Raw genomic sequence first — 81,471 nt, 5'->3', positions numbered from 1 at the left:
TCGAACGGGTTCATCGACATCTTCACGTTCGCCAGATCGACGCCCGTCCCGTCCGCCTTCACACGCGGCTTCACATTGTAATCCAACACCCGCTTTACGGGCACGACGATCTTCATATCCAGTCTCTCAATCAGAAGCTGAAGCGGCCGCCAATCGACGCCACGAACGCACGGGCATCCTGTACCTGGCCCGAGGTCAGGATCGGCGTCTGCACCGCGGTCCCCGCATAGGCGGCGGTACGGCGGTCAATGCTGGCATTGGCGAAATCGATATAGCTGCCCGCTGCATCCAGCGTGAAGCGCGGCGTCAGCTTGTACGAACCGCCGATCGAATAATTCCAGCGGTTCGCATCGGGCACGCGCGCATCGCGATTGCCGTTCTGGGTAGGGGTAATGCCGCGCTGCACGCCCGCCCGCACGGTCAGGCGATCATTGGCCGCATAGTCGAAACCACCCGCCAGCGAGAAGCTGTTCTTGTAATTCTCCGGGATCGCGGTGTTGATCGGCGCGCCCAGCCGGATCGCATCGAAATCGGCCCAGGTGAAGCGCACGGCCTGCGCGTTCAGCGTCAGCTTGTCAGTGGCGCGGAAGCGGCCCGCCACGATGATCTGCGCAGGCGTGTAGAATTCCGCCGTTGCGCCATCGACCGTCCGGTTCTGACCGGCGAGCGGGCCGACCAGGCCGCCAACCTCCAGGCTGCCCTTCAGATTATGCTTGATCCGCGACTTGTAGCTGATGCCCACGGTCGCCCAGTCATTGTGCAACTGGACACCGGCGGTCCATCCCAGATCCCAGCCATCGCCCTTCAACCGCTGATACCCGTCGGGCAGCGCCGAGGACAGGTTGGGCAGTGCGTTACCCAGCTCGGCCTTGGTATATTCGACGTTCAGTGCACCGCCGACGCGCAGCCAGTCGAGCAGCGCGACGCCGACCGATGGCTGAATGTCGATCGTCCGCAACTCCGTCTTGAGCGCGCTGTAGCGTGCCCAGCTATTGGCGTCATATTCCGTGGTGAAGCTGTAGGGCGAGGTAACGGCCAGGCCGACCGCGACACGGTCGTTCAGCGGATAGGCAACCGCGCCAGAGGGTACGACGCCGCGATTGATCGGGTCGCTGGACACGCGATTGCCGCCGACGGGCTGGAAGGTCTGCACAGGTCCGCCCGGCAGCGTCGGGCGACGGATCAGCGTGCCGGTGTCGACCACATCGCCCTTGGGAAGGATCGCCGAGGCGCCGAGCACCGCTTCGCCGCGCTCCATGCCCGCAATCGCGGCCGGGTTCCACCAGAGCGAGGACGCGCCGGTATCGGCGCCCTCACCCGAAAAGGCGCGGCCCTGGCCACGGGTCGACTGTTCCTGAAGATAGAAGGCCTGGCCATGGGCCGCGCCCGCAAAGGCGAAGGAGGACGAAATGATGGCCGTGGCCAGCAGCGGCGCCTTGAAGGACTTGGTCATGAGCATACTCCCCGGAAATCTCTTTTGATTGGGCTAAGGGTCAGCGGATACGCGTCCAGGTCTGGGTCTTGCAGAGCGGTACGAAGACGCAGCCCCGCACCTTCAGCGTGTCCGCGCCCTCGGGCGTCAACTTCGCGCTATAGGTCTTGCCGTCCTCGGCATTATAGATGGTGCCGCCGCTCCAGGCCGCGCCATCCTGCGAAAAGCCCTGCAGGATCAGAAGGTTCTTAAGTGGGCGGTTGCGCAGCTTGGGATCGCGGTTGTTCTGGTCGGTCAGCGCGGGGTTGGTGCGCAGCTTTTCCGAGGTCAGGATGCGACCGCAGACGGAATTTCCGCACTTCTGGATTTCGACGACGCCGCCGCGCGTCTGGGTCTGCCAGCGGCCGACCACAGAGTCCGCATTCACGCCAGCCGCTGCAAGGGCCATGGCCGTCAGGGTCAACAACATCGCTTTTCTCCTCTCCATGCCCGCTCGATCGGGCCGAAACGCCGGTTTTCCCGGTCGCTCCCGAATTACCCTATACGTCCATCTTATGACGCATAGGACAACACCTGTTTTGCCTACGATGCCGGTTAACCACAATCAAGCGTAACCGGCATCGCGTCACCTCAAAACGCTTCCAATTCCAACGCCATGGTCGAGCGCTTACCCGATTTGATCGCCAGGAACGCCGCCGTCGCCTGCGGTAGGATACGGTCGAAGAAGAAGCCGGCGGTGGCGAGCTTGGCCTTGTAGAAGCCCGCCTCATCGATGCCCTCGGCCAACCGCTCGGTCGCGATCCGCGCCGATTTCAGGAAGCAGTGCCCCATACCGACCAGACCCAGCAGGCGCAGATAGTCGGTCGCGGCCGCACCCGCTTCCTCGGGGTCCTTCATCCCCTTTTGCGCGATCATGCCGGTGCTGAGCTGCAGCGCGCCGAACGCCTGCTGCATACCTGCCGCCCAGCCGGTGATGGCCTTGTCTTCGGACTTGGTCAGCGCCTCGACCTGCTCGGACACCGCATGGAAGAAGGGGCGCAGGTACCGGCCCATATGCGCGGGCATCTTGCGACCGACCAGGTCGAGCGCCTGGACGCCGTTGGTGCCCTCGTAGATCTGAGCGATGCGCGCGTCGCGGACGAACTGCTCGATGCCGTGATCGCGGATATAGCCGTGGCCGCCATGGACCTGCACCGCCATGTTCGCGGCGTCAAAGGCGAGGTCGGTGAACAAAGCCTTCACGACCGGGGTCATGAGCGCCACAAAGTCCGCCGCGCGCGACTTGTCGGCCGGGTCGATTGCATTCGCCTCGGCGTCCAGCCCGCGCGCCGCCCACTGGCCAAGCGCGCGGCAGCCTTCGGCATAAGCGCGCATGGTCATCAGCATCCGGCGTACGTCCGGGTGAACGATGATTGGATCGGCGGGCAGGTCGGGGCGGGCAGCCCCACCCAGAGCGCGGCCCTGCAAACGGTCCTTCGCATAGGCAACGGCCGACTGATAGGCGATCTCATTGATGCCCAAGCCCTGAATCCCGACCGAGACACGCTCGGTGTTCATCATGGTGAACATGGCGGCGAGGCCCTTGTTCAGCTCGCCCACGACCCAGCCCTTGGAGTCGTTGAACTCCAGCTGGCAGGTCGCCGACGCCTTCAGGCCCATCTTGTGTTCGATCGCCGCGACGCTGACGCCATTGGCCGGGCCGATCGAGCCGTCATCCTTGGGCAGATATTTGGGCACCAGGAACAGGCTGATCCCCTTCACCCCCTTGGGCGCATCTGGCGTACGCGCGAGGACGAGGTGGATGACATTGTCGGTCAGGTCATGGTCGCCCGCCGAGATGAAGATCTTGCCGCCGGTCAACCGATAGGAGCCGTCGCCTTGCGGCTCGGCGCGGGTGCGCAGCAGCCCCAGATCGGTGCCGCAATGCGCCTCGGTCAGGCACATCGTCCCCGACCATTCGCCCGAGATCATCTTGGGCAGATAGAAGCTCTTCAGATCCTCCGAGCCATGGCCCATCAGCGCGGTCGTCGCACCGTGGGTCAGGCCAGGATAGAGGCTGAACGACAGGTTGGTCGCGCAGATCATCTCCTCGACCAGCTTGTTCACCGCCTCGGGCAGCCCCTGCCCGCCATATTCGACCGGCGAAGCGAGCGCGGCCCAGCCGCCTTCGCAGAACTGGCTATAGGCTTCCTTGAAACCGGCGGGCGTGCGGACCACGCCGTTCTCCAGCTTGCAGCCTTCGATGTCGCCGGTGGCGTTGAGCGGCAGCAGGACGTCCTGCGTGACGCGCGCCGCTTCTTCCAGGATGGCGTCGTACAGCTCGGGACCGAATTCGTCCTGCCCCGCAACGGGGCCGAACTCGTCCTCCTTGAACAGCTCGTGGAGGACGAAACGCATGTCGCGCAACGGCGCGTTATAGACTTGCATGGGATTATCCTCTCCCGATCAGTTGCGCAGCGGCTTGCCGGTTTCGAGCATACGCTCGACCCGCGCCTGGGTCCGCGCATCCTTGACGCTTTCCATGAAGGCGGCGCGTTCCAGCTTGAGCAGCTGATCCTCGCTCACCTCGTCGATGATGTCGGCCTCACCGCCAGTGACGATGTTCGCCAGACGGCCCGCGACCACCACGTCGTACGGCGTGGCGACGCCCTTCTTGACGAAGTCGGCGACCGCGCCGTTGAAGGCGACGCGCCCGGCCGCGCCCGGCAGGCGGAAGACCGGCTTTTCAGGGGCCTGATAACCCTCGACCAGCGACAGCGCCTTCTGCTTGGCATCGGCCAGCAGGCGGTCGCGGTTCATGGTGATGCCGTCCCCTCCACGGAGATAACCCAGGTCCTTGGCGAGCGCCGCCGAACGCGACACCTGCGCGGTCGAGATGGTCTCGAACGCCTTCATGACCGCGGGCATTGGCCCCTTGGGCATCTTGGGCGACTTGGCGAGGCGGTCGATCAGCTCGCCGTTTCCTCCCCAACCGGGGACCAGACCGACGCCGGTCTCGACCAGCCCGATATAGCTCTCCGCATGGGCCTGGATCGCATCGGCATGGAGCAGAATCTCGCATCCGCCGCCCAGCGCCATGCCCGCAGGCGCCGCTACCACCGGGAAGGGCGCGTATTTCAGCGCCTTATAGGCCTGCTGCCCCGCGACGACCAGCTTGTCGACCTCGCCCCAGGCCGCGATGTTGACCGCGAACATGGCGAGGCCGAGGTTGGCACCGGCCGAGAAGTTGCTGCCCTCGTTATAGATGACCAGCGCCTTGTACTGGCTCTTCACCAGCGCGATGGTCTTTTGCAGCAGCGACAGGACCTGCTCGTCCAGTGCGTTCATCTTGCCGGTGAACTCGAACGCCACGACGCCGTCACCGACGTCCCAGGCCGAGGCCGAACCGTTCTTGAGCAGCGGCTCGGAACGCAGCTTGATGTCTTCGAGCAGCAGCACGCCCTCGGCACGGACGACATCGGCATAGTCGCCGCCCAGCGCCAGATACTGACGCTTGCCGTCGACCACGCGGTAGAAGGGACGATCACCCGCCGTCTCCAGCAACGCCGGGACGGGCTTGCCCTCGGCACGCAGCCGTTCGGCCAGCTTGCCCGGCCCCATGCGGTCGATCAGCTCGAACGGGCCGAACTTCCAGTTATAGCCCAGCTTCATCGCGTCATCGATCGCGACGATGTCGTCGGCCGCTTCCCCGACCAGGCCAGCGGCATAGGACAGCACCGGCCCCAGCACCGCCCAGGCATAGTCGCCGACCTTGCCCGGCGTCGCGACCAGCGCGGCCAGGTCCTTTTCGGCACGACCGGGCAGACGCTCGGGCTTACGCTCGGCGCGATACTCGCCGGTCTGCAGATCGATGGCCTGCTTGACCTTGGTCCCATCGGGCTTGCGGTCGAGGCGGTAGAAGCCGCCCTTGCCCTTGCGGCCCGTGAAACCCTCCGCGATCATCTTGTCGACCAGCGGCAGGGGGCGGATCGTGTCGAAATAGGCGTCGCCTTCGGGCAGAGTCGAGGCCAGCGACTTGGCGAGCAGCGGCATCAGGTCGATGCCGACCAGATCGATCAGCCCAAAAATGCCGGTCTTGGGCACGCCCATCGGACGGCCACCGATCTGGTCGGCCTCCTCGACGGTCAGCCCCTGGTCCATCGCCGCGTTGATCGCGACCGCCAGCCAATAGGTGCCGATACGGTTGGCGATGAAGCCCGGCGTATCCTTGGCGCGGACGATCCGCTTGCCCATGCGATGATCGACGAACTGCTCGACCTTGGCCGCGACACCGGCATCGGTGTGCTCGGACGTCACGATCTCGATCAGCCGCATATAGCGCGGCGGATTGAAGAAATGGGTGATGAGGAAGTCGTTCTTGAACTGCTCCGAGCGCCCCTCGACCAGATGGCCGAGCGGGATGGTCGAGGTGTTGGACGACACCGCCGTGCCGGGACGCTTCAATTCCTCCAGCTTGGCATAGAGCGACTGCTTGATGTCCAGCCGCTCGACCACCGCCTCGACGATCCAGTCGCATTCGGCGACGCGCGCCAGATGGTCCTCGATATTGCCCGTTTCCACCAGCTTGGCGGCGGCGGGCGACATGAAGGGGGCAGGCTCGGTCTTGAGCATCTTGGCGACCGCGCCCTTGGCGACGGCATCACGGTCGGCGCCTTCCTTGGGCACGATGTCGAGCAGCAGGACGGGCACACCGGCATTGGCGACCTGCGCCGCAATGCCAGCACCCATCACGCCTGCGCCGATCACGCAAACCTTGTTGATCGCATCAGCCATCATGCACGCTCCAGGACCGTGGCGATGCCCTGCCCGCCGCCGATGCACTGGGTGGCGAGCGCGTACTGGCCGCCATCGCGTGCCAACAGCGCCGCCGCCTTGCCGACGATGCGCGCACCGGTGGCGCCCAGCGGATGGCCGATCGCGATCGCGCCGCCATCCTTGTTGATCGTGTCTTCCTTCAGGCCCAGGTCACGGATGCAGGCGATCGCCTGGCTGGCGAACGCTTCGTTGATCTCGACCACATCCAGATCGCTGGCCGAGATACCCGCCCGCTCCAGCGCCTTCTTCGACGACCCGATCGGGCCGAGGCCCATCGTCTCGGGCTCGCAGCCGGAAATGCCGACCGACTTGATCCGGGCCAGAATCTTCAACCCATGCTTCTTGGCGAACTCTTCCGACGTGACCAGCACAGCGGACGCGCCGTCGGTCAGCGGCGAGGCCGTGCCCGCCGTCACGGTGCCGTCCTTGTCGAAAGCGGGCTTCAAACCGGCCAGCACGTCCTCGGTCGTGTCGGGGCGGATCAACCCGTCCTCGGCCACGTCGCCATTCTTGGTGTGGATCGGCACGATCTCGTCGGCCAGACGACCAGCGGTACGCGCGTCGGCCGCCTTCTTCTGGCTGGCGACCGCGAACTTCTCCTGCTCGGCGCGGGTAATCTGGTACTTCTGCGCGACATTCTCGGCGGTCTGGCCCATACCCATATAGGCGCCCGGCCGCGCGGCGGCGAGCTCAGGGTTGGGTAGCGGATTATAGCCGCCCATCGGCACGCGGCTCATCGACTCGATACCGGCGCAGATGAATGCTTCGCCCGCGCCGATCTGGATCTGGCCCATCGCGATGTGGATGGCCGACATGGACGATCCGCAGAAGCGGTTCACCGTCATGCCGCCGACCGACAGCGGCAGGTCCGCCAGCAGGCCAATGAGGCGTGCAACGTTCATGCCCTGCTCGCCCTCGGGGAAGGCGCAGCCCAGGATGATGTCCTCGATTTCCGACGCATCGACGCCGGTCCGCTCGATCAGCCCGCGAATCACCTGCGCGGTCAGATCATCGGGACGAACCCGTGCGAGCGCGCCCTTGCCAGCCTGGGTGAAGGGAGAGCGGGCATAGCCTGCGATCACGATGTTGGTCATCCAATCCTCTCTTTATGGGCTTGCGGCCTAACGTTAAGGTGCGTTACCTACCCTATACGTCAACACAATAAGCAACTCGACCGCAATCGACAACCGGGTATGGTCGAAAAAAGATATAGGAGAGCGACACGATGACGGCAGGAGCCATCGGGGAAACCACGACGGGCGGTGCACCGGGTCAGGCGACGGGACGCCCTCTGGTTTTCGAGCCGCGATTGCTGACCGACATGTTCGAGACCACGGTACGGCGCCATGGCTCTCGCCCCGCGGTCGACTTCATGGGTCGAATCACGCGCTATGACGAACTGGGCGCGATGGTCGACAAGGCCGCCGCTGGGCTCCAGGCGCTGGGGGTGAAGCCGGGATGCCGCGTCGCGCTCTGCCTGCCCAACATCATCTATTACCCGGTTCTCTACTTCGCGACGCTGAAGGCTGGGGGCATCGTCGTCAACGTCAACCCGCTCTATGTCGAGCGCGAGCTTTGCCACCTGCTGGAGGATTCGGGCGCGGAGATCATCGCGACCTGCGACATTCCCGACATCTATGGCCGCGTGTCCCATGCCGCCGAGAAGCTGGGCCTGCGCCATGTCATTTCCTGCCCGGTCGCCGACGCGCTGCCGACCGTGAAGGGCCTAGCCTATCGCCTGCTCAAGCGATCGATGATCGCTACGCCCGGTCCCTCACCCCGCCATCTGACCTTCGCGCAAATGATGAAGCGCGGGCGTGGCCTGACCCCGGTATCCGCCAAGCCCGATGATGTGGCCGTGCTTCAATATACCGGCGGCACCACCGGCAGCCCCAAGGCGGCGATGCTGTCGCACGCCAATCTCATCGCCAATGCCGACGCGATGGTCGTCCATACCGGCGGCGAGGAGACGATCGGCCAAGAGCGCATATTGGGGGTCCTTCCCCTCTTCCACGTATTCGCGCTGACGACCGTGCTCAGCTTCGCGGTCCGGGTCGGTGCGGAGATGATCCTGCTCCCCCGGTTTGAGCTGGACCAGGTGCTCAAGACCATCGCGCGCAGCAAGCCGACCTATTTCCCCGCCGTCCCCACCATCTACCATGCGATCGCGGGCGTGGCCGAGACGCGCAGGGTCGATCTGTCGGCGATCAAGGCGTGCATCTCGGGCGGTGCCCCCCTGCCCGCCGAGGTGCGCGTGGCATTCGAGAACACGACCGGCGCCAAGCTGGTCGAGGGCTATGGCCTGTCGGAGGCATCGCCGATCATCACCTGCAACCCGCTGATCGGCGAGAACAAGGGCGGATCGGCGGGCACCCCCTTCCCCGGCACGATCATCGAAATCCGCGACCGCGACAATCCCGACCGGCTGATGCCGCCGGGCGAGGTCGGCGAAATCTGCGCACGCGGACCGCAGGTCATGTCCGGCTATTGGCACAAGCCGACCGAAACCGAACAGGTCTTCATCCGCGGTGCGCTGCGCACCGGCGATGTCGGCTATCTGGACGAGGACGGCTATCTGTTCATCGTCGACCGGATCAAGGACGTGATCCTGTGCGGCGGCTATAACGTCTATCCGCGCATGATCGAGGAAGCGCTGTACGAGCACCCAGCGGTCGCCGAGGCGGTCGTCATCGGCATCCCCGACGCCTATCGCGGCCAGTCGCCCAAGGCGTTCGTCAAGCTCGCCGCCGACCATCATGCGACGCCCGAGGAACTGCGTGCCTTTTTACAGGACAAGGTCAGCAAGATCGAACTTCCCCGCGTGGTGGAAATCCGCGAAAGCCTGCCCAAGACCCTGATCGGCAAATTGTCGAAAAAGGAACTGGTCGAGGAAGAATTGGCGAAGGCGGCGGCGATGGCGGCGGCGCCTATGGGGGAATAGACGGTGGGGGATAACGAGGAGCTTCGCGGCATCCAGGATGTCGCGAACAGCCTGGGCGTCACGACGCGGACGCTGCGCTTCTATGAAGATCGCGGGCTGATCGAACCGCGCCGGATCGGCACCGCGCGGGTCTATTCCAAACGCGAGACAGGCCGGATGCAGTTGATCCTGCGCGGCAAGCGGCTGGGCTTCTCGCTGCGGGAGATCGAGGAATTCCTGCGGCTCTATGACGCCGATCCGCAGCATGTCGAACAGATGCGCGTGCTGGCCGAGCGTTGCCGCGAGCGGGTGGACGAACTTCGCCAGCAGATGAGCGCGCTGATCCAGACGGTCGACGAACTGGAAACGATCGAGCGCGAAGCGCGCGAACGGATCGCGAAAGCGGGGGCCTGACTTGATCCTCCCCGGCACGGGGAGGTGGCAGACCGCAGGTCTGACGGAGGGGGGCTTCACCAGGGGACGCCCTTTACTGCAATCCCCCCTCCACCATGCTGCGCATGGTCCCCCTCCCCGTTCCGGGGAGGATAACGTTTAAGTCCCCGTCGGGGCGCGCCAGCCCAGGCCGAGCGCCTTTTGCAGCGCCACATAGTCATTCGTCAGCCCGGCAACCGCCTGCGACAACGACTGGTCCGCGGCGACCCGTTGCCGCTCGGCGTCCAGCGTGTCGATCAGCGTCGCCGCTCCGGCCCGGTAACGCTGTTGCATCAGCACCGCCGAGCGATCCGCCGATGCCTTGGCCCGTGCCAGCGTCGCCACCGTATTGCGCCGCGCCCGGAAACGCGACAGCGAATCCTCCGCATCGCGCAGCGCCGCCAGCACGGCCCCGCGGTAGCGCGCCTCGGCCTCGTCACGCGCCCCCTCGGCCTGGCCGACCCGCGCATTGGCCCGCCCGAAGTTCAGCACATTCCACTGGAGCATTGGCGCGCCCAGCGTCACCAGATTGTCGAGATCGGTCAGCGCGTCGAGCGAGGTGCCGCCGATGCCAATGATCCCCATCAGGTTGAGGCGGGGGAACTTCGCCGCCTCCGCCACGCCGATCTTGGCGGTCTGCGCGGCCAGATTGCGCTCGGCGGCACGGATATCGGGGCGACGCTGGAGCAGCGTGGTCGGATCGCCCACCGCAACCTGCGCGGGTGGCAGCGGCACCGGCCCCACCTGGGTCAGGCGCTGGTCGAGCGTGCCCGGTGCCTCACCGATCAGGATGGCCAGCGCGTTGAGATAGGTCTCGACCGAGGAGGACAGCGGCAGGATCTGTGCATCGGTGCTCTCCACCTGGTTGCGCAGCCGCTCGACCTCCAGTTGCGAGGCGGTGCCGTTGGCGAAACGCTGCTCCGTCAGCTTCAACGTATCGCGCTGCATCCGCGATGCCTCGCGCGCCAGGATCAGCCGCTGTTGCGCATCGCGAAGCCCGACATAGGCCTGGGCGACATCGGCACTGAGCGACACCTGAGCGTCGGCGACATTGGCCTCCGCCGCCGCCGCGCTGGCGCGCGCCGCCTCGACGGTGCGGCGACGACCGCCGAACAGATCGATCTCCCAGCTGGCATCGAAGCCCAGGTTGAAGAAGTCGACACTGGTGCCGCCACCCGAACCACTGCCCGAACCGCCCGACGCGCCGCCATTGGCGCCGCCCTGCCCTTCCCCTTCCCTTTGACCGCCACCCAGGTCCAGTGCGGGCAGATCGGCGTGAAGATAAGTTGCACTGGCATTCGCATTGGGCGCCTGGTTGGCGCGCTCCAGCCGCAGCGAGGCGCGGGCCTGCTTCAACCGCGCCTGCGCCACCGCGACGTTGGGATTGGACGCCAGCGCCCGCTCCTCCAGCCAGGTCAGCATCGGATCGTTCAGCGTCGTCCACCAGTCAGCGACCGCAGGCGCGGTGGTCGCCAGCGTATTGTCGGCGCGCGCGAATCCGGCGGGCGGCGTCGCAGCCGAACCAATCGCCTTTGGCGGTCCGGCATAGTTCGGCCCGACAGTGCAGGCGCCCAGCAGGAGAAACGGGATCAGGGAGAGCTGCTTGCGCATCATGGTTCTCAATGCATCGCCACGGGGCCGCCCTTGGGCAGCGGGCGGAGGAACAGGACAAGCGGCATCACCATCAGGATGCCGACGCACAGGATGAAGAACAGGTCGTTATAGGTCATGACCAGCGCCTGTTGCTGGACGATATTGCCGATCATGCGATACCCCGCCTCGGTGCTGCCGAATTGCTGCGACAGACCGGACAGCCAGTCGTGCACCGCCTGGGAATTGGCCGATAACGATTCCTCAAGCCGGCGCTCATGGAGGAAGCTGCGCTGATCCTGCACCGTGGCAATTCCCGCCAGTGCGAACGATCCGCCCAGATTGCGCGCCGCGCTGAACAGCCCGGCCGCATCGCCCGCCTGCGACGGCGGAACGGACGAGATCGCTGCCTGGTTCAGGAACAACATGCCCAGGATCGTGCCGACGCCGCGCAGCAACTGGCTGTCGGTGAACGAGCTTCCGGTGGAATCGGCGGTCAGCACGGTATCGATGCCGGCGCTGAGTGCCATGATGCCCAGCCCCAGCCCGACCGCGATCCGGATGTCGACCTTTTTGATCAGGAACGGCGTGAAGGGCATCATGATGAGGCTGGGGATGCCGCTGAGCAGCACGACCTTGCCCGCCTGGAACGCATTATACCCCGCGATCGCCGCCAGGAACTGCGGGATCACATAGGAGGTGCCATAGAGCACCATGCCCAGCACGATACCCATGATGACCACGCTGCCGAACTGGCGATCCAGCAACAGCTTCAAGCGGATAACGGGGCGCGACGCCACGAACTGCCCGGCGAACAACAGCGCGAAGCCGATGATCGACACGATGGTCAGCTCGATGATCTCGCGCGATTCGAACCACTGCTCGCGCTGGCCTTCTTCCAGCACGACGGTCAGGCCGCCAAGGCCCAGAGCGAGGCCGGCGATGCCGAGCCAGTCCGCCTTCATCAGCTCCGACAGGTGCGGTTTTTGATGCGGCAGGCCGACGAGCAACAGGGTCACGAGCACCGCCCCGACCGGCAGATTGAGGAAGAAGGCGTAATGCCAGCTGATATTCTCGGTCAGCCAGCCGCCGATCAGCGGCCCCATGACGGGGCCGAGAATGGCGGTGACGCCGAAAAAGGCGGTGCCAATCGGCTGCTGCTCGCGCGGCAGGCGCGTTGCGATAATGGTCAGTGCTGTCGGGATCAGCGCGCCACCCGTGATGCCCTGCCCCGCGCGGCCGATGATCATCATCGTCAAATTGGTCGACACGCCGCACAACATCGAAAAGCCCGTGAACAGGATCGACGCGATGAGCAGAAAGGTGCGCAGGCCGAGCAGTCGCTCCAGCCAGGCCGATAGCGGAATAATGACGATCTCGGCGACCAGATAGGAGGTCGCGATCCACGTCCCCTCCGTACCGCTCGCACCGATCTCACCCTGAATGGTGGGTAGCGCGGAATTGACGATCGAGATGTCGAGCGTCGCCATCAACGCGCCGATGCTGCCCGCCGCGACCGCGAGCCATGCGGTCAGATCGGCCTTGGCTGGGGCGCCCCCCGCCGGGGCAGCCTTACTACCCTTGGCGGGGGCGCCCCTGGACGAGGCGGCGGCGGCGCTCACCGACCCTGCGCCCCCTGTCGCGCTTCGTTATGCTGTTCCTGCTGCTCGGCGATCCGCTTGAGCGCGCCCTTGGCGGAGCGGGTGTCAACGGTCACATCGACCGACATGCCCGGCACCAGCAGCGCGCGGGTCTGCGCATCGGCATCGACCGCGATGCGCACGGGGATGCGCTGCACGATCTTGGTGAAGTTCCCGGTCGCGTTCTGCGGCGGCAGCAGCGAGAATTGCGCGCCGGTGCCAGGCGCCACGCTTTCGACATGCCCCTTTATCTCGACGCCTGGCAGCGCATCGACATCGATCTTCACCGGCTGACCCGGGCGCATCAGGCCCATCTGCGTTTCCTTGAAGTTCGCGTTAATATAGAGCTGGCTGACCGGCACGATCGACATGGTCCGGGTGCCCGCCTGAAGGAACTGGCCGACGCGCACCGTCTTGTTGCCGACGCGCCCCGCGATCGACGCGCGGATAAGGGTCGAGCCCAGATTGACTTCGGCGGCATCCAGCTGCGCCCGGGCGGCCTGACCCTGCGAGCGGGCCTGCTGCACCTGGGCATCAAGCGTGCCGATGCGACGACGCGATGCGGCGAGTGCCGCAGAGGCGCTGGCGACGCGGGCATTGGCCTGGCGCGCCTGGTTCTGAAGCTGCGACAGACGCTCGCGGCTCTCCGCGCCCGAAGCGGCGAGCGGGGTATAGCGCGTCACTTCGGCCTGGGCGAAGGCGGCATCGCTCTGCGCCGCGCGAAGCTCGGCCTGCGCGCGATCGATGGCGGCCTGCTGCTCCTTGATCTGGGCCTGGACGCCCTCAGCATTGGCGCGGGCGACGCCGATCTGGGCCTCGATCTGCGCGGTCTGGGCGCGGTAATCGCGGGTGTCGATCTGAAGCAGCGGCTGGCCGGCCTGGACATTCTGGTTCTCGCCGACGAATACCTTGTCGACATAGCCGGAGACCTTGGGCGCGACGGTGACGGCATCCGCCTGAATGAAGGCGTCATTGGTCGCCTGCATATACTGGCCGACGCTCTTGTAGTTCGCATACCAGAACACGCCGCCGATCACGACCACCGCCGCGACGACCAGCAGGATGATGCGGATACGCCGCTTCTTGGCGGGCGATACGGGGGTCTTGTCCTCGGCCGCGCTGGCGTCTTCGCGCTCTGCGTCCTGCCCCTCATTCACTTGGTTTGCGTCGGCCACACCGGCCTCCCTGTCGATGGAATCAAAAATCACTGGATGGTGCATTTGCTCGCACTTGCACAATAAGGCAAGACCATTTATTGAGCCACCTCATATTATGATCGATCATGTTCAACTGGCGATACGCTATGGCCGCATCTATAGCCTGATGCATCGTGTGCTCGACCGGCGCATGGTGGCGGAAGGCGCGTCGCTGGCGCGGACCAAGATGCTGCATTACATTGCGAACAATGCGCCGGTCCGCGCGGCGGATGTCGCGGAATGGTTCGATCTCGCGCCCCGTACCGTGACCCAGGCGATCGACACGATGGAGCGCGACGCGCTGGTCATTCGTGTGCCCGATCTGGTCGACCGGCGCGCCAAGCGATTGGATATCACCGACAAGGGCCGCCAAGTCCTGCGCCAGACCGAGCCGCTTCGCCGCGAACTGATAGAACAGGCGTTCAGTCTGTTGACCGAGGAGGATTTTGGCGATTTTGCGCGCATCCTCGACCGGCTGGAGCTGGCCCTTGAAACGCGGGTCGAGACCGGGCCGGGAGCGGGCTCCATTGGTGGCCGCACGGGGGCGTGATCGTCGCCATGTGTTCAAGCAGAACCCCCTTTCCCATCTGATCGCGACTTCACGCGTTCGGTCGGACGCCCCCTGCTTTATCGTTCCTCGTGATAGAATGTCAGGGCGGGCGGCGGATCGTTGGGCCGCTTGCCGGTCGCAGTCAGATGCGCGGCGCGGACGGCAGCCCCCAGGCTTCCGGCACGGAACGGCTTGGCGATGCAGCCGATCACCAGCGGATGGCCGGCGCGCTCGGGGCAATTGCCGCTGAGGAAAACGCAAGGAATACCGCGATCGGCCAGCAGTTGCGCGGCGGTCACGCCGCTGTCGCCATCGGCCAGCTTCACGTCGCAAAGCGCCATATCGGGCCGCTCCGCATCGACCAGCGCCATGGCGGCGGCGACCGTGTCGGCAATGCCGATGACCCGGTGTCCATGCAGCGTCAGAGCATCCTCAACCAGCATCGCCACCAGTGCTTCATCCTCGATGATAAGGAGATTCAGCGGCGTCTCGTCGGTTGGCTCGTCAATGGGATGCGGGGCGAGTCCCGTGTGCGCCGCCGTCATGCGGCATGACCAAGATCAGGCACCCATCATCCTCATTCGTCAATGTCGCGCGCAATTGATGGCAAAGCCGCATAACCAGGCGATCACGGTCGATCAGATCGGCAATGCGTCCCCACCCGATCGCCTCAAACGAGATGCGCAGGATTTCGTTCCCCTGGGCGCCGCTCACAGCGAAGCTGATGCGCGGCACCCCTGCCCCTTCCACCATCAGCGCGTCCAGAAGCAGCGCAGCCGCGACCGCACGCTCGATCGGCACCGCCACCGGGCTGGCTACCGTAATGGGGGGAATGCCCGGATCGCCGCGCAACTGGGTGATCACGTCGCCGAATAGCGCGGGCAGGTCGACCAGTCCCGGATCGGCGGTCGCGTAAAGCGGCCGATGCGCGCTTGCCAGCACCTGCAGCCGCTCAGCCGCGCGCATCAGCGCCCCGCGCGTCTCGGGATCCCGAGCCTCGCGGCGCTCATGCGACACCAGGCCGATCGCGACCTGAAGCGCGTTGCGGACACGGTGGTTCAGCTCGGCCAGCAACCGTGCCTGGGTTTCGAGCCCACGCCGGAGCGCCTGCTCGATCCGCAACCGATGCTGCGCCAGCGCGGCATAATGGCATAGCAGCATCAGCAGTCGCTGTTCCTCCCCGTCAAAGGGCTCTGCCGCCCGCCGTCCGAAGCCCAGCGTGCCCAACACCTCGTCGCCATGGACCAGCGGCATACACAGATAGACGTCCACCCCCAACGACCGGACAAAGCCGGTCCGCGCCTCGTCACTGGTCTGGATATCGGTCAGGTGGAGCGTCCGACGCTCGCGCATCACCTGTCCGCAGGCGGAGGGGCCGACATCCAGGCCAGATGCCGACTGTCGCTCGGCCGGGGTCAGCCCACCAGAGGTTTCCAGCCGCACGGCGTCGCCATCGCGGCGAAAATGGAAGAACACATCGAGCCGCAGGTCTTTGCGAATCAGCGCGAACAGCGAATCGATCATCGCGCCGGGATCGTCGGCGGCCATCAGCTGGTCGGTCGCGGCCGCCACCAGCGACAGATAGCGCTGGCCATCGGCAGGACCGGCCGCAGCCGTTTCGATCGCTTCGCCCGGCAGCGGCAAAGGCGGTGATGAAGGTGGTGGGAGAGCCACGCAGCCACGATAACGCTACCTGGCCGCGGCTCCAAGGCTTTGTTTGGACAAATCCATCCGGGCGGGGGTCAATGCGGCCCCCGCCCGAAAAAAAGATTCAGCGCGCCATCACCGCCGACTGGTCGAGCGGTACGACCGGCAACCAGACACGGCTGGCATTCGCGCCGCCGCGCTCCAGCGTGATCGTCGCCTTTTTGTAATCGCTGGCCTTGGCCGTGAAGATGTTGGGCACGAAGGTCTGCGGGTTGCGGTCATAGAGCGGGAACAGGCTGGACTGGACCTGGATCATGATCCGGTGCCCCGGCTGGAACACATGGTTCACCGTCGGCAGGCGGAACTTATATTCCTGCACCTTGCCCGCCGGGATGGCGGTCGGGTTGGAGAAGCTGTTGCGATAGCGGCCGCGGAAGATATCGAGGCTGATCGGCAGCTCATAACCGCCCATCTTCGGATCGATCGCATCCTCGGGCGGGGCCACGTCGATGATCTTCACCACGAAATCGCCGTCGGTGCCGGTCGTGCGCGCGAACAGGTCGGCGATCGGCGCACCCGATACGCGCACCGCCTTTGTCAGGACAGGCCCGGTATAGGTCACGACGTCGGTGCGGCCATCGACATGACGCTGATCGCTGACCAGCCAGTCCCCCCAGCGGCCGTCATTGAAGTTCACCGGCCGCGAGAGGTGCGGCACCGGATTGGCCGGATCGGAGACATAGGCGTCCGTCCCGGCCCCCGGCTTGTCGAAGCTCAAGCCCTTGTCGTCCGCCAGATAGAGCGGGGTCAGCGGCGCGGCGCATCCGCTCTGGCAGGCGAGCGGCCACTGGGTCAGCTTGTCCCAATGGTTTTCACCGGTGTTGTAGATGGCGGCACTGGGCAGGTTCGCCGCCGGACCGTCCTTCAGATACTGGTTGAACAGCGGGAGGACCATGTCCTCGCGGAACTGCTTGGCGGTGTCGCCATTCCATTGGAACGCGCCCAGGCTGGTGCCGGTCCGGTTGATCTGGCTATGCCGCCACGGCCCCATCACCAGATAGTTGTTGCCCAGCTTGCCCTTGGCCTTCAACGCTTCCCAGGACGTGATCGCGCCGTACATGTCCTCCTGATCCCACAGCCCCTGTTCCCAGAGGGTGGGCACATTGGAGGGATTGGCCGCCAGCAGCTTGTCGAGCGCCTGACCCTGCCAGTAGAAGTCATAGGCCGGATGCTGGACGATCCGCTGCCAGAAGGGCAGCTGGTCGTAACCCGACTTCTTCGCCCAGTCGTTCGCCGAGCCGGTGCGGAAATTCTCGTAATCGTCATAGCCGCCACTCGACGGCGCCTTGCCCTCGCCCTTGTAGCCGGTCTGCGACCCGATCCAAGCGATGTTGGCGAGGCGGAACGCGCCGTAATGGAACCAGTCATCGCCCATCCAGCCGTCGATCATCGGGCTTTCGGGCGCTGCGACCTTCAGCGCGGGGTGTGGGTTCAGGAGCGCCATGACGACGGTGAACCCCTCGTAGGACGAACCGATCATGCCGACGCGGCCGTTGGACTGGGGCAGATTCGCCTTGTTCACCAGCCAGTCGATCGTGTCATAGGCATCGGTGGTGTGATCGACCTTGGTCGCGTTCAGCGGTCCGATGACGGGGCGGGTCACGACATAGTCGCCCTCCGAACCATATTTGCCGCGAATGTCCTGGTAGACACGAATATAGCCCGCCTTCACGAACTCCTCGTCCGCCAGCGGCAGCGCTTCGATCATTTTGGTGCTGTCAGACCGCTTGGCGCGGCCCGCCGCATTATAGGGCGTGCGGGTCAGCACGATCGGCGCGTTCACCGCACCTTTGGGGATCACGATGACGGTGTAGAGCTTTACGCCATCGCGCATCGGGATCATCACTTCCCGCTTGATATAGTCCCGCTCCGCCACATCGGTCGGCGGAGTGAAATGCGCCGGGATGTCACCGACCGTCGAGTCGGTCACGACCTTCACCGGCTGCTGGTCGGTGGGGCGCGCTTGTTGCGCAGTGGCGGGCGTCAGGATGGCGAGCGCGCTCGCAGCTAGCAGGAATTGGCGGAAATGCATCGAAAACGGACCCCCTCATGGATCAGTGGATGCCGTATCGTGCCGCGACATCGGGTCGGGAGCAACCGGCGGATTGATAAACGATACATAATATCATTCGGGGGCGAGCAGGCGTCCGTCATTGCCCCGCTTCCCTTTCGACGCATCGCCCCATAATATGGTCAGACAACAACGGGGTGAGGCCCCGCCATCCGGGGAGGAACCTACCGAGTGACGACCTTGAAGCGGCGCGGACCCGCCCATAGTGCCTTGGCGCGGGATATCGGTGTCGCCATCGTGACCGGGCGGATCGCGACCGGATCGACCCTGCCCGGCGAGGTGGAGATCGCCGAACAGCGCGGCATGTCGCGTTCGGTCGTGCGCGAGGCCCTTCGAATGCTGTCGGCCAAGGGGCTGGTGGTCAGCAAGCCCAAGGCGGGGACCCGGGTGCGCGAGCGGCTGGAATGGAACCTGCTCGACCCTGAACTGCTCGCCTGGATGTTCGAGGGCGAGCCGCCCGCCGGTTTCGTCACCAGCCTGTTCCAGCTCCGCCTGATCGTCGAGCCCGCCGCCGCCGAATTGGCCGCCGTCAAGCGCGACACACGCCAGCTCTCGCGCATGGGCGCCGCGCTGGAGGCGATGGGCGAACACGGACTCCATACTGAACAGGGCCGCGCCGCCGACCAGCTGTTCCACAATATCATCCTAGAAGCGACGGGCAACGAGCTGCTCATCAGCCTGTCGGGCAGCATCGGCGCGGCGGTCCGCTGGACCACGCTTTACAAACACCGCAGCGCCAAGCTCCCCCGCGACTCCATGCCCGAGCATCGCCAGCTCTTTGCCGCCATCGCGGACTCCGATGCGGCGGCGGCGCGCGCCGCGACAATCGTTCTGGTCGAACAGGCCCGAGAAGATACCGAACGCGCTCTGGCGCGGTGATCGCCCCATTCCGCTGTAGGAACGGACGATCTCTTGCCGCTCTCACGCCCCTGCGCGCCGCTTCCCTATGCTCGCATGCCACGCCATGGCGGCATGGCCGGCCACGTTGCGCATGTCCCGCAACGCGGCCAGATCGGCCTCGCGACGGAACAGCCGGTGCAGCCAGCCGCCCAGATCATGCGCCGCGATCTCGGCCTCGACGCTGGCGCGCCCAGCGGCGCGGCGCGCGGCCTCGATCACGGCAATCGGCTGGTTACTCTCCACCGCCTCGCCATAGCGGCGATTGGCGCTGATCCCGTCCTCGATCCGTCGGGGCAGCGGCGGACCGAAATCCGGCCGGAAGGCAAAGACCGCTAGCAGCGCGGCGATGCTGCCCACGATATTGTCGATGACCCTGGCCGAAGCGATGCCCACCCCCGGATGAAGCATGTCGGTGACCAACACGAACAGCATCGTCAGGAACATCACGAAGATCGTATAGTTGACCGAGCGCAGCGCCATGGTGATCGCAGTCAACGTCACCGCCGCCAGCGCGGGCACGATCGGTCCCCCGCCCAGCAAGGGCAAAGCATGTGCCATCAGGCCCCCGAGCAGGCTCCCCAGAATACGCTCCAGGCAGCGCGCCCACGTCACCCGCACGCCGCCCTGCAACACGACGATCACCGCCATCGCCGCCCAATAGGGATAGCCCAACCCGAACGTGGCCGCGGCATAGTAGACCATGACGAGGCCGCCGGCCTGGCGTAACCCCTGCTGGAGCATCGCCAGCGGCGAGCGTCCGCCCGTTCCGACGTCGCTTGGCGGTTCCGCAGGATCGACCTGAAGATTGCCGTCGCGGTCGGACAGCAGGGCCAGCGCGGACCCGAACGCCACGGCGCACCCCTGGAACGCATCCGCCGTCACTTTGGCCTGTACACCTCGCATCGTCGCGCGCGCCTGTGCCAGCGGAGTCTCGGTTGGGGACCATCGGCGCTGCGATGCGCACCAGTTCGCCACCGCGTCGCGGCAGGCGTCGGCCAGGGCACTACGCTCATCAATGGTTCCCCAGCGGTCGATACAGGCCTGGTCGAGCGCCAGGAGAGCGCCGAACATGGTCTCCGCCGCCGCCAGCTCACGCTGCGCCACCGTCGCGGGGCCGGGTTCGCCCTCGAACCGGACCAGCACTTCGCGGAACCGGTCGATCGCCAGGCGCACCGCACGGCGATGCTCGGCATGGTCGCTATGCCAGTGTTCGTCCCGGTGAGGATGATCGTGCAGCCCGGCGAGATAGTCGGCCATATCCAGCAACCGCGCGCTCACCGCCCGGCTCGCCCGACGCAGCGGGTCGAAGGCATCGATCCGCCAGAGAAGGGTAATCAGCACATAGCTCCATGCCGACCCCGCGAAAAACGCCGCCGACAGCCGGAACGCGGCGGCGAGGTCGTGAGGAAAGCCGATGGCGACCACCGCCACCACCGACGACAGCGTGCCCACCAGCCCGCCGAATTTCAGCCGCCCGGCGCCCAACGTCACCAGGAAGACGAGCAGCGGCCCGACGAGCATTCCCGAATGGGGAGCGATCGAAGCCGCCCAAGAGCCGACGAACGCGACCACCGACCCCCCGATCACGAAGATCGCCAGCAACCGACGCCGCAACCAGTCCGGCCCCGGCACGTCACACAGACAGGTCCAGAACGCGGCATAGACCGCCCAACCCCACTCACTGCGCCCCATCGCGATCGCAAGCACCAGCGGCAGCGCGACCGCGACCGCCCCGCGATAGCCTTCTGCGCGGTTAAGATGCTCCGGGACCAGGCTGAACGACCGCAGCTCCAATCGACGGCCGAGCAACCGGATCGCCCGGGTCAGCTCATATCGATCGCCCCGCCGCCCTTCGACACCGGCCCGGTTGGTCACGCGAATCTCCATCATTCACCGCCGCTGCGCTGTAGCAGCGATTGCGCGATCCTGATCCATGCGAAAAACAGGTGCGCGTGACCGGCGCCTTTCGGCCCGTCACCCGAGCCGTGTGCCGCTCCCACGGATGAGGACGCAAATGCCGATGTCCTGGGAAATCAGTCCACCGCCTCGAACACGAACGCAGCCCCTACATAATCCCCCTTGAGCGGCGCGCGCAGCCCCCGGTTCATCCAGTACGCCCCCGAAGCCTGCTCCGGCACGCCCGCCGGTCGCGCCGAGCCGTCGAGCATCCGCACCCGGTAAACCCTTGCCGGGTCGAGCCCCTGCGCGTGGATGGCGGCGGGATTGTCGCGCCACATCGAGGAATGCAGCATCTGGAACAGCACCGCCTGCCTTTTGTCCTGCCCGACATACATCGTCGCGGCCGTCGCATTGTCGCCGGTCGGCGATTCCAGGCGATAGAGCGCACCGCGTTGCACCGTCTCGCGGATGGTCTTGTACGCCGCCACCCATTTGCGTGCGGTGGCGAAATCCGCATCCCCCCATTTGTCCAGGTTCGCGCCGATCCCCAATCCGCCCTGCATCGACGACAGGAAGCGATAATCCAGGCTGGTGACGCGGGTGTTCGCCCAATTGGGGCTGTCCGTCACCCAAGCCATCATGACCGCGACCGGATAGGCGCGGGTGAAACCGTCCTGGATGGTCAGTCGGTCGGCGGGATCGGTATTGTCCGAGGGCCAGACCTCGTCGGTCAGTCCGATGATCCCCAGGTCGACGCGACCGCCGCCGCCCGAGCAGGACTCGATCTCCAGCTTCGGATGCCGCCGCCGGAGCTCGGACAGGATGTGATAGAGGTTGCGGACATATTCGACATAGACGCGCTGCTGGTCGGCGACCGGCATTTCCGGCCAGCCCGCTTCGGTCCAGTTGCGGTTATAATCCCATTTCAGAAAGGCGATATCGTTCTCACTGACCAGCTTGTCGAGCACGGCGAGCAGGTGATCGCGGACATCGGAACGCGCGAGATTGAGGACCAGCTGGTTCCGTCCCTCGGTCCGTGGCCGGTCGGGGAAATTCAGCACCCAGTCGGGATGCGCGCGGTAGAGGTCGCTGTCGACATTGACCATCTCCGGCTCGACCCACAGGCCGAAGTCCATGCCCAGCCCCTTCACCCGGTCGATCAGGGGTTTCAGGCCGTTGGGGAATTTGGTCGGGTTGACCGTCCAGTCGCCCAGTCCCGCCTTGTCGTTGTTGCGTGCGCCGAACCAGCCGTCATCGACCACGAAGCGTTCGACACCGATCTTCGCCGCCTTTTCGGCCAGCGCCATCTGCCCCGCCTCGGTCACGTCGAAAGCGGTCGCCTCCCAGCTATTGTAGAGGACCGGGCGCAGCCGGGCCTTGGTGCCATGCGGCAGGATGTTGGCGACCTCAAATTTATGGAAGGTGCGCGACGCGCCGCCCAGTCCGTCGCCCGAGTAACCAGCATAAAAGACCGGCGTGTCCAGCGTCTCGCCCGGCTTCAACGTCCAGGAAAAGTCGTAAGGGTTGTAGCCGCCAGCAATCCGCACCCGGCCCAGATTGTCCGATGCCACGCTGATGCGGAACGATCCCGACCAGGCAAGCGCGCCATACCAGACGGGGCCATGCTCCTCGCTGGTCAGCCCCTCCCGGCCGATCGCGAACCACGGATTGTTGCCGTGGCCCGTCGATCCGCGACGGCTCTCCAGCACGGTGGCGGCGGGCTCGATCGGCACCGTCTTCTGCGTCCATTCGGCGGCGTGGCGGCCGGTCAGATAATGGAGACGGTAATCGTCACCCACCGGCAGCGAAAAGACCGCTGCCGCCAGCTGGTCGACGCGCACCGGCTTCGCATCGCCGTTGCGCACTTTGGCGGAGCGCGCGATGATGCCGGTCGCCGGGTCGATGGTATAGGTCAGCGTGACGAACAGCGGGCGGCGAATGTCAGCCAGCTCGACGGTCAGCGTCTCACCACTGGCCTTATGGCTGCGATATTTCAGGACGAGGTCGCGATTGCCATCGGCGAACAGCGCCTTGACGCCCGGATCGTTGACCAGCCCCTCGCCCTGCCCGGGAAACTCCTGAAGCGTGACCGACCCGGCGGGATCAAAGCCGGACAGCTCGCCGGGTGCCTTCAGCACGATCGGGTCGCCCGTCTTGACCGGATCGCCGGAGATCAGCGGATCGCCCTCCGCCAGCGCCGATCCCCAATAGAGCGGCTGGAGATAGCCCTTCTCGTCCACCCCCATCGCACAGGTGACGCCGCCGCCATCGAGACGAAAGATCCTGGCCCCCGCGGGTGCCGTCACCTTCGCCGATATGGGCGCCGCCAACGCAGCCAGACCCACCCCTGCCAGAATAGCGTTCCGCCAGTACACCAGACCTCTCCCTGCAAACCTTTGCAATAAGTCTGACATGGCGCGGGGCTGCCATGCAAGCGCTTGTTGGCGTTCAGTCCGTCGTCAACGGCCAGAGGGTCTTGAGCGGGCGGCTCGCGTCGGCCAACGCTTCGACCGGCAGCACAGCGCCATCGGCGACCAGGGGCTTGCCCTGGACGAAGTCGCGCATTGCATTGACGCAGTCGATCGCGATCACCCGACCCTGTCGCAGATAGACGATCGAGAAGCTGCGAGCGTCCACGTCACCGCGCAGCACCGCCTGGTCGTGGCCGATCGACAGGCCGACCGTTTGCAGCTTCAGGTCATATTGGTTGGACCAGAACCAGGGTACGGCATGATAGGCGACGTCGCGTCCCATGATGGTCCGCGCGGCGACGGCGGCCTGATCATGCGCGTTCTGCACCGATTCCAGCCGGATCACCGCGCCGTCGGCGAAATCATTGGCATGGGCCGCGCAGTCGCCGATCGCATAGACATGCGGCAGGCTGGTACGGCCCTGCGCATCGATGGCGACGCCATTGTCGCCCGCCGCTCCGGCCGCGATCAGCGGGCCGACCGCGGGCACGATGCCGATCCCGACGATCGCCATCTGGCATGGCAGCAGCGTGCCATCGGCCATCCGGACGCCGCTGACGGTTCCATCCCCCTCGATACAGGCCACGCTCTCATTCAACCGCACCGTCACGCCATGCGCGCGATGTTCGGCCTCGTAGAAGCGCGACAGCGCCTCGCCCGCGACCCGCGCCAGCACGCGGTCCTGCGCCTCGACGATGGTGACCGCCTTGCCAAATTTCGTCAGCACGGCGGCGGCTTCCAGGCCGATATAGCCGCCGCCGATGACCACCACCTCGCGCACCGCGGGCAGTTCGGCGATCAGGCGGTCGACATCGGCGCGGGTGCGGACGCCGTGCACGCCGGCCAGATCATGCCCCCCGCAGGTCAGCCGCCGGGCATGGCCCCCCGCCGCCCATATCAGCGTGCCATAATCGATCAGCGCACCTGCTTCCGTGGTCAGGCACCGCGCTTCGGCATCGACCGCGACGACCCGCTCCCCCAGCCGCAGCGTGATCGCGCGCTCGTCCCAGAAACGCTCGGGCCGGATCAGGATACGCTCGAACGGCTTGTCCCCGGCCAGATATTCCTTGGACAAGGGCGGGCGCTCATAGGGCAGATAGGCCTCCTCGCCGATCATCGCGATGGTGCCATCGAACCCCTCCTGGCGCAGCGTGATCGCGGCTTGCGCACCGGCATGGCCGGTGCCGACGATGACAATGTCGTAGGCGGTGGACGACGACTGGGGCGCGGCTGGATCGGTCATGCGCCCTCCCTATTCCGGATGCCCCCGCCTGTCACGATGGATGACAAAGCGTTGCAAGTGCGAAAGAGCGTCTTCAATCGCACCGCGCTTGCCGCTAGGGGAACTGCAAACCGCTTCAGGAGACACCATGAGCAAGCTGCACCTCGTGTTCGGCGGCCGCGTCAGCGACCCCCAGACCCTCGATTTTATCGATCCCGCCGCCCTGGAAGTGGTCGGCATCTTCCCTGACTATGCCAGCGCCGAAAAGGCCTGGCGCGCCGCCGCGCAGCGCACCGTTGACGATGCCGAGATGCGGTTCGTGGTGGTGCACCTGCACCGGCTGCTGGAGCCGACGCTCGATTGATGCCGGTTCCGGGCGAGGTCGGGGGCTTGCCTTCGACTTCGCTTGAGGGGAACGGGGGGCGGAAGTTCATCTCTGCCCCACACCACACACCTCGTTCACATCGAGCTAAGCCGAAGTGCGCGGGAAGACGGCTCGTGCTAGACGAAGTCTGGGCGTGGCTTTCGACTTCGCTCAGGCTGAACAAAGGGTGGGGATAAATTCCCAGCCGCCTCAGGCGTTACGATATCGCCACAACAGCAACGGCTTGGCAAAGATCAGCCCCGCGATGAACCCGCCGATATGGGCGGCGACCGCAATCGCGCCCATCCCCATCCCGGCATAGCCGAGCAGCAGCTGAATGCCGATCCACCCCGCCGCCAACCACAGGACATGGACGAATTCCGCCGATAGCCCGGCGATAGCTTTGGTCGCCCGCCGCCTGCCGAAGAGCAGCGCATAGGCTCCGACGATCGCCGAGATCGCGCCGCTCGCACCGATCATCGGCATGGGCGAGGCGGGATCGGGGAAATACTGCGCCATCGCCGCGGCATAGGCACCAACGACATACAGGACCGCAATACCCCGCGGCCCCAGCGCCCGCTCGGTCTGTGCACCGCAATAGACGAGCATCACCAGATTGAAGGCGATATGCGCGAACCCGCCATGGATCAGCGTCGCGCTCAACGGGGTTAGGAGCGTCGGCACCGCAAAGCCGAAATCGGGGGGCAGCGCCGCGCCTTCGAAGCGCAAGGGGATGAAGCCGCCCGCGACCGCCGCGTCCGGCACCATGCCGGTCACGATGAGGATCAGCGACACGACCGCCGTGACGACCGCGATGGCCGTCGTCGCCCGTGCCGCTGTCCAGTTCATGGGATCAGATGAACTCGATCTTGCTTACGACGTAATAACGGTCGCCCGACGGCACCGTCACCTCGACCTCTTCGTCCAGCTTACGCCCGATCAGCGCGCGGCCCAGCGGCGAATTATAGCTGATGCGGCCGGTCTTCGCGTCCGCCTCGGTCTGGCCGACGATCTGGTAGGTGACGGGCTTGTCGTCCTCGTCGAGCAGCGTGACGGTCGCGCCGAACACGACCTTGTCGCCCGACAAATCCTTGGGATCGATGATCTGAGCGCGGCTCAGCTTGTCCTCGATATCGGCGATCGACGCCTCGATCTGGCCCTGCCGCTCCTTGGCCGCATGATATTCGGCGTTTTCGGACAGGTCGCCATGGGCGCGCGCTTCCTCGATCGCGTCGACGATCTGCGGCCGTTCCTCTTTCAGACGCCGCAAGTCCTGGGTGAGCTTGTCATAGCCCTCCTGGAGCATCGGCATCTTTTCGACGGTCGCCATATTCCTAGTCCCCAATTCCATACGCATTCCCGGTACGGACCGCCCTCCCATAAGGGACGAGCGATCCGCCAGCACATCATGTTCTCATGTCGGGATCAGTTGTGCGAACGCGAATAGTAGGATTGCAGGGGACGTACTTCAAGACCACGGGTGCCGGATGCGGCAATCGCCTTCGCCGCCTCGATGCTGGCAGGCGCCGTGGTGAAGTACGGAATCTTCTGGCCCAACGCGGCTTCGCGGATCGGCTTGGAGTCCTTCAGGCTCTGCCACCCTTCCGTCGTGTTGAAGATCAGGGTGATGCCGCCGTCCTTGATCCGGTCGACGATATGCGGCCGCCCTTGTGCCACCTTGTTGATCTTCTCGACCGTCACGCCTGCGCGGTCGAGATAATCGGCGGTGCCCCCCGTAGCGACGATCGCAAAGCCCGCCTCCGCCAGCATCCGGGCGGCGGGAACGATCTGTTCCTTGTCGCTGTCCTTCACGCTGATGAAGACCGCGCCCTCGGTCGGCAGGACGGTGCCCGCCCCAAGCTGCGACTTGGCGAAGGCGGTGGTGAAGTCGGGGTCGATCCCCATAACCTCACCCGTCGACTTCATTTCGGGCGACAGCACCGGATCGACGCCGGGGAAGCGCGCGAAGGGGAAGACCGCTTCCTTGACCGCATAATAATCGATGTGACGGTCGATCTGCGGCAGGTCGGCCAGCTTTTCCCCCGCCATGACGCGCGCGGCGATCTTGGCGATGGGGGTGCCGATCGCCTTGGCGACGAAGGGCACGGTGCGGCTGGCGCGCGGGTTGACCTCGATCAGATAGACCAGCCCGTCCTTCACCGCGAACTGGATGTTCATCAGGCCGCGCACGTTCAGCCCGCGCGCCAGCGCCTCGGTCTGACGCTCGATCTCGGCGATGATCTCCGCCGACAGGCTGTAGGGCGGCAGCGAGCAAGCCGAGTCGCCCGAATGGACGCCCGCTTCCTCGATATGCTGGAGCACACCCGCCACGACGACCTGATCGCCGTCGCAGATCGCGTCCACGTCCACCTCGATCGCGTCGCGTAAGTACTGGTCGATCAGCACCGGCGCGTCGCCAGACACCTGCACCGCCGTCTGGATATAATCCTCCAGCTGTTGCGGCCCGTCGACGATCTCCATGGCGCGGCCGCCCAGCACGAAGCTGGGACGCATCAGCACCGGATAGCCGACCCGCTCGGCGACGATCAGCGCTTCCTCGCGGCTGCGGGCGATGCCGTTCTTGGGCTGGAGCAGCTTCAGGCTGTCGACCAGCGCGGCGAACTGCTCGCGGTCCTCGGCCAGGTCGATCGCGTCGGGGCTGGTGCCCAGGATCGGGATACCCGCTGATTCCAGCGCGCGGGCGAGGTTCAGCGGGGTCTGCCCGCCGAACTGCACGATCACGCCGACCAGCTCTCCTCGCGACTTCTCGACGTCGAGGATCGCCAGCACGTCCTCGGCGGTCAGCGGCTCGAAATACAGCCGGTCCGAGGTGTCGTAGTCGGTGCTGACCGTTTCCGGGTTGCAGTTGACCATGATCGTCTCATAGCCCGCATCGGCCAGCGCGAAGCAGGCGTGGCAGCAGCAATAGTCGAACTCGATGCCCTGCCCGATACGGTTCGGACCGCCGCCCAGGATGACGATCTTCTTCCGGTCGCTGGGCACCGCCTCATCCTCGGGCTCGCCGAAGGTCGGGGCTTCGTAGGTCGAGTACATATAGGGCGTCTTGGCGTCGAACTCGGCGGCGCAGGTGTCGATCCGCTTGAAGACGGGCCGCACGCCCAGCTTCTGGCGATGCTCGCGCACCTCCTGCTCGGTCACGCCGCCGGTCATCATCTTGACGACCTCGTGGATCAGGCCCGAACCGCGCGCGATGCCGCGATCCATGCCGCGCAGATTGGCCGACTGGAGCGCCAGATAGGCGAGCCGCTTGTCGGAGAAGCCCATCGCCTTGAGGCGGCGCATACCGGCCGCGTCCTGCGGCAGGCCATTCTGCATGACCTCGGCCTCGGCCGCGACGATCTCGGCGATCCGTTCCAGGAACCAGGGATCGTATTTGGCGATCGCATGAACCTCGGCGACGGTGAAGCCTTCGCGCAGCGCCTGCGCCGCGACCAGCAGCCGGTCGGGGGTCGCGCGCGCCAGCGCCGCCTCGATCTCGGCACGCGGGGCGCCGATCAGATGCTCGACGTCGTTGAAACCGCTCAGGCCCGTCTCCAGACCACGCAGCGCCTTCTGCATGGATTCGTGGATGTTGCGGCCGATGGCCATCACCTCGCCGACCGACTTCATCGCGGTCGACAGCACCGGCTCCGAACCCTTGAACTTCTCGAAGGCGAAGCGCGGGATTTTCGTGACGACGTAATCGATCGTCGGCTCGAACGAAGCCGGAGTTGCCCCCGTAATGTCGTTCTCGATCTCATCGAGCGTATAGCCGACCGCCAGCTTGGCCGCGACCTTGGCGATCGGGAAGCCGGTCGCCTTCGACGCCAGCGCCGAGGAGCGCGATACGCGCGGGTTCATCTCGATGACGATCAGGCGGCCGTCCTTCGGGTTGACCGCGAACTGCACGTTCGAGCCGCCCGTCTCCACGCCGATCTCACGCAACACCGCCAAGCTGGCGTTGCGCATGATCTGATATTCCTTGTCGGTCAGGGTCAGCGCGGGCGCGACGGTGATCGAGTCGCCGGTATGGACACCCATCGGATCGATATTCTCGATCGAGCAGATGATGATGGAGTTGTCGTTGCGGTCGCGCACGACCTCCATCTCATATTCCTTCCAACCGAGGAGCGATTCCTCGATCAGCACCTCGGTCGTCGGCGAGGCATCGAGCCCGGCGCGGACGATCGCGATGAACTCCTCGCGGTTATACGCGACGCCGCCGCCGGTGCCGCCCAGCGTGAAGCTGGGGCGGATGATCGCGGGCAGGCCGACCTTCTCCAGCCCCTCCAGCGCTTCCTTCTCGGAATGCGCGATGGCCGAGCGGGCCGACTCCAGCCCGATCTTCTCCATCGCGACCTTGAACTTCTGACGGTCCTCGGCCTTGTCGATCGCCTCGGCATCGGCGCCGATCATCTGGACGCCGAACTTCTCCAGCGTGCCGTCATGGAACAGCGCCAGCGCGGTGTTCAGCGCGGTCTGGCCGCCCATGGTCGGCAGGACCGCGTCGGGGCGCTCCTTCTCGATGATCTTGGCGACGACCGCGGGCGTGATCGGCTCGACATAGGTCGCGTCCGCCAGCTCAGGGTCCGTCATGATCGTCGCCGGGTTCGAATTGACCAGGACGATGCGATAGCCCTCTTCCTTCAGGGCCTTGATCGCCTGCGTGCCCGAATAGTCGAACTCGCACGCCTGACCGATGACGATCGGACCAGCGCCGATGACGAGGATGGAGGAGATGTCGGTGCGTTTTGGCATTGGGCGATGACCATTTAAAAGGAATGCAGGATAAGGGCTGTCGTCACAGTGCTAGGTGTCGGGAAACTGCTCACCCAGATAATCGTATCGATAGCCGCGAAGTGCGTCCGTCAGGCAGGCTCGGCTTTTTCCGTCGTCCGAGCGGACCTCCCCGGCAGGGCCAAGGATTTTATAGGTCGCGTAAGGAATTCGGCCCTTCCGCCTGCGGGAAACATGGGTCGTGACGACCCCACATTTTGCAGCGGCACGGGCGAATACCTTCGGAGTAAGAAATGGCACTCCCCCTGATTGCCCAGCACATCCAGCCAGCATGGCAGATGCGATCAAGACGAAGGAGGAAGCCGCGAACCTCATTTCCGAAGCGACCCCACGAACCGCTCGAACAGATAGAAGCTGTCCTGCGGCCCCGGCGAGGCTTCGGGGTGGTACTGGACCGAGAAGGCCGGGCGGTCGGTCAGTTCCAGACCCGCATTCGACCCGTCGAACAGCGACACATGCGTCTCGCGCGCGTTGGCGGGGAGCGTCTCGCGCTCGACCGCGAAGCCGTGGTTCATGCTGGTGATCTCGACCAAACCGTCCGCCAGGCGCTTGACCGGGTGGTTCGCGCCGCGATGGCCCTGGTGCATCTTGGTGGTCTTGGCGCCGACCGCCAGACCGAGCAACTGGTGGCCCAGACAGATGCCGAACAGCGGCTTGCCGGTGTCGAGCAGCTGGCGGATCACCGGCACCGCATATTCGCCCGTCGCCGCCGGATCGCCGGGGCCGTTGGACAGGAAGATGCCGTCCGGGTTCAGCGCCATCACATCCTCATAGGACGCGGTGGCGGGGACCACCGACACCTTCGCGCCGGCCTGAACCAGGTTGCGGAAGATGTTGTGCTTGCTGCCATAATCGATCGCGACGACGTGCGGGCGATCCGCGCCCTCGGCTCCGGCATAGCCGAAGCCCAGCCGCCACAACCCGCCCTCGCGCGTCTCGCCCCAGCCATAATGCAGCTCGGTCGACACGTCCTTGGCGAGGTCCATGCCCTCCAGCCCCGGCCAGGCGCGCGCCTTTTCGAGGAGTGCGGCGATGTCGAACTCGCCCGAAGCAGAATGCGCGATCACGCCGTTCGGCGCACCGCCAGCGCGGATGCGGCGGGTCAGCGCGCGGGTATCGATGCCCGCCAGGCCGATGCGGTTGTGCCGCGCCATCCACCCGGCGAGATTCTCCATCGCGCGGAAATTGGACGGGGCGGTCGGGTCCTCACGGACGATCATGCCCAGCGCGTGCGGCGCGTCCGCCTCGATATCGTCGGGGTTCGCGCCGACATTGCCGATATGCGGGAAGGTGAAGGTGATGATCTGCCCGGCGAAGGACGGGTCGGTCATGATCTCCTGATAGCCGGTCATCGCGGTGTGGAAGCACACCTCTCCGACGGCATCACCCTCGACGCCGAAACCGCGCCCCCACAACACGTCTCCGTTCGCCAGAACGAGAACACCCGTGGCGCCCTCAGGCTTTTCGGGCATGGCGAATGGCTTGGCGTCGGCCATGATCGGCGGGCACTCCTGCTTAAAATGTCTGCAATGTCGCTAAGTGGCGTCCGCTAGACCCCAAGCGCCGTCGCGTCAACCGGTTCACGGAAATGCTTCCATGGGCTATCCTCCCCGCCTTTCAGACAAGACGGACAAGACATGATTCGCGACGACATCAAGGCCGCGCAGGTGGCCGCCATGAAAGCGGGCGACAAGGAAAGCCGCGCGGCGATCAGCCTGATCCAGGCCGCCATCAAGAACCGCGACATCGAACTCCGCACCGGCCAGGCCCCCGCCGATGACGACATGGTCGTGATCGAAGTGCTGCAGAAGATGGTCAAGCAACGCCGCGAATCGATCGCCATGTACGAACAGGGCGGCCGTCAGGAACTCGCCGACGCCGAAAAGGCCGAGGTCGCGGTGATCGAGCGCTTCCTGCCGCAGACGCTGAGCGAGGATGAGACTAGGTCCGCGATCGAGGCGATCAAGGCGGAGATCGGGGCGAGCGGCATGAAGGACATGGGCCGGGTCATGGCCGAGCTGAAGGCGCGGCATGCGGCGGTGCTGGATATGAGCAAGGCGAGCGGGCTGGTGAAGGCTTCGCTGGCGTAGTTGCTGTTGGGGAGTGGGGCTGGTGGATCGTTCTGATCGCGAGCGTGGTCCCCTCCCCCAACCCCTCCCGCCTGCGGGAGGGGAGCTCGGCACGCCCGGTGGAGAGGGATGCCCTCCGCCAAGAGCGCATCCCCTCCCGCAAGCGGGAGGGGACCGAGGGGAGGGCTCCCGGCCTTTCCGCGAAGACCGCCCGACGAGGAAAGCGCGGGAACTGCGCCTCAATCCGACCGATGCCGAGCGGCGATTGTGGCGAGCCTTATCGAGACGCCAAGTCGCAGGCGTCCGCTTCAACCGGCAGGTCCCGGTCGGCCCGTACATCGCGGATTTCGCCGCCAGGTCGGAAAAGCTGATCGTCGAGGTTGATGGCGGACAACATGACGAACGCGCTGCCTATGACGAAGCCCGAACCCGCTACCTCGAAGCGCAGGGCTGGCGCGTCATCCGCTTCTGGAACAACGACGTCCTGCGCAATTTGGAAGGCGTCGTCCACACTATCGAGCGAACACTCGCGGAGAAGCCCTCCCCTCAATCCCCTCCCGCCTGCGGGAGGGGAAGCGCTTTAGGCAACGGCAATCCTGATTAACTCCCCTCCCGCAGGCGGGAGGGGCTGGGGGGAGGGAAAGCCCCGCACGTTCGAGAGCCGCGAAACCACCCCAGACCCTTGCCAAAACACCCCTTCCCCGCTACACATTATAATCGCGAGGACGCCATGAGCCTGACCCCGCAATTCCTTGACGAGCTTCGCGCTCGCACCAGTCTGTCGGCGTTGATCGGCAAGACGGTGAAGCTGCAAAAGGCGGGGCGGGAATATAAGGGCTGCTGCCCTTTCCATAACGAAAAGACGCCCAGCTTCTACGTCAACGACGACAAGGGCTTTTACCATTGCTTCGGCTGTTCGGCGCATGGCGATGCCATTCGCTGGATGACCGATCAGCGTGGCCTGCCCTTCATCGACGCGGTCAAGGAACTGGCGCAGGTCGCCGGGCTCGACATGCCCGAGCAGGACCGCCGCGCCGCGCAGAAGGCGGAGCGCGCCAAGGGGCTGCACGATGCGATGGCCGATGCCGCGTCGTGGTTTTCCGAGCAACTGGGCGGCCTGTCGGGCGGCGACGCGCGCGAACTGCTGACCCGCCGCCGGGTCACGCCGGAGACGGCGCGCGCCTTCGGCCTGGGCTTCGCGCCTGACAGTCGGGGTAAGCTCAAGGCGGCGCTCAAGGACTATGGCGACCCGGCGCTGATCGAGTGCGGGCTGCTGATCAAGGTCGACGGAAAAGACCCGTATGACCGTTTCCGCGGCCGGGTGATGATCCCGATCCGCGACGCGCGCGGGCGGGTGATCGCGTTCGGCGGACGGATCATCGGCGAGGGCGAGCCGAAATATCTCAACTCGCCCGACACCCCGCTCTTCGACAAGGGCCGCACGCTCTACAATCTCGACCGTGCCGCGCCCGCCGTGCGCAAGTCCGGCCGCGTGCTGGTGGTCGAAGGTTATATGGACGTGATCGCCCTCGCCCAGGCCGGGATCGAGGAAGCGGTCGCGCCGCTCGGCACCGCGCTGACCGAGCATCAGCTGGAACGGCTATGGCGTATGGTCGACGTGCCCACGCTCTGCTTCGACGGCGATGCGGCGGGGCAGAAGGCCGCGATCCGCGCCGCCCACCGCGCGCTGCCGTTGCTCCAGCCGGGCAAGAGCCTGTCCTTCGTCACCCTGCCGCAAGGCCAGGACCCCGACGATCTGGTCCAGGAAAAGGGCGCGGCCGGGTTCGAGGCGGTGCTGACCCGCGCGACGCCGCTCAGCGATCTGCTCTGGCAGTCGGAGATCGCGCAGGCGCAGACCGACACGCCCGAGGGCCGCGCCGCGCTGAAACAGCGGCTGGAGGAACTGGCGCAGCAGATCCCGCACAAGGATCTGGCCTACGAGTATAAGCGCGCGATGATGTCGCGCTATTTCGACATCTTCGGCATCCGCCGGGTCAATGCGGCGGCGGTGCATCAGGCGGTGGCCGAGGCCAATCGCCATGTCGGGCGCGGCGTCGAATACAGCCTGAAGCGCGCGGTGCTGCTCGGCCTCATGCGCTATCCACATGTCCTGTGCCGCTATATGGACGAGATCAGCCGGTTGGACATGGGCGACCGCTATCTCAACGACTGGCGGCATCACCTGCTCGACGCGGCGGTCAACGACCCGCATCTGTCGCGGAAAGACGCGGCCGAGGCGGAAAGCCTGATCGAACAGATCATGGCGACCACCGACGTTCACCCGATCGACGCGCGCGACTATACCCGCGACCTGGCGTTCAGCTTCTTCAGCAAGGCCAGCGACCCGGCCATCGCGGTCCGCGACCTGGAAAAGATCATCGAGGTCATGCTGGAAGAGAGCGAGACGCGTGCCAATCGCGAACGCGCGGTGCAGGCGTTCCAGAGCGACATGACCGAGGACCGCTTCGCCGAGCAGACGCGATGCCATGCGGCGCACGCGCACTCGCGCGACGAGCTGTATCGGTGGCTGGAGGCGGCACGCGATCTGGCGGACAAGCAAGCCGGGGAGGCCGCTTGATCCCGGCACCCCCGCGCCCCATATCCGGGGCATATTGGGCGACCCACGCCCACACTGGAAAATTACGCATGGCCCCCTCACCCGCTTGCATGAACGGCGAGCGGTGTGACAGAGGCCGGGCACGGAACCCTGAGGGCATTTGATGGCGAAGGCGAATATGGCGGCGGATACGACCGATACCACGGAAACGGGCGATGCGCCGCTGATCGACCTGAACGAAGCGTCGATCAAGAAGTTGATCGCCCGCGCCAAGAAGCGCGGCTACATCACCTATGACCAGCTGAACGAAGCGCTGCCGCAGGACCAGATGTCCTCCGACCAGCTCGAGGATATCATGGCCGCCCTCAACGAGATGGGCGTCAATATCGTCGAGAATGAGGAGCAGGGCGAGGACGGCGAGTCCGAGGAAGAGGCCGACGACGCCGATGCCACGGATACCGATGGTGATTCCGGCCCCCAGCCCGAGGCCAAGAAGAAGGAAACCGTTGATCGCACCGACGATCCGGTCCGCATGTACCTGCGCGAGATGGGTGCGGTCGAACTGCTGAGCCGTGAGGGCGAGATCGCCATCGCCAAGCGGATCGAGGCGGGTCGCGACACGATGATCCTGGGGCTGTGCGAAAGCCCGATCACCTTCAACGCGATCATCGACTGGTCGACCGCGCTCAACGAAGGCACGATGCAGCTGCGCGAGATCCTCGATCTCGACGCCATGCTGTCCAAGGACGCCGGCCCGGAAAATCTGGGCGAGGAGGACGAGGACGACAATGGCGAGATCAGCGCCAAGAACGCCGGTCCTCAGTTCAAGGAAGAAGAAGAGCCCGAGGAACCCTCGGTCGATGACGAGGATGGCGAAGGCGGCGAACGCCGTGGCCCACGCGCCGAGGACGAGGAAGAGGACAACACCCTTAGCCTCGCCCAGATGGAGGAGACTCTCAAGCCGCAAGCGCTGGAGAAGTTCGCCAACATCACCAGCATCTACAAGAAGTTCTCGAAGATCCAGCAGCAGCGCCTGGAGTCCATGGCACTGGGCGGCGAGCTGTCGGCGGCCGAGGAGCGCAAGTACCACAAGCTGCGCGAAGAGCTGACCGCCGAGGTCGAGAGCGTCCAGTTCCATAATGCCAAGATCGAGTTCCTGGTCGATCAGCTCTATGCCTATAACCGCCGCCTGACCGCGCTGGGCGGTCAGATGCTGCGCCTGGCCGAGCGGCACAAGGTCAACCGCAAGGACTTCCTCGACCGCTATCTGGGTCACGAGCTGGACGAGAACTGGCTGGATACGGTTCGCGGCGTCGACAAGAAGTGGGGCAACTTCGCCACCAACGAAGCCGCCACCGTTGACCGCATCCGCAGCGAGATCGCCGAGATTTCGCAGCAGACCGGCATGGCGCTGACCGAATTCCGCCGCATCGTGAACATGGTGCAGAAGGGCGAGCGCGAGGCGCGCATCGCCAAGAAGGAAATGGTCGAGGCGAACCTGCGCCTCGTCATCTCGATCGCCAAGAAATACACCAATCGCGGCCTGCAGTTCCTGGACCTGATCCAGGAAGGCAATATCGGTCTGATGAAGGCGGTCGATAAGTTCGAATATCGCCGCGGCTACAAATTCTCGACCTATGCGACCTGGTGGATTCGTCAGGCGATCACCCGCTCGATCGCCGACCAGGCGCGGACCATCCGCATCCCGGTCCACATGATCGAGACGATCAACAAGCTGGTCCGCACCAGCCGCCAGTTCCTGCACGAGCAGGGCCGCGAGCCGACCCCGGAAGAGATGGCCGAGCGCCTCTCCATGCCGCTGGAGAAGGTGCGCAAGGTGATGAAGATCGCCAAGGAGCCGATCTCCCTCGAAACGCCGATCGGCGACGAGGAAGACAGCCATCTGGGCGACTTCATCGAGGACAAGAACGCGGTCATCCCGGTGGACGCGGCGATCCAGGCGAATTTGAAGGAAACGGTCACCCGTGTTCTCGCCTCGCTGACGCCGCGCGAAGAGCGCGTGCTGCGCATGCGCTTCGGCATCGGCATGAACACCGACCACACGCTGGAAGAGGTCGGCCAGCAGTTCAGCGTGACCCGCGAACGCATCCGCCAGATCGAAGCCAAGGCGCTCCGCAAGCTGAAGCACCCCAGCCGCAGCCGCAAGATGCGCAGCTTCCTCGACCAGTAAGGTCTGGGTCTGGGTTTATGAAAAGGGCCGCCGGTCGAAGGATCGGCGGCCCTTTTCCATTGTCCTAGAGGTGCGTCGTCAGCAGCCTAGCCGGTCGAGCCTTGCCGGTGACGGGGATCGGCTTGACCATGGGACAGATCGACAGTGGAATATGGTCCTGCGCCAGCTTTAGGCATAGTGCGGCTTTCAGCTTGGCCTGTGACGCCACGCCCATGTCATGCGCCTCCGCCATCGTGGTCTGGAGGAAGTCCATCCCCAGCTCGGTCCACTTGGCCACCGCAGGATGCTCGGCCATCGCTCGTCCGAAGGCCTGTCGATCTTCGGCGGTCAAAGGGGCCATGTGATGGATTTGCTTATAGCCGACGCCTGACTGAAAAAATGCCGTCAGTTCACGGATTTCGCCGTCGTTCAGGCGAGCTGCATAGAAGCGCAGCACGCGGTCATGGGCCATCCGTAGATTTTGCTGCCAGACGATGTCGAAAGCCGCCGCCAGGTCCGCCTTGGCCAAGGTCTGACTTCGCGGAGGGAGGCGAGCGAAACGCGCAGCAAATGCGTTTTTCGCAGTGGAACGCCAAAAGCCTTCCATCTTGGCCTCGTTGTCAGAACCCATACCGCGGACCAGCGGCTCGGCGAGACGGAGCCGGTCGGGCGTAACGGGCTGGTCCGCTGGCAGCGGCGATATTGGCGACGTATCAACCGGAATCTGCCACCGGAAGCTCATGACCGACGTTGTGGCAGCGATCGCCTGCCCCGCGACATCACGCGCCGGTCGAAAATGCGCGCGCTGGGTTAGGATCGTACAGGTTCGCGCATCGAGCAGGGGATGGCTGCTGCTGTTCGTGACATGACACCCCGTAACCATGCCACTCGCATCGACATCGAGTTGGACCGACACCCGCCCCTCTTCTCCGGCACGCATGGACGCAGGCGGATAGTCATCTGGATGCACCCAGTCCGTCACCGTTCCATCGGGCACGGGCGGGGTGGCGACCGTTTGAGCTGCCGACGGCAGTGCCAGCAAGAATGAAGAGGCAACCCCCATGACAACCGAGCGCATCGCTTCACCCCCCGCGGAATGTCAGACACGGACCTTAGCATCCGGCCGTAACGGCGCACTGACCATCGGGTGACATCGCGGTCAGATACTCGCCCCCCTCCACAAGACGGGGAGAAGGCGGTAATCGGGGCGCCATGAAGTATGCGTTGCCGTTTCTCGCCCTGCTGACCGCCGCCGCTCCGGCGAACCAGAATGTCCCCCGCCCCGGCTATGTCCGGGTGCAGCTCAATACGTCAGAGGGGCCGATCGTCGTGGCGCTCGACACGCGCCATGCGCCCGCGACGAGCAAGAACTTCCTCGCCTATGTCGATGACGGCCGGTTCGACGGCACCAGCTTCTATCGCGCGGCTCGCGACAAGCGCGACCCCAAAAAGGGCTTCGTCCAAGGCGGCATACGCACCGATGCGCGCCGCATCCTGCCCCCCTTCCCGCTGGAGACAACGGCCAGGACCGGGATCAAGCATCTCGACGCGACCATTTCGATGGCGCGGGGAACGACGCCGTCCTCGGCGGGCGGCAATTTCTTCATCACCGTCGGCCCGACGCCCGGCATGGACGCGCGACCCGGCTATGACGGCTATGCCGCGTTCGGGCGGATCGTCGCGGGCATGGACACGGTGAAGAAGATCCTCGCCAAGCCCTCGGGCGGCGGACAGGACGCGATGAAGGGGCAGATGATCCTGAAACCCGTCACGCTGATCTCCGCCAAGCGACTGGACGGCAAGCCGCAGCCGACCAAGGAGCCCCGCATGTGGCTGTATAATTTCGGGGGTTGAGCACCACCCGCCGTCCGGCCTGAGCGAAGTCGGAAGCCAAGGGATTGCCTATCCGATTGACGTCCGGCCCGCTTCTGCTTGCTGTTGGGGCGTGGCCTTCGGAACGGACGTAGGCGGGAGTACGCCAAAGAAAAAGGGCAGCGGCACCGCTTGGTGCCACCGCCCCTTCCCTATCGAACCGCTAGAGGGTCCGCCGCGCCGATTACTCGGCGGCTGCGGTGCCCTTGGCCGGACGCGTGTCGCGACGCTCTGCGATACGCGCCGACTTGCCGGTGCGGCCACGCAGATAGTACAGCTTCGCTCGACGCACTGCGCCCTTGCGGACGACATCGATCGAGTCGACGTTCGGCGAGTAGAGCGGGAAGACGCGCTCCACGCCCTCACCGAAGGAGATCTTGCGGACGGTGAACGACGAGCCCATGCCCTTGTTCGAGCGGGCGATGCAGACGCCCTCATAGAACTGGACGCGGGTACGCTCGCCTTCGACGACCTTCACACCGACCTTCAGCGTATCGCCGGGGCGGAATTCGGGGATCTTCTTCGTCTCGTTGAACTTGGCGATCTGCTCAGCTTCGATCTGCTGGATCACGTTCATGATGCATTCCTCAATCGTCGCCGCGCGCCAGAGGGCGACCGACCCGAACGCCCTCATGACGTTCCCAAAGGTCCGGCCGCCTTGACCGTGTATCCTCGCAAGCCCTAGCATGACGCCAGGCCGCGATTTTCGCATGATCCCCCGATCGCAGCACTTCAGGGATCGTGCGCCCTTCCCACTCCGCAGGTCGGGCATATTGCGGATATTCGAGGAGGCCGCTTTCGAAGCTTTCCTCGACTCCACTGGAAGCCGCGCCCATTACGCCGGGAAGCAACCGAACGCAAGCGTCGAGCAGCACGAGCGCCCCCATCTCGCCGCCCGACAGGATATAGTCGCCGATCGACACCTGCTCGATGCCGCGCGCCTCGAACAGGCGCTCGTCGAAACCCTCGAAGCGGCCGCACAGCACGGTGACGCCCGGCCCCGCCGCCAGTTCGCGGACGCGTGGCTGGGTGAGTGGGCGCCCGCGCGGCGTCATGGCCAGCACGGGTCGGTCGTCGGCGACCGAGTCCACCGCCGCCGCCAGCACATCGGCGCGCAGCACCATGCCCGCGCCGCCGCCTGCGGGCGTATCGTCGACCGAACGATGCTTGTCGGTCGCGAAGTCGCGGATCTGAACGGCTTCCAGCGCCCAGCGATCCTCGCGCAGCGCCCGCCCCGCCAGCGAATGGCCCAGGGGTCCGGGAAACATCTCCGGGTAGAGCGTCAATATCGTCGCGCGAAAGGTCACAGCGTCCAGTTCTCGATGGTCAGGCCGGGGATGTCGACAAAGTCGGCCTCGTTATTGGTGATGACGGTGCCGCCCAGACTGAGCGCATGGGCAGCGAGCAGCCGGTCGAACCGTCCCCGCCGAAAAGGAAGGGTCGCATAGCAGCGCGCCGCTGCTTCGTCGAACGGAAGGATCGGCATCTGCTTGGCGAGTTGCTCCAACTGGCGCTCCAGAGGCGGTTTGCCGTGGCGGACACCCAGAGCCAGCTCAGCAAAAACGATGCTGGAGAGACCGATCTCACCTACTGGCGTTGCCGATACGCGGTCGAGCAACGCCGGATATTCACCCGCAAACAGGAATATGCAGCAGTTGGTGTCGATCAGATAACGCACCGGCCTACGCGTCCTTTCCGTTCAGCAGGTGCCATGGCCGCTCAGGATCGTCGAACTCACGCTCATCCCGTTCGATCGGTTTCAGCCACGGCATCGACCCGGCGATACCCGTCAGGTCGATCGTCTTGCGCAGCGCTTGCACGGGCTCGAACACATAGCGCCCTTGCTCTTCCCGAAGCGTCATCTCGGTTCCTTCCACCAGCCCCAGCGCTGCGGGCAAACGCAGCGCCAGCGAATTGCCCGAGCGGAAGACTTTCGCCTGATAGTCCTTGCCCATATCACCTCCGTATATACGCCGTGTATATACATGGTCCTTGGAGAAACGCCAAGGAACGTTGCGAGCGCTCGCGCTTTGCCCCGCCATGGACGATTGCATCATCATCGGCGCGGGGCCGGCGGGACTGACAGCGGCGATCTATCTCGCCCGCTATCACCTGCGTATCCATATGTTCGATAGCGGGGCGAGCCGTGCCGCGATGATCCCGTGCACGCATAATCATGCCGGTTTCCCGGAAGGGATCAGTGGCAAGGCGCTGCTCGCCCGGATGCATGACCAAGCGCAGCGCTATGGCGCACATTGCACGCCGCACCGGGTCACGGCGATCCGGCCCGACGATGGGCATTTCCGGGTCCTGACCGATGAAGGCGCGTACCCCACCCGCACCGTTCTGCTGGCGACGGGCGTGGTCAATCATCGGCCCAGGCACCTGTTGCCCGAGGTGCACGATCCGGCGCTGGAGCGCGGCCTCATCCGCTATTGCCCGGTCTGTGACGGCTATGAGGTTACCGACAAGCGCGTCGGCGTGATCGGCACCAGCGACCATGGCATGCGCGAGGCGCTGTTTCTGCGCGGCTTTACCCGCGACGTGACGCTGATTGCCCCCGATGCCGGGCATGATCTCGATCCCGAATGCGCGAAGGCCTTGGACGATGCGGGGGTGAAGCGCGTCGATGGCCCCTGCGGCGGCTGGGCGATCGAAGGGGATCGGATCGCGCTCGATACGGCAAGCGGGCGGATGGACTTTGACAGCGTCTATCCGGCGATGGGCTCCCGCATCCGGTCCGAACTGGCGGTATCGGCGGGTGCGAAGGCCGATCCGAGCGGTTGCCTGGAGGTGGACGACCACCAGCGGACCTCAGTTCCCGGCCTGTTCGCGGCGGGTGATGTGGTGAAGGGGCTGGATCAGATCAGCCACGCCATGGGCGAGGCAGGCGTCGCGGCCACGACGATCCGCAACTTGTTGAACGCGCAACGCCCGATCAGGCGATGAAAGCGCGCTCCACGATCAGGCGGTCCTGATTCCATTCGGGCACGGCCTGTGCATTCATCGGCACCATGAAGCGGCGGCCATCGGGGCGTTCGATCTCGAGCACGTCGCCCGCGCCGAAATTCTCGATCAGCGCGATATGGCCCAGTTCCTCGCCGTCACTGGCGATCGCGGACAGGCCAATAATGTCGGCATGATAATATTCGCCGTCCTCCAGCGGAGGCAGGGCAGAGCGCGCCACCGTCAGTTCCGTACCACGCAGCGCCTCGGCGGCGTTACGGTCAGTGACTTCGGCGAAACGCGCGATGACGCCGTTCGAGCCTTCGCGCGTCGATTTCAGCGTCAGCGCGCCGTCATTGAACGAGCGATAGTCCGACAGATCGTCGGCAAAGACCTTCAACCGGACCTCGCCCGCAATGCCGTGCGCGCCGACGATCACCGCCAGCGTGACGCGCGGCTCACCCTTGGGGCGATTCGCCGTCTCCATCGGGGGTGTCGTCGCCGCCTTCGACAGGCTCGGGGGCGGAGACGCCTTGGTTGGTCGCGTCGTCATGATCGTCAGGTGCGGTCCGGGGATCGGGTTCGGTCGGTGGGGTCATGCGCTTTCTCCTAAGCCATTGGCTTTGGAAAACGCACGACCCCGTATCCGGTGCCTTGCGCTGGCCCGATCGCGATCGACCGGGGCAGCGCAGAGCCGAAAGCCGATTAGGCTTCGGCGGTTTCTTCGGCCGGAGCGTTGGCGGCTTCCTGAGCGGCCTTCAGCTTCTCGGCACGCTCTTCAGCGCGCTCGGTGGCCTTTTCGCCGGGCTTCGCCTTGTTCGGGTTGTTGCGCGCGGCGCGCTCACGGACACCGGCGGCGTCCAGGAAGCGGGCGACGCGGTCGGTCGGCTGCGCGCCATTGGCCAGCCAGTGCTTCGCGCGCTCGGCGTCGAGCTGCACGCGCTGATCATTGTCCTTGGCGAGGAGCGGGTTGTAGTTGCCGATCTTCTCGATGAACTTGCCGTCGCGCGGCGCACGGGCGTCGGCCACCACGATGCGGTAGTAAGGGCGCTTCTTCGAGCCACCACGCGACAGACGAATGCTGAGAGCCATATTTCAGTCCTTGAGTTAACACGTTCGAATTCACCGGCATTCCGTCCGGCGCGGGGGTTATTTCTTCTTCAGGAGATTCTCGAAGCCGGGCGGCAGCTTGGGCATGCCCTCGGGCAGCTTGCCGCCGCCCGCACCCATGCCGCCGATGCCCGGCAGGCCGCCACCACCGCCCGCCTTGTTGAGCATATCGCCCATCTGCGGACCGCCCAGGGCGTTGCCCAGGCCGCCAAGGCCGCCCTTGCCGAGCATCGACATCATGCCCTTGATGCCGCCCATCTTCTTGATCTTCTTCATCGCCGTGGACATTTCCTGATGCATCTTCAGGAGCTTGTTCACGTCCTGCACCGTAGTGCCCGAACCCTTGGCGATGCGGATCTTGCGCTTGGCGTTGACCAGCTCGGGCTTGGTGCGCTCCTTGGGCGTCATCGAGGTGATGATCGCGTCCATGCGGAGCAGGATTTTGTCGCCGCCGGCATCGTTCAGCGCGTTCTGCGCCTTCTTCATGCCCGGCATCATGCCCGCCAGCGCGCCGAGGCCGCCCATGCGGCGCATCTGCTGAAGCTGGCCGCGCAGGTCGTTCATGTCGAACTGACCCTTGGCCATCTTCATGGCCATGCGCTCGGCGTCTTCCTGCTGGATCGTCTCGGCGGCGCGCTCGACCAACGACACGACGTCGCCCATGCCGAGGATGCGGCCCGCGACACGCTCCGGGTGGAAGGCTTCCAGCGCGTCCATCTTTTCGCCGACACCGGCGAACTTGATGGGCTTGCCAGTAACGGCACGCATCGACAGCGCCGCACCACCGCGCGCATCGCCGTCCATACGGGTCAGCACCACGCCGGTCAGCGGCACCTGCTCGGAGAAGCTGGTCGCGACGTTCACCGCGTCCTGGCCGGTCAGCGAGTCGACGACGAGCAGGATTTCCTGAGGCTGGGCGATTTCCGCCACCGCCTTCATCTCGTCCATCAGCGCCTGGTCGACGTGCAGACGACCGGCGGTGTCGAGCATCAGGACGTCATAGCCCTGGAGCTTGGCGGCCTGCAGCGCGCGCCGCGCGATCTCGACCGGCTGCTGACCCTGGATGATCGGCAGGGTCGCGACCTCGACCTGGGTGCCCAGCGTCGCCAACTGCTCCTGCGCGGCAGGGCGATTGACGTCGAGCGACGCCATCAGCACCTTCTTGCGCTCGCGACCCATCGCGCCGCCCGACAGCCGCTTGGCGATCTTGGCGGTGGTCGTGGTCTTGCCCGAGCCCTGAAGGCCGACCATCATCACGACCGCGGGCGGCGTCACGTCGAGCAGAAGCTCGCTGGCATCCGCGCCCAGCATCGCGATCAGCGCGTCATGGACGATCTTGACGACCTGCTGGCCTGGCGTGATCGAGCGCAGGACGTTCTGACCAATCGCCTGTTCGGTCACCTTGTCGACGAAATCGCGCGCCACGGGCAGCGCGACGTCGGCCTCCAACAGCGCCACGCGCACTTCGCGCATCGCGGTACGGACATCCGCCTCGGTCAGCGCGCCACGGCCGCGGAGGCGGTCGAAAACGCCGCCAAGCCGATCACTCAAGCTGTCGAACATCGCCTCACCTCGTTAAAACCTGACCCGAAGTCCGGTCCACAAACCCATGCCGCATCGCCAAACGCAAAAGCGCCGGCGGGCGAAACCTCGCCGGCCAGCGTGCACCCTTGGGCGCTTCACTTTCACATTCCGAAACGGAACCTGGGTGGGCTCTTATGGGAAAATGCCGACGGACGCAAGTCTGGCGCGGTCGGACGCGGCGTTAACCCATTGTACACCCCTGCCATGCGACCGCTAGGCCATGTCCGCGTCGCGTCACATCGTCGCCAAAACCTCTGCGTCCGCCAGCTTTTCGGGCGCGGCGGTGGCGGGCGGCGTCCTGTTGCTGGCCGCCGCGATCGTCCTGATCCAGCTGGGGATGGACCAGTCTGCCAAGATGCTGCTGTCGGCGACCGCTATTGCCGCGACCCTCGTCTATTGGCGATTGCCCGCCTTGTCCGCCCGCTCCCCCGATGCCGAGCAGATCGATCCGCTGACCGGGCTTACGAACCGGCGGTACTTCCATGATGCGGGACAGGGCATGATCGAAAGCGTGCGGCGGCGCCATCGCGGCATCGCGCTGATGCTCGTCGATATAGACCGTTTTCGCGCCATCGCCGGGTCGTTGGGGCATGAAACGGGCGACCTGCTGCTCCGCCACGTCGCCAAGACCATTCGCGACGAGGCACCGTCCGATGCGATCGTCGCGCGGTTCGAGGGCGATTGCTTCGGCTGCCTCATCCCCTTCGATCCGCGCGGGCGCGACCGGGTCGAGCGGCTGGCCGAACGGCTGGCCATCCGCCTCGGCCAGCCGGTTCGCCTGGCCGAACAGGAACTCACGCCCCGCGCCGCCATCGCGCTGACCCGCATCGACGACGGTACCGCGACGATCGACCGGCTGGTCCGCCAGGCCGACCTCGCACTGATCGCCGCCAAGGCGCGTAATGACGGCAAGCCGCTCTGGTTCGTGCCCGCGATGGAAGAGGCCATGGCGGAGCGTAACGCCATCATCACCGATCTTCGCGCGGCCCTGGCGCAGGGGGATATTCAGCCCCGGTTCGAGGCGCAGGTCGATCTGGGCACGGCGCGGCTGACCGGGTTTGAGGTGTCGGGGCATTGGGAGCATCCCAGCTTGGGCACGATGACCGCCGAGCGCTTCATGCCGGTCGCCGAGGCTTGCGGCCTATCGGGCGAGGTGTCGCTGTCGCTGATGCGACAGGCGATGGCGGCGGCGCGCGACTGGGACCCGTCGATCACGCTGTCGATCCCGCTGGCGGCATCTCAGTTCCAGGATGCCTGGCTGGCGCAAAAGATCATCAAGACACTGACCGAATGCGGCTTTCCGGCCCACCGGTTGGAAATCGAGATTACCGAGAATGCGCTGTTCGCCAATCTCGCGCTGGCGCAGTCGATCGTCATCAGCTTGAAGAATCAGGGCATTGCGCTGGCACTCGACGCGTTCGGACGTGGCTATTCCAGCCTTGCGCACCTGCGTGCCCTTCCCTTCGACCGGGTGCGGATCGATCCTAACTTCATCCGCAACATGGCCTCCGATCCCGATTGCTGCGCGATCGTCACTGCCATCGTCCATCTGGGTGACAGCCTGCATCTGCCAGTCGCAGCCAAGGGCGTGCGAGACCTGGATATCGAGATGCGGTTGCGCGACATTGGCTGCTCGCATGGTCAGGGCGCGCTCTATGGCCCGCCCCTCGACTTGGCGCAGGTTCGTCAGATGCTGGCCGAAAAACGCCTGCTGGCGGGCACGACGGCCAGCGCGCCTACCAGCCCGCGCCTGGCCGGCTGAGATAGAGGCGCTCCTCCTCGGTCGTGGCGCGCCCCAGCGCCGCGTTGCGGCTGGGGTAACGACCATAAAGCCGGATGACGTCGCGGTGATCGCGCGCGAAGGCCAGATTGTCCTCCCGCCCCAATTCAGTGAACTTGGCGACGCTCAGATCCTGCATTGCTCGCGATTCCGCGTGCATTAGAGGCAGATAGACGAACGCCAGACGCTCGGGCGGATAATGATGCTCCCACCCCGCATCGATCGCGGAGAGGCACAGGTCCAGCGCCAGCGGATCGGCGGCGAAGGCCTGTGCGGAGCCCCGATGCAGGTTGCGCGAAAACTGGTCGAGCAGCAGGATAGCGGCGAGCAGCGTGTCGGGATCGTCGCGCCACCCCGCCGCCTCCGTCGCCAGCACCTGGTCACGCAGCGTGCCAAAACGCTCGGCGATCACGCGGTCGAGGGCCTCGTCCCTGGCGAAATGCTTTTCCGGGGCCAGCGAAAACCAGAAGTCGAGAACGTCCTGCGTCTGCGCGTGGACTATTCGTTCATCCATCCCTAGATCGGCGGTCATGTCGTCCCTCCCTCGGCCCGAGATTATCAGCCTGGGCTGCCGCCTGAATATCGCCGAAAGCGAAACGATCCGCACGCTTGTCGGCGAGGGCGGGGACATGGTCGTCGTCAACAGCTGCGCCGTCACCAACGAAGCGGTCAAACAGACCCGCGCCGCGATCCGCCGCGCGGCCAGGGCGCGACCCGATGCGCAGATCATCGTGACCGGCTGTGCGGCGCAGATCGACCCCGCTAGCTTTGCCGCCATGCCCGAGGTCGCCCGCGTACTGGGCAATGCCGACAAGCTGCGCGCGGAAAGCTGGACCTCGGCCGAGCCGATGCTGGTCGCCGATCTGTCACGGGTGGTGGAAACCGCGCCACATCTTGCCTCCGCCTTTGCTGGCCATGCACGCGCCTTTGTCGAGGTGCAGAATGGCTGCGATCACGCCTGCACCTTCTGCATCATCCCAACCGGGCGCGGACCAAGCCGTTCGGTGCCCGCCGGGCTGGTGATCGAGCGAATCGCGCGCGCGGTCGAACTGGGGCATCAAGAGGTGGTCCTGACCGGCGTCGACCTGACCAGCTATGGCCACGACCTGCCCGGACAGCCGACGCTCGGCCTTCTGATCGAGCGTATCCTGACCCATGTTCCTGCCCTGCCCCGGCTGCGGCTGTCGTCGCTCGACTCGATCGAGATCGACGACCGGTTGTTCGAACTGGTGACGGGCGAGGCGCGGGTAATGCCGCACCTGCATCTCTCGCTCCAGGCGGGCAACGACCTGATCCTCAAGCGGATGAAACGCCGCCACAGCCGCGCCCAATCGGTGGCGATCGTCGAGCGCCTGCTGACCGCGCGGCCGGAGATCGCGATCGGCGCCGACCTGATCGCGGGCTTCCCGACCGAGGATGAGGCGATGGCGGCGGACACGCTGGCGCTGATCGACGATTGCCGGATCGTTCACGCGCATATTTTCCCCTATTCGGCGCGCGACGGCACGCCTGCCGCGCGGATGCCGCAGGTGCCCCACCCGCTGCGCCGCGAACGGGCTGCATTGCTCCGCGAAGCCGCAGCCCGCCGCCGCCGCGACTGGCTGGCCGCCCAGATCGGGCAGACCCGCGACGTGCTGGTCGAACGGCCGGGCACGCGCGGCCACGCGCCCGACTTCGCGGACATTCACTTTTCCCCCGCCATCGAACCGGGCAGCATCGCCCGCGTTCGGGTTACGGCGGCGACCGAAACCCATCTGATCGGACAATTGGCATGAGTTCTTCCTCCTCCTGGCACGAAAAGCTGCTCGGCGGTTTCCGTCGTACCTCGGACCGGTTGGTCGGCAATCTGGCGGGGCTCGGCACCGCGCGGCTCGACGACGACACGCTGGACGAGATCGAGGAAGCGCTGATCGCCTCGGACCTCGGCCCCGAAACGGCGGGCCATATCCGCACCCGGCTGGCCGAGGGCAGCTTCGAGCGGAACATGGAGGATCTGGGCATCCGCCTGGTCGTCGCCGAGGAGGTGGAGAAAGCGCTGGCCAAGGTCGCCACGCCGCTGGAGATCGACGCCTTTCCCCGGCCGCAGGTGATCCTGGTCATCGGCGTCAACGGATCGGGCAAGACGACGACCATCGCCAAGCTGGCGCATCTGTTCATGGAGCAGGATTACGGCGTGATGCTGGCGGCGGGCGACACCTTCCGCGCCGCCGCGATCGGCCAGCTCGCCACCTGGGCCGAGCGGGTCGGCGTGCCGATCGTGTCGGGCAAGGAAGGCGGCGACGCGGCGGGCATCGTCTATGAAGCCGTAAAACAGGCGACCGCGACCGGCATCGACGTGCTGATCGTCGACACCGCCGGACGCCTCCAGAACAAGCGCGAGCTGATGGACGAACTGTCCAAGATCCGCCGCGTGCTCGGCCGCCTGAACCCTGAGGCGCCGCATGACATCCTGCTGGTGCTCGACGCCACCACCGGCCAGAATGCGCTCAACCAGATCGAGGTGTTCAAGGACGTCGCAGGCGTCACCGGTCTGGTCATGACCAAACTGGACGGCACCGCGCGCGGCGGCGTGCTGGTCGCGGCGGCGGAGAAATACGGCTTGCCGATCCATGCCATCGGTGTCGGCGAGGGCATGACCGACCTGCGCCCCTTCGACGCCAATGAGGTCAGCCGGATCATCGCCGGTATCGAGGGAGGCCGCAAGTGAACGCCCCCAAGAAGGAAGCTAGCGCCGGTTTGAAGGCCGGAATCGAGTACGGCCCGCTCGTCCTGTTCTTCGCGGTCAATTTCCTGGCGCCGCTGGGGCCGCTGACCCGCGTGCTGGTCGCGACCGGCGTCTTCATGGCGGCGACCGTGGTGTCGATGATCGTCAGCAAGGTGAAACTGGGCCGCATCTCGCCGATGCTCTGGATGTCGGGCGCGCTGGTCGTCGTGTTCGGCGGCCTGACCCTGTATTTCCATGACGAGCGCTTCATCAAGATGAAGCCGACGATCGTCTACGCCATGTTCTCGGCGATGCTGTTCTTCGGCCTCGTCACCGGGCGACCGCTGATCCAGATGGTGCTGGGCAGCGTCTATTCGGGCCTGACGCCCGAGGGCTGGCGCAAGCTGACCCGCAACTGGGCGCTCTTCTTCGCCTTCATGGCGGTGCTGAACGAAGCGGTGTGGCGCAATTCGACCTGGGATTTCTGGGTCGGGTTCAAACTTTGGGGCGCGATGCCGCTGACCATCGGCTTTGCCATCGCCAACATCCCGATGCTGTTGAAGCACGGGCTGAACGCGGAGACCGCGAAGGTCGACGAACCGCCCGTGGAGTAATTATCCTCCCCGGCACGGGGAGGGGAACCATGCGCAGCATGGTGGAGGGGGCGTGCGGCTAGATTCGCCCTATGTGGAAGCCCCCCTCCGTCAGCGCTTCGCGCTGCCACCTCCCCGTCCCGGGGAGGATCAAATAAAAAGGGCGGCCCCATCGGAGCCGCCCTTTCCTGTATCCGAACCGGATTGCCGCGAAATTACGCGACGGCCGCCTCGTACCGGCGACCGGCTTCGTCCCAGTTCACAACGTCCCACCAGGCCTTCAGATAGCCCGGGCGGTCGTTCATGTAGGTCAGGTAATAAGCGTGCTCCCACACGTCGTTACCCAGGATCGGCATGCCCTTGTCGGCCACGACGTCCATCAGGGGGTTGTCCTGGTTCGGGGTCGAGGTGACCTTCAACTTGCCGTCGGCGTCCGCGATCACCCAGGCCCAGCCCGAACCGAATTGCCCTGCACCCTTGGTGTTGAACTCGTCCTTCAGCTTGTCGAGACCGCCGAACGCCTCGATCGCTTCAGCTAGCTTGCCCGAGGGCTGGGTCGTGCCGGGCTTGGTCATGATCTTCCAGAAGAAGTCATGGTTCCAGAAGCCGCCGCCATTGTTGCGGACGACCGCCGGGGCCGACGAGATGTTGGCGAGGATATCCTCAATCGACTTGCCCTGCAGCGACGTGTCCGCCTCGACCGCCTCGTTCAGCTTGTTGGTATAGGCCGCATGATGCTTGTCATGGTGGAAGGTCATCGTCTCCTTGGAGATGACCGGCTCCAGCGCGTCATAGTCGTAAGGAAGGGGCGGCAGTTCGAAAGCCATCGTGATTGCTCCTTTTGGGGTTTGCCAGTGGCAACGCCGGACGCCCCAAATGGCTCCCCGAACGGAGTTACGCAACCGTTCCGATCAGATCGTGGCGACGAAGTGCATGGCGGAGCTGGTCGTAGGACAGCCCCAGCGCCTCGGCGGTGGTCCGTTGGTTAAAGCGGTTCTCGGCCAGCGCGCGGGTCAGCAATTCGCGTTCGAACCGGGCGACCCGCGACTTGAAATCCGACGGACCGACATCGCAGGCCGCCACTTCATCGCCGTCGTTGCTTGCAGGGGCCGGTGCATTACCCTGCCCCGCCTCCTCACCTTTGGCGGCGGCGGGCGACTGGCCTTGCGGACGATAGGGCGAGCGGAACGGATCGATCTCGATCGCATCGACCGGCCCTTCCCGGTCCCAGCGGTAAACCGCGCGTTCGACCACATTGCGCAATTCGCGGACATTGCCGGGCCAGCGATGCTCCATCAGCGCATCGGTCGCGCCTGCGCCAAAGCCCGGCCAGCTGTCCCAACCGATTTCGGCAGCCATGCGCCGCCCGAAATGATTGGCCAGCACCATGATGTCGCTCTTGCGCGCGCGTAAGGGGGGCAGCGTCACCACCTCGAAACACAGCCGGTCGAGCAGGTCGGCGCGAAACTGATGCGCGGCGACCTTGTCGGGCAGATGCTCGTTGGTCGCCGCCACGATACGCACATCGACCCGCAACGGCCGCGACGAGCCGATCCGCGTCACCTCGCCATATTCGACCGCGCGCAGCAGCCGGTCCTGCGCTGCCATGGACAATGTCCCCAGCTCATCGAGGAACAGCGTGCCGCCATTGGCCTCCTCGAACCGTCCCGCCCGCGCCTTGGTCGCACCGGTGAAAGCCCCCGCCTCATGGCCGAACAGTTCGGCCTCGATCAGTGTCTCGGGCAGCGCGGCGCAGTTCATGACGACCAGTGGCTGGTCCCAGCGGCCGCTCAGGCGGTGAAGGCGCTCGGCGACCAGTTCCTTGCCGGTCCCGCGCTCGCCGATGACCAGCACCGGGCGGTCGAGCGCGGCGGCGCGGCTGGCCCGTTCCAGCGCGTCCAGAAAGGCCCCCGATTGGCCGATGACCTGCGTTGTCCGCTCCATTCCCAACAGGTGGCGGATTTTCCCAAGCCTTGGCAAGAGGACAATCGTTATTGGAACGCAACCAAATTGGGAAATGGCGGATTTCCGCCGTTTTTGAAACTGGCACGCTCCCTGCAAAGCATAGGGCATCCCGCCGATGAGCGGATCGAAACAAAAGAATCAGGGAGTTTCCACCATGTTCGCCACCGCCTTCACCCGCCAGATCGCCGCCATTGCCTGCACCGTCGTGATGAGCGCCACCTGCCTGATGGGCGCCCTCGCCCCTGCGCATGTCGCCACTGCCACGACCCCGGTTGCAGCGATCGAGGCACCGACTGCATAACAAAGACATTCGCCATCAAGGAGTATCCGATGGGCATTTTCTCCCGCACCCGCGACATCGTCGCCGCCAATTTCGCCGACCTGCTGGACAAGGCGGAAGACCCCGCGAAGATGATCCGCATGATCATCCTCGAAATGGAGGAGACGCTTGTCGAGGTGCGCGCCTCTGCCGCCCGCACGATCGCCGACCAGAAGGAAATCCGCCGCCATATCATGAAGCTGGACCAGCTTCAGGACAGCTGGACCGAAAAGGCCGAGCTGGCGCTGTCGAAGGACCGCGAGGATCTGGCCAAGGCTGCGCTGATCGAGCGTCAGAAGGCCGCCGACATGGCCGACCAGTTGAAGGCCGAAGTCCAGGTGCTCGACGATGCGCTGCGCGCGTCGGAAGAGGACATCGCCAAGCTGCAGAACAAGCTGCGCGAGGCGCGGACCAAGCAGAATGCGGTCCAGACCCGTCTGGAAAGCGCCAACAACCGCTATCGCCTGCGCGAGATGTGGAACGGGGCCAAGACGCACGACGCGTTCAGCCGCTTCGACATTCTGGAGCGCAAGGTGGATGAGGCCGAGGGCCGCGCGGAAGCGCTGGGCCTGGGATCGAACCCCAAGACGCTCGAGGACGAGATCGCCGAACTGCGCGCCTCCGACCGGGTCGATGCCGAACTCGCCGCGCTCAAGGCGCGCCTGAACAAGGGGGAGTGAGATGGAGGATTTCTTCAACATCGCCGTTCCCATCGTCACGATCTTCGTCGCGCTGCCCTGGCTGTTCCTCCACTATATGACCAAGTGGAAGCAGGCGCCGAAGATCACGCATGAGGACGAGCAGCTGCTCGACGAGCTCCACCTGCTCGCCCGGCGGCTGGAGGATCGGCTGAACACGGTCGAACGGATCGTCGCGGCCGACAATCCCGACTTCAAACCCAGCCTGTCGCAGCCCGAATGGCGCCCCGAGGGTCGTCTCGGCCGCACCGACTACAGCCTCGATCGGAGGAACTGAGATGACCGCTAGCCGCACCCAATTCTACCTCGACAAGCAGAATGCCAAGTTCAAGGGCGTGTGTTCCGGTATCGCCGACTATACCGGGGTCGACGTTCTGTGGGTCCGCATCGCCGCGGTCCTGCTGACCGTCACCGGCGTCGGCATGCCCTGGGTCCCGCTTGCCTATATGTTGGTCGCCTGGATGGCGACGGCCAAGCCGATCGACCTCTACCAGTCGGACGACGACGCCAAATTCTGGCAGGGCGTGCGCAGCAATCCGCGCCGCTCGACCGCCGAGGTCCGCTCGAAGTTCCGCGATCTCGACCGTCGCCTCGCCGATATCGAACTGCACTATACCAGCCGCAACCGCCAGCTCGCCGACGAGATCGACAGCCTGCGCTGAAACCGGCCTGCACAGCAATTATCCTATGGGAGTATGGATTATGTCTTGGGGAGGACCGGGTTTCGTCCTGGCGATCATCGCAATTTCGACGATCGGTTGGGTCATAACCACCTGGATACGGGCCAAGCACGGCTACAGCCTGGAAAATGATTGGGGCGGCATGACGCACAAGGGCGACATCGCCGATGGCCGCAAGGTCGAATTGCTGACCGCAGAAAACCAGAAGCTGGTCGGTCAGGTCTCACGACTGGAGGAGCGGATCGCCGTCCTCGAGCGGATCGCCACCGACCCCGCCGAGCGGACCGCGCGCGAAATCGACGCGCTGCGCGATCGCTGAGGGAGAGAGGTCATGCGCGATATCGTTCCCGTCCTTGGCATCCTGATCCCCATCCTGGGTATCAGTTGCGGCCTTCTCGCCATCATCGGCGGCGTCTTTCTGAAACCCTGGTTCGCCCTTCGCGAAAAGCAGCTGGCCACCGAAGCTTCGATGGTCGCGGAAAAGGCGGCACAATATGCCGCCCAGACCGAGCGGCTGGAGCAGCGGGTCCGGGTGCTGGAGCGGATCGTCACCGATCGCGGCCTGGCGCTGAGCGACGAGATCGATGGCCTGCGCGTGACGGGCGAAGCGCCCGCCCGCATCGACCACTGAGATAAAATTTTTTAAGGGGAGTCACCGCCATGTCCGGCTCACAGTTCATGGTCGTTCTGATCGTCGCGATCGTGATGATCACCAGCATCTTCAAGGCAAAGCATCGCCGCTCGCCCGGCCTCGACATGGTCGAGCATCTGCGCAGCGAGGGCAATCGCGATACCCAGGCGCTTCGCGCCGAGATGCAGCAGCTTAAGGACCGTATCCAGGTGCTGGAACGCGTCATCACCGACCAGCACAAGAGCATCGATCTCGACCGCGAGATCGAGCGTCTTCGCGGCCGCTGATTCGAAAACGGAGACCGGGATCATGACCGATACCAATCTCTATATCGTCATCGCCACCGCCGGCCTTGCGGGCCTGGCGATGATCGTCACCGCCGGGCTGGCGGGCTGGCGCGGATGGCTGCAGCTCAAGAGCCGCGAATTCGATCGTGCCCACGACCTGCCTTACCCGCCCGCGGGCTCGGCCGCCTCGCGAATTGAACTGGCCGACCTGAAGGAGCGTATTCGCAAGCTCGAAGCCATCGCGGCCGGAGTGGATCTCTGACCGTGGTCCGCCTTGCCGCCCTTCGCCGCTGGACGGCGCGAATAGGCTGTGGCGGGGCGGTGATCGTCGCCGGGGTCGTCCATGTCCCCGCCGCGCTCGCCTTTCCCTATCGCGCGGAGTTCGGCACCACGACGGTCCTGGCGGAAAAGCCGATCGACCGGACGGCGATGCGACGGGTACTGGCGCGCGCCGACCGACTGCTGGCGGCCAGCCCTCTCTACCGGCCGGGACTGGCGCGGCAGGTGGTGCTGACCAATGGCGGCTGGCGCTGGGACATGCTGTCGATCGGTGCGCGCGGCTCGATCGCCTTTCGCCGCCCCTTCGCCCATGCGCTGATCTTCAACCGCAGCTCGGTGGCGACGGACCGGGTGACGAATGGAGCGCCGCTGGGTGGTGTGCGCACCCTGTCGGGCACCATCGCGCATGAAATGACCCACAGGCTGGTCGCCGACCATATCGGCGAATGGGCCGCCCTTCGCCTGCCCGCCTGGAAGCGCGAGGGCTATCCCGAGTATGTCGCCCAGGAAACCAGCATCCGGCCGCAGGATGAGGCAATGATCCGCCAGCGTGATCCGAATGCCCGCGTCCTGACCTATTATGAAGGACGTCGCCGCGTGGCGGCCGAGCTCCAGCGCAATGGTGGCTCGGTCGACGCCTTGCTGGCACCCTGAACGGTTGTCGGCACGCACGAACCACGGTAGCGCGGGGGCCATGTCCGATCTTGCCGAAATCCGCGACGAATATGAATTTCTCGACGCCGACGATCGCTATCGCCTGCTGATCGACCTGGGTCGCGCGCTGGAACCGATGCCCGACGCGCTGAAGACCGACGCGACATTGGTGCGCGGATGCTCGGCTTCGGTCTGGGTCTATCCGACCAAGAGCGAGGCCGACGGCCTGCACTTCCTGGCGGACTCCAACGCCGCGATCACAAAGGGCATCATCGCGCTGGTCCTGAAGACGGTGCAGGACAAGACGCCTGCGGAAATCCTCGCGACCGATATCGAGGGCGAACTGGCGCCGTTCGATTTGAAGAACCAACTGAGTTCCAACCGGACGCAGGGGATTCCCAACATGATCGCGCTGATCCGGGAGACGGCCGGGCGGTATTGAGGTTTGGGTGGGCTGTGTGAGACACCTGGCCCTCCCCCATCCCCTCCCGCTTGCGGGAGGGGAGCGGCTAGAGGCGAGTGACGTGCGATCCTCGACCGTTTAAATTAGGGCTTGGCCTGACGAAACAGCCCCGGTGCTGGCCGCCTGGCCGCTCCCCTCCCGCAGGCGGGAGGGGATGGGGGAGGGCCAAGGGGTCTCACCGAGCCCCGGCTTGAAACCCCAACTCCCCCCGCCCCAATCGCGCCGCGATCGCCTCGACATCCTCGTCCGGCGTCACCACCAGCCATTCCCCCGGCCGGCGCCCATCGACCAGCGTCACGGCATTTTTCGGACACAGTCCCAGGCACTTGGTCTCGATCACCCCGACCGAGGCCTTGCGCCCCTTGCCGAATATTCGCTTCAGCGCCTTGGCCAGCGAAGTCTTGCCCTTCGGCCCGAACCCGCCGCCGACCTTTTTCGAGCATTTGCCGCAGACCAGGACCGTTGCTTCCCATTCCGCCTTGGCGCGGCGGATCATTCGGGTTTCCAGCTCCGCCGTTCCTCCGCGGCGCGCAGGACCTCATAGGCTGCCTGAACCTGCTGGAACTTGGTCGCTGCCTCCGGGTCGTTGGGGCGGATATCGGGGTGGTTCGCCTTGGCGAGGCCGCGCCAGGTTGCGCGGATCAGGTCGAACTCGGCGTCTGGCTCGAGACCCAGCGCATCGAGCGCGCGCATCTCGTCGCGGGAGCGGGTGCCGTCGCCCGGCCCGGCCCAGGCCTGGTGCTTGGATTGGGCATAGCCCGCGCTCGTCCGCCGTTCAGAGGCTTCGCGCGCGGCGGCCTCCTCGGCGCTCAGACCCTGAAAATAATCCCAGCCGCGATTATACTCGGCGGCATGGGCCTCGCAGAAATACCAGCGATCGGGGCTGTTGGGGGATTTGGGCGCGGGGCAATTGCCCGGCTGATCACAACCATGCCGGTCGCAGATTCGCACGGGTTTGGCCTCCCGCGCCGCGCCGTAACTGCGCCAGCGAGGAAAGCCCCAGTCGTTGGATCGGGTAGAAGAACGCGCCACGCCGGCCGATTTAAGCGACTTGCGCGCCGGTGCAAGCACGGAGGTCAAGCTTTGCGGTACCGGGCCGTCAAATGGCGCCGCCGAAACGCTTGACCGGCAACGGCTGCCTCGTTCATGAATTAAACGTCATCATATATTCATGTCCGTACCGGACATATGCGGACGTCTAGCCTTGTCAGGAGCCGTCGTGGCCAAAAGTCGTTCTTTCCTGGCCACCGCGAGAGCGGACGTGCCAGCCTCGATCGTGGTGGCGCTGGTCGCGTTGCCGCTCTGCCTGGGTGTCGCGGTCGCCTCGGGCGCACCACCTTTTGCGGGCATGATCGCCGGAATCGTGGGCGGTCTGGTCGTCGGTTTTCTCTCCAAATCCCCCTTGTCGGTCGCGGGGCCTGCGGCCGGTCTGACCGTGATCGTGTTCGAGGCGATCGAACGGCTGCCCAGCTTCCAGGTCTTCCTGCTGGCGGTGACGCTGGCGGGCGTGCTCCAGCTGGCCTTCTCGTTCACGCGCGCGGGCGTTCTGGCCGAGTTCGTCCCCTCCTCGGTGATCACCGGGATGCTGGCGGCGATCGGCCTGATCCTGATCCTGAAGCAGGTCCCCCACGCGGTCGGCTATGACGGCGATTTCGAGGGCAGCTTTGAATATGCCAGTCGTGCGGGCGGCAACACCTTCACCGACTTGTGGACCAGCGTCAGCAACGACATCGCGCCGGGCGCGGTCCTGATCGGCGGCGTCTCGCTGGCCTTCCTGTTCTGGTGGGATCACGCCAAGCCCAAGCAAGGCCCGCTGCGGCTGTTGCCGGGGCCGCTGGTCGTCGTCGTCATCGGCGTGGTTGGCAACATGCTGCTCGGCGCGCTGCGTCCCGAATGGCAGTTGGCGGGGGCGCATTTGGTGCAGGTGCCGGTTGCCGGCAGCGCGTCGGAGTTCGTCGGCCAGTTCCGTCTGCCCGACTTTTCCGCGATCGGCATGGGCGCGGTGTGGACCACCGCGATCACGCTGGCGATCGTCGCCAGCCTCGAATCGCTGCTCAGCGTCAAGGCGGTCGACGAACTCGATCCGCGCCGCCGCACCACCGACAAGAATTGGGAGCTGATGGCGCAGGGCGGCGGCAATATCGTCTCCGGCCTGCTCGGCGGCCTGCCCGTCACCTCGGTGATCGTCCGCTCCTCGGCCAATGTCGATGCAGGGGCGGAGAGCAAGCTGTCGACCATGCTGCACGCCACCTGGCTGCTGATCTCGGTCGCGCTGATCCCGGTCGTGCTGAACCAGATCCCGCTCGCAGCACTCGCCGCCGTGCTGATCGCCACCGGCTATAAGCTGTGCAAGCCCAAGCTGTTCACCGAGCGATACAAGCAGGGGTGGAGCCAGTTCATCCCCTTCATCGTCACCATCCTGGCAATCCTGCGCACCGACCTGCTGATCGGGATCCTGGTCGGGCTGGTCGTGGGCTTCGTATTCGTCGTGGCGCGCAATTTCCGCCCTGCGCTGACCTTCGCCTGCGACGACGAGGATTGCCTGATCCGCGCGCGGCGCAACCTGTACTTCATCCACAAGTACGAGTTGCAGAAGTCGCTGGCCAAGGTGCCGGACGGTGCCAACCTGCTGATCGACCTGTCCTCTACCTCCTATGTCGACCTGGACAATGTCGACATCATCAACGCCTTCATCAAGGGCGCCGACTTCCGCGGGATCAGCGTGATCGTGCGCGGCGACATCGCCGAGCGGACCGCCCCGCTCATCAATGCCCCATCGACAGGAGTGCGCTACGCATGAGGGAATATAAGCAGCTCCTGCTCGCCAATAAGGCCTGGGCCACCGAACTGCTCGAGGAGAAGACCGACTTCTTCCAACGGCAGACGGCGGGACAGAAGCCCGACTTCCTCTGGATCGGTTGCTCGGACAGCCGGGTGACGCCGGAGCAGATGACCATGACGCCGCCCGGCGGCATGTTTCTCCACCGCAATATCGCCAATCTGGTCCACGACGACGATCTGAACCTCTTGTCGGTCGTCCAGTACGCCGTCGACGTGCTGAAGGTTCGTCACGTCATCCTGTGCGGCCATCACGGCTGTGGCGGCGTGCTGGCGACGCTCGAAGGCGGAACGGAGGGGCCGTTCGACCAGTGGCTGGCCAATGCCCGCGACGTGCTGCATCGCCATCAGGATGAAATCGATTCCCAGCCGGATCAGGCCGCCCGGGTCAATCGCCTGGTCGAAGTGAACGTGATGGAACAGTTGCGCCACCTGGCACGGCTCGACACCATCCAGAAGGCCTTTGCCGAAAAGCGCGAGCTATGGCTGCACGGCTGGGTCTATGACATTCGCGACGGGCATATCAAAACGCTGCTCGAAATCGACGCGAACACCGATCTCGACGGGCTGGCGCGGCCGGACAAGGTTCTGGTGTGATCCCGTTCGCTTGATCCTGCCCTGAGCAGCGCATAGGCTCTCCCCATCAGGGAGAATGTCATGCGGGCTTGGAATTTGGCGGCACTGGCGGCGGTCGTGATGGCGAGCGGCGTGTGGGCGCGTGATCTGGAGGTTCCGGCGAACAAGGGCTGGATGCACGCAAGGACCAAGCTGATCGTCCGGTCGAACGTCGCCGGTCTGAACCGGACCCAGATCACCGACGCGACCACGACCGAGCATGACATTGCGGTCAAGCTGGAGAGCGCCGACCGATCGGTCTTCGCCACGCTGTTCCTTTTCCACCCGGCGGTGCCCAGTGTGCCCCTGTGGTTCGACCGCTCGCGTACTGCGATCGAGGAGCGCAAGAATTTCGACAAGGGCGCCCCTGCCAGCGCCGATCCGATCGCCTTCGCCCCATCCGGTTCCGGTCCAGCGGTCGCCCTGCGGCAAAGCTGGTCGCTGCTGAGCAGCCCCTATCGCAGCACCTCGCTGGCCGTCATGCCGATGGGCGAATGGATGTTGGTCGCACGTCTGACTGCCGAGAAGCTGACTGCTGACGCTCTCGATCAGAAGATGAACGAGATCATCGCCGCGCTGAAGCCCGCCATTGCAACCACCGCCGCTTATCCCGGCCCGGCCGTGCCGATCAGCCCCTGCGCGGTGCAGACCGACTTCGCGCACCTGCCCAAGGCCAAGGTGGAAAAATCGAACACGTTCAATCCGCTGTTCACGTTGCTGATGAACGCCGCGGTCATCGATCAGATCGAGAAGGACAAGGCGAACCCGAAGGCGGAACCGGTTAAACCTGCCGCTCCCCTGTGCCGTGAGGGCGCCGGCACGACTCCGTTCGGGGTCTATCGTTGGGAGGAAAGCGACAGCGACGGCTATATGATCGCACTCTATGATGCCGGGCGGACGATAGACGTCTTCCCCGATCTCATGAGCCAAGTGGAAAATCGCAAGACCAGGTCATATGCCGTTCGTTTGAACGACGTCGACAACAGCGCGAGCAGCTATCCGTCATTCACGAATTTGCCCCGCCCCGAACAGGTATTCGATCTCATCGCCAAGGGTGCACCGACGGGCAGGTCGCAGGGCACGGCCATCACGATCCATTCCAACGCGCTGGGCGGGTCCTGATCGGACCCCGCCCGCGCAGGACATCAGCCAGAGGGCCTGTAAGCCGGGTTCTGTCCACCGGCCAAAGCCGGATGGGCGACCATTCTTCTAGGACGATGCTTGCGCATCGCCTCAAGCAACCAACCCGGATAGCGGGCGGGAACACGCCCCGGCGCTTTCGCGCCATGCCATCCCTATTCGGTCTTGCTCCCGGTGGGGTTTGCCATGCCGTTCCCGTTACCGGGACCGCGGTGCGCTTTTACCGCACCCTTTCACCCTGACCTGGCCGAAGCCGTGGCCGTCTGCTCTCTGTGGCACTGTCCCTGGGGTCACCCCCGCCGGGCGTTACCCGGCACCGTCGTTCCGCGGAGCCCGGACTTTCCTCGCCCCCGGTTTCCCGAAGCCGCGGCCGCCCGGCCCTCTGACTGCGGGCGGCTGTAGCGAGAATGCAGCGGAGGGCAAGGGGTTTGTGAGTGGGGGTATCGCGTGGGCTTCGACTTCGCTCAGCCTGAACGGAGTGACGTATTGAACCCGAAGAGCCGTTCAGGCTGAGCGAAGTCGAAGGCCAAGGGAATCCCCTCAACCATCCCCCTGCGGACGCGGCAGGAGCAACGCCAGCAGGATCATCCGACACTCAGCATCGATCTCGCCGTCGATCAGTTCGGGGCGAAAGCGCCGCTGGAACGCCATGATCGCCGCCATCCGGTCGGTCACGTCATAGCCGAAGCGTTCCAGCGCCAGGCAGAAACCCGCTTCGGTCCACATCGGGTCCATCAGATTCTTGGTCGGGCGCGGCAGGGCCAGGCGACGCTTGGCAAGATCGCCCCAGGGGAACAGTTCGCCGGGATCGCGCTTGCGGGCGGGGGCGATGTCGGAATGGCCGACGATATTGCCCCGCGTGATGCCGTGCCGCTTCTGGATGTCGGCGACCAGTTCCATCACCGCCGCGATCTGTTCGTCCGGGAACGGGCGATAGCCCCAGTCATGGCCGGGATTGACGATCTCGATCCCGATGCTCGCCGAGTTGACATCCTCGATCGATCGCCAGTGTGAGCGGCCCGCATGCCAGGCGCGCTCCGCCTCGTCGACCATGCGCAGCACGGTGCCGTCCTCGGCGACGAGATAGTGGCACGACACCTTGGCCTCGGGATCACGCAGACGGGCGATAGCCGATTCCGCATCCTGCATCCCCGTATAGTGCAATACGATCATCGTGATGGGCAGGCTACGCGCGTCGAAATTGGGTGACGGCGTGTCGACGATCGTCATGCAACCTCCTGAACGACCCCGGTTCGTCCGCCCCTGTTAGCGGGAAGCCGCGCGCAAGGATATGGCTTCATGCACGTGGCGCGGGATCGCCCATATCGCTCTTCTGGTACATGCCACGCCCGGCCGAGGCGAGCTGGAACAGGTCGGTCTGTCCCATCACCGTCTCGCCCGCTCCCAGGATCAGCAGGCCGGTAGGCCGCATCGCCCCGGCGATGGTATGGAAAGCGCGCTTCTTCGGCTCGGGCGCGAAATAGAGCATGACATTGCGGCACAGCACCACATCGAACGATCCGCCGGGCGCCGGGTCGATTGTCAGGTTCATCTGGCGAAAGGCGATGTGGCGCAGCAGTTCGGGCCTAGCCACCCATTCATTGCCGGGTCGCCCTTCGAACCAGCGGACCATCTGGCGGATGGGCAGGCCGCGCTGCACCTCGAACTGGGTATAGGAACCGCTGCGCGCCCGCGCGATGGCGGCTTCCGACACGTCGGTCGCAACGATCTCGGGCATCGGCGTACCGTGTGTCTCCTGGCGCTCGGCAAAGATCATCGCCAGCGACAGGGGCTCCTGCCCCGTCGAACAGCCCGCACTCCAGATGCGGGCGCGCCGCCCTGCCCGCTCCACCTCGGTGACCACCTCGACGATATTGTCGAAGACGTGCCGGTCGCGGAAGAAGGACGTCTCACCATTGACCAGCGCATCGATGACCCGGCCGGCCAGATGGGGATCGCGGCCGTCGAGAACGGCATAGACGAGTTGATCGAGCGTCTCGATCCGCCGTTCGCGCATCAGCGGTAGCAGGACGGTGTCGACGCGCGTCGAGCGGTGGCTGGCGATCTGCTGGCCGGTCCGTGCCTCGAGGAGGGCGCTGAGGACGGCGAGCGACTGGCCCGACGAGGCGGATTGCACCATCGCCATGCCTCCGGGTCGGACAGGGGTTGCCGGCGTCCAGCTTGAGGCCATGACCATCAGCGGGGCGCTCCCGCCGCGATCATCGCGCCGATCGCCTCTGGGGTCATCACGGCATCGGCGAGCCCATCGGTGACGACCGCGCCGGGCATTCCCCAGACGACCGCGCTGTCGCGGTCCTGGGCGACGATCGTCGCGCCTGCGGCCTTCAGCATCCGTGCTCCCTCCAGTCCGTCGCGCCCCATCCCCGTCAGCACGATGCCCCAGGCCCTCTCACCCCATAGCTCGGCCATCGAGGCGAACATCGGATCGACCGATGGCAGGCAGCCGCTGCGCGCGCGCTCATACTTCAACCGGATCGCCGCGCCGCCATCGGTCAGCCGGACGAAAGTGACGTGCGCGTCACCAGGGGCTACGATGATCTGACCGGCTCGAACGCGCATCCGGTCCTCGGCCATCACGCTCGGCCGGCGCGCCATGGCGGTCATCTGTGCTGCGAAAAAGGAGATGAAGGTGGCGGGCAGATGCTGCGTCACCACGATCGGCACGGTCATCGTCGCCGGGATGGGGGCGAACAGTTCGCTCAGCGCATGAATGCCTCCAGTCGATGCACCGATGCCGATGATATCGGGCCACGCACCGTTGAACGGGACGGCTTCCCTGACTACCGGCGCGCGTGTGCGCGGCACCGGCGCTGCGCGATCGCCCGAACGGGCCAGCGCGTCGAGCTTCTGGAGGAGCGCATCGCCAAACCCCGCCAAACCCTGCGGCCGGGGCTTGTCGAGCGTATCGGCCGCCCCCTGCGCCAGCGCCTGTACCGCCGCCGCGCCGCCCACCGGGGTGGAGGCCGAGACGATGATGATCCGTGCGCCGCCGCCCGCCGCGATCAGCCGGGGCAGCGCGGTGATGCCGTCCATGCCCGGCATGGCGACGTCGAGCAGGATGATGTCAGCCGAATGGTCGCTGAGAAATGCCAGCGCCGCCTCGACATGGCTGACCGCGCCAACCACCCGAAACCGCTCATGCGGCTCGATCTGCCGCGCGATCAAGGCCCGGGCGACCGCCGAATCGTCGACGATCAGAACCCGGGTGGCCCCGACCTCCCGGGTCGCGGATGGCGTGGCGTGAATGGGGGGCGGGGGGATGTAGGTCATGGCGCAGCGATCCCGGACGGATGCCGTCCCGTTCAGATCATGCCGACCAGCTGGAGCTTGCTTTCCAGCGTGTCGCGATCGAACGGCTTCATGATATATTCGTCCGCGCCCGCGTCGATCGCGGCGCGGATATGCGCCATGCCATTTTCGGTGGTGCAGAAAACGATGCGGGGCCGCCGCGGCAGATTGGCGTCGCGCAACGCTCGCAGGAAATCCATGCCGCTCATCACCGGCATGTTCCAATCGAGAAGGATGACGTCGGGAACCGCCTCCAGGCAAGCCTCCAGCGCCTCGCGGCCGTCCCCGGCCTCGCGCACCTGCAGGTCGAGCGTTTCCAATATGTGGCGCGCGACCTTGCGGATCACCTTGGAGTCGTCGACGACGAGACAGGTCTTCATTCGGTACGCCCTATTCCTACCTGGGGTCCCAATGGACCTGCCATTCAAAATAGTGCTCGAAAGTAACGGTCCCGTTAATCGGTCAGGCCAGCATAGCCGCCGGCTGCGGCACTAGTTTCGCCAAGTCCAGGATCAAGAGCGGCTCGCCATTACGAAAGACCATGCCGTCGGCGGCACGCGACCAGCGGTCTTCCTTCGGTGCGACAAGTGGCATCGAGCGCGTCTCGAACGTCTCGATATCGTCCAGAGCGTCGACCAGCATGGCGTAGTAATGGCCATCCTGCTGGGTGATGACGGCGCGGCGGACGTGCGGCGCGGTCGGCTCCAGCCCCAGCGAGCGGCGCGTATCGACGACGGTAACGACCCGGCTGCGCAGCGCGGTGAGCCCACGGACCGACGGATCGGCGCGGGGCACCGCCACGATCTCCCCGATATCCACGACCGAATCGACCTGGTCCGCGTCGAAGGCCACGCCCTGCCCGGCGATGCAGGCGATCAGGAACAGCGGCATCAGCGACCTCCCCGGCGCGCATGGCCCGCCAGCGCCGCGATCAGGGCAGAACGGTCATAGCGATAGATGCTGCCGGGCTCGCAGGCCCCTTCCCGATCGCGACACAGGCGCAGGACGGGGGCGTCCGAACGGTCGGCGGCGACCGCATCCTCGTCCATGACCAGGCGAACGGCCGGTGCCTCGTCGCCATCGGGCCGAAGCGTGCAGCGATAGCCATGCGCCTCCAGCACGGGGCGCAGAAAACGGTCCATCCATGCCGCGCCTGCCCCGTCGAGCAGGCAAAGCGGCGCGGCCTCCCCATGGTCCGGAACATCGGAATCGAGGAAGAAGGCCAGTGGATCGAGTATCTCGATCGCCCGCCCTTCGCATACGGCCACGCCCAGTACCGGTCCGTCCGCCGCGGGTGAGATATCGGCAGGAAGCTGAATGATCTCCAGTGCGCCGCCGATCGCATAGGCGCATTCGGCTTCGCCATCGGTCAGGCGCAGCACCTCGATCGTCCCCCGCGCCAGCGCCCGGTCGAGCGCGGCGGCATCGCCATGGTGGAGCGGTATCGTCGCCCCATCGACGACCAGGCGCGTGCGTCCGCCCGAACGGTGAATGGCTTCGGCACTCGCCTTCTCGACCCGGTCGATCGCGCCCAGCGGAATGGCGCGGCGCGCGCCGTCCAGATCCTCGAACAACAGTGCGGGGTTGGCGGCATCCGGGGCAAGCGCCTCGGTCGCCGCGATGATGTCCTGCTGGAACCGGAGCCCGGCCGCCAAAGCCAGGCCGCCGCCATCGAGCAGCAGCATCGGCATTCCGCTGTCGGGTAGCGTCTGCCCCGCATAAAGGCCGGTGCCCATCACGGCCGGAGCGGCAGGCTTGACCACGACCTCCTCGGTGTCCAGCACATCGTCGACGCCCAGCGCATAGTCACCCTCGCGGGTGGACACGATCACCAGCGTGGTGGGTTCGCCTTCGCCGATCGCGAGAAAGGGGGCGAGGGCCAGCATCGGCAGGCGTCGGCCGCGCACGGTCGCGACCTTGATGTCCCCGACCGGGTCGATGCGGACCTGATCGCCGCGAACCTTGACGATCTCCTCGATCGTCTGACGGGCGATAGCGAAACGCTGGTCGGCGACCGCGACGATCAATGTCGACATGATCGACAAGGTCAGCGGAACTTGAATGGTGATGGTCAGGCCCCGGCCCGGTCGGTTGTCCAGCGCGATGCGGCCGCCGACATGCTCGATATTGGCGCGCACCACATCCATGCCCACGCCGCGCCCGGATACCGCCGAGACGGTATCGCGGCTGGACAGGCCCGGCTCGAAGACGAGCCTCAGCTTGTCGGCGGGCGTCATGCCTGCGACCTCGGCGGCGGAGCGGACATCGTTCGCCACCGCCTTGGCCGCGATACGCGCAACGTCGATGCCCGCACCGTCATCCTCGATCTCGATCAAGATCTGGTTGCCTGATTGGCGCGCCGTGACGCGGATCTGGCCGGTCGGTGCCTTGCCCAGGCTGCGCCGCCGCGCGGGCGTCTCTATGCCATGGTCGATGGCGTTGCGGATGATGTGGACCAGCGGGTCCCGCATCATCTCTATCATCTCGCGGTCGAGGTCGACATCCGATCCCTCGATACGCAAGCTGACCGCCTTGCCCAGCTCCGCCGCCGTATCGCGGACCATGCGGGGCAGCGCGGAGAAAAGGGCATCGACCTTCTGCATCCGGGTTCGCGTCACGGTGTCGCGCATATCGGCGACGGTCAGCGACAATTGATCGAGAGCCGCCTCGACGCGCGGGTCGAGCACATCGTCGCGCAGTCTTCGCGCCAGTTCGTTGCGGGCCAGCACCATGTCGGACATGCCGCTCATCATCCGGTCGAGCAGGTCGACGTTCAGTCGTATGCTGCGGGGCGCGGTGCGTGGCGTGCCAGCGACACGCGGGGCCGGAGCGGTCGCGACCACCTCCTCCACGCGGGTCAGCGCGGCGATCAGCGCCTCGTCATCCGAATCGTCCAGCGTCACGTTCGCCGCGATGCCCTCGACGATCGCACCGATCCGGTCGACGATCGCCAGCACGGCATCGACCAGCGCGGTATCGGGCATCCGCTTGCCGTCGCGCGCATCGGCCAGCACATCCTCGGCGGCATGGCTCAAGCGTGCGAGGCGCGGCAGATCGAGAAAGCCGCAGCTCCCCTTGACGGTATGGACGAACCGGAAAATCGCATCGAGGCGCGCACGGTCGCCGGGCGCTGCTTCCCACGCGACGACCTCGCTGGACAGCGCTTCCAGCGTTTCGCGGGTCTCGGCAATGAATTCCTGTAACAGGTCGTCCATAAATCCCCGAGGGAGCCCCCAGCTTCCCCGCTGAGATCCGCTCCCTCTTGCCGCCACAAGATTAAAAGGGCGTTTACCCCGCGCGGATCGCGGCCCCCAGGATCATGGTATTGGGCGCGGGCTCCGTCACCAGCGTCATGCCGCCGAGTTCGGTGGTAAGCGTATGAACCAGAAAGGCGGGCGCCGTCCGCGAGGCCAGCGGCTCGGTCCCCCGCCCCTCCATCAGGGTGCGGCGGATTTCCGGGTCGAGCAGGATTCGCGGCCCCTCTATGCGGATCGCGATCTCGATGGCCTCGCGTCCCGCCTCCGCCCCGATATCGATCGTGCCGCCCCGCGCCAATGCCTCGACCGCGATCAGCGCCAGATTGACCAGAATGCGTACCGCGGGCTTGGGCAACGACGGTGCCTCGACCAGCCAGCCCAGCGTGGTGCGGCGATTGTCGACCAGCAGCCCCTCGATCGCGGCCTTCGCCTCGGCCATGTCGACCCGTTCGCTGAAGCCGCCGCCCGCCCCGAAGGCCAGGCGAAAGAATTTCAGCTTGTTGGCCGAGGCGCGCGCGCTGTCGGCCAGCAATTCCATGCACCGCGCGCGCATCGCCGGATCGGTTTCATCGGCGAGCAACTCCAGCCCGTTGTTGAGTGCGCCCACCGGCGACAAAAGATCGTGGCACAGTCGCGAACAGAGTAGGCTCGCGAAATCCACCGGGCTGACGGTCATGCAAAATCCCTTGACGAAGTTCCCCTTTTTGACGCGCCCGGCCCCTCGGCGCAAGCAAGGGTGAGCGGATCGAACCGGCCATGGCGGCGGCCCGCCGCGACGGCACGCCAGGCGGTGACCTCCCCGCCCCCAACGATCAGCCAGATCGTGCCGTCGGGCGCGGCGTCGGCGGCATCGCGTGGGGACGGCTCGGCCAGCCCGGTCGGGTGCGAGTGGTAATGACCGATCACCGCCGGTCCGTCCTTCCGCGCCACACGGTGCGCGGCGATCAGCGCGACGGGGTCGATCTCGAACCGGTGCCACGGCTCGGACGCGACATTGGCGCAGGGCATGACCCGCGCGATCCGGTTTCCTTCGCCCAGCAACAGTCCGCACACCTCACGATCGGGCGACGCCGCGGCGGTTATCAACAGGAAGTCCAGCGCATCGCTTGAAATCGTTACGGTCATGCCCAATTTACTAGGCCATGGACCGGGGGGTTGCCATCATCGATGCGCGGATCGCGCCCACAGCGGATGGCTGGCGGTTGGACCGCGCGCTGGCCGATGCGGTGCCGACCCTGTCGCGCGAACGGCTGAAGGTGTTGATCGCCAGCGGCGCGGTGACGCGCGACGGCGTGATGGCACGCGACCCTGCCAAGCGGGCGGCGGCGGGCGATCTGTTCCAGGTCGCCGTACCCGCCCCCACCCCCGCGCATAACGAGGCGCAGGATATTCCGCTCGTCATTCCTTATGAGGACGAGCACCTCATCATCATCGACAAGCCCGCCGGGCTGGTCGTGCATCCGGCGGCGGGCAATCTCGACGGCACGTTGGTCAACGCGCTGCTCCATCATTGCGGCGGATCGCTGTCGGGAATCGGCGGCGTCGCGCGGCCGGGCATCGTCCACCGGATCGACAAGGACACGTCCGGTCTGATGGTCGCGGCCAAGACCGACCGCACGCACGAAGGGCTGGCCAAGCAGTTCGCGGCGCACTCGATCGACCGCCGCTATCGCGCGATCACCGGGGGCGTTCCTCGCCCGGCCGACGGCACGGTCGACGCGCCGCTCGCGCGCAGCCCGCAGAACCGCAAGAAGGTGGCGATCGTGCAGGGCGGCAAGCGCGCCGTCACCCATTACCGCACCATCGAAAAGCTGAACAACGCCGCGCTGGTCGAGTGCCGGCTGGAGACGGGCCGGACGCACCAGGTGCGCGTTCATATGCAATCGCTGGGACACGCCTTGCTCGGCGACCCGGTTTATGGTAGAACAAAGGGTGCTCAAAAAGCCCTGCTCGATGAACTCGATTTCCGGCGCCAAGCCCTGCACGCGGCGCATCTGGGCTTTATTCATCCCATAAGCGGTAACGCTTTGGCGTTTGAGAGCCCGATGCCGCCCGACATGCAGGAACTGTTCAGTCGGCTTCACGTATAGCAGAAGACCGCCTCGACCCATGTGGTGGGCCAGACGGAATGACGCTCCAGAAAGGGAGATAAGGATCATGGCAAAAGGCAGCAACGTCCCGGCGACGATTCCTGCACTGGGCGGGGAGCAGTCGCTCAACCGCTATCTGGCCGAGATCAAGAAATTTCCGATCCTTGCCCCGGAGCAGGAATATATGCTCGCCAAGCGCTTCCAGGAGCATGGCGATCCCGAGGCGGCGGCGCAGCTCGTCACCTCGCACCTGCGTCTCGTGGCGAAGATCGCGATGGGTTATCGCGGCTATGGCCTGCCCACGTCCGAGCTGATCTCGGAGGGCAATATCGGCCTGATGCAGGGCGTGAAGAAGTTCGAGCCCGATCGCGGCTTCCGCCTCGCCACCTATGCGATGTGGTGGATCCGCGCCTCGATCCAGGAATATATCCTGCGCTCGTGGAGCCTGGTGAAGATGGGCACCACGGCGGCGCAGAAGAAGCTGTTCTTCAACCTGCGCCGGATGAAGTCGAAGCTCGACGCGTTCGAGGACGGCGACCTGCGCCCCGAGGACGTGACCAAGATCGCCACCGATCTGGGCGTCAACGAGGACGAGGTCATCAGCATGAACCGCCGCATGGCGATGGGGGGCGACACCTCGCTCAACGTCTCGATGCGCGAGGATGGCGAGGGCCAGTGGCAGGACTGGCTGGCCGACGACTCGCCGCTTCAGGATAGTGTCGTCGCCGAGCAGCAGGAAGCGGACGTCCGCCACGACATGCTGGTCAGCGCGATGGACGACCTGAACGACCGCGAAAAGCACATCCTGACCGAGCGTCGCCTGACCGACGATCCCAAGACGCTGGAAGAGCTGAGCCAGGTCTACGGCGTCAGCCGCGAGCGCGTCCGCCAGATCGAGGTGCGCGCGTTCGAAAAGCTGCAAAAGGCGATGATGCGAATCGCCGGCGAAAAGCGGCTGCTGGCGGCCGCCTGAGCATGACCGGCCGCACCGTCGTCATCGGCGGCGGCGCGGCCGGGATCGCGGCGGCACGGACGCTGCATGATGCGGGGCGCGAAGTCCTGCTGATCGAGGCAGCGGACCGGCTGGGCGGGCGGGCGCAGAGCGTGCGACTGCCGACCGGCCATGTCGTCGATCATGGTTGCGGCTGGCTCCACTCCGCCAAGCGCAATCCCTGGACCGCCATTGCCGAACAAGCAGGCTTCACCATCGATCGCCGCTCGCCCAACTGGCAGGTCCAGTGGAACGACCTGGGCTTTCCCCCTGACCGGAAGCGCGCCTCGGGCGAGGCTTATGCCCGGTTCGAGGATGCGGCGATGGCCGCGCTCGACGGGCCGGACCGCCCGCTATCGGACTTCGTGGCGAGTGACGATCCGTGGCGGCCGATGATCGACGCGATTTCGGGCTATGCCAATGGCGCCGCGCTAGCCGAAGTCTCGCTCCACGACTGGGCGGCCTATGAGAACGCCGCGACGGACGATAATTGGGCAGTGGTCGAGGGCTATGGTACCGTCGTCGTCCACCACGCGACGGCCGTGCCGGTGAAGACCGGTGTGACGGCAACCCGGATCGACCATCGCGGTCAGACGATCCGGATCGAAACCTCGGCAGGTACGATCGAGGCGGATCATGTCATCATCGCCGTCCCCACCACCGTCTTGGCCGAAGGCAAACTCAGCTTCGACCCGCCACGCCTTGCCAAGCAAGACGCCGCCGCCGCATTGCCGCTCGGGATTGCCGACAAGGTGTTCCTGTCGGTCGAAGGCTCCCTGCCCTGGCCCGCCCATGCGCATCTGACCGGCAATCCGTACAGCGCCTGCACCGCCAGCCACCGCCTTTCCCCGTTCGGCTGGCCGATCGTCGAGAGCTTCTTCGGCGGCCCCTGTGCCGAGGGGCTGGAGGAAGACGGCGCGGCGGCGGCGTTCGCGATCGATGAGTTGGTAGGATTGCTGGGGAGCGCCTGGCGACGACGCTTCGCCCCGCTCGATGCGACCCGCTGGCGGCAGGTACCGCTGATCGGCGGCAGCTATAGCCACGCCAAGGTTGGTCAGGCCGGAGCTCGGCAGATATTGGCCGAACCGATCGACGGGCGCATCTTCTTTGCGGGCGAGGCCTGCTCGCGCGACGATTTCTCCACTGCGCATGGGGCTTATGAAACGGGGGTGGCTGCGGCGCATGCGATCGTGCAGCTGGCCGCCCCCGCCTGACGACGCTATTTCGCCCGGAACCCCAGTCGATAGGGCGCCGCCGGGACGCCGTCCTCACCTGTGAAGTTCCTGTAGTTCGAGCTGTTGAACCAGACCTCGTAACTTTTCCCCGACCGCACCGAACAGGTCAGCGCGAAGGTTCGTCCATCCGCAGACTGGACCGGCGGATTATCGCCGCAATCGGGATAGGTATCGGGGGAAACACGGACGAAGGAGTAGCTCCCCTGCCGCATCGGGCGGTCGAACGTAACCTTCATAATGATCGGTCCTGCTGGCACCACCGCACCGGTGGCCGGGACGGTCGATACCACGTGCGGCGCGGTGGGCTTCGCAGCGTCGCCTGAAGCCACATGCGTCGCCCCCAGGATCGCTACGGTTGTCATCGCGGATATCATCACCGGCATTCCCCATCAGCCCGGCAAGCGGGGGCCGTCCGTCGCCCCGATGCGGGGCTGGCCCGATGACTGGTCCTCGATCGAACATGGCAACACCCCGGATTTTCCGGACCCTGAAAAATTGGGGGGCATCGCTTCGGTCAAAAGGCGGGCCGCACCCCGGCTGCTGCTCGCGCCTGTCTTGCGCCGTGCTTCGCGGAGGCGCTCATGAACGGTATGGACCGACAGGCCCAATTCGGCCGCCGCACCCTTCACATCATGACCCCGCGCCAGAAGATGCAAGACGGTGGCTTCCTTCTCGGTCAGGTCGAAAGGCGTATCCGGCATCGCGGCACCATGCCTCAGCCGACACCCACAAAAAAGGCCCCGGTTTTCGCCGAGGCCCTTTCCCATTTCACGATCCGACAAACTCACCGGATCGGCGAGTTCGGGTCCAGTCGCATGTCCAGATACCGGTCCACCGACCCCATCAGTTCGGGCATTTCATGCTCGAAAAAGTGGTTGGCCTTGGGGATGGTGTCGTGGTGGATGGTGATGTGCTTTTGGGTACGCAGCTTGTCGACCAGCTTCTGGGTCGCGGCCGGGGTCGCGACCTCGTCGGCCTCGCCCTGGATGATGATGCCCGAGGAGGGGCACGGCGCCAGGAACGTGAAGTCGTACATGTTGGCGGGCGGCGCGACCGAGATGAAGCCGCGGATTTCCGGGCGGCGCATCAGCAGCTGCATCCCGATCCACGCGCCGAAGCTGACGCCCGCGATCCAGGTGGTCGAGGCTTCCGGGTGGAAGCTCTGCACCCAGTCGAGCGCCGAGGCGGCGTCGGACAATTCGCCGATGCCGTTGTCGAACGTGCCCTGGCTCTTGCCCACGCCGCGGAAATTGAAGCGCAGCGTCGCGAAGCCGCGCCGCTGGAAGGTCTTGTAGAGTTCCTGGACGATCCGGTTGTTCATCGTGCCGCCCGCATTGGGATGCGGATGCAGGATCATGGCGACGGGCGCGCGCGGACGCGGAGCGGGGGCGAAACGGCCTTCGAGGCGGCCTTCAGGGCCGGGGAAAATGACTTCGGGCATCAAAACTCGCCGATCTGGATGCGCGCTGGTGGAGCGCCGGGAACGTTGCGCTATATAGGCTGACACGTCATTTTCGCAATTGTTCGATCATTTCAGCGACGGAACAAGCTCTGCCCCGCCTTTATCTCGATCATGCCGCCACCACCCCGATGACCGAGGCCGCCCGAGCCGCTTTGGCACAAGGGTGCGCGGCCTGGGCCAACCCCTCCTCCCCTCATGCCGAGGGACGCGCCGCCAAGCGCCTGTTGGAGGATGCCCGCGCGGCGATCGGCCGATCGCTGGGCTGGAGTCGCGACATAGTGTTCACTAGCGGGGCGAGTGAGGCCCTGTCGATCGCGCTGACCCGTGCGATGGCGGAGCGACGCTTCGTCGGCGCGATCGACCATGACGCGGTGCTGCGCGCCGCCCCCGATGCGATCGTCATGCCGGTCGGCCCGGACGGCGTGCTGCACCTGCCCGACCTGAGCGGCCCGCGCAGCATCGTGACCGTGCAATGGGCCAATAGCGAAACCGGCGTCCGCCAGCCGATCGCGCAATTGGCCGAGACGATCCATGCGGCCGGGCATATCCTGCTGGTCGACGCCGCCCAGATGCCGGCAGGCGCGGATACCGAGGTAATCGAACATGCCGACCTTGTCGCGCTGTCCGCACACAAGCGCGGCGGCCCCCCGGGGATCGGCGCGCTGCTGGTCCGTGACCTGGCGATGCTGGCACCGACCGGGGGCCAGGAGCGCGGCTATCGCCCCGGCACCGAGAATATGCCCGGCGTGCTGGGCTATGCCGCCGCGCTGGCCGAGCCGGAGCCCGATCATGCCCAGTTGCGCGCATATCTGGACGATGCGATCCGTCGTTCGGGTGGCATCGTCGTCGCCGACGCCAGCTGCCGCCATGCCGCCATCGCCAGCTATCACATGCCCGGCAAGCCATCGGCGGCGCAGCTGATCCAGTTCGATCTCGCCCAGATTTCGGTTTCGGCGGGCAGCGCCTGCGCGAGTGGCAGCCTCAAGCCCAGCCATGTCCTCGCCGCGCTCGGCTGGGAGGTCGAGGCGGGGCGAGAGGTGGTGCGGGTCAGTTTCGGCCGGACGACGACGCGGGAGGATGTCGACCGCTTCGTCACCGCCTGGCGCGCCATCGCGCGGGGGAAGCGGGTGGCATGATCTATCTCGACTATCAGGCGACCACCCCGCTCGCACCGGAGGCGTTGAAGGCGATGCTCCCCTGGCTGGAGCAAGGTCACGCCAACCCCCATTCCCCCCACCGTGCAGGGCGTCAGGCGCGCGCCGCCGTGGAGGTCGCGCGCGATCAGGTGGCGGCGCTGCTGCCCCCCGGCGGCCGGGTGGTCTTCACCAGCGGTGCGACCGAGGCACTGAATTGGGCGATCAAGAGCACCGGCGGCGGGATCGTTACCACGGCGATCGAACACGCCGCCGTGCTCGACACCGCCGCCGCGACGGGACGGCCACTCACCATCCTGCCGGTCGATTGCGAGGGGCTGGTCACGCCCGCTGCGATCCCGGAAGGCACCCGGCTGCTGGCGGCAATGCTGGTGAATAACGAGATCGGCACCCGCCAACCCGTCGCCGCACTGGCCGACGAAGCACACCGCGCCGGTGCCTGGATGCTGTGCGACGCAGTACAGGGCTATGGCCGGACGGCGATTCCCGACGCGGTCGATATGGTCGCGCTGTCCGCGCACAAAATCCATGGACCCAAGGGGATCGGCGCGCTGTGGATCAGGGACGGCATCACCCTGCCCCCCTTGCTGCATGGCGGGGATCAGGAGGGCGGCCGCTCGGGCACGCTCAGCCCCGCGCTATGTGCCGGGTTCGGCGCGGCGGCCAGGCTGATGGCGACCCATGCCGACCAAGACGCCGCGCATGTCGAACGGCTCTGGTCGCTCGCCACCGAGCGGTTCGGTCCGGACTGGACGATGAACGGATCGGCCCATCACCGCTATCACGGCAATCTCAATATGCGCCGCGAGGGGCTGGATGTCGCACGGCTGATGTCTGATTGCCGGGACATCGCCTTCTCGGCGGGAAGCGCCTGCGCCAGCGGATCGGGGCGGCCCAGCCATGTCCTGACCGCATTGGGTCTGGACGAGCGGCAGGCGAAATCCTCGATCCGCCTCGGTTTCGGCCGCTATACGACGGAGGCCGAACTGGTCGAGGCGATCGACCGGATCGACGCGGCGGCCCGGATCCAGCGGCGATGATCGCGCTGACCTTCATCGCCGCCGATGGTACCGCCACCCCGATTGACGGCCAGCCGGGAGAGACGTTGCTTCGCGCCGGGCAGCGCGCGGGTCAGCCGCTGGAGGGCACGTGCGGCGGCCAGATGGCGTGCGCGACCTGTCACGTTCTGATCGATCCGGGCTTTCTCGACCGTCTCCCCCTCCCCTCGGCGGAGGAGGAGGACATGCTCGACCTGGTGCCCGAAGCGACCAGGTCGAGCCGCCTCGCCTGTCAGATCAGACTGACCGATCATATGAGCGGACTGATCGCCCGATTACCATGAACCTTTGATAACAAACGGGTTCAGGGACTGATCATCGGCGATTCGCCATTCTTCTCCCATGCTCGCCGACAGGCGGGATTACCGGGAGTAAAGCGTTATGAAACTTCTTGCTGTCTTGGGCGCCGGTCTCATCGCCGTTTCGGGCGTCGCCGCCGCCACCCCTGCCGATGCCGCTCCGCACGACGGCTGGGGCCGTGGTCCGGGCTGGGATCGCGGGCCGGGCTGGCACCATCGTGGTCCGGGTTGGGATCGCGGTCCCGGCTGGCATCGCGGCGGTGGTCCCCGTTGGGACCGTGGTCCCGGCTGGCGCGGCCCGCGTTACGCCTATGGCCGTCCCCGCGTGACCTGCCGCTGGGTGCGGACCTGGAACGGGCCGCAGCGCCAGTGCTTCAACACCTATCGCTGAGCTGAAAGTTCGTCACGGATGGGGCCGGTGGGATAAGGACTTGATCCCCCGGCCCCGTTTCGCCATATGCGCGACCGGGAGTCGGGCGGACGTAGTCGTCGCCAACCCGGTCAGGTCCTGACGGAAGCAGCCGTAACGATTTCGCTGCGGGTCGTTCCGGCTCCCACCCTCCGCACATTGTAATCGTCCAACGCCCGGTAGCCATCGGCGTATCCGCTGATGACGGCGCGCGCCCGAGCGCCTATGTTGGTTGGCGATGATTTCCCTCACCCCGACTTGTCCGGCCCGTCATGGCTGATTCGTTCGACCTGGGCGAACCGCCCCAGCCTGTCCAGACGCCTGCCAAGGCCGAAGCCTATCGCGTTCTCGCGCGCAAATACCGGCCGCAGACCTTTGACGCACTGATCGGGCAGGACGCGATGGTCCAGACGCTCGGCAACGCGATCAAGCGCGACCGGCTGGCCCATGCGTTCTTGATGACCGGCGTGCGGGGGGTCGGCAAGACCTCGACCGCGCGGCTGATTGCCAAGGCGCTGAACTGTGTCGGGCCGGACGGCACCGGCGGACCGACGATCGACCCGTGCGGGCTATGCGAGCCCTGTCGCGCCATCGCCGAGGGTCGCCATATCGACGTGATCGAGATGGACGCCGCCAGCCACACCGGCGTCGACGATGTGCGCGAGATCATCGAAGCGTCGCGCTATGCCGCCGTCTCGGCGCGCTTCAAGATCTACATCGTCGACGAAGTTCACATGCTCTCGAAGAACGCCTTCAACGCACTGTTGAAGACGCTGGAGGAGCCGCCCGCGCATGTGAAGTTCCTGTTCGCCACCACCGAGGTGAACAAGGTCCCGATCACCGTCCTGTCGCGCTGCCAGCGTTTCGACCTGCGGCGGATCACGGCGGACAAGCTGGCCGCGCATTTCGCCGATATCTGCGTCAAGGAAGGCGTCACGGCCGAGGACGAGGCGCTGATGCTGGTCGCGCGTGCGGCGGAAGGCTCGGCGCGTGATGGGCTGTCGATCCTGGACCAGGCAATCGCCCATGCCGATCTGGAGGGTGGCGGCGTCACGGCGGCCGCCGTGCGTGAGATGCTGGGCCTGTCGGATCGCGGTGCGGTGCGCGACCTGCTAGGACTGGTGCTGAACGGCGACGGGGCGGGCGCGCTCGCGTCGCTGCGGCGGCAATATGATTATGGGGTCGATCCGCAATCGGTGCTCCGCTCGCTGCTGGAGACGGTGCACGGCATCACGCTGACCAAGGTCGGCACGCCGCCCGACGCCGCCCAGCCGCTGGAGGAGCGTGCCGCGCGCGAACAATGGGCGGGCTCGCTCAGCTTCCCCGCGCTGCACCGCCTGTGGCAGCTGTTCCTGAAGGGCCATGACGAGGTCGCGCGCGCCGCGCTGCCCATCGAGGCTGCGGAGATGGCGCTGCTCCGCGCGATCCATGCGTCGAGCCTGCCCGATCCGGGGGAGCTGGCGCGGCAGATCCGCGACGGCGCCGTGTCGGCACCCAGCGCCCCGGTGGTGACGCATCAGGCGGCACCCGCTGCGGGACCGGTCGGGATCGCGCCGCCTCCACCGCCGGCCGAGCCCGAGCCGCCGAAGCTGCCCGACAGCTTCGTCGCGATGATCGACCGGCTGGACGATATGGGCCAGCTGGCGCTGGCGGCGCGCTTGCGCCACGGCGCGCGTCTCGTGCGTTATACCCCACCGGAGATGGTGTTCAGCGGATCGCGCCCGATCGCGGCCGACACGCTGAGCGAGCTGATCGCAGCGCTGAAGGCGGCGACGGGCCAGGTCTGGCGCGTCACGCTGGAGGACGTGCCCGGCGCCCCGACCCTGCACGAGCAGCAGGTGGCGGCCGAGGAAGCGATCAAGACCGCCGCGTGGGAATCGGACATGGTCCGCGCCGCGCGTGAGGCTTTCCCCGAGGCCGAATTGATGGAATGGCCCGGCAAACGCAGTATGAACGGAGCATGATGTGAAGAATCTCGACGAAATCCTGGCAATGGCCCAGAACGTCCAGAATGAGCTGGAAAAGGCGCAGGCCAATCTCGACAATATCGAGGTCGAAGGCGTCTCCGGCGGCGGTCTGGTCAAGGTGAAGGCGTCGGCCAAGGGCCGGATCATCGGCATCACCATCGACGACTCGCTGATGCAGCCGTCTGAAAAGGGCATGTTGGAAGACCTGCTGGCCGCCGCGATCAACGACGCACGGACCAAGGCGGATGCCGCCTCGGGCAGCGAAATGTCCAAGATGACCAGCGGCCTGCCGCTGCCGCCGGGCTTCAAGCTCCCCTTCTGATCGGCGGTCGTTTCGGGAACGCTATCCCGGCCATGGCGTTGCTCTCCCCACCAATAGAGGAGGGAATGTCATGGCCGATGAACGTGTTACCGAAACCTATGGCACGCAGCAGCCGCATACCACGGTCATCGAGCGCCGCAGCGGCGGTGGCGGCGGGATGGCGATCGCCATCGTCCTGCTGATCGCGGTGCTGGTCGGCGGCTTCTATCTGTTCAGCCGGGGCGGCGCGGAAAATCGTCGCGACGCGGCCGTGACCTCGGCGGCGAAGAGCGTCGGCGATACTGCCGAGAAGGCGGGCGACGCGATTTCTGGCGACGCGAAATAAGGTGTTTGACCACCGGCCGGGCTGATCAGGGTCCGGCCGGTGGTGATGCCGGGGGATCGATTGCGGCGTCCGGGTCGATCAGCCGCGTCAGGATTTTTCGTGCGAATGTCAGCGGATCACGTCCGCCTCCATAACCGGCGCTTGCCGTCTCGGCGTGCGAACAACGTCTTTGCCCGGCATGGATGCCGCAGGGACCAGTCCCCGACAGGACCGACGCCCCGCTCGCCCCTGATCCCATATCCTGCGTTTCGATCGCGGAGCCACGAGTCGATGGGGGAAGCCGGTATCGTTCGGTGGCATTGCGGCGGCCGCACACGACAATATCCCCATCCAACGCGTCCGGACACGCGGTTGGTCGGGTTATACGCGGCAAGATCATGGATGACGGCGCGGTTTGCAGCATCAGCATCGATACCAGCGCCGCAAACATCGCATAATCTCCTATCGTATCGCGTGAGGATGAGCGCGCATCGTGGCTTTTACGAGGCTTTGCACGGAGAGCGGACAGCTTGGGGCGACCGCCCTCCCCCATCCCCTCCCGCCTGCGGGAGGGGCGTGCCTGGCGCGCTCTGTTAGTCTAAAAACATATCGAATGCCGCTTGGCGTCTGCCAACAACGCACCCCTCCCGCAGGCGGGAGGGGATGGGGGAGGGCAAGGTGTCTCACCGAGCCCCCCTTACCTGATACAGCTATCCAGACCCTGCCGCCGAACCACCCCGACATAACGCGCAATCACATTGCCATGTTTGCGCACGAACCCGGTCGGCGCCACCGCCGCGCGCTTCTTGGGCAGCGGCAGGACGGCGGCAATCCGCGCAGCCTCGGTCGGCGACAGATGCGAGGCGTCATGACCGAAATAGCGCATCGCCCCAGCATTGGCGCCATAGGTCCCGATCCCCGTTTCGGCGATGTTGAGATAGACTTCCATGATCCGCCGCTTGCCCCACAGCGTCTCGATCAGGAAGGTGAACCACGCCTCGAACGCTTTGCGGACATAGCCGCCATTCTGAAACAGAAAGGCGTTCTTCGCGGTCTGCTGGCTGATCGTAGAGCCCCCCCGGATCCGCCCGCCTTTGGCATTGCGATAGGCCGCATTTGCCATTGCTTTGAAGTCGAAGCCGTTATGCGAACAGAAGCGCGCATCCTCGCCCGCGATCGCCGCGCGCGCCATGTCGGGGTCCATCTCGGACAGCGGCATCCAGTCCTTGGTCACCCCATGCCCGCCGATCACGTCGCCCAGCATGGTGAAGGTGATCGGCGGCGGCACGAAGCGATAGACGCCGACCCAGACGACGCTGAGGATCACAAAGGCGAGCACGGCCTTCACGGCCCAGCGAGCGATGCGGAACATGGGCGCGGTCCTTAGCGAGGTTCGGGGCAGACGTCACTCGTCCCCGACCCGATGCCCGTTCAGGACGTTACCCCTGCTTCAACGTCTGTGCGATCCAGCGGTCGAACAGGTCGGGCCAGAGCCGCGCGGGCGAACCTTCCGGCGCGCTCATCGCGCCGAAGCCATGGCCGCCCCGTTCAAAGAAATGCGCCTCGACAGGCACCTTGGCGGCGCGCGCCTGGGTCAGAACGTCGATCGACTGGTCGAGCGGGACCAGCCCGTCATCGACCGCATGGACCAGGAACAGCGGCGGCGTACCGGCATTGATCCGGCGCGGCGTGTCGTAACGCGCCTTGGTCGCGGGATCGGGATTGGGACCGAGCAGATTGTTGCGCGAGCCCGGATGGGTGTTCGGCGTCGACAGGCTGGCCACCGGATAGACGAGGCCGGAGAAACGCGGCTTGGCCGATTGGCGGTCGGCGGCATCGACCGGATTATAGACCTTGTCATCATAGCCTACGGTCAGCGAGGCTGCGAGATGGCCGCCCGCCGAAAAGCCGACAATGCCGAGCTTGGCCGGATCGATGCCATAGCGCGCCGCATGGGCACGGATCAGCCGCATCGCGCGCTGCGCATCCTGAAGCGGTACGTTCGCCTGATCGTCCCACCCCTCTGAGGGCAGGCGATAGGATAGTGCGAAGACGGTGATGCCATGCGGATTCAGCGTCTTCGCGACATCGATCCCCTCATTCTGGATCGACACGAAGCCATAGCCGCCCCCGGGAATGGTCAGCACCGCGCGACCGTCGGGGCGCTCGGGACGAAACACCGCGACGATCGGATTGGCCGTGCCGCGCAGCCACAATTCCCTGCGACCGGCGGGGCCGTTCATCGACGGATTGGGCTTGGGCAGCGTGGCTCGCGCGCCGGGCGGACGGCCGGGCCAGAGCGGGAAGTGCTCGGCGGGCGGCCAGGGCGTCATTGCGGGCGCCGAAGCTGTGGCCTGTGCAGAAACCCGCGCGGCCAGCGGTACGGTGGCCATGGCCCCGATCAGAGAGCGTCGATCGATCATTGGCATCCCCTCATCCTCAACGCCTGACAGCGCTATATCCGATGAGGGTGCCGAGGCGAGCGCGCGCAAGCAAGTAAAAAGGGGGCGAAACCTTTCGGTCCCGCCCCCGATCTCTCAATGACCGTATTTCTTGATTCCGCGACGGCGAAGCTTCTCTCGCTTGCGCCGACGGATAAAGGGAACCGCGAAAGCGAAACCCGACAGCAGCACTGCCCCAATGATGATATAGGCGAGTTGCTCTCTATCAAGAAATTCCAGCATTAGTCGAAAATCGCTCCCCAACGACGCTTCACGCGCTCACGCCAGTGGCCGCGGTGATAAGCGTCCGAGGCGAGCAGGGGCATGACCGAACCCGCTTCCGCGAACACCATCTGCTCGAGCGCGGTGTCGACCTTGCCCCAGCTTGCCGCTTCCTTGAGCGTCGAGGACGAGCAGGCACCGTCACGAACATCGGCTACCGTGATCTGCACCGCGTATTTGTGCATTTCCACATCGTCATGGCCCAGGATTTCGGCACAAACAACAGTATCTTGGATGAAATTCTTCGGAACACCACCGCCGATCATCAAAAGACCAGTCGTGCCAGCCTTGATCTTGATGTCGGTCAATTCGCGGAAGTCGGCGATCGCATCGAGCACCATGTACGGCTTGCCTTCCTTGGCCCGCTCGACCTGATGCTTCACCAAACCGAAGCCCGCCGACGAATCGACAAAGGCCGGGCAGAAGATCGGCACGTCATGCTCATAGGCGAGCTTGACGAGGCTGTTTTCCTTCTTGCCATGCTCGGCCAGATACTTGCCCATCTCGCGGATGAAGGCGCGGCTCGAATAGGGCTTGGGCTCCAGCGAGTCGGCGATCTTGCCGATCGTGTGGTCGCAATCCTGAAGCTGCTCTTCGTCGATGTACGTATCGTAGATGCGGTCGATGTAGAGCGAACGCAGCGTGTTGTCGTCCGGCACTTCCAGCGCCTGATAGTGCTTGTGGCCCAGGCCTTCGAAGAAATCCATGTCGACGATCGACGCACCGGTGGCGACCACGCCGTCGATCATGTTCGAGCGCAGCAGTTCGGCATACAGGTCCATGCAGCCGCCCGCCGAGGTCGAGCCCGCGATCACCAGGAAGATCGAGCAGTCCTTGTCGGCCAGCATCTGGTTGTAGATGCCGGTCGCGCGCGCCAGATCGCGGCTGGTGAAGCTCATCTTGCCCATCGAATCGATGATCGGGCGGGCGT

General features: G+C 65.6%; 84 protein-coding genes, 2 other RNA genes and 2 pseudogenes (1 of these 88 only partly in view). 39 read left to right on the top strand and 49 right to left on the bottom strand.

The window, feature by feature from the left end:
• The 6 genes and pseudogenes from GGR45_RS05385 to GGR45_RS05360 form a co-directional block, all read right to left on the bottom strand.
• Positions 1 to 116, bottom strand: a pseudogene (locus tag GGR45_RS05385) (electron transfer flavoprotein subunit beta/FixA family protein); the annotation flags it as partial.
• 14 nt (positions 117 to 130) lie between these two features.
• Positions 131 to 1,459: an OmpP1/FadL family transporter gene (locus GGR45_RS05380; protein WP_175310839.1), complete on the bottom strand. Its 1,329-nt coding sequence runs from the start codon at positions 1,457 to 1,459 to the stop codon at positions 131 to 133.
• Positions 1,460 to 1,493: 34 nt separating this feature from the next.
• Positions 1,494 to 1,901, bottom strand: coding sequence for a DUF2147 domain-containing protein (locus GGR45_RS05375; RefSeq protein WP_175310840.1), 408 nt, complete (start codon positions 1,899 to 1,901; stop codon positions 1,494 to 1,496).
• 161 nt (positions 1,902 to 2,062) lie between these two features.
• Positions 2,063 to 3,859, bottom strand: coding sequence for an acyl-CoA dehydrogenase C-terminal domain-containing protein (locus GGR45_RS05370; protein ID WP_175310841.1), 1,797 nt, complete (start codon positions 3,857 to 3,859; stop codon positions 2,063 to 2,065).
• A gap of 18 nt (positions 3,860 to 3,877) precedes the next feature.
• The gene (locus GGR45_RS05365; protein WP_175310842.1) at positions 3,878 to 6,205 is read right to left on the bottom strand and encodes a 3-hydroxyacyl-CoA dehydrogenase/enoyl-CoA hydratase family protein; all 2,328 of its coding nucleotides are present in this window, start codon (positions 6,203 to 6,205) and stop codon (positions 3,878 to 3,880) included.
• On the bottom strand, positions 6,205 to 7,341 hold the full coding sequence (locus GGR45_RS05360; RefSeq protein WP_175310843.1) for a thiolase family protein: 1,137 nt from the start codon (positions 7,339 to 7,341) through the stop codon (positions 6,205 to 6,207). The genes GGR45_RS05365 and GGR45_RS05360 overlap by 1 nt, the downstream gene beginning before the upstream one ends.
• Before the next feature lie 131 nt (positions 7,342 to 7,472).
• Here GGR45_RS05360 and GGR45_RS05355 point away from each other — a divergent pair, with 131 nt between their 5' ends.
• Both GGR45_RS05355 and GGR45_RS05350 read left to right on the top strand, forming a co-directional pair.
• Positions 7,473 to 9,188: a long-chain-fatty-acid--CoA ligase gene (locus GGR45_RS05355; protein ID WP_415640738.1), complete on the top strand. Its 1,716-nt coding sequence runs from the start codon at positions 7,473 to 7,475 to the stop codon at positions 9,186 to 9,188.
• Between the two features lie 3 nt (positions 9,189 to 9,191).
• Entirely contained in the window at positions 9,192 to 9,581 is a 390-nt protein-coding gene (locus tag GGR45_RS05350; protein ID WP_175310844.1) for a MerR family transcriptional regulator, read from the top strand.
• Between the two features lie 138 nt (positions 9,582 to 9,719).
• Here GGR45_RS05350 and GGR45_RS05345 read toward each other — a convergent pair whose 3' ends face one another.
• The 3 genes from GGR45_RS05345 to GGR45_RS05335 are packed head-to-tail and all read right to left on the bottom strand — an operon-like array spanning position 9,720 to position 14,004.
• The gene (locus GGR45_RS05345) at positions 9,720 to 11,210 is read right to left on the bottom strand and encodes an efflux transporter outer membrane subunit (RefSeq protein WP_175310845.1); all 1,491 of its coding nucleotides are present in this window, start codon (positions 11,208 to 11,210) and stop codon (positions 9,720 to 9,722) included.
• 8 nt (positions 11,211 to 11,218) lie between these two features.
• Positions 11,219 to 12,811, bottom strand: a complete 1,593-nt coding sequence (locus GGR45_RS05340; protein ID WP_415640737.1) for an MDR family MFS transporter — start codon at positions 12,809 to 12,811, stop codon at positions 11,219 to 11,221.
• Positions 12,808 to 14,004, bottom strand: a complete 1,197-nt coding sequence (locus GGR45_RS05335; RefSeq protein ID WP_285138751.1) for an HlyD family secretion protein — start codon at positions 14,002 to 14,004, stop codon at positions 12,808 to 12,810. The genes GGR45_RS05340 and GGR45_RS05335 overlap by 4 nt, the downstream gene beginning before the upstream one ends.
• A 97-nt stretch (positions 14,005 to 14,101) precedes the next feature.
• On the opposite strand from GGR45_RS05335, the gene GGR45_RS05330 reads away from it, so the two are divergent.
• Entirely contained in the window at positions 14,102 to 14,575 is a 474-nt protein-coding gene (locus GGR45_RS05330; protein ID WP_175310846.1) for a MarR family winged helix-turn-helix transcriptional regulator, read from the top strand.
• Between the two features lie 77 nt (positions 14,576 to 14,652).
• On the opposite strand, the gene GGR45_RS05325 is transcribed toward GGR45_RS05330, so the two are convergent.
• From GGR45_RS05325 to GGR45_RS05315, 3 genes are all read right to left on the bottom strand, one after another.
• Positions 14,653 to 15,120: a response regulator gene (locus GGR45_RS05325; RefSeq protein WP_175310847.1), complete on the bottom strand. Its 468-nt coding sequence runs from the start codon at positions 15,118 to 15,120 to the stop codon at positions 14,653 to 14,655.
• Complete coding sequence (locus GGR45_RS05320; protein ID WP_183988955.1) at positions 15,080 to 16,249, bottom strand: GAF domain-containing protein; 1,170 nt, start codon at positions 16,247 to 16,249, stop codon at positions 15,080 to 15,082. Before GGR45_RS05320 ends, GGR45_RS05325 begins: the two co-directional genes overlap by 41 nt.
• Before the next feature lie 97 nt (positions 16,250 to 16,346).
• Positions 16,347 to 18,314 carry a CocE/NonD family hydrolase gene (locus GGR45_RS05315; RefSeq protein ID WP_175310849.1) on the bottom strand — a complete coding sequence of 656 codons (1,968 nt, stop codon included), beginning with the start codon at positions 18,312 to 18,314 and terminating at the stop codon, positions 16,347 to 16,349.
• A gap of 210 nt (positions 18,315 to 18,524) precedes the next feature.
• On the opposite strand from GGR45_RS05315, the gene GGR45_RS05310 reads away from it, so the two are divergent.
• Entirely contained in the window at positions 18,525 to 19,232 is a 708-nt protein-coding gene (locus GGR45_RS05310) for a FadR/GntR family transcriptional regulator (RefSeq protein ID WP_175310850.1), read from the top strand.
• Between the two features lie 42 nt (positions 19,233 to 19,274).
• Here GGR45_RS05310 and GGR45_RS05305 read toward each other — a convergent pair whose 3' ends face one another.
• The 3 genes from GGR45_RS05305 to GGR45_RS05295 all read right to left on the bottom strand — a co-directional run bounded on the left by GGR45_RS05305 (position 19,275) and on the right by GGR45_RS05295 (position 24,866).
• On the bottom strand, positions 19,275 to 21,143 hold the full coding sequence (locus GGR45_RS05305; protein ID WP_175310851.1) for an FUSC family protein: 1,869 nt from the start codon (positions 21,141 to 21,143) through the stop codon (positions 19,275 to 19,277).
• Between the two features lie 143 nt (positions 21,144 to 21,286).
• Positions 21,287 to 23,527, bottom strand: a complete 2,241-nt coding sequence (locus GGR45_RS05300) for an alpha-galactosidase (RefSeq protein WP_285161261.1) — start codon at positions 23,525 to 23,527, stop codon at positions 21,287 to 21,289.
• Positions 23,528 to 23,600: 73 nt separating this feature from the next.
• Positions 23,601 to 24,866: an NAD(P)/FAD-dependent oxidoreductase gene (locus tag GGR45_RS05295; RefSeq protein WP_175310853.1), complete on the bottom strand. Its 1,266-nt coding sequence runs from the start codon at positions 24,864 to 24,866 to the stop codon at positions 23,601 to 23,603.
• Between the two features lie 127 nt (positions 24,867 to 24,993).
• Here GGR45_RS05295 and GGR45_RS05290 point away from each other — a divergent pair, with 127 nt between their 5' ends.
• Positions 24,994 to 25,209, top strand: coding sequence for a DUF4170 domain-containing protein (locus tag GGR45_RS05290; protein ID WP_175310854.1), 216 nt, complete (start codon positions 24,994 to 24,996; stop codon positions 25,207 to 25,209).
• A gap of 210 nt (positions 25,210 to 25,419) precedes the next feature.
• On the opposite strand, the gene GGR45_RS05285 is transcribed toward GGR45_RS05290, so the two are convergent.
• The 4 genes from GGR45_RS05285 to carA all read right to left on the bottom strand — a co-directional run bounded on the left by GGR45_RS05285 (position 25,420) and on the right by carA (position 31,502).
• Positions 25,420 to 26,058, bottom strand: a complete 639-nt coding sequence (locus GGR45_RS05285; RefSeq protein WP_175310855.1) for a rhomboid family intramembrane serine protease — start codon at positions 26,056 to 26,058, stop codon at positions 25,420 to 25,422.
• Between the two features lie 4 nt (positions 26,059 to 26,062).
• Positions 26,063 to 26,539 (bottom strand): transcription elongation factor GreA, encoded by a 477-nt coding sequence (gene greA / locus GGR45_RS05280; RefSeq protein ID WP_175310856.1) that lies wholly within the window; start codon positions 26,537 to 26,539, stop codon positions 26,063 to 26,065.
• Between the two features lie 95 nt (positions 26,540 to 26,634).
• Positions 26,635 to 29,967, bottom strand: a complete 3,333-nt coding sequence (gene carB / locus GGR45_RS05275; RefSeq protein ID WP_175310857.1) for a carbamoyl-phosphate synthase large subunit — start codon at positions 29,965 to 29,967, stop codon at positions 26,635 to 26,637.
• A 350-nt stretch (positions 29,968 to 30,317) separates the two neighbouring features.
• Entirely contained in the window at positions 30,318 to 31,502 is a 1,185-nt protein-coding gene (carA, locus tag GGR45_RS05270) for a glutamine-hydrolyzing carbamoyl-phosphate synthase small subunit (protein ID WP_175310858.1), read from the bottom strand.
• Positions 31,503 to 31,643: 141 nt separating this feature from the next.
• Between carA and GGR45_RS05265 the strand changes: the two genes are divergently transcribed.
• The 4 genes from GGR45_RS05265 to rpoD all read left to right on the top strand — a co-directional run bounded on the left by GGR45_RS05265 (position 31,644) and on the right by rpoD (position 36,823).
• On the top strand, positions 31,644 to 32,096 hold the full coding sequence (locus GGR45_RS05265) for a GatB/YqeY domain-containing protein (protein WP_175310859.1): 453 nt from the start codon (positions 31,644 to 31,646) through the stop codon (positions 32,094 to 32,096).
• Positions 32,097 to 32,109: 13 nt separating this feature from the next.
• Positions 32,110 to 32,679, top strand: coding sequence for an endonuclease domain-containing protein (locus GGR45_RS19890; RefSeq protein WP_336621500.1), 570 nt, complete (start codon positions 32,110 to 32,112; stop codon positions 32,677 to 32,679).
• A 126-nt stretch (positions 32,680 to 32,805) separates the two neighbouring features.
• Positions 32,806 to 34,653: a DNA primase gene (gene dnaG, locus GGR45_RS05255; protein ID WP_175310861.1), complete on the top strand. Its 1,848-nt coding sequence runs from the start codon at positions 32,806 to 32,808 to the stop codon at positions 34,651 to 34,653.
• Positions 34,654 to 34,795: 142 nt separating this feature from the next.
• On the top strand, positions 34,796 to 36,823 hold the full coding sequence (gene rpoD / locus GGR45_RS05250) for an RNA polymerase sigma factor RpoD (protein WP_175310862.1): 2,028 nt from the start codon (positions 34,796 to 34,798) through the stop codon (positions 36,821 to 36,823).
• A 64-nt stretch (positions 36,824 to 36,887) separates the two neighbouring features.
• On the opposite strand, the gene GGR45_RS05245 is transcribed toward rpoD, so the two are convergent.
• Positions 36,888 to 37,880 (bottom strand): TonB family protein, encoded by a 993-nt coding sequence (locus tag GGR45_RS05245; protein ID WP_175310863.1) that lies wholly within the window; start codon positions 37,878 to 37,880, stop codon positions 36,888 to 36,890.
• Between the two features lie 134 nt (positions 37,881 to 38,014).
• Here GGR45_RS05245 and GGR45_RS05240 point away from each other — a divergent pair, with 134 nt between their 5' ends.
• Complete coding sequence (locus GGR45_RS05240; RefSeq protein WP_175310864.1) at positions 38,015 to 38,656, top strand: peptidylprolyl isomerase; 642 nt, start codon at positions 38,015 to 38,017, stop codon at positions 38,654 to 38,656.
• Between the two features lie 202 nt (positions 38,657 to 38,858).
• Here the strand turns inward: GGR45_RS05240 and rplS are convergent, their stop codons facing one another.
• From rplS to GGR45_RS05220, 4 genes and pseudogenes are all read right to left on the bottom strand, one after another.
• Positions 38,859 to 39,251 (bottom strand): 50S ribosomal protein L19, encoded by a 393-nt coding sequence (gene rplS / locus GGR45_RS05235; RefSeq protein ID WP_175310865.1) that lies wholly within the window; start codon positions 39,249 to 39,251, stop codon positions 38,859 to 38,861.
• Positions 39,248 to 39,981 (bottom strand): annotated as a pseudogene (gene trmD / locus GGR45_RS05230) (tRNA (guanosine(37)-N1)-methyltransferase TrmD). Before trmD ends, rplS begins: the two are co-directional and overlap by 4 nt.
• The gene (locus GGR45_RS05225) at positions 39,978 to 40,352 is read right to left on the bottom strand and encodes a type II toxin-antitoxin system VapC family toxin (RefSeq protein ID WP_175310867.1); all 375 of its coding nucleotides are present in this window, start codon (positions 40,350 to 40,352) and stop codon (positions 39,978 to 39,980) included. Before GGR45_RS05225 ends, trmD begins: the two are co-directional and overlap by 4 nt.
• Before the next feature lie 4 nt (positions 40,353 to 40,356).
• Complete coding sequence (locus GGR45_RS05220) at positions 40,357 to 40,629, bottom strand: AbrB/MazE/SpoVT family DNA-binding domain-containing protein (protein WP_175310868.1); 273 nt, start codon at positions 40,627 to 40,629, stop codon at positions 40,357 to 40,359.
• Between the two features lie 85 nt (positions 40,630 to 40,714).
• Between GGR45_RS05220 and GGR45_RS05215 the strand changes: the two genes are divergently transcribed.
• A complete protein-coding gene (locus GGR45_RS05215) occupies positions 40,715 to 41,623 on the top strand; it encodes an NAD(P)/FAD-dependent oxidoreductase (RefSeq protein ID WP_175310927.1) in 909 nt (302 codons plus the stop codon).
• Here the strand turns inward: GGR45_RS05215 and rimM are convergent.
• The 4 genes from rimM to ffh form a co-directional block, all read right to left on the bottom strand.
• A complete protein-coding gene (gene rimM, locus GGR45_RS05210) occupies positions 41,613 to 42,107 on the bottom strand; it encodes a ribosome maturation factor RimM (protein ID WP_175310869.1) in 495 nt (164 codons plus the stop codon). The genes GGR45_RS05215 and rimM overlap by 11 nt on opposite strands.
• Positions 42,079 to 42,219 (bottom strand): hypothetical protein, encoded by a 141-nt coding sequence (locus GGR45_RS05205; protein WP_175310870.1) that lies wholly within the window; start codon positions 42,217 to 42,219, stop codon positions 42,079 to 42,081. The genes rimM and GGR45_RS05205 overlap by 29 nt, the downstream gene beginning before the upstream one ends.
• A 106-nt stretch (positions 42,220 to 42,325) precedes the next feature.
• Positions 42,326 to 42,712 (bottom strand): 30S ribosomal protein S16, encoded by a 387-nt coding sequence (rpsP, locus tag GGR45_RS05200; protein ID WP_007404083.1) that lies wholly within the window; start codon positions 42,710 to 42,712, stop codon positions 42,326 to 42,328.
• 57 nt (positions 42,713 to 42,769) lie between these two features.
• Entirely contained in the window at positions 42,770 to 44,293 is a 1,524-nt protein-coding gene (gene ffh, locus GGR45_RS05195) for a signal recognition particle protein (protein ID WP_175310871.1), read from the bottom strand.
• A gap of 241 nt (positions 44,294 to 44,534) precedes the next feature.
• On the opposite strand from ffh, the gene GGR45_RS05190 reads away from it, so the two are divergent.
• Complete coding sequence (locus GGR45_RS05190; RefSeq protein ID WP_175310872.1) at positions 44,535 to 46,076, top strand: putative bifunctional diguanylate cyclase/phosphodiesterase; 1,542 nt, start codon at positions 44,535 to 44,537, stop codon at positions 46,074 to 46,076.
• On the opposite strand, the gene GGR45_RS05185 is transcribed toward GGR45_RS05190, so the two are convergent.
• Positions 46,051 to 46,626 carry a DUF924 family protein gene (locus tag GGR45_RS05185; protein ID WP_175310873.1) on the bottom strand — a complete coding sequence of 192 codons (576 nt, stop codon included), beginning with the start codon at positions 46,624 to 46,626 and terminating at the stop codon, positions 46,051 to 46,053. The genes GGR45_RS05190 and GGR45_RS05185 overlap by 26 nt on opposite strands.
• Between GGR45_RS05185 and mtaB the strand changes: the two genes are divergently transcribed.
• The 3 genes from mtaB to GGR45_RS05170 are packed head-to-tail and all read left to right on the top strand — an operon-like array spanning position 46,625 to position 49,412.
• The gene (gene mtaB / locus GGR45_RS05180; protein WP_175310874.1) at positions 46,625 to 47,869 is read left to right on the top strand and encodes a tRNA (N(6)-L-threonylcarbamoyladenosine(37)-C(2))-methylthiotransferase MtaB; all 1,245 of its coding nucleotides are present in this window, start codon (positions 46,625 to 46,627) and stop codon (positions 47,867 to 47,869) included. The two genes, GGR45_RS05185 and mtaB, sit on opposite strands and share 2 nt — an antisense overlap.
• Positions 47,866 to 48,801: a signal recognition particle-docking protein FtsY gene (gene ftsY, locus GGR45_RS05175; RefSeq protein WP_076709299.1), complete on the top strand. Its 936-nt coding sequence runs from the start codon at positions 47,866 to 47,868 to the stop codon at positions 48,799 to 48,801. The genes mtaB and ftsY overlap by 4 nt, the downstream gene beginning before the upstream one ends.
• Positions 48,798 to 49,412: a septation protein A gene (locus GGR45_RS05170; protein WP_175310875.1), complete on the top strand. Its 615-nt coding sequence runs from the start codon at positions 48,798 to 48,800 to the stop codon at positions 49,410 to 49,412. The genes ftsY and GGR45_RS05170 overlap by 4 nt, the downstream gene beginning before the upstream one ends.
• Positions 49,413 to 49,606: 194 nt before the next feature.
• Here the strand turns inward: GGR45_RS05170 and GGR45_RS05165 are convergent, their stop codons facing one another.
• Both GGR45_RS05165 and pspF read right to left on the bottom strand, forming a co-directional pair.
• Complete coding sequence (locus GGR45_RS05165; RefSeq protein ID WP_175310876.1) at positions 49,607 to 50,218, bottom strand: superoxide dismutase; 612 nt, start codon at positions 50,216 to 50,218, stop codon at positions 49,607 to 49,609.
• A gap of 67 nt (positions 50,219 to 50,285) precedes the next feature.
• A complete protein-coding gene (pspF, locus tag GGR45_RS05160; protein ID WP_175310877.1) occupies positions 50,286 to 51,335 on the bottom strand; it encodes a phage shock protein operon transcriptional activator in 1,050 nt (349 codons plus the stop codon).
• 175 nt (positions 51,336 to 51,510) lie between these two features.
• On the opposite strand from pspF, the gene GGR45_RS05155 reads away from it, so the two are divergent.
• Genes GGR45_RS05155 through GGR45_RS05110 form a run of 10 tightly spaced genes read left to right on the top strand, consistent with a single transcriptional unit; the run spans position 51,511 to position 55,346 of the window.
• Positions 51,511 to 51,657 (top strand): hypothetical protein, encoded by a 147-nt coding sequence (locus GGR45_RS05155; RefSeq protein WP_175310878.1) that lies wholly within the window; start codon positions 51,511 to 51,513, stop codon positions 51,655 to 51,657.
• A 29-nt stretch (positions 51,658 to 51,686) separates the two neighbouring features.
• Positions 51,687 to 52,355, top strand: a complete 669-nt coding sequence (gene pspA, locus GGR45_RS05150) for a phage shock protein PspA (RefSeq protein WP_175310879.1) — start codon at positions 51,687 to 51,689, stop codon at positions 52,353 to 52,355.
• Position 52,356: 1 nt separating this feature from the next.
• Complete coding sequence (gene pspB, locus GGR45_RS05145; protein WP_175310880.1) at positions 52,357 to 52,650, top strand: envelope stress response membrane protein PspB; 294 nt, start codon at positions 52,357 to 52,359, stop codon at positions 52,648 to 52,650.
• 1 nt (position 52,651) lies between these two features.
• The gene (gene pspC, locus GGR45_RS05140; protein WP_175310881.1) at positions 52,652 to 53,035 is read left to right on the top strand and encodes an envelope stress response membrane protein PspC; all 384 of its coding nucleotides are present in this window, start codon (positions 52,652 to 52,654) and stop codon (positions 53,033 to 53,035) included.
• Between the two features lie 40 nt (positions 53,036 to 53,075).
• Entirely contained in the window at positions 53,076 to 53,372 is a 297-nt protein-coding gene (locus GGR45_RS05135; RefSeq protein WP_175310928.1) for a hypothetical protein, read from the top strand.
• Positions 53,373 to 53,384: 12 nt separating this feature from the next.
• On the top strand, positions 53,385 to 53,684 hold the full coding sequence (locus GGR45_RS05130; protein ID WP_175310882.1) for a hypothetical protein: 300 nt from the start codon (positions 53,385 to 53,387) through the stop codon (positions 53,682 to 53,684).
• Between the two features lie 29 nt (positions 53,685 to 53,713).
• Positions 53,714 to 53,971 (top strand): hypothetical protein, encoded by a 258-nt coding sequence (locus tag GGR45_RS05125; protein ID WP_175310883.1) that lies wholly within the window; start codon positions 53,714 to 53,716, stop codon positions 53,969 to 53,971.
• 22 nt (positions 53,972 to 53,993) lie between these two features.
• Positions 53,994 to 54,233 (top strand): hypothetical protein, encoded by a 240-nt coding sequence (locus tag GGR45_RS05120; RefSeq protein ID WP_175310884.1) that lies wholly within the window; start codon positions 53,994 to 53,996, stop codon positions 54,231 to 54,233.
• Positions 54,234 to 54,235: 2 nt separating this feature from the next.
• On the top strand, positions 54,236 to 54,904 hold the full coding sequence (locus GGR45_RS05115; RefSeq protein WP_175310885.1) for a hypothetical protein: 669 nt from the start codon (positions 54,236 to 54,238) through the stop codon (positions 54,902 to 54,904).
• A gap of 40 nt (positions 54,905 to 54,944) precedes the next feature.
• A complete protein-coding gene (locus tag GGR45_RS05110; RefSeq protein ID WP_175310886.1) occupies positions 54,945 to 55,346 on the top strand; it encodes a SufE family protein in 402 nt (133 codons plus the stop codon).
• Between the two features lie 196 nt (positions 55,347 to 55,542).
• Here GGR45_RS05110 and GGR45_RS05105 read toward each other — a convergent pair whose 3' ends face one another.
• Positions 55,543 to 55,863, bottom strand: coding sequence for a (2Fe-2S) ferredoxin domain-containing protein (locus tag GGR45_RS05105; protein WP_175310887.1), 321 nt, complete (start codon positions 55,861 to 55,863; stop codon positions 55,543 to 55,545).
• Positions 55,860 to 56,399 carry a J domain-containing protein gene (locus GGR45_RS05100; RefSeq protein ID WP_175310888.1) on the bottom strand — a complete coding sequence of 180 codons (540 nt, stop codon included), beginning with the start codon at positions 56,397 to 56,399 and terminating at the stop codon, positions 55,860 to 55,862. Before GGR45_RS05100 ends, GGR45_RS05105 begins: the two co-directional genes overlap by 4 nt.
• Before the next feature lie 229 nt (positions 56,400 to 56,628).
• On the opposite strand from GGR45_RS05100, the gene GGR45_RS05095 reads away from it, so the two are divergent.
• The 3 genes from GGR45_RS05095 to GGR45_RS05085 are packed head-to-tail and all read left to right on the top strand — an operon-like array spanning position 56,629 to position 59,942.
• Entirely contained in the window at positions 56,629 to 58,167 is a 1,539-nt protein-coding gene (locus GGR45_RS05095; protein ID WP_343051156.1) for a SulP family inorganic anion transporter, read from the top strand.
• Positions 58,164 to 58,802, top strand: a complete 639-nt coding sequence (locus GGR45_RS05090; protein ID WP_175310890.1) for a carbonic anhydrase — start codon at positions 58,164 to 58,166, stop codon at positions 58,800 to 58,802. Before GGR45_RS05095 ends, GGR45_RS05090 begins: the two co-directional genes overlap by 4 nt.
• Before the next feature lie 60 nt (positions 58,803 to 58,862).
• Positions 58,863 to 59,942, top strand: a complete 1,080-nt coding sequence (locus tag GGR45_RS05085; protein WP_175310891.1) for a hypothetical protein — start codon at positions 58,863 to 58,865, stop codon at positions 59,940 to 59,942.
• 23 nt (positions 59,943 to 59,965) lie between these two features.
• On the opposite strand, the gene rnpB is transcribed toward GGR45_RS05085, so the two are convergent.
• From rnpB to GGR45_RS05040, 9 genes are all read right to left on the bottom strand, one after another.
• Positions 59,966 to 60,346, bottom strand: an RNA gene (gene rnpB, locus GGR45_RS05080) — RNase P RNA component class A.
• 154 nt (positions 60,347 to 60,500) lie between these two features.
• Positions 60,501 to 61,190 carry an N-acetylmuramoyl-L-alanine amidase gene (locus tag GGR45_RS05075; RefSeq protein WP_175310892.1) on the bottom strand — a complete coding sequence of 230 codons (690 nt, stop codon included), beginning with the start codon at positions 61,188 to 61,190 and terminating at the stop codon, positions 60,501 to 60,503.
• 67 nt (positions 61,191 to 61,257) lie between these two features.
• The gene (locus tag GGR45_RS05070) at positions 61,258 to 62,100 is read right to left on the bottom strand and encodes a CheR family methyltransferase (RefSeq protein ID WP_336621452.1); all 843 of its coding nucleotides are present in this window, start codon (positions 62,098 to 62,100) and stop codon (positions 61,258 to 61,260) included.
• Between the two features lie 56 nt (positions 62,101 to 62,156).
• Entirely contained in the window at positions 62,157 to 63,251 is a 1,095-nt protein-coding gene (locus GGR45_RS05065) for a chemotaxis protein CheB (RefSeq protein ID WP_175310894.1), read from the bottom strand.
• A 32-nt stretch (positions 63,252 to 63,283) separates the two neighbouring features.
• Complete coding sequence (locus GGR45_RS05060; protein WP_175310895.1) at positions 63,284 to 63,649, bottom strand: response regulator; 366 nt, start codon at positions 63,647 to 63,649, stop codon at positions 63,284 to 63,286.
• Positions 63,650 to 63,731: 82 nt separating this feature from the next.
• Positions 63,732 to 64,160 carry a chemotaxis protein CheW gene (locus GGR45_RS05055; RefSeq protein WP_175310896.1) on the bottom strand — a complete coding sequence of 143 codons (429 nt, stop codon included), beginning with the start codon at positions 64,158 to 64,160 and terminating at the stop codon, positions 63,732 to 63,734.
• Positions 64,160 to 66,484 (bottom strand): chemotaxis protein CheA, encoded by a 2,325-nt coding sequence (locus GGR45_RS05050; protein ID WP_175310897.1) that lies wholly within the window; start codon positions 66,482 to 66,484, stop codon positions 64,160 to 64,162. Before GGR45_RS05050 ends, GGR45_RS05055 begins: the two co-directional genes overlap by 1 nt.
• A gap of 73 nt (positions 66,485 to 66,557) precedes the next feature.
• The gene (locus GGR45_RS05045) at positions 66,558 to 67,202 is read right to left on the bottom strand and encodes a histidine phosphotransferase family protein (RefSeq protein WP_175310898.1); all 645 of its coding nucleotides are present in this window, start codon (positions 67,200 to 67,202) and stop codon (positions 66,558 to 66,560) included.
• A complete protein-coding gene (locus GGR45_RS05040; RefSeq protein WP_175310899.1) occupies positions 67,199 to 67,651 on the bottom strand; it encodes a M67 family metallopeptidase in 453 nt (150 codons plus the stop codon). Before GGR45_RS05040 ends, GGR45_RS05045 begins: the two co-directional genes overlap by 4 nt.
• Positions 67,652 to 67,668: 17 nt before the next feature.
• Between GGR45_RS05040 and GGR45_RS05035 the strand changes: the two genes are divergently transcribed.
• From GGR45_RS05035 to GGR45_RS05025, 3 genes are all read left to right on the top strand, one after another.
• Entirely contained in the window at positions 67,669 to 68,616 is a 948-nt protein-coding gene (locus GGR45_RS05035) for an RluA family pseudouridine synthase (protein WP_175310900.1), read from the top strand.
• 67 nt (positions 68,617 to 68,683) lie between these two features.
• A complete protein-coding gene (gene rpoH / locus GGR45_RS05030; RefSeq protein WP_058746587.1) occupies positions 68,684 to 69,589 on the top strand; it encodes an RNA polymerase sigma factor RpoH in 906 nt (301 codons plus the stop codon).
• A 2-nt stretch (positions 69,590 to 69,591) separates the two neighbouring features.
• Complete coding sequence (locus GGR45_RS05025) at positions 69,592 to 70,821, top strand: flavin monoamine oxidase family protein (RefSeq protein ID WP_175310901.1); 1,230 nt, start codon at positions 69,592 to 69,594, stop codon at positions 70,819 to 70,821.
• A 5-nt stretch (positions 70,822 to 70,826) separates the two neighbouring features.
• On the opposite strand, the gene GGR45_RS05020 is transcribed toward GGR45_RS05025, so the two are convergent.
• The 3 genes from GGR45_RS05020 to GGR45_RS05010 form a co-directional block, all read right to left on the bottom strand.
• Positions 70,827 to 71,204, bottom strand: a complete 378-nt coding sequence (locus GGR45_RS05020; RefSeq protein WP_175310902.1) for an Ig-like domain-containing domain — start codon at positions 71,202 to 71,204, stop codon at positions 70,827 to 70,829.
• 27 nt (positions 71,205 to 71,231) lie between these two features.
• A complete protein-coding gene (locus tag GGR45_RS19990) occupies positions 71,232 to 71,543 on the bottom strand; it encodes a helix-turn-helix transcriptional regulator (RefSeq protein ID WP_175310903.1) in 312 nt (103 codons plus the stop codon).
• Positions 71,544 to 71,626: 83 nt separating this feature from the next.
• Positions 71,627 to 72,283, bottom strand: a complete 657-nt coding sequence (locus tag GGR45_RS05010) for an alpha/beta hydrolase (RefSeq protein ID WP_007404127.1) — start codon at positions 72,281 to 72,283, stop codon at positions 71,627 to 71,629.
• 110 nt (positions 72,284 to 72,393) lie between these two features.
• Between GGR45_RS05010 and GGR45_RS05005 the strand changes: the two genes are divergently transcribed.
• The 8 genes from GGR45_RS05005 to GGR45_RS04970 all read left to right on the top strand — a co-directional run bounded on the left by GGR45_RS05005 (position 72,394) and on the right by GGR45_RS04970 (position 77,838).
• Positions 72,394 to 73,440 carry a cysteine desulfurase family protein gene (locus tag GGR45_RS05005; RefSeq protein ID WP_175310929.1) on the top strand — a complete coding sequence of 349 codons (1,047 nt, stop codon included), beginning with the start codon at positions 72,394 to 72,396 and terminating at the stop codon, positions 73,438 to 73,440.
• Positions 73,437 to 74,498, top strand: a complete 1,062-nt coding sequence (locus GGR45_RS05000; RefSeq protein ID WP_175310904.1) for a cysteine desulfurase family protein — start codon at positions 73,437 to 73,439, stop codon at positions 74,496 to 74,498. The genes GGR45_RS05005 and GGR45_RS05000 overlap by 4 nt, the downstream gene beginning before the upstream one ends.
• On the top strand, positions 74,495 to 74,800 hold the full coding sequence (locus GGR45_RS04995) for a 2Fe-2S iron-sulfur cluster-binding protein (RefSeq protein ID WP_175310905.1): 306 nt from the start codon (positions 74,495 to 74,497) through the stop codon (positions 74,798 to 74,800). The genes GGR45_RS05000 and GGR45_RS04995 overlap by 4 nt, the downstream gene beginning before the upstream one ends.
• A gap of 97 nt (positions 74,801 to 74,897) precedes the next feature.
• Positions 74,898 to 75,206, top strand: coding sequence for a hypothetical protein (locus tag GGR45_RS04990; protein WP_175310906.1), 309 nt, complete (start codon positions 74,898 to 74,900; stop codon positions 75,204 to 75,206).
• Between the two features lie 73 nt (positions 75,207 to 75,279).
• An RNA gene (gene ffs, locus GGR45_RS04985) (signal recognition particle sRNA small type) lies at positions 75,280 to 75,377 on the top strand.
• 119 nt (positions 75,378 to 75,496) lie between these two features.
• Positions 75,497 to 77,188 carry a DNA polymerase III subunit gamma/tau gene (locus tag GGR45_RS04980; protein ID WP_175310907.1) on the top strand — a complete coding sequence of 564 codons (1,692 nt, stop codon included), beginning with the start codon at positions 75,497 to 75,499 and terminating at the stop codon, positions 77,186 to 77,188.
• Between the two features lies 1 nt (position 77,189).
• On the top strand, positions 77,190 to 77,513 hold the full coding sequence (locus GGR45_RS04975; protein WP_058718319.1) for a YbaB/EbfC family nucleoid-associated protein: 324 nt from the start codon (positions 77,190 to 77,192) through the stop codon (positions 77,511 to 77,513).
• A gap of 70 nt (positions 77,514 to 77,583) precedes the next feature.
• Positions 77,584 to 77,838: a hypothetical protein gene (locus tag GGR45_RS04970; protein ID WP_175310908.1), complete on the top strand. Its 255-nt coding sequence runs from the start codon at positions 77,584 to 77,586 to the stop codon at positions 77,836 to 77,838.
• A 25-nt stretch (positions 77,839 to 77,863) separates the two neighbouring features.
• Here the strand turns inward: GGR45_RS04970 and GGR45_RS04965 are convergent, their stop codons facing one another.
• From GGR45_RS04965 to GGR45_RS04945, 4 genes are all read right to left on the bottom strand, one after another.
• The gene (locus GGR45_RS04965) at positions 77,864 to 78,268 is read right to left on the bottom strand and encodes a hypothetical protein (protein ID WP_175310909.1); all 405 of its coding nucleotides are present in this window, start codon (positions 78,266 to 78,268) and stop codon (positions 77,864 to 77,866) included.
• Positions 78,269 to 78,514: 246 nt separating this feature from the next.
• Positions 78,515 to 79,189, bottom strand: coding sequence for a monofunctional biosynthetic peptidoglycan transglycosylase (gene mtgA / locus GGR45_RS04960; RefSeq protein WP_175310910.1), 675 nt, complete (start codon positions 79,187 to 79,189; stop codon positions 78,515 to 78,517).
• 67 nt (positions 79,190 to 79,256) lie between these two features.
• Positions 79,257 to 80,240 (bottom strand): alpha/beta hydrolase, encoded by a 984-nt coding sequence (locus GGR45_RS04955; protein WP_175310911.1) that lies wholly within the window; start codon positions 80,238 to 80,240, stop codon positions 79,257 to 79,259.
• A 260-nt stretch (positions 80,241 to 80,500) separates the two neighbouring features.
• Positions 80,501 to 81,471: the 3' portion of a 1,9-bis(guanidino)-5-aza-nonane synthase gene (locus GGR45_RS04945; RefSeq protein ID WP_007404219.1), read on the bottom strand. Its footprint extends 79 nt past the window's final position; only the last 971 of its 1,050 coding nucleotides appear in the window; its start codon lies beyond the right edge, outside the window — the gene reads right to left on this strand; the stop codon is at positions 80,501 to 80,503.

Origin of the sequence: Sphingomonas zeae (genome assembly GCF_014197135.1) — a bacterium.
GTDB classification, from domain to species: Bacteria; Pseudomonadota; Alphaproteobacteria; order Sphingomonadales; family Sphingomonadaceae; genus Sphingomonas; species Sphingomonas zeae.
The sequence above is the reverse complement of the archived record's forward strand: the minus strand, read 5'-3'. Positions and strand labels throughout refer to the sequence as shown.

What these genes read in the sequence shown, in the direction of transcription:
- GGR45_RS05380 (WP_175310839.1), bottom strand. Translation starts at nt 1,459, where the DNA reads ATGCTCATGACCAAGTCCTTCAAGGCGCCGCTGCTGGCCACGGCCATC.
- GGR45_RS05375 (WP_175310840.1), bottom strand. Translation starts at nt 1,901, where the DNA reads ATGTTGTTGACCCTGACGGCCATGGCCCTTGCAGCGGCTGGCGTGAAT.
- GGR45_RS05370 (WP_175310841.1), bottom strand. Translation starts at nt 3,859, where the DNA reads ATGCAAGTCTATAACGCGCCGTTGCGCGACATGCGTTTCGTCCTCCAC.
- GGR45_RS05365 (WP_175310842.1), bottom strand. Translation starts at nt 6,205, where the DNA reads ATGGCTGATGCGATCAACAAGGTTTGCGTGATCGGCGCAGGCGTGATG.
- GGR45_RS05360 (WP_175310843.1), bottom strand. Translation starts at nt 7,341, where the DNA reads ATGACCAACATCGTGATCGCAGGCTATGCCCGCTCTCCCTTCACCCAG.
- GGR45_RS05355 (WP_415640738.1), top strand. Translation starts at nt 7,473, where the DNA reads ATGACGGCAGGAGCCATCGGGGAAACCACGACGGGCGGTGCACCGGGT.
- GGR45_RS05345 (WP_175310845.1), bottom strand. Translation starts at nt 11,210, where the DNA reads ATGCGCAAGCAGCTCTCCCTGATCCCGTTTCTCCTGCTGGGCGCCTGC.
- GGR45_RS05330 (WP_175310846.1), top strand. Translation starts at nt 14,102, where the DNA reads ATGATCGATCATGTTCAACTGGCGATACGCTATGGCCGCATCTATAGC.
- GGR45_RS05325 (WP_175310847.1), bottom strand. Translation starts at nt 15,120, where the DNA reads ATGACGGCGGCGCACACGGGACTCGCCCCGCATCCCATTGACGAGCCA.
- GGR45_RS05315 (WP_175310849.1), bottom strand. Translation starts at nt 18,314, where the DNA reads ATGCATTTCCGCCAATTCCTGCTAGCTGCGAGCGCGCTCGCCATCCTG.
- GGR45_RS05305 (WP_175310851.1), bottom strand. Translation starts at nt 21,143, where the DNA reads ATGATGGAGATTCGCGTGACCAACCGGGCCGGTGTCGAAGGGCGGCGG.
- GGR45_RS05295 (WP_175310853.1), bottom strand. Translation starts at nt 24,866, where the DNA reads ATGACCGATCCAGCCGCGCCCCAGTCGTCGTCCACCGCCTACGACATT.
- GGR45_RS05290 (WP_175310854.1), top strand. Translation starts at nt 24,994, where the DNA reads ATGAGCAAGCTGCACCTCGTGTTCGGCGGCCGCGTCAGCGACCCCCAG.
- GGR45_RS05285 (WP_175310855.1), bottom strand. Translation starts at nt 26,058, where the DNA reads ATGAACTGGACAGCGGCACGGGCGACGACGGCCATCGCGGTCGTCACG.
- greA (WP_175310856.1), bottom strand. Translation starts at nt 26,539, where the DNA reads ATGGCGACCGTCGAAAAGATGCCGATGCTCCAGGAGGGCTATGACAAG.
- carB (WP_175310857.1), bottom strand. Translation starts at nt 29,967, where the DNA reads ATGCCAAAACGCACCGACATCTCCTCCATCCTCGTCATCGGCGCTGGT.
- carA (WP_175310858.1), bottom strand. Translation starts at nt 31,502, where the DNA reads ATGGCCGACGCCAAGCCATTCGCCATGCCCGAAAAGCCTGAGGGCGCC.
- GGR45_RS05265 (WP_175310859.1), top strand. Translation starts at nt 31,644, where the DNA reads ATGATTCGCGACGACATCAAGGCCGCGCAGGTGGCCGCCATGAAAGCG.
- dnaG (WP_175310861.1), top strand. Translation starts at nt 32,806, where the DNA reads ATGAGCCTGACCCCGCAATTCCTTGACGAGCTTCGCGCTCGCACCAGT.
- rpoD (WP_175310862.1), top strand. Translation starts at nt 34,796, where the DNA reads ATGGCGAAGGCGAATATGGCGGCGGATACGACCGATACCACGGAAACG.
- GGR45_RS05245 (WP_175310863.1), bottom strand. Translation starts at nt 37,880, where the DNA reads ATGCGCTCGGTTGTCATGGGGGTTGCCTCTTCATTCTTGCTGGCACTG.
- GGR45_RS05240 (WP_175310864.1), top strand. Translation starts at nt 38,015, where the DNA reads ATGAAGTATGCGTTGCCGTTTCTCGCCCTGCTGACCGCCGCCGCTCCG.
- rplS (WP_175310865.1), bottom strand. Translation starts at nt 39,251, where the DNA reads ATGAACGTGATCCAGCAGATCGAAGCTGAGCAGATCGCCAAGTTCAAC.
- GGR45_RS05220 (WP_175310868.1), bottom strand. Translation starts at nt 40,629, where the DNA reads ATGGGCAAGGACTATCAGGCGAAAGTCTTCCGCTCGGGCAATTCGCTG.
- GGR45_RS05215 (WP_175310927.1), top strand. Translation starts at nt 40,715, where the DNA reads ATGGACGATTGCATCATCATCGGCGCGGGGCCGGCGGGACTGACAGCG.
- rimM (WP_175310869.1), bottom strand. Translation starts at nt 42,107, where the DNA reads ATGGAGACGGCGAATCGCCCCAAGGGTGAGCCGCGCGTCACGCTGGCG.
- GGR45_RS05205 (WP_175310870.1), bottom strand. Translation starts at nt 42,219, where the DNA reads ATGACCCCACCGACCGAACCCGATCCCCGGACCGCACCTGACGATCAT.
- rpsP (WP_007404083.1), bottom strand. Translation starts at nt 42,712, where the DNA reads ATGGCTCTCAGCATTCGTCTGTCGCGTGGTGGCTCGAAGAAGCGCCCT.
- ffh (WP_175310871.1), bottom strand. Translation starts at nt 44,293, where the DNA reads ATGTTCGACAGCTTGAGTGATCGGCTTGGCGGCGTTTTCGACCGCCTC.
- GGR45_RS05190 (WP_175310872.1), top strand. Translation starts at nt 44,535, where the DNA reads ATGTCCGCGTCGCGTCACATCGTCGCCAAAACCTCTGCGTCCGCCAGC.
- mtaB (WP_175310874.1), top strand. Translation starts at nt 46,625, where the DNA reads ATGTCGTCCCTCCCTCGGCCCGAGATTATCAGCCTGGGCTGCCGCCTG.
- GGR45_RS05185 (WP_175310873.1), bottom strand. Translation starts at nt 46,626, where the DNA reads ATGACCGCCGATCTAGGGATGGATGAACGAATAGTCCACGCGCAGACG.
- ftsY (WP_076709299.1), top strand. Translation starts at nt 47,866, where the DNA reads ATGAGTTCTTCCTCCTCCTGGCACGAAAAGCTGCTCGGCGGTTTCCGT.
- GGR45_RS05165 (WP_175310876.1), bottom strand. Translation starts at nt 50,218, where the DNA reads ATGGCTTTCGAACTGCCGCCCCTTCCTTACGACTATGACGCGCTGGAG.
- pspF (WP_175310877.1), bottom strand. Translation starts at nt 51,335, where the DNA reads ATGGAGCGGACAACGCAGGTCATCGGCCAATCGGGGGCCTTTCTGGAC.
- GGR45_RS05155 (WP_175310878.1), top strand. Translation starts at nt 51,511, where the DNA reads ATGTTCGCCACCGCCTTCACCCGCCAGATCGCCGCCATTGCCTGCACC.
- pspA (WP_175310879.1), top strand. Translation starts at nt 51,687, where the DNA reads ATGGGCATTTTCTCCCGCACCCGCGACATCGTCGCCGCCAATTTCGCC.
- pspB (WP_175310880.1), top strand. Translation starts at nt 52,357, where the DNA reads ATGGAGGATTTCTTCAACATCGCCGTTCCCATCGTCACGATCTTCGTC.
- pspC (WP_175310881.1), top strand. Translation starts at nt 52,652, where the DNA reads ATGACCGCTAGCCGCACCCAATTCTACCTCGACAAGCAGAATGCCAAG.
- GGR45_RS05135 (WP_175310928.1), top strand. Translation starts at nt 53,076, where the DNA reads ATGTCTTGGGGAGGACCGGGTTTCGTCCTGGCGATCATCGCAATTTCG.
- GGR45_RS05130 (WP_175310882.1), top strand. Translation starts at nt 53,385, where the DNA reads ATGCGCGATATCGTTCCCGTCCTTGGCATCCTGATCCCCATCCTGGGT.
- GGR45_RS05125 (WP_175310883.1), top strand. Translation starts at nt 53,714, where the DNA reads ATGTCCGGCTCACAGTTCATGGTCGTTCTGATCGTCGCGATCGTGATG.
- GGR45_RS05120 (WP_175310884.1), top strand. Translation starts at nt 53,994, where the DNA reads ATGACCGATACCAATCTCTATATCGTCATCGCCACCGCCGGCCTTGCG.
- GGR45_RS05110 (WP_175310886.1), top strand. Translation starts at nt 54,945, where the DNA reads ATGTCCGATCTTGCCGAAATCCGCGACGAATATGAATTTCTCGACGCC.
- GGR45_RS05105 (WP_175310887.1), bottom strand. Translation starts at nt 55,863, where the DNA reads ATGATCCGCCGCGCCAAGGCGGAATGGGAAGCAACGGTCCTGGTCTGC.
- GGR45_RS05090 (WP_175310890.1), top strand. Translation starts at nt 58,164, where the DNA reads ATGAGGGAATATAAGCAGCTCCTGCTCGCCAATAAGGCCTGGGCCACC.
- GGR45_RS05085 (WP_175310891.1), top strand. Translation starts at nt 58,863, where the DNA reads ATGCGGGCTTGGAATTTGGCGGCACTGGCGGCGGTCGTGATGGCGAGC.
- GGR45_RS05075 (WP_175310892.1), bottom strand. Translation starts at nt 61,190, where the DNA reads ATGACGATCGTCGACACGCCGTCACCCAATTTCGACGCGCGTAGCCTG.
- GGR45_RS05070 (WP_336621452.1), bottom strand. Translation starts at nt 62,100, where the DNA reads ATGGTGCAATCCGCCTCGTCGGGCCAGTCGCTCGCCGTCCTCAGCGCC.
- GGR45_RS05065 (WP_175310894.1), bottom strand. Translation starts at nt 63,251, where the DNA reads ATGACCTACATCCCCCCGCCCCCCATTCACGCCACGCCATCCGCGACC.
- GGR45_RS05060 (WP_175310895.1), bottom strand. Translation starts at nt 63,649, where the DNA reads ATGAAGACCTGTCTCGTCGTCGACGACTCCAAGGTGATCCGCAAGGTC.
- GGR45_RS05055 (WP_175310896.1), bottom strand. Translation starts at nt 64,160, where the DNA reads ATGCCGCTGTTCCTGATCGCCTGCATCGCCGGGCAGGGCGTGGCCTTC.
- GGR45_RS05050 (WP_175310897.1), bottom strand. Translation starts at nt 66,484, where the DNA reads ATGGACGACCTGTTACAGGAATTCATTGCCGAGACCCGCGAAACGCTG.
- GGR45_RS05045 (WP_175310898.1), bottom strand. Translation starts at nt 67,202, where the DNA reads ATGACCGTCAGCCCGGTGGATTTCGCGAGCCTACTCTGTTCGCGACTG.
- GGR45_RS05040 (WP_175310899.1), bottom strand. Translation starts at nt 67,651, where the DNA reads ATGACCGTAACGATTTCAAGCGATGCGCTGGACTTCCTGTTGATAACC.
- GGR45_RS05035 (WP_175310900.1), top strand. Translation starts at nt 67,669, where the DNA reads ATGGACCGGGGGGTTGCCATCATCGATGCGCGGATCGCGCCCACAGCG.
- rpoH (WP_058746587.1), top strand. Translation starts at nt 68,684, where the DNA reads ATGGCAAAAGGCAGCAACGTCCCGGCGACGATTCCTGCACTGGGCGGG.
- GGR45_RS05025 (WP_175310901.1), top strand. Translation starts at nt 69,592, where the DNA reads ATGACCGGCCGCACCGTCGTCATCGGCGGCGGCGCGGCCGGGATCGCG.
- GGR45_RS05020 (WP_175310902.1), bottom strand. Translation starts at nt 71,204, where the DNA reads ATGACAACCGTAGCGATCCTGGGGGCGACGCATGTGGCTTCAGGCGAC.
- GGR45_RS19990 (WP_175310903.1), bottom strand. Translation starts at nt 71,543, where the DNA reads ATGCCGGATACGCCTTTCGACCTGACCGAGAAGGAAGCCACCGTCTTG.
- GGR45_RS05010 (WP_007404127.1), bottom strand. Translation starts at nt 72,283, where the DNA reads ATGCCCGAAGTCATTTTCCCCGGCCCTGAAGGCCGCCTCGAAGGCCGT.
- GGR45_RS05000 (WP_175310904.1), top strand. Translation starts at nt 73,437, where the DNA reads ATGATCTATCTCGACTATCAGGCGACCACCCCGCTCGCACCGGAGGCG.
- GGR45_RS04995 (WP_175310905.1), top strand. Translation starts at nt 74,495, where the DNA reads ATGATCGCGCTGACCTTCATCGCCGCCGATGGTACCGCCACCCCGATT.
- GGR45_RS04990 (WP_175310906.1), top strand. Translation starts at nt 74,898, where the DNA reads ATGAAACTTCTTGCTGTCTTGGGCGCCGGTCTCATCGCCGTTTCGGGC.
- GGR45_RS04980 (WP_175310907.1), top strand. Translation starts at nt 75,497, where the DNA reads ATGGCTGATTCGTTCGACCTGGGCGAACCGCCCCAGCCTGTCCAGACG.
- GGR45_RS04970 (WP_175310908.1), top strand. Translation starts at nt 77,584, where the DNA reads ATGGCCGATGAACGTGTTACCGAAACCTATGGCACGCAGCAGCCGCAT.
- GGR45_RS04965 (WP_175310909.1), bottom strand. Translation starts at nt 78,268, where the DNA reads ATGTTTGCGGCGCTGGTATCGATGCTGATGCTGCAAACCGCGCCGTCA.
- mtgA (WP_175310910.1), bottom strand. Translation starts at nt 79,189, where the DNA reads ATGTTCCGCATCGCTCGCTGGGCCGTGAAGGCCGTGCTCGCCTTTGTG.
- GGR45_RS04955 (WP_175310911.1), bottom strand. Translation starts at nt 80,240, where the DNA reads ATGATCGATCGACGCTCTCTGATCGGGGCCATGGCCACCGTACCGCTG.